This is a genomic window from Telluria sp. RT2P19, from assembly GCF_059685725.1.
The window spans coordinates 1-115343 of sequence record NZ_JCASIL010000001.1; the positions used below are offsets into that span (position 1 = coordinate 1).

A 115343-nucleotide genomic window follows, 5' to 3' on the forward strand; every position below is an offset into this window, starting at 1 on the left:
GCGGGGCCCGCTTTCTTGTCTGTGCAGAACCCCGCCTGCCACTCGACCAGATGATGTGGAAAAATGCCATGCTCGCGGCACCACGCGCTCAACGCCTCGCCAGTCATGCCGTGCGTTCCATGCAGTGCTACCAGCTGCTCCTGGGCGCTCCAGTCCTGTGGGCGCTTCTCTTTCGCCGCCGGGGTATTCGTCTTTGCCACTGCGCTCCTCACCATCCAGTTTTTCAGCGTGTGGTAATTGACGTTGATCTCGTCCGCGACTGCCTGCACGCTCCTGCCGCCACGCGAGAATACCTTGACCAGGGCCTGTTCTACAAATGCCGGAGAATACCTTGCTTTCATCTTGCGCCTCTACCTCTGGGGGAAATTTAGAGGCGACAACTAGTCTGACACCGGGGGGTTTCCCAACTTCTTTGGCGAGGGAAGCGTGCCGTCGCTCACCCAGTTTTCGACTGTGCGTAAGCACAATCCAAGTACGTCGGCGATGTCGTCTTTGGTTAATGGTTTGAAGGGATTTGTCATGCTGGAACTCCATAGGTTGAGGTCCTATGTGTACAAACCTGTTTTATCCGCACGGTCCCAAGGTCGCAGATACGCGAAACTGCATGCAAGAGAGCGCAATTACTCACATCAAAATCATCGACCCGCGACATATCTGCCATTGCTCAGGTGATGTGTAATAGGCGGCAAGGTATAGCTGACTTTCCCCTTGAACTTGTCCTCGGCAGGACGAGATAGGTCCTTGAAATAGCATCTGAGGCCGACTTTTGCACCTGTCCGCGAGACAATGTCGCCCGCAAGCCAAACCCCAGCAGCCGTTCGTAACAGCGAGCTCAACGGCGCTTGGCCCCTTTCAACACATCAGTGAACGACTGACCGGGGTCATGGCGTGGTGCGGCCTTTGGCGGCCAGGCCTCTCCGCCGAGCACTTCCACAATCGACGGCACTCGTGGCGGTGTATCAGCCGTGGTCCCCAGTGCAGCCGTTATAACGTCATCGAGCCGGCCTGCACGGAGGGCTTCTAGCGGTGTCTCGCCGAGCGACGCCCTGACCGTCGTATAAAACAGAAGTTGAGAGCGTGGATGGAGGAGGGCGAGCGCGCGCGTAACTCGCTCTACTTGCTCTACTTGCTCACGCTTAATGGCTGAGTCTGCATAAAACGCGGGATAGTAGGCACGACCGCCAGGGCCGATGATTGCGAACACGCGACACTCATCTAACGCAGCATCGAGCCAGTCGGCATCTACTTCTAGGACATCGCAGAACTCGGTAGCAGTCAACAGTTCTTTGCTCTCAATTTGACGCATCACCGTCTCTGCAGCTCGCACGTGGGCTTCTGCCATTGCGGCGTTGCCGGCTGCGATGGATTCAGGCGTAGGCTCCTGAGCGCGCGTAGTCCTCATTTGCTCGAAAACTCTTGCGGCGATGCGTTCCTCCTCCCGCGCAACTTCCCACTCTGCACCCGTTGGGATACAGGCGTTGTCTGGCCAGTTGGCTGGCAGGTAATCTGGCAATTGTCTAGGCATAAGTACCCCCTTGGTTGACTGATTCAGTCTAGGGCCAAGGGGGCAGCCGGTCAACAAGACGCCGGCGCAGCGCTGGCACAAGTCGTCACGCAACCTTATTCGCTGCTAAATCCCAGCCGCCTACAGTACTGCCACCGGCACCTCCGCCGATTTTCTGTTGGGTGTAGCGCCATTTGATTTTCGAATACTTCAGGCTCACTTGTTCATCAAGGATAGTCCCAGGCTCGATGCTTGGCTCGATGCCGCCGATTAAGACGTTCTCGAGCTCGATTTCGAAGTACTTGATGGGGTTGCCTTGGCCGTCCGCACGCATGAACTCAAACTTTGCCTTCGGCATCGTTTTTCCCATCGCACAGTGCTGCATCAGAATCGGCGAGGCGAGGTCCGCAATCTTGGTGAACGTCACTTCGCGTAGCTCGGCACGTTCTGCGGTGTGGCCGCCACCGGTCGAAGCTGTCGCGGTCCTGGGTTGATGAATGCCCCAGTTGACTGATTGGCACTCAATCCAGTCCTTGTGTTTATCGTCCTGAGATTCGCCTTTGATACCGTCAATTTGCAGATATACGTCAATCGCCATTTGCTTCTCCGATGGGAATACGGACGAGTGTCCGCGCAGGTGAAATTATTTCTCCGCAACCGCCGCGCTTGCTTGTTAGCCCGCAACGAAGGAGCGTTTCAGCAGGAGTAAATTGGCGTTCTCTTCGGAATCCGCAGGAGCCATAAATGCCGGCAACGTCACCCGCATCGACCCAAGCCACAAGCGGCGCTAATGACAGCATGTACATGAGTCCGGAAGCCCGTGCACGCATGCGAAAACGGGAGGTGGACATGTATCAGTACTACGATGATGGAGGCCCTGGTCGAGGCCATTGCACCTGGGGGGCGGGCATCCTTGCCCACCGCGGTCCATGTTCAAAAGAAGAGCTGGCCCGCCCGGTTAGCAAAGCTGAGGTGGACTCTGAGTACGCTCGTCGTGTTGCCAAGGCTGAACGCGAGGTACGCAGCAACGTACGCGCGCAAGCACTCAGCCAGGAGCAGTTCGATGCTCTCGTCAGCTTAACTTACAATGCCGGCGCACGCGGCAGTCGCGGCACGTACAAGCTCATCGAAAAAGGCGATTTCAAAGGCGCAGCAGCCAACATACGTCAGATGACGCGCACGACAATCAAGGGTAAAAAAGTTGTGGCTCGTGGGCTTATCTCTCGTCGCGCTGAAGAGAGTGCACCATTCGCGCCAATAGAAGCCCCAAAGAAGAGGTAAGGGAGAGCTGCCATGTCATTTCTACGCGTAACCACCCGTCTGCGAGTGCGGTCCACCGCTACCGCTCTGGCTTGGGCTGTTTTGTCGTCCCTGCCGGCGCAGGCCGTAGAGCCAAACGACGACATCTTAGGGAGCTGGAAGCTCACCAAGGTGCTCGACTCCTCGCAAATCTCGTCACTTGACGACAAAGAGGCCGCACGCCTGATAGGGAAGACTCTGGTCATCGAGAAGGCGAAAGTGACCTTGGCCGGGGAGACTTGCGAAGACCCTGAATTCGAACGGCACTATGAAGACACCGTTCGCTATCTGCGCGAAGAAGCTCATGCAGCATCAGGCCGCCTTGGGTTGCCCTCGACAGTTACTGTCATCGACCTAGCCTGTACTGAAGCACTTCTTAAAGGTCACGACCGCATCGTTTTGTACTGGAAAGGCTTCTTCTTCGACGCAGTAAAGCTGCCGCCTTCTGAAGCTAAGCTGCAGCAGGGTAATCCCCCCACAAAAATAGCGCGTTCAGAAGTAGAATTTCTACTTAAGAACAGAAAGCTCTACATGAAGACGTCCCGCTTTACCGACAGCCAGATCATCGCCATCCTCAAGCAAGCCGAAGCCGGCAGCCCTGTACCGGAGCTGTGCCGCGAGCACGGCATTAGCAACGCCACGTTCTACAAGTGGCGGTCCAAGTTCGGCGGCATGGATGCCTCCTTGATGGCACGCATGAAGGAGCTGGAGGAAGAAAAACGGCGCCTCAAGAAGATGTATGTCGAGGAGCGCCTCAAGGCCGAGATCGTCGCGGAGGCGCTCACAAAAAAATGGTAGCGCCATCTCAGCGGCGGGAGATGGCGCAATGGGCGGTAACGCAGCGAGCAGCGACGGTCAAGCTGGCGTGCCAGGCGTTTGGCATCAGCCAGACCTGTTATCGCTACAAGGCCAAGCTGGACGCGGAAAATGCCCTGATAGCTGATTGGCTGGTACGGCTGACGAACAACCAGCGCAACTGGGTTTTTGGCTTGTGCTTCCTGTACCTGCGCAACGTCAAGGGCTTCAAATGGAATCACAAGCGCGTCTACAGGATTTACTGCGAACTCGAACTGAACCTGCGCATCAAGCCGCGCCATCGCCTGGTGCGCGAGAAACCGCTCCCGCTGGCGGTGCCGACCGCGATCAACCAGAGCTGGTCGATGGACTTCATGCACGACCAACTCGCCGATGGGCGCAGCATCCGTCTGTTCAACGTGATCGATGACTTCAACCGCGAAGGCCTGGGGATCGAAGTCGATTTCTCGCTGCCGTCCGAGCGCGTGATACGCTCACTCGACCGGATTATCGAATGGCGCGGCAAGCCGGCAGCAATCCGATGCGATAACGGTCCTGAATACATCAGTGCAGTAACCTTGGCGTGGGCTGCCAAGCGCGGCATCCGTATCGATTTCATCCAGCCTGGCCAACCCCAACAGAACGCCTACGTCGAGCGCTACAACAGGACGGTTCGCTATGATTGGCTTGCCCATCACCTGTTCGAGACGCTCGACGAAATCCAGGAATTTGCCACCAACTGGCTGTGGACCTACAATCACGACCGGCCCAATATGGCACTCGGCGGTATTACGCCAAAACAAAAATTGGCACTCGCCGCTTAACCTCTACTTTTAGCGTGCTCTAAAAATGGGGGGATTACCCTGGGCCACTTGTTGCGTTCACCGGCGATACGTGGCAGCCAGGCTTCGTATTGCTTCACCGCCATACTGTTGAAGGTCTGATCTGCGAATCCCATCTGAAGCCGACAGGCACCCATTGCGTTGAACTGGCAGCGCAGGGTGTCGTAGCGGCCCCCTTGTGTGTCCGCCATGCCAATCAACCGCATGAAGTCAGCAGGCGTACGACCAATTTCGATGGCAGGTGAGCCGGTTCGCAGAGCCAGCGTGGAGATCGATGCCAAAGCAAGGCGCGGAGTGGCCCCATACGGGATAGGCTGAGGAACCGGGATGCCAGCGATGTTGAGCACACCTGCCTGCAGGTGCAGCCAGGCAGAACCAACACGACGTTGAAATTCCCGTCCCTTTACTTTTCGGCGTGGCAGACCGGTTTGACAGAGGATGGAGTGATGGAAGATCAACTCATCCCCATCTGGCGGATCCATCGCGATGGCAACTCCGACTTCAAGTAGCTTGTTGCCGCGAACGCTCAGCTTGCCGGGCAGCGCATCAGTCGACGCAGAGGCTTCCGCTCGTGATGGGAGCTTTGCAGACTGAGCTTTGCGCGGTATGTACTGCGTTCCAGCGGCGAGTGCATGGGCATCTGCTGTGGAAATTCCACGCGCGATGTAAGCGTCGTCCCACCACCGTCTTGAGCAGCGCGTCGATTTAATTAATGATGGCATCACACCGCTGGGAAGCGGAGTGTTGTTCAAGTAGGCTTGATCTGCTGGGGGCAATTCCAGGGCAGTAGCTCGGCAACACAGTTGACGGGATGGTCGGCGATCTGCGTCAGCACATGACGCAACCAGGCTTCGGGGTCGACCCCGTTCAGCTTGGCCGTGCCGATCAACGAGTAGATGGCGGCCGCACGTTCGCCGCCGCTGTCGGCGCCAGCGAACAGGTAATTGCGCCGGCCGATGGCGATGCCTCGCAGCGCCCGCTCGGCTGCTGAGTTGTCGATCTCGATGACGCCGTTGTCGCAGTAATGCAGCAGTGCCGGCCACAGGTTTAGGGCGTACAGGATGGCCGCCGACGTGTCGGATTTGTGTGAGAGCTTTTCAAGCGCGGCGCGCAGCCACTGTTCCAGGTCGTCAAGCAATGGCCGCGCGCGCGCCTGTCGCACCGACCGGCGCTCGTCGGGTGGTTTGCCGCGGATCTCGGCCTCGATCAGATACAGTTCGGCGATGCGGCGCAGCGCCTCTGTCGTCAGCGGCGAGGGCCGCGCCACGTGCAGGTCGTGGAACTTGCGGCGCGCGTGCGCCCAACATGCCGCTTGGTCGATTCCGCCGCCTTCGTACAGGGCGTTGAAGCCGGCGTAAGCGTCAGCTTGCAGCACGCCCTCGAACTTGGTCAGGTGCGTTTGCGGATGGATACCCTTGCGGTCTGGCGAGTAGGCGAACCAGACGGCCGGCGGGGTCAAATCGCCGGCCGGCCGGTCGTCTCGCACATAGGTCCAGAGTCGCCCGGTTTTGGTTTTTCCATTGCCCGGCGCGAGCACCGGCACTGGCGTGTCATCAGCGTGCAGTTTGGCCGCCGCCAGCACGTGCTTGCGGATCGCGTCGACTAGGGGGCGCAGCAGCGCGCTGGCGGCGCCCACCCAGCTGGCCAGCAGTGCCCGGTCCAGATCGACGCCTTCGCGCGCATAAATCATTGACTGGCGATACAGCGGCAGGTGGTCGGCGAACTTGGCGACCAGCACATGGGCCAGTAGACCGGGCCCGGCGATGCCGCGCTCGATCGGGCGGCTTGGTGCTGGCGCCTGAACGATTGCATCGCAGCAGCCGCAGGCCAATTTAGGGCGCACATGGCGGATCACGCGGAAGCTGGCGGGCACGAACTCCAGCTGCTCGGACACATCCTCACCGAGCTGTTTCAGGTTCCCGCCACAGGCTGGGCAATCTGTCGTCGCCGGCAGATACACTTTTTCATCGCGCGGGAGATGCTCGGGCAGTGGCTTGCGCGGCGCACGCTGACGTGGCGCGCGATCGGCGGGCGGCATTTCCCGTTCGGCCTCGGCGTCGTCGGCCTGCAAATCCTCCAACTGCAATTCAAGCTGTTCGATCTGGTGGTCGAGCTTCTCGGACTTGCGGCCGAACTGCATGCGCCGCAGCTTTGCGATCCACAATTTCAGATGCTCGATCTCGGCGGCGCGCGTGTTCAGCTGTGCCTGCAGTCCCACGATCTGCTCGTCGCGTGCCAACAGCAATGCCTTCAGGGCATCGATGTCGTTGGGGAGGTCGGCGGCGGTCAGCATGGGCTGAGTTTACGCGAGGCAACGGACGTTTACAAGGCTGACGTCGGTCGCCAGGTGCGTTCAGGCCGGCGCCAGTCGATCCCTTCGAGCAGCATCGAAAGCTGCGCCTGCGTCAGCGAGACGCTGCCGCTGTCTGCCTGCGGCCAGACGAAGCGGCCGCGTTCAAGTCGCTTTGCCAGCAGACACAGGCCATCGCCGGACCACCACAAGACCTTGAGCATGTCACCGCGCCGACCGCGGAACACGAACACATGGCCGCAGTACGGGTCTTCAGCCAACGCAGTTTCGACTTTCGCCGCCAGGCCGTTCATCCCGGCACGCATGTCGGTGACGCCGGCGGCAAGCCAGATCCTCGTGCCAGCAGGCAGGCCGATCATGTGCGCAGACTGTGAAGTACCAACTGGAGCAACACGGCATCGGTGCCGGCACCGACGCGGACAACTGCGTCGGCGATGACGATCTCAATAATGCCTGCTGACGATGTGACGCTTGGATGTGCCTGCAGTGCCTGGGCGCGCTGCACCACGACGGGCAGCAGATGCGCCGACTGCGATTTCGACTCTGTCAGCAGGCCAGCACGCAGGTCGCGCCGCCATTTGAACAGCATGTTCGTGTTGATCCCATGTTGCTGCGCCAGCTTCGACACCGACACACCTGGTTCACACGCTGTCGTGGCCAGGCGGTGCTTGAACTCGGTCGGATAATTGGGACGTCCCTTGCGATTGCTCGTCTGGCCAACAGTGTCCACAGTAGTTCCCATCAAAAAGTAACGGGAACTACTTTCGCAGAGCGAGTTGGCTAGGTACAGACGGTGCTGGGAGGACGCTTACCGCGCGATCAGCGCAGCCGCATATTCGGCGCGTAGGGAGGCGTCGCCGACAATGGGGGCGCGGTCGGTGCGGCTCATTGCTCATCCACCTTAGCAGCACCCTGCATTGCGGCGTTCTGCGCCATCGAGCCCGCGATAGCTGTTCGGCTTTCGTTGGGCGGCCGCGAGGACGGCGCGGCGGCGGTGGCTCAGCCGGTCGAGTCGATTCGATCCAAACCAGGACATCGCGCTCGTACCAGCAAAGGCGCCTGCTATTCGGTAGCTTGAACGGTCGAGGGATCAGATGGGCATATTTGGCGTTCGTCGCGCAGGTTCTGATCGTCGTCTCTGTCTTACCAATGAGATTGGCAAGTTGTTCGATGAACAGAATTCGTGGCAGATCAGCAGGCGGCACTACGAGTAGCGCCGCAGGAGCGAGAAAGGCGGGGCCGAAGCCACCGGCGACAGCCTGCGTCCCCGGCTTTGGCGTACTTTTTGAAAGGGTGGGGTGTGATGAATCGCCAGTGCGGGCGACTGAAGATGATCTCGGCATAGGAGTCTCACAAGCAAACGCGCTTGCGAGAGCCGATGCTATTGGTTACGGCGCATCAAGTTCAGAATCTTGACGTTCTTCGCCGCACCTCACGGGGCCTTGTTCACTTGGGCTTGATAGCAGGTGTCGGTTGCGCTTGCGCACCTGTATCTACACCCTGGCGGGTATACGCCGAGCGTTGAGCTGCTCTCTCAATCAGGTTATCTCTCAGTTGGCCTGATCTCCCTGCCCCGCGCGCCCTGGGCTACACAGCGATCTTGTATGGCGCTAGGCAGGAACGCTGTTGCGTTCACCCATGCATAATCGTATGAGGAAATTCGCGGCAGCGTCAAGCCAAAGTTTGCTTACGCCGACGCCGACGCCGAGATCATTTTGCAATTCAAAACAATATCGATTTTCGCGGGCCATCCTTGGGCCATCGAGGTTAAGGATTTACTCCGAATCTTCATTCATAACGACTAAAAGCAAAAAGCCTAAGTGCTTGAATCACTTAGGCTTTTCAAATATTCGTTTGGTCGGGGTGAGAGGATTCGAACCTCCGGCCTCTACGTCCCGAACGTAGCGCTCTACCGGGCTAAGCTACACCCCGACGGTTTGGGGTGTCTTTACAGGTCACCCCGGGATGGCATTACTATAAAATCCCTCAATGGTTCCTGTCAACAGCGAAACGGCTGAGTTGGAGCAGGCTGTCCTTGTAGACGCTGTCGGGCAAATCGGCGATCGCGTTCGACGCGCGGCGGGCCGCTTCCTCGGCCTGCGTGCGGGTGTAATCCAGCGCGCCGCTCGACGTCACCGCTGCCAGCACGGCGTCGAACTGCTGCTCGTCGCCTTGCTCGATGCAGTTGCGCACCAGCTCGCGCTGTTCGGGCGTGCCATGTTCCATCAGCCAGATCAGCGGCAGGGTGGGCTTGCCTTCGCGCAGGTCGTCGCCCAGGTTCTTGCCGATCTCGGCGGCGTCGCCCGCATAGTCGAGCACGTCGTCGATCAGCTGGAAGGCGGTGCCCAGCGAGCGGCCGTATTCGCCGGCCGCGTCGATCTGCGCGTCGTTGGCGCCGGCCACCAGTGCGCCGAGCTCGGCCGCTGCTTCGAACAGCTTGGCGGTCTTGGAGCGGATCACCAGCAGGTAGGCCGCCTCGGTCACGTCCGGGTCATGCATGTTCAGCAGCTGCAGGACTTCGCCTTCGGCGATCACGTTGGTCGCATCGGACAGGATCTGCATCACGCGCATATTGTCCAGGCCGACCATCATCTGGAACGAGCGCGAATACAGGAAGTCGCCCACCAGCACCGAGGCGGCATTGCCGAACAGGGCGTTGGCGGTCTGGCGGCCGCGGCGCATCGAGGATTCGTCGACCACGTCGTCGTGCAGCAGGGTGGCGGTGTGGATGAACTCGACCACTGCGGCCAGCTCGTGGTGGGCCGTGCCGCGGTAGCCGTAGGCATTGGCCAGCAGCAGCACCAGTACCGGGCGGATGCGCTTGCCGCCCGCGCTGATGATGTACTCGGCAATCTGGTTCACCAGGGTGACGTCGGAGTGCAGCCGCTGGCGGATCACCGTATTGACGGCCTCCATGTCAGGGGCGATCGATTGGACGATGGTGTTCTGTTGGGCGTGTTGAGTGGCGGCTGACAAGGCTGACCTGCGAAGACGTGGGTTAACTATAAGAGTGCCGCGATTATACGGTATGCAATGGATATCCGTCCTGCCTGGAGGGCAGGGCGCATGCGGGATGGGTTGGCCGGCGCCCCGTGCGACGTTGGTGTCCCGCCACGCAAGGAAACGTTCGCCGATCGCTTTTGACGCACCACGGCAATTTATGTATAATCCCCTGTTCCCCGGCTTACGAACAGTCCAGCGCTCTTGCGCGGGGCTCTGTTGCTGGCGGATTCTTTTAACATTTGATGAGGTTTCAAATCATGTACGCGGTCATAAAAACCGGTGGCAAGCAATACAAAGTTGTCGCTGGTGAAAAACTTAAAGTAGAACAGATACCGGCTGACATTGGTTCCGAACTCACGATCGATCAGGTCCTCGCCGTTGGCGAAGGCGAAAGCATCAAGTTTGGTGCTCCGCTGGTCGAAGGTGCAACGGTGCTGGTGAAAGTGGTTTCGCATGGTCGTCACGACAAGGTCCGTATCTTCAAGATGCGCCGTCGTAAGCACTACCAGAAGCGTCAAGGCCATCGCCAGAACTTCACCGAAATCCAGATCGTCACGATCAACGGCTAATCGCCGTTCCGGTTCCCAGCATAGTCATCAAGGAGTAAACAAATGGCACACAAAAAAGGCGGCGGTACTACCCGCAACGGCCGTGACTCAGAAAGCAAGCGCCTCGGCGTGAAAGTCTACGGCGGCCAGGCAATCAACGCCGGCGGCATCATCATCCGTCAGCGCGGCACCCCAGTGCGCGCTGGCACCAACGTCGGCACGGGCAAGGATCACACCCTGTTCGCGCTGGTCGACGGTACCGTCAAGTTCGTCAAGCAAGGCGTGGGCTCGAAGCAGTTCGTGACCGTCGTTGCCAACGAAGCAGTCGCAGCGTAATAACGCATCTGCGCCGCACTAGCGGCGCTTCTTTGCAAGGCGCAAGCCTTCCATCGAAAGGCTCTGCCCACGGTAGGGCCTTTTTAGTTTTTAAGCGGTCACAATCATGAAGTTTATTGACGAAGCAAGAATTGAAGTCATCGCTGGCGACGGCGGCAACGGGTGCGCCTCGTTCCGTCGCGAGAAGTTCCGCCCATTCGGCGGTCCGGACGGCGGCGACGGCGGCAAGGGCAGCTCGATCTTTGTGGTTGCCGACCGCAATGTGAATACCCTAGTCGACTTCCGTTACTCGAAAGTCCACACCGGCAAGAACGGTGAACCGGGCCGTGGCTCCGATTGCTATGGCAAGGGCGCCGAGGACATCACGATCCGCATGCCGGTCGGCACGCTGATCATCGACGATCTCAACGGCGAGATCATCGCCGACCTGACCGAGCACGGCCAGACCGAATTGCTGGCCAAGGGCGGCGAGGGTGGCTGGGGCAATATCCATTTTAAAACCTCGACCAACCGCGCACCGCGCCAGAAGACCGAGGGCAAGGATGGCGAGCGCCGGACCCTGCGGCTCGAGCTGAAGGTGCTCGCCGACGTGGGCCTGCTGGGCATGCCGAACGCCGGCAAGTCCACCTTCATCACGGCCGTGTCGAACGCCAAGCCGAAAATCGCCGACTACCCGTTCACCACCTTGCACCCGAACCTGGGCGTGGTGCGCGTGTCGCACGAGAAGAGCTTCGTCATCGCCGACATTCCCGGCCTGATCGAAGGCGCCTCCGAAGGCGCGGGTCTCGGCCACCAGTTCCTGCGCCACCTGGCCCGTACCGGCCTGCTGCTGCACATCGTCGACCTGTCCTCGTTCGACGAAAAGGTCGACCCGGTCAAGGAAGCCAAGGCCCTGATCAAGGAACTCGAAAAGTACGACGAAGAGCTGCTCAACAAGCCGCGCTGGCTGGTGCTGAACAAGCTCGACGTGCTCGACGAGGCCGAGCGCAAGAAGCGCGTCAAGGACGTCATCAAGCGCCTGGCCTGGAAGGGGCCCGTGTTCGAGATCTCGGCCCTGAACCGCGAAGGCTGCCAGGACCTGATCAACGCGATCTACCTGCACCTCGAAGAAAAGCGCCATTCCGAGCAGCGCGCCGAAGAAACCTCGATGACCGAGGAAGCGCGCGGCATCTCGTCGATCGATCCTGACGATCCACGTTTCAAGATCATCGAAGACTGAACTTGAGCGCAAGCGCTGCACCGACCACGATATGGTCCCGCGCCTGGCTGCGTGGCCAGCTGTTGCAGCTGGTCGCGACCGTCAGTTCGCTGGCCGCGCTCGCGGCCATGCTCGATCCCGACCGCATTGCGTCGGTGATGGGCCTGTTTCTCGTCGGCGTGAACGGCTACAGCCAGTTCTACGCCATCTACGTCGGCATCCGCCTCGCTACCGCGGGGTTGGCGCTGTTGGCGGCCAGGCAGGGCGACCAGCCCATGCTCGGCGACCTTACTGCCCTGTTCCTCCTGGCCCAGCCGGCCGGCCGCCTCGTCGCGGCATTCGCGATCGGCTTGCCCACGGGGGTATTATTAGTCATCTGCGCGGTTGAACTGCTGGCAGGACTTTCCCTGCTCGCGTTGCGACCGCGGGGGAAGATCCTGTCGCCATGAACTCCGCACTCCAACACGCCTCCCGCATCATCGTCAAGGTCGGCTCCTCCCTCGTCACCGACGAAGGGCGTGGCCTCGACCATACCGCCATCGCCCGCTGGGCCTTCCAGATCGCCGCGCTGCGTGCGCTCGGCAAGGACGTCGTGCTGGTCAGCTCGGGCGCCATCGCCGAAGGCATGCTGCGCCTCGGGTTTGCAAAACGCCCGACCGATATCCATGAGCTGCAGGCCTGTGCCGCCTGCGGCCAGATGGGGCTGGCGCAAATCTACGAATCCAGCTTCAGCGCGCACGGCGTCAAGACCGCCCAGGTGCTGCTGACCCATGCCGACCTGGCCGACCGCGAGCGCTACCTGAATGCGCGCTCGACGCTGACCACCTTGCTGCGCCTGAACGTGGTCCCGATCATCAACGAGAACGACACCGTCGTCACCGACGAGATCAAGTTCGGCGACAACGACACGCTCGGCGCCCTGGTCGCCAACCTGATCGAGGCCGATGCGCTGGTGATCCTGACCGACCAGCCGGGCTTGTATTCGGCCGATCCGCGCAAGGACCCGAACGCCCAGCTGATCGAGCAGGCCCAGGCCGGCGACGTGGCCCTGGAGGCGATGGCCGGCGGCGCCGGCAGCAGCATCGGACGCGGGGGCATGCTGACCAAGGTGCTGGCCGCCAAGCGTGCGGCGCGTTCCGGCGCCCACACCGTGATCGCCTGGGGCCGCGAGCCGGACGTGCTCACCCGCCTGGCCGGCGGCGAATCGATCGGCACGCAGTTGCTGGCCGCCACCGGACGCCTGACGGCGCGCCGCCAGTGGATGGTCGACCACCTGCACACCACGGGCGAGGTCGTGATCGACGCCGGCGCGGTCGCCAAACTCACGAAAGAAGGCAAGTCGCTGCTGCCGATCGGCGTGCTGGCCGTGAACGGCGAGTTCGGCCGCGGCCAGGTGATCACCTGCGTCGACGAGGCCGGCAAGCCGCTGGCGCGCGGGCTGACCAACTATGCCAGCAGCGAAGTGCGGCGCATCATGCGCCATTCGTCGACCGAGATCGAACGCATCCTGGGCTTCGTCGAGGGACCGGAACTGGTTCATCGCGACAATATGGTGCTGCTGTAAGGTGAGCGTTCGCTTGCCGCAATAAATTGATCAGGCGTACCTCCTGCTGGGAGGTGCGCCATTTTTTCGAGAGAAATCATGCCACATTCCCCGCTCGCCGTCGTCCAGGCCCAGCTCGAGGCCTACAACGCCAAGGACCTCGAGGCCCTGATGGCCACCTACGCGACGGATGCGCAGCAGTTCGCCCTGCACGGCGCACTGCTGGCCCAGGGCCACGACCAGATCCGTCCGCGCTACGAGATGCGCTTCGCCGAGCCCGACCTGCATGCGCGCCTGCTGTCGCGCACGGTGCTGGGCAACTTCGTCACCGACCTGGAAATCGTGACCCGCAACTTCCCCGAGGGGAAGGGGACGGTCGAGATGCTGTGCGTCTATGAGGTGCAGGGCGGGCGTATCGTGCGCGCCTCGTTCGCCACCGGCGAAACGCGGATCTAGGTTGCCGCGTTGGCCGCGGCCACGGCCGGATCGAGCACGCCGGCCGGCGCCGGCGTCTTGGCCTTGAATTCGCACAGGTCGGCGATCAGGCAGTTCCAGCATTTCGGCTTGCGCGCCACGCAGGTGTAGCGGCCGTGCAGGATCAGCCAATGGTGGGCGTCGTGCAAGAAGTCTTTCGGCACGAACTTCAAGAGTTTTTGTTCGACGATGTCGACGTTCTTGCCCGGCGCGATATTGGTCCGGTTCGAGACGCGGAAGATGTGGGTGTCGACCGCCATGGTCGGTTCGCCGAAGGCGGTATTGAGCACCACGTTCGCGGTCTTTCGACCCACGCCCGGCAGCGACTCCAGCGCCTCGCGCACGGGCGGCACCTCGCCCCCATGCTGCTCGACCAGGATCTGGCAGGTCGCCATCACGTTCTTGGCCTTGGTGTTGTACAGGCCGATGGTCGAGATATACGATTTGAGTTCGTCGATCCCCAGGTCGAGGATCGCCTGCGGGGTGTTCGCCACCGGGAACAGGCGGCGCATGGCCTTGTTGACCCCGACGTCGGTGGACTGCGCCGACAGCAGCACCGCGATCAACAGTTCGAACGGCGTCGTGAATTCGAGTTCGGTGGTCGGCTTGGGATTGGCGGCGCGAAAGCGGGTAAAGATTTCCAGGCGTTTGGCGGGATTCATCGTGGCTCAGTTCTTGTCCTGGTTGCCGGCCGCCTTCAGGCGCGCGCGCTCCATGGCCGCGGCGATGATGGCGCGCTTGCGCTCTTTCTCGGCCAGTTCTTCCGGCGTGTTGGTTTCTTCCGCGGTGACCGCGCGCATCTTTTCCACGGCCTTGGCGGCCAGGCGGGCGTCGTTTTCCTCGCGTTCGCGCTGGAGGCGTGCGCTGCGCAAGTCGTGGCGCGCGCGCGCGGCGTCGGCATCCTGCTGCGACCAGGCGTCCCAGCCGGTACGTTCGCCCGTGACCGGCACCATCGCAATGCAGTCGACCGGGCAGGGCGCGACGCACAGGTCGCAGCCGGTGCACAGGCTCGGCAGGATGGTGTGCATCTGCTTGGCCGCGCCCAGGATCGCGTCGACCGGGCAGGCCTGGATACACAGGGTGCAGCCGATACAGAGCGACTCGTCGATGAAGGCGACCGGGCGCGCTCGTTCGAGGCCGTTGGCCGGATTGAGCGGGATCACCTTGCGGCCCGTCGCCGCGGCCAGGCGGCGCACGCCTTCCATGCCGCCCGGCGGGCATTGGTTGATCTCGGCCTCGCCGCGCGCCATGGCCTCGGCATAGGGACGGCAGGCAGGATAGCCGCACTTGGTGCACTGGGTCTGGGGCAGCAGGTCTTCGAGCTGGTCGGCGAGGGATATGGTCACGGCGGGAGGGTTCTGCTGGGGCGCATGCTGGTCAAGCCGACATTATCCGCCAAAACGGGGCTGGAGGCGATCAGCCCGGTCTTTTGGCGAACGCGGCCTTGCTCATCCGTTCCGTTCCCTACGTGGGCAAGCGAACAGACCATCCCTTGCATCTCTGCTGTACTATCGCCTCACGCTGACCCCGGGGATTGGACATGAACGAGTTGATCGCGCCCTTGCTGTTCGCCGCCATCTTTTCGGCAGGGGACGGCTTGCAGCAGACGGGCGCCGGCAAGGCCGACGCCAATGGACGAACCCCTCATTCCGCGCAAGCACATCCGGCGCGTTACCGGAGCGTGGAAGCGGATGGGGAATTGCGGCGCGGCGAGCGCCTGCCGGCGCGCTACCAGGCGCACCAGCACGTGGTCGAGGACTGGCGCGCCCTGCGGCTGTCCAAGCCGCCGCGCGGGCACCAATGGGTCGATGCCGGTGAAAGCTATGCGCTGGTCGCGATTGCGACGGGGCGCGTGGCCCGGGTGGTGATGGGGCGCTGAGATGAGGCACTGATACGGGTCCGGAGCACAAAAAAACCGTGGCGCCTGGCCACGGTTTTGTCTCTTCCGGGTCCGTTCAGCGGTTCGCGCGAATGAACTCGGTAATCTTCGGGCACACGATCTCGCGCCAGCGGCGACCCGAGAAGATGCCGTAGTGGCCGGCCTTTTCCACCACGAAATCCTGCTTCTTGTCCTTCGGGATGCCGGTGCACAGCGTCAGCGCGGCGCTGGTCTGGCCCAGGCCCGAGATATCGTCCAGTTCGCCCTCGACGGTGAGCAGGGCGACCGATTCGATGTCTTGCGGGCGCACCAGCTGGCCGCCGACCTTCCAGGTGCCTTTCGGCAGGCTGTAGTCCTGGAACACGGTCTTGATGGTGTCCAGGTAGTATTCGGCCGGCATGTCCAGCACGGCGTTGTATTCGTCATAGAACTTGCGGTGCGCCTCGGCCGAGTCATCGTCGCCGCGCACCAGGTGCTGGTAGAACTCGCGGTGGCTCTGGGCGTGGCGGCCCGGGTTCATGGCGATGAAGCCGGCGTGCTGCAGGAAGCCCGGATAGACCTTGCGGCCGAAGCCCGGGTAATTGCCTGGCACTGCATAGATCACGGTGTTCTCGAACCACGAATACGGCTTCTCGATGGCCAGGTCGTTGACCGCGGTCGGCGATTTGCGCGGGTCGATCGGGCCGCCCATCATCGTCATCGTCTTCGGTTGCTTGGCATCTTTGTTGCTCGCCATCAAGGCGATCGCGGCCAGCACCGGCACCGTCGGCTGGCATACCGAGATCACGTGCACGTCCGGACCAAGGTGGCGGATGAAGTCCTGCACGTAGAACACGTAGTCGTCCAGGTGGAACGCGCCGTCGGCCAGCGGCACCATGCGGGCGTCGACCCAGTCGGTGATATAGACGTCGTGCTCGACCAGCAGCGCCTTGACGGTATCGCGCAGCAGCGTCGCGTGGTGGCCGGACAGCGGCGCCACCACCAGTACCGTCGGCTGGGCGAGGGCGGCGAAGGCGGCGTCGCCCATGTCTTTCTTGAAATGCAGCAGCTTGCAGAAGGGCTTGTCGACGACGATGCGTTCGACGATGCCGATCTCTTCACCGTCGATGGTGGTGGATTTGAGGCCGAAGGCCGGTTTTTCGTATTCCTTGCCGAGGCGGTACATCAGCTCGTAGCCGGCGGCGATACGTTGGGAAAACGGGGTGTGCGCAAACGGCGACACGGGATTGGAAAACAGCTTGGAAGATGCTTCGGCCCACTGCATCAGCGGGGTCAGGAAGGAGCGTTGCATTTCGTGCAGTTGGTAAAGCATAAAGGTTCCTTCGTATTGACACTGCGCTAATATCGCCAGCGCATAAGCTTCATCCGATTATAGGGGATTTGGATTGGCCGGTGGAAACAAGGCTTCCGGTTCTCCCCAATGCATGGTGCACTTGTAGCATATTTGCCGGGGTGCGCTCCGTTGGTCGGCCCACATAAAACAAAACGCCCCGCAAGAGGGGCGTTTCAGGGGACTATGTCGCCGCGAAGTTACTGAACGCTTATCGGGCACAGTAAGCTGCCGCGGCGATGTCGTCTTAGTCGAACACCGGGGTTTCGACGCCCAGGATCTTGTGCAGTTTCGGCGACGTCGTCGTGTACTGCATGTGGATCTTCTTGTCCGGGAAGATGTAGGGCGCGGCGCCGAAAGCGGCCAGCGCGGCTTCGTGGAAGCCCGACAGGATCAGCTTCTTCTTGCCCGGATAGGTGTTGATGTCGCCCACGGCGAAGATGCCCGGGACATTGGTCTCGAACTTCTCGGTGTCCACGACCTTGAGTTGCTTGCGCTCGATGTCCAGGCCCCATTCGGCGATCGGACCGAGTTTCGGCGACAGGCCGAAGAACACCAGCAGCATGTCCAGCGGCACGCGGCGGGTGACGCCGTCGGCGCCGGTGACCTTGACTTCGCTGAGCTGGCCGTCTTTTTCGTCGAAACCGGTCACCTGGCCGGTGATCAGCTGCATTTCGTACTCGTCGCACAGGGCTTTCATCTTGGCGACCGAGCTTGGTGCGGCGCGGAAGTCTTCGCGGCGGTGCACCAGCACGACCGATTCGGCCTTGCCGACGAAGTTCAGGGCCCAGTCCAGCGCGGAGTCGCCGCCGCCGCAGATGACGATGTTCTTGCCTTCGAAGCGTGCCGGATCCTTGACGCGGTAGAACAACTGCTCGTTCTCGAACTTGTCGATGCCGTCGACCTTGATCGTGCGCGCCTGGAACGAACCGACGCCGGCCGCGATGAAGATGGTCTTGGTGATGAACCGGGTGCCGGTCGAGGTCTCGACGTTGAAGCGGTTGTCTTCGCGGCGCTGGACGGTCGTCACCTCTTGGCCCAGGTGGAAGGTGGGCTCGAACGGCTCGATCTGCTTGAGCAGGTTGTCGGTCAGTTCCTGGCCGGTGCACACCGGGACGGCAGGGATGTCATAGATCGGCTTGTCCGGATACAGTTCCACGCACTGGCCGCCGACGGCCGGCAACGAATCGATGACGTGGGCCTTGATTTCGAGCAGGCCGAGCTCGAAGACCTGGAACAGGCCGACCGGGCCGGCGCCGATGATCACGGCGTCCGCTTCGATGGCGCCGGCGAAGGAACTGTTGGGAGCGATGCTGCCCGCTTCGTGGGTGGCACTGATAGTCATGCGCTTACTTCCTGTGATTTTTGATTGATGAGGCGATGGCAGCCAGCACTGCCATGCAGGACGACCCCGGGCCGGCGCCGAACGGGCGGCGCAGCGGCGTGCTTAGCGGGCCAGTTGGTCGAGCTTGTCCTTGACGTCTTTCCATTCTTCCGCGTCTGGCAGGGCCGGCTTCGTCTTGGTGATCGAAGGCCAGAAGCGCGAGAGGTCGGCATTGATCTTGATGAACTGCTGTTGGTCGCCAGGCACGTCTTCTTCGGCAAAGATTGCATTCACCGGGCACTCGGCAACGCAAACGGCGCAGTCGATGCACTCATCAGGATCGATGGTGAGGAAATTCGGGCCTTCCCGGAAACAATCTACCGGGCATACATCGACGCAGTCGGTGTAACGACAACGGATGCACGATTCGGTGACAACGTGGGTCATAACAGTCCTATCAATTGGTGGGATGTCGCGTCGCCGGGCGCAAGAACGAAGAGGAGGCCGGCCGGACAGAGCAAAGCACTGTATTTTAGGGCAATTCGGCTTTTCTCACAAATTCGCCTATATACACAATCTACATAAGCAAATGATCGGGGAAAGCGCACGTGCGTGCGGTTTAGTGGACTGTCAAGTGCCTGGCGGGGATGGCCGGGCAGTGAAATGGCGCCGGAGAAGACGCCTCATGGCGCACGACCTGGCGCTGGGGCGCCCCTCAACCGGCCCGCCGCAGGTGGTCGAGCAAATGCTGCCATTCGGCGCCGCCGCCGTCTTCGCTCAGGGAGACGGTGTGGCAGCGCTGGCCGTCCTCGACCGTGATTTCCCAGCGCGGCAGGTCGGCGCCGACCGCGCAGGCCGGGGCGGCGCCGAAGAAATCGAGACGCCGCAAGAGCGTCTCGAGGGCCGGCCCTGCGGCGAGGGTGGAGGTGTCCAGTTCGTAGGACCGGGCCAGACCGGCGAAACCGCCGCAGGCGCGCGCGCTGATCTTCATGCCGGCATCGAGGTGTGTGACGCCGTACCGGATGCCGGGTCGGACGGCGGGGGAGACGCCGGCTGGCCCGGCTGCGCCGGACTGTGGCGGCCATGCTCGGCGCACCAGCGCGCCAGCAGGCGTGCTTCGCCGGCCAGCAAGCGCTCGGCGCAGTCGTATTCGGCCAGCTGCATGGTGCCGCAGCAGGCGCGCCGGTCCTGGCGCGCGCCGGGCGCGTCGCAGACCCGCGCCGCCAGGGGCAGGCCGGGGAAGAAGCTCGCCGCGCCGTCGAGGCCGCCGCCATGGCCGGCCTCGACCACCTCGCGCCGGCTGAACTGGGTGCGGATGGCGTCGGCATAGGCGGCCGGCTTGCCGTCGCCCGTGACCAGCTGCAGCATGGCGTTGACCACGTCGGCATAAGTGGCGGCTGCGTCGGGGGCGGCGATCAGGGCGCGCATCAGTACCCCGCTCAGGTAGCCGGCCACCCGGTGCAGGACGGCGGCGTCGTCTTCGCGCTCGGGACTGCGTTCATGGGAAAACAGGTCGGCCAGCACATCGTAGACACCCCCCGTGAACACCTGGGAGATGGCGTGGACCTGGGCGCCGGCCTCGCTCAGTGTCATGTCGTTGTCGGCGTTGCGCAGGCCGGTGCTGTTGCCGAGCGCCAGGCCGAACTGCTCGGCAATGTCGGCCAGGAAGGATTTGTCGTGCAGGTCGGCCTTGGTCTGCGCGATCACGGCGTCGCACTGGTCGAGCTGGGACAGGGCCAGGAAGATGGCGGTGAGGTCGCCGAAGGCTTCGTGCAGGCCGCCGGTCTGGGGCGGGGCGTCGGCCTGCAGCCACAGCGGCTTGATGCCGTCCAGCACGGCGTGCGCGGTCTCGTGCGACACGATGTCGAACGAGCGGCAGGTAAATACCCGGTCGAGGGCGCCGTCGGGGATGAAGTCGCCGAATTTGAGGCAGGCCTGGCTGCGGCTGTAGAAGGCGTTCATGACATTGGGCAGGCCGTGCGGGAAGATCAGCAGCGGCCGGGTGTCGCTGCTGTTGTTCCATTGCCATGGCAGCGGCATCGAGACGCCGGCGGCGGCCAGCGCGCGCGCGTACATGGTGAGGGTCTGGCGCACCACGACGAAGGTGTGGACGGCGTCGAACTGCGGCGTGTCGGGCTGGGTGACGAAGTCGCCGAAGGCGTTCGGCTCGACCGCGGCGATCCCCGGCGCGCCGGGCGCGATGCGGGCGTCGCGCGGGCCGGCCAGCACCACGCCGGGCAGGAAGGCCTGGCGGGTGCCGATCTCGCTCACCGTCGGGTCTTGCTTCCACATGAGGACGCGGGCGCCGAAGGCGTGGGACGGCGGTTCGGAAGCCGGCGGCGGCGCCGGATCGGGGGCGTCGGGGCCGGCGAGCAGGCGCGCGGCGCGCTGCTGCTGGCGGTAGGGTGCGCTCGGGGTGGGGACGTAGCGCGCCGGAGGCGGGGCGGTTGGCGGCGCCTCTGGATCGCTCGGCAACAGGCGGTTCGCTGGCACGACGGGGGTTTCCATGACGACTCCTCGCGTAATGACGGGCTTGCGTCTTCATCGTCGCGCTCCCTGTCGGGCACGCTTTGATATCCGTCAATGAAGATCTTGCGCGATCACGGGTTTTTGGCGAGCTCTGGCACAGGCCGGCCGCAACTGGCATCATGGCGGATTGTTTGCAATCGATTCAGGAAGGATCAGTCAGATGGCGGAAATCAGCATCGTCCAGCAGCACAGCCTGAGCCCGGACGCGGCGCGCTCTGCAGCCGAGCAGGTGGCGCAACGTATCGCGGCCGAATATGGGCTGGAATGCAGGTGGGACGGCGATGTGCTGCGCTTCGAGCGCAGTGGTGTGGAAGGAATGTTGACCCTGGAAGACCAGCGCGCCGCGATGCGCATCCGCCTGGGCTTCTTCATGGGCGCGTTCGCGCCGGCCATCGAGGCCAGGGTGGCGGAGAAGATGCGCAAGACGTTCGCCGCGGCGGCGTAAGCACCGGTGTGGACCGTGGGGTGGACGGCAGAGCTGTCCACCCCACGGTCCAGGCGCATCGCCGTGGGATCAGCCCTTCAGTTCCTCGATCAGATCGATGTACTGCTGCTGCGCGTCCTCTTGCGAGGTACCCTGCAGGCCAGCCCAGGCATCATACTTGGCGCGCGCCACGAAATCGGTCATGCCCGGACGCTCGCCGGTCACGTCGCCGCTCGACCCCTGCTTGAACAGCGCGTAGATCTTGAGCAAGGTCATATTGTCCGGACGCTCCGACAGATTCTTCGAATCGGCCTGGGCCTGGTTGAACTGTTCTTGCAAGCTCATGGAAACTCCTGTGATGGTTGATTGCGGTATTGTCGCTTGGACAATGCGGCAGGCATCTTAGCGTAGAGGACAAGCGGGTACGGGAAATCCGGCCGCGCTTTAGAAGAGATGTTCAAATACCGGCGCCGAGACGGCCGGACCGTGCGCCGCCGCAGGACGGCGCACGGCATGCACGCTTAGACGGCCAGCAGGTCGACGTCGAAGATCAGGGTCGCGTTCGGCGGAATCACGCCGCCGGCGCCGCGTGCGCCATAACCGAGGCTGGCGGGGATGGTCAGGCGGCGCGAACCCCCGACCTTCATGCCTTGCACGCCTTCGTCCCAGCCGCGGATCACGTGGCCGGCGCCGAGCGCGAACTCGAACGGGTCGTTGCGGTCCTTGCTCGAATCGAACTTGGCGCCCAGGCTGCCGTCGTCGTTGCGCAGCCAGCCGGTATAGTGCACGGTGACGTGCTGGCCTGCCTTCGCTTCGGCGCCTTCGCCGGTGACGAGGTCTTCGTATTGCAGGCCGGATTCGGTGGTGATGGTGGACATGGTCTTCCTTGTTGTTCAGATTGAACGGCGATTGTAGTGCATGGGTGTCGAATGTGCCATCCCGTAGAATGGCGGCATCGACGCCCGGCCCGACCTATTACCAGGAGAACCCATGCCGCCAAGGAAAGCCCCATGAACGGTGTATTGACCGCTTGCCGCCGCGCCCTGCGCGCGCAGTTCAGCGGCCGCATGCTGCTGCTGTCGCTGGCGCCGCTGCTGCTCGCGATCACCCTGTGGAGCGTGGGGATGTGGCTGGGCCTGCAGCCATTGCTCGACTGGCTGCACGGCATGTTCGCCGAGTACGGCGGCTTCGAGACCAGCGGCAGCATGCTCGAAATGGTCGGCCTGGGCATGCTGAAAGTGATGGTGGTGCCGCTGCTGGCGATCATGCTGCTGCTACCGCTCAAGATCGGCTCGGCCCTGCTGTTCGTGGGCGTGGTGGCGATGCCGGCCATCGAAACCTATGTCGGCAAGCGCCAGTTTCCGCATCTGGCAAGGAAAGAGGGCGGGTCCTTCTTCGGGAGCGTCGCGATCAACCTGGGCAGCGTCGCCGTGTTCGCCCTGCTGTGGCTGTTTACCCTGCCGCTGTACGCGGTGCCGCCGGTGGCCTGGCTGGTGCAGGCCAGCCTGTGGGCCTGGGTGACCTCGCGCGTGATGAGCTATGACGCGCTGGCCGCCCACGCCACCCAGGCCGAGCGCCTGGCCGTGGTGCGGCGGCGCCGGCCGGCCTTGCTCACGATCGGCTTCCTCACCGGCCTGGCCGGCGCGCTGCCCGGCATTGTCTGGATGGGCGGCGCGGTGCTGTCGATCGTGCTGTTCCCGCTGCTGGCGCTCGTATCGCTGTGGCTGTACGTGATGATCTTCCTGTTCGCGGGGCTCTGGTTCCAGTACTACTGCCTGCAAGCCCTGGAAGAGTTGCGCGCCGAAGAGGTGACCCAGCCTGTTTAAGGCTTGGACAAATACTGGCCTTTGGACGTGGATCAAGCGACGGCTGTGCACCGCAGGCATTTCCAGTGCGTTAAGGATTGGCGGCTAGACCAATAGGTGTGGACAGAATTGCACTTGGTAATGTCACTCAGCCAAGACCACGTTGTTTTTTTGCGAAAATATTCTAAGCACGGCAAATATGTTAAATGGCGCTTCGCGCGGGACGTATTGATGTGGTGGAATATTGCCTATGGACGGTGCGATCTGGAGTGGGATTGCACCAGCAGTGTGCGAACTAACAAAGACCACGATCACTCGAACGGACCAGCAGCAACAGAGATGGCGAGCAGGTTGGCGGGGATTGCTAGCGTTTTGATTCAGACCGGTTAAGCCATCATGGAAAGTATTCGCCGTCTCGGACGGCCAAGTAATGTATCCGGCAAGCGTGCCGCCAATGAACGCAGCGAGCCGAGCTTCGACGAAGCGGACTTGACGTCGGCCTCGGCCGCGCCTTCCACGGCTGCGCCGGCGCCTGCCGCTGCCGCTGCCGCGGCAGGCGCCCCTGCGCTCGCTGCCGGCGGCAACGACGTTCCCCTGTACGAAGCCTTCCCGCACCTGGCGGGCAATGGCGGCATTCCGGGCGGCCCGCAGGGCGAGCCCGGCGGCGACGAGCCGGCGCCGCGCAAGCGCCGCTGGAAGCTGTGGCTGCTGCTGGTCTTGCTGCTGCTGGTCGCGCTATTGGCGGCCTGGGCCGTAACGGAGACGCGCACCTCGCGCCTGCAGGCAAAGATTTTCGCCGACATGGCCAGCGAGCTCACCTATCGCATGGAGAACGGTCCCAGCGATGCGATCCGCTTCCCGGCCGCCAGCCCCTATGATACCCGGCTCGGCTATGCCGGCCTGCCGCACTATCTCGAGCGGCTGCAGACGCGCGACTACGCGATCGCGGCCCAGGCGCGCATCTCTCCGCAGATGGTCAAGATGGCCGACCTCGGCCTGTACGCCACGTATCACGAGAAAACCAAGGTCGGCCTCGAGATCCTCGATTGCCGCTTGCAGCCGATCTATACCTCGCGCTTCCCCGAACGCTACTATGACAAGTTCGACGCCGCGCCGCCGCTGTTGGTGCAGAGCCTGCTGTTCATCGAGAACCGCGAACTGCTCGACGCCAGCCACCCGCGCCGCAATCCGGCGGTCGAATGGGACCGCTTTTCGAAGGCCGTGTTCGACAAGACCCTGTCGAGCATCGGTCTCGGCGGCGACGGCCGCGTGGCCGGCGGCAGCACCCTGGCGACCCAGATCGAGAAATACCGCCATTCACCGGAAGGCCGCACCGCTTCGACCACCGACAAGATCATCCAGATGGCCTCGGCCACCCTGCGCGCCTACCAGGACGGCGAGGACACCACGGGTTCGCGGCGCCAGGTCGTGCTCGACTATCTCAACACGGTGCCGCTGTCGGCCAAGGGCGGCTATGGCGAAGTGAACGGCATCGGCGACGGCCTGTGGGTCTGGTACGGGCGTGATTTCGACCAGGTGACCCGGATGCTGAAGGGGCCGATGACGAGCCCCGACGCCGTGCTGGCCTACAAGGAAGCGCTGTCCCTGATGATCGCCCAGCGCCGCCCGGCGTATTACCTCGGCGCCGGCGAACCGGATCTCGAAGTGCTGACCGACAGCCACCTGCGCGTGCTGGCCCAGGCCGGCGTGATCTCGCCCCAACTGCGCGACGCCGCCCTGGCGGTGAAATTGCAGCCGGCGCTGCACAGCGGCGTGGCGCCGCCGCCGGCCGACGCGTTCGTGTCGCGCAAGGCGGCCAACGCGGTGCGCAACCACCTGGGCTACCTGATCGGCGACACGCGCCTGTACAACGTCGACCGCCTCGACCTGTCGGTGGTGTCGACCCTAGACAAGAATGCCCAGCAGGCCGTGACGGACGCGCTGCGCCAGCTGTCCGACGCCGAACACGCCAAGGCCGCCGGCCTGACCGGCAAGGGCCTGCTCGGCAACGGCGACCCGGCCCAGGTGGTGTACAGCTTCACCTTGATGGAGCGGGGCGAGCACGTCAATTACCTGCGGGTCCAGACCGACAACTACGACCAGCCGCTCGACATCAACGAAGGCGCCAAGCTCGACCTCGGCTCCACCGCCAAGCTGCGCACCCTGGTGACCTATCTCGACATCGTCGACCAGTTGCACAAGCGCTTCGAGCCGCTCGACAGGATCGGCCTGCACGGCGTCGAAGTCGATCCAAAGGACCGCATGTCGCTATGGGCGCTGGAATACTTCCAGACCCTGCCGGATGGCGCCGACCGCGGCTTGAAACCGATGCTCGACGCCGCCATGGCGCGCCGCTACTCGGCCAGCCCGCACGAGCGCTTCATGACCGGCGGTGGCCTGCACACCTTCGGCAACTTCAGCAGGCTCGACGACAGCAGGATCATGGACGTGCACCAGGCGCTGCGCCAGTCGACCAACCTGGTGTTCGTGCGCATGATGCGCGACGTGGTGCGCTACTACATGTTCCAGCTGCCGGGTTCTTCGGCCCAGCTGCTGGCCGACGCCAACGATCCGCGCCGCGCGTCTTACCTGGCGCGCTTCGCCGACAACGAGGGCAAGGATTTCCTGGCCAAGTTCTGGAACAAGTACAAGGGCAAGACCCCCGCCGAGATCGAAGCGCTGCTTTACTCGGGCGTGCGTCCGCTGGCCTCGAAGCTGGCCGCGGCCCACCGCACGGTGGCGCCGAACGCCACGCTCGAACATTTCGCCGCCTTCCTGAACCGGACGCTGCCTTCGGCCAACGAGATCGACCCGGAACGCATCCCCAAGATGTACGAGATGTACGACCCGCGCAATATGTCGCTGGCCGATCGCGGCTACGTGGCCTCGGTCCATCCGCTCGAACTGTGGCTGGTGAGCTACCTGCGCACCCACCCCAAGGCCACCTGGCTTGACGTCACCGCGGCCAGCGTCAAGGAGCGCCAGGAAGTCTACCAGTGGCTGTTCAAGACCAGCCGCAAGAACGCCCAGGACAAGCGCATCGCCGGCCTGCTCGAGGTCGAGGCCTTCCTCAAGATCCACGCCCAATGGAAGAAGATGGGTTACCCGTTCGATTCGCTGGTACCGTCCTATGCGACCACGCTGGGCGCCTCGGCCGACCGGCCGGCCTCGCTGGCCGAGCTGATGGGCATCATCATCAATGGCGGCGTGCGCAAACCCACCGAACGCATCGACTCGCTGCACTTCGCCAAGGACACGCCGTACGAGACCCTGGTCAAGCGCAACAAGGGCGGCGGCAAGGAGCAGGTGCTGGCGCCTGAAGTGGCGCGCACGGTGGCCGACGCCATCCAGGGCGTGGTCTCGGACGGCACCGCCAAGCGCGTCAAGACCGCCTTCGTGCAGGCGGACGGCAGCGTCATCGCGCTGGGCGGCAAGACCGGTACCGGCGACCAGCGCTTCGACGTGTATGCGCGCGGCGGCCGTCTGGTCGAGTCGCGCTACGTGAACCGCTCGGCGACCTTTGTCTTCAATATCGGCGAGCGCTTCTACGGCAGCATGACGGCCTATGTGCACGGTCCGCAGTCCGAGCACTATGACTTCACCAGCGCGCTGCCGGTGCAGCTGCTGGTGACCCTGGCGCCGAGCCTGATGCCGATGATCGAGCCGGCGCCGGCGCCGGCGCCGGGGCCGGGCGCAACCCCGGCAGCGGTGGCGGCGACCCAGCGCCAGTGCGTGCGTTGAAGCCGGCGGGCGACGGAAGCAGCGGCGCGCCGGGCAAGGGTTTGCGCGCGCGCCTGCAGAATTTTTCGATCGTCTCGCTGCGCGACCTGGTCGTGGCTTCCGGTCCCACCATCCTGATGGTGGCGGCGGCCGTGCTGCTGGCCTACTGGTGGGTCGATCCGGCGCCGCCGCGCAGCCTGCGCCTGGCCACCGGCCAGGACAATTCCGCCTACGAGCAGTTCGGCAAGCAGTACGCCGGCGTGCTGGCGCGCGACGACATCCAGGTCACCCTGCAGCCGACGCTCGGCTCGCAGGACAACCTGCAGCGCCTGCTGGCGGGCGAGGCCGACATCGCCTTCGTGCAGGGCGGCTCGACCGACGGCGACACCATGAACGCGCAAGAGGGCGAGGCGGCCGAACGCCGCGAGCTGGTCTCGCTGGGCAGCCTGTTTACCGAACCGGTCTGGCTGTTCCTGCGCGAGGAGGCCAAGGTCACCAGGCTGACCGACCTGCGCGGCAAGCGCATCAACCTGGGTCCGGAAGGCACCGGCGTGCCACGCCTGCTGCGCCAGGTGCTCGACGCCAACGGCATCGCGCCGCAGGAGTTGCAGATCGGCGACCTGGCCAACACGCCGGCCACGGTCGAATTGCTGGCCGGGCGGATCGATGGCCTGGTCTTCAGCTCCGCGCCGGAAGCGCCGCTGATCCAGATGCTGTTGCAGACGCCCGGCGTCAAGCTGTTCGACTTCGCCCAGGCCGAAGCGTATACGCGGCGCCTGCCGTTCCTGACCCACGTGGTGCTGCCGCGCGGGATCGTCGACCTGGGCCGCAACATCCCGGCCCAGGACTACCACTTGATCGCGCCGACCGCGACCCTGGTGGCGCGCGAGGAAATCCATCCGGCCCTGGTCGGGCTCCTGGTGAAGGCGGCCACCCAGATCCATGGCGGGGCCGGCTGGTTCCAGCAGCAGGGCCAGTTCCCGTCGCCGAAATACACCGAGATCCCGGTGGCGCCGGAAGCCGCGCGGTATTACCGCGACGGCCCGCCCTTCATGCAGCGCTACCTGAGCTTCTGGCTGGCCAACCTGGCCGAGCGCCTGTGGGTCGTGGTGGTGGCGCTGACGGCCCTGCTCATTCCCTTGTCGAAGATCGTGCCGCCGATCTATGTGTGGCGCGTGCGTTCGCGCGTCTACCGCTGGTATGGCGAACTGCGCGCGATCGAGCAGGCGTTCGAGGACTGTGGCGCCGACCCGGACGAAGCCGTGCGCAGGGACTTGCAGTGCCGTCTCGACGGCCTGGAGGACCGGGTCAACCATATCTCGGTGCCGCTCGCCTACGCGGACGAGCTGTACCGGTTGCGCAGCCATATCCACCTGGTGCGCGAGCGGGTACGCGGCTGGCAGCAGGCTGCTCTACCCGACGGTCGGCCCCTCGGCGAGCCGCTGCACGGCGGCGCCTGAGCCCGTTTCCAGCGCCTGGCGTCGGGTGCACTCCACGCCGGGCGTGCCGGCGCCGGCGGGCATGGTACAGTCGAATTTCTTCATGAAAACTATCGTGCCAGGGTTTCCCTGCATGCTGTAGCGCTGTCCGCTTCAACGCGATCACGTCCGCCACACCGCAGATCCAGGATCTACAGCCGCTCGAGCGGCGTCCTGAGCACTCCGCTGACGCGCCGCATCGATCGTCCCGATGGCAGCTTCGGCGGGGTGGCGATGGCCTCACTCAGGCTGAGTTTTTTCGGCGAGTTCCATGACAGCTTCGACGTCGGCGAGAGCGGCACCTTGACCCTCGCGATCGACGACGGGGCGCTGCTGTACCGGCGGCCATTCAAGGAAGACATGGTCGGCACGGATAGCCGTGGCGGGCCGATCTTCCAGCTGTACCGCAATAGCGGGCCGGTCGGAACCGCGATGCTGACCTCGAAGATCGACCGCATCGAGCGCGTGTACAGCTACCGGCACCTGGACCGGTTCCCGCTGGTGGTCGCCATCGCCAGCTCGAAGACCGAGTTGCTCGATGGCTGGTGGGTGATGGTGATCAAGATGAGCTGCGTGGTCCTGGTCGCCGTGGCGCACGCCGCCCGCCCGACCTGGCGGCCCGCTACGGCGGCGAGGAGTTCGCGCTGATCCTGCCCGACACCGACACCGACCTCGAAGGCGCGTGCGCCGTCGCCGAGAATATCCGGGCCGCGGTGGCTGGGCTCGCCGTCGCGCATGGCGACAGAGCGCATGGCCGCGTCACGCTCAGCATCGGCGTGGTGGTGGCCCACCCCGCCCATTCGGCCGCCGCCGATGTGCCCGCGCTGTCATGGTTCGAAGCCGCCGACGCCCTGCTGTACCGGGCCAGGGCGCAAGGGCGCGACCGCGTGGTTGCGCGCGAGTTGCAACGGCCGGCCGAACCGCTGTCGGCATAGTCCTTCCTGAAGGAATCGGATTACACTGGCAGCCCCGTGCATCCGCCCCGAAGGAAACCATGATCCGCCGTTCGTTCTCCGCCCTTGTCCTGGGCAGCCTGCTGGCCTGGCCAGCCGCGTCGCCCGTCTGCGCCGCCGGCATGGACGCCGAAGCGCCCGCCGCCAAGCGGCCGGTGCGCGAAGCCTATACCAAGTACGAATACCGGATCCCGATGCGCGACGGCGCGCGCCTGTTCACCGCGGTCTACGTGCCGAAGGATGCCTCGCGCGCCTATCCGTTCCTGATGCAGCGCACGCCTTACAGCGCCGGCGTGCGCGCTGAAGGAGCGCAGCGCTACGGCGTGGACTGGATGCCGGAAATGCTCGGACCCTCGCGCGAGTTCGACGACGCCGGCTATATCTTCGTGGTCCAGGACGTGCGCGGCCGCCATATGTCCGAAGGCGTGTGGCAGGAGATGACGCCGCATGCCAAGGCGGCACTGGGCAAGGGGGAGGGCGTCGAAGCCGAGGACATGCACGACACCGTGAGCTGGCTGCTCAAGCACGTCCCGAACCATAACGGCAGGGTCGGCATCTGGGGGATCAGCTACCCCGGCTTCTACGCCGCCGCCAGCGTGATCGATTCGCATCCGGCGATCAAGGCGGCCTCGCCGCAGGCGCCGATCGCCGACCTGTACATGGGCGACGATTCCTACCACGGCGGCGCGTTCAAGCTGGCCGCCAACTTCGATTTCTACTCATCCTTCGTCGCGGCGCCGAATCCGTCGCCCAAGTCGGCGTCGGGCGGCGGCTTCGACTACGACGAGGCCGATGGCTACGATTTCTTCCTCAAGCACCTGACCCTGGGGGCGATCGCGCGCACGATGAGCGAGCGCCAGCGCGAGCTGTTCATGCCGAACATCGAGCACGACACCTACGACACGTTCTGGCAGTCGCGCGCCATCGGTCCCCACATGAAGAACGTCGGGGCCGCGGTGCTGACCGTGGGCGGCTGGTTCGATGCCGAGGATTTCCAGGGGCCGTTCACGATCCATGACGCGGTCAAGCGCCACAACCCGGGCACGGTGAACGCGCTGGTGGTCGGCCCATGGGTGCACGGCGGCTGGATGCGTGGCGACGGCGCGCGGCTGGGCCATGTGCGCTTCGATGCGAACACCAGCGACTACTTCCGGCGCACGATCCAGTTTCCGTTCTTCGAGCAGCACCTGAAGGGCATCAAGCCGAAGCGGGCGCTGGCGCCGGTGACCATGTTCGAGACGGGCACCAATGTCTGGCGCAGCTACGATGCCTGGCCGCCGAAGCCGGCGCAGGCGCGCACGCTGTACTTCAACGCCAACGGCAGCCTCACCTGGCAGCAGCCGGCCGGGGAAGGCGCAAGCAGCGCCTATGACGAATACGTGGCCGACCCCAAGCGCCCGGTGCCCTATATCGGCTACCCGGCGCAGGGCGTGCCGCGCGAATACATGGTGTCCGACCAGCGCTTCGCCGCGACCCGGCCCGACGTGCTGGTGTACCAGAGCGAGGTGCTGGAAGAAGACGTGACGGTTGCCGGCCCCGTGCTGCCGAAGCTGTTCGTGTCGACCACGGGTACCGACGCCGACTGGGTGGTGAAACTGATCGATGTGTATCCGGCCGACTATCCGACGCCGGCGCCGCCGCGCGCGGGCAATGACGTGGGCCCGCCGGCCCTGAAGCTGGGCGGCTTCCAGCAGCTGGTGCGCGGCAATCCGCTACGCGGCAAGTTCCGCAACAGCTACGAGAAGCCCGAGCCCTTCGTGCCGGGCAAGGTGGAGGCGCTCAGCTATGCGCTGGGCCAGGTGAACCACACCTTCCGCCGCGGCCACCGGATCATGGTGCAGGTGCAGAGTTCATGGTTCCCGCTGATCGACTTGAATCCGCAGACCTTCATGCGCATTCCGGAGGCGAAGCCGGAAGACTTCAGGAAGGCGACCCAGCGCGTGTACCGCGCGCCGGGTAGCGCTTCTGGGCTGCAGTTGATGGTGATGCCGCCGGCACCGTAAATGATATCCGGTACCGCGCCGGCGGGGGGCGGCGTAGCCGCCAACCCTAGCGTGGCGTGCCGCGCTCGAACCACGCTCGCGCGCCGGGCGCGAGCGAAGCGCGCACCTCGCGTCGCAGGGTCGTGGCGGGAATCGCGTCGACCGCCAACTGGCGCAAACGCCGCACCTCGGCCTGCCTGCCGCGCGCGGCGAACACACCCAGCACCGCGTTCACATCCTGCACATAATTGTGGATCTCGGCCGGGATGCTCGGTGCACTGGTAAAGCGCTTGCGGCGCTCGCGGAACGCATCCATCAGGTAGTCGGCGTGCTGGCGGATCGTCTCGTCCGGATTCGGCATCAGGCGCTCGGCCAGCTCGGCGTCGCCGGCGGCGATCACCTGCGGCAGCACGACCCGGATGCAGGACGCGGCCAGCGCCGGCGCCACGCCTTCCAGTTGCAAAAACAGGTCGCGCGTGCGCACCGGCTGGTCAAGCGCATGGTCGATCGAGACGACATCGAGCAGGTTGTCGCGCTTGCCCTGGCCGGCCAGCAGCAGCGTGACATTGCGCTCGCGCACCGCCTCGAGCGCCGCCGCGGCCGGCGGATGGGCTTCGGCCAGCACCGCCCAATCGGCCAGGGCATAGGAACGGCGCACGCCGTACAACGAGGGATTCTGTTCCAGCGCATGTTCGTGGAACCAGACCAGTTCTTCCAGCGCCGCATCGTACCGGCCCTGGTCGGCCAGCTCACGCGCCGTCACCAGGCGCTCGATGGCGTCGCTCATGCGCCCACCCACGGCAATCCTGCCTTGCACCAGCCGCCGAGCGTCTTGCGATGGCCGTCGCCATCCTTGTCGCCCTCGAAGCCTTCCAGGATGTCGAACGCGTTCGCATAGCCCAGTTCGGTCGCCACGCGCGCGCTGTGGCGCGAGCGCACGCCCGAGCGGCACAGGAACAACAGCGTCTCGTCTTTCTGCGCGACGCGTTCGAGCTGGGCGCCGAAGTCCGGGTTCGGCGCGCCGCCAGGATAGGTGGCCCACTGCACGGCCGCATGCTGGCCATCGGGAACGGCCACCCGGCCCACCCAGTCGCGTTCGGCATTAGTGCGCACGTCGACCAGCTTGACCTTGGGGTCGCTTTGCAGCAGCTCGAACGCTTCTTGGGGCGTCACCGCACCTGCATAGGGCTGACCTGCGCCCCGCTGGCGCGCCAGCGCGAGAATGTTTTCTGTCGTCATTTGTCTTGTTCCGTTTTTGGGCATGCATCGCTGCTGCACCAGGATGGATCAGTGTATCCTGCGCCTAAATGGTGCGCTTATGCCGGTTTGCACCGAACTGGTGCATTTGAGCTGAGCATAAATCTTTCGCCAGCCCTGCCGGTCGATGCGATTTTATGGGTAAACTGGCTCGCTTCCCAAGAACGATTTGCGCATGCCCCCATGCGACAGCATCGCAGATAACTTGGCACGCTTTATGCTTCATGATGATGCAAGTTGTCGATTCTCATGACTCGACTTCCTTTTTTCAATTAGGAGATTCCGAATGGCAAAGTCCGCCGCAGATGTAATGCAACTGGTCAAGGACAACGAAGTCAAATTCGTTGATTTACGCTTCGCCGATACCCGCGGCAAGGAACAGCACGTCACGGTCCCGGTGTCGCACTTCGATGAAGACAAATTCGAATCCGGCCACGCCTTCGACGGCTCGTCGATCGCCGGCTGGAAAGGCATCGAAGCCTCGGACATGCTCCTGCTGCCGGACCCGAACACCGCCAACCTCGACCCGTTCATGGAAGAGACCACGCTGTTCATGCAGTGCGACGTGATCGAACCGTCGGACGGCAAGGGCTATGACCGCGACCCGCGCTCGATCGCCAAGCGCGCCGAAGCCTACCTGAAATCGTCGGGCATCGGCGACACCGCCTACTTCGGCCCGGAACCGGAATTCTTCATCTTCGACGCGATCCGCTGGAAGATCGACATGTCGGGCTGCTTCGTCAAGATCGACTCGGACGAGTCGTCGTGGGCGACCGACAAGGAAATCGAAGGCGGCAACAGCGGCCACCGTCCGACCGTCAAGGGCGGCTACTTCCCGGTGCCACCAGTCGATTCGTTCCAGGACATGCGCTCGGAAATGTCGCTGATCCTCGAATCGATGGGCATCCCGGTCGAAGTGCACCACCACGAAGTGGCCGGCGCCGGCCAGAATGAAATCGGCACCAGGTTCTCGACTCTGGTCGAGCGCGCCGACTGGACCCAGAACATGAAGTACGTGATCTGGAACGTGGCCCACAGCTATGGCAAGACCGCGACCTTCATGCCGAAGCCGATCAACGGCGACAATGGCTCGGGCATGCACGTGCACCAGTCGATCTGGAAAGAGGGCAAGAACCTGTTCGCAGGCGACGGCTATGCCGGCCTGTCCGAAACCGCGCTGTTCTACATCGGCGGCATCATCAAGCACGCACGCGCGCTGAACGCCATCACCAATCCAGGCACCAATTCGTACAAGCGCCTGGTGCCTGGCTACGAAGCCCCGGTCAAGCTGGCCTATTCGGCCCGCAACCGCTCGGCCTCGATCCGTATCCCGCACGTGGCGAACCCGAAAGGCCGCCGCATCGAGACCCGCTTCCCGGATCCGCTGGCCAACGTCTACCTGTGCTTCGCCGCGCTGCTGATGGCGGGCCTGGACGGCATCCAGAACAAGATCCACCCGGGCGAAGCCGCGACCAAGGACCTGTACCACCTGCCGCCGGAAGAAGACAAGCTGATCCCGACGGTGTGCGCCTCGCTCGAAGAAGCGCTCGAAGCGCTGGACCAGGACCGCGAATTCCTGACCCGCGGCGGCGTGTTCAGCGACGGCATGATCGACGCCTACATCGAGCTGAAGATGAACGAAGTGCAGCGTCTGCGCATGACCCCGCACCCAGCCGAATTCGATATGTACTATTCGTCGTAATCGCTTAGCAATACTGTTGTGTCTGCGCATCGCCAGCGTTGACGGCGATGCCATGAAACGCGGGGAAAGCCATGGCTTTCCCCGCGTTTTTTGTTGCTTCGGGTATAGTCGGGCGCGACTACAATGCATCTTTCGTCGATGCAAGCCACCGAGTGATAGGAATGACAAACATCGTTTTCCAGCCTGCTGTCGCGCTCTTCGCCTTGATGCTGTGCGCGTCCGCGCAGGCCCAGATCTACCGTTGCACGGACGCCAACGGCCGCCCGCTGTACACCGATACCAAGGTCGGCAAGTGCCAGCTGATCGACATCGGCTACAGTTCGCCGCCGGCCGCTTCGGCGCCGATCCCGGCCCCGCGTTCGTCCGGCGGGGCGGGCGCATCGAGCGCCCCTGGCCCGGCCGCAGGCAGTACGCCGTCGAGCTTCCCGCGCGTGGACAACGTCGTGCAGCGCGCGCGCGACGACGAGCGACGCGAGATCCTGGGCGACGAACTGCGCATCGAGGAGCGCAAGCTGGCCGACCTCAGGAAGGTGTTCAACAACGGCGAGCCCGAACGCCAGGGCAACGAGCGTAACTACGCCAAATACCAGGAGCGGGTGGCCTCGATGCGCGAGGAGATCAGCCGTACCGAACGCAATATCGAGGCGCTGCGGCGCGAGATCGGCAATATCAGATGACCCTGCCACCATTGAACGACGCTCCCGCCTTCGAGGCGGGCGACCCGGCCCGCTACGCCGGCCTGGACTTGCTGGCTTCGGCCGTGCTGCTGACCGGCGCCGACGGCGAGGTGCGCTATGCGAACGCCGCCGCCGAGAACCTGATGGAGCTGTCGCTCAAGTCGCTGCAGCGCCACCGCCTGCACGAGCTGTTCGTCAACGGCGCCGAGCTGGCCTCGCTGATCGGCCAGGCGCTGGCCCACCAGTACGCCGACCTGCGCCAGGACCTGACGCTGCAAAGGAGCGGGCGCGAGCCGCTGCACGTCAACAGCATCGTCAGCGCGCTGGGCGACGGCACCCTCTTGATCGAGCTGCGCGAGAACGTGCAGCAACTCAAGCTCGACCGCGAAGAGCGCCTGATCGACCAGAGCCAGGCCAACAAGGAACTCATCCGCAACCTGGCGCACGAGATCAAGAATCCGCTGGGCGGCATCCGCGGCGCGGCCCAGCTGCTCGAGCTCGAGCTGCCCCCGCACCACCTGGCCGACCTGCAGGAATACACGCAGGTGATCATCAAGGAAGCCGACCGCCTGCAAACCCTGGTCGACCGCCTGCTGGCGCCCCACCGCAAGCCGCACATCGTCGGCGATGTGAACATCCACGAAGTGTGCGAGCGGGTGCGCAGCCTGATCCTGGCCGAATTCCCGCAAGGGATCACCATCCGGCGCGACTACGATGCCTCGATTCCCGAGTTTCGCGGTGACTTCGAGCAGCTGATCCAGGTGGTGCTCAACATCGCCCACAACGCCGCCCAGGCGCTGGCCAGCCGCATGGCCGAAGGCGACGCGGAGATTATTTTACGCACCCGGGTAGCGCGCCAGGTCACCCTGGCGAAGGTCCGTTACGGGCTGGCATTAGACTTGCATATCATCGACAATGGACCGGGCATCGCGCCCGATATCCGCGACCGCATTTTCTATCCGCTCGTATCCGGGCGCGACGGCGGGAGCGGCCTCGGGCTGACGCTGGCGCAAACCTTCGTGCAGCAGCACCTGGGGGTGATCGAGTGCGAAAGCCGGCCTGGACTGACGGATTTCCGTATCCTGCTGCCCCTGCCATAAGCGCGGGCGGGCGGGGCGCCGGCCAGTCCTTTATTGAATCCATGTTGCGGGAAGCACGAATACATGAAACCAATCTGGATTGTCGACGACGACGCATCGATTCGCTGGGTGCTGGAAAAAGCCCTGGCGCGCGAAAGCCTGGAGACCCGCAGCTTCGCCAACGCGCGCGAGGCCCTGACCGCTTTTGAAACCGATACCCCGCAGGTGCTGGTATCGGACATCCGCATGCCGGGCGAATCCGGCATCGACCTGCTGCAAGCCGTCAAGGCCCGCCATCCCGGCCTGCCGGTCATCATCATCACCGCCTTCTCGGACCTCGATTCGGCCGTGTCCTCGTTCCAGGGCGGGGCCTTCGACTACCTGGCCAAGCCGTTCGATATCGACAAGGCAGTGGCGCTGATCCGGCGCGCGCTGGAAGAAAGCCTGCGCGAAGCCAGCGTCGAAGCGCCGCCGGCCGAAACGCCCGAGATCCTGGGCCATGCGCCGGCGATGCAAGAGGTCTTTCGCGCCATCGGCCGCCTGTCGCAGTCGAATGTGACGGTCTTGATCACGGGCGAATCGGGCACCGGCAAGGAACTCGTGGCGCGCGCCCTGCACAAGCACAGCCCGCGCGCGGCGCAGCCCTTCATCGCCCTGAACACGGCCGCGATCCCGAAGGACCTGCTGGAGTCGGAACTGTTCGGCCACGAGCGCGGCGCCTTCACCGGCGCCCAGGCCATGCGGCGCGGCCGTTTCGAGCAGGCCGAGGACGGCACGCTGTTCCTCGACGAGATCGGGGACATGCCGTTCGACCTGCAGACGCGCCTGCTGCGGGTGCTGTCCGACGGCCACTTCTACCGCGTCGGCGGCCACCAGCCTGTGAAAGCCAATGTGCGCGTGATCGCGGCGACCCACCAGAACCTCGAGCAGCGCGTGCGCGACGGCCTGTTCCGCGAAGACTTGTACCACCGCCTGAACGTGATCCGCCTGCGCCTGCCTTCCCTGCGCGAGCGCAGCGACGACATTCCGATCCTCACGCGCCACTTCCTGGTGCAGAGCGCACACCAATTGGGCGTCGAACCGAAGCGCATGAGCGAGCAGGCGATGCGTTTCCTGTCCGGTCTGGAGTTGCCCGGCAATGTGCGCCAGCTGGAAAACCTGTGCAACTGGATCACCGTGATGGCGCCCGGCCAGACGGTCGAGGTCAAGGACCTGCCGCGCGACCTGACCCAGGGCCAGGCCGGGCCGGGGACCAATCCGGTGCCGCTGTCCGATGGCATGGTGGGGGCGGGTGCGCTGCCGGTAGTGAATGCCGGCGGCATCGTGATGCAGGCCGCGGCGCCCCAGGCGAGCGCGCTGCCCGAGGGCTGGGTCGGTCTGCTGGAGCTGCAGGCCGCCGGCATGCTCAGCGCCGGCCAGATGGACGTGATGGACATCCTCGGACGCCAGTTCGAATCGGCGCTGATCCGCACGGCCCTCAAGCACACGCACGGGCGCAAGAACGACGCCGCGATGCGGCTCGGGATCGGCCGCAACACGATCACGCGCAAGATCGTGGAACTGGGGATCGACGGCGCGCGCGAAGAGTAGGTGGTGTACCGGGCGGGCGGTGGTGTAAGCTCTCGCATCGCCCGTTCTACTCTTCACCACATGCTCATCAACTGCGTCGCCTACCAGGAAGGCAAGAAGCTGTCCGATATCCCGGTCGCGGATATCAGCGAATACCTGAAACAGGATGACACTTTCGTCTGGGTCGCCCTGCGCGACCCGGCCCCCGCCGACATCACCCTGATGCAGGAAGAATTCGGCCTGCACGAACTGGCGGTCGAAGACGCGCTGCGCGGCCACCAGCGGCCCAAGCTCGAGGAATACGGCGATTCGCTGTTCGTCGTGGTCCAGATCGTGGAGCTGGCGGGTGACGAATTGAACGTCGGCCAGCTGGCCGTGTTCGCGGGCGAGAACTACGTGCTGTCGGTGCGGCGCGACGCCAACCAGGGCTTCCTGGGCGTGCGCGCGCGCGCCGAGCGCGAGCCGCACCAGCTGAAAAAAGGCGCAGGCTTCGTGCTGTACGCACTGGTCGACGCCGTGGTCGACCGCTATTTTCCAGTGGTCGACATGCTCGAATCCGATCTCGAATCGATCGAAGACCACATCTTCGGCATGCAGGGCAAGCAGCGCGCCAACGTCGAGCGCCTGTATGAACTCAAGCGCAAGGCGCAAACCCTGCGCCACGCCGTGGTGCCGCTGATGGACGCGGTCGGGCGCCTGTACGGCGGCCGGGTGCCGGGCGTGGTGGTCGAGACCCAGGATTATTTCCGCGACGTGCACGACCACCTGTACCGCATCGCCGGTCGCCTGGATGCGGTGCGCGACACGATCAATACCGCGATCCAGGTGACGCTGTCGATGGTGGCGATCGAGGAGAACGAGGTCAGCAAGAAACTGGCGTCGTACGCCGCGATCTTCGCCGTGTTCACAGCGTTCGCCGGGGTATGGGGCATGAACTTCGAGTTCATGCCGGAGCTGAAGTGGAAGTGGGGCTATCCGCTGGCGCTGCTCACCATGGTCGGCGTGTGCGCCTACCTGTACCGGCGCTTCAAGAAGGCCGGCTGGCTGTAGCGTTCAACGCTTGCCGGCGGTCGCCGCAGCGCCGCCGCAGGCCAGCGTCACCAGGCCGATCGCCAGCCATTGCAGCGTCGTCAGCCGCTCGCCCAGCAAGAGAAACCCCGCCAGCGCCGCCACCGCCGGCCCGGCGCTGACCAGGATCCCGAACACCCGCCGCGGCAGGCGCTTGAGCGCCTTCATCTCGAGCGTGTAGGGCAGGGCCGACGACAGCAGCGCCACCGCCAGCCCGCCACCGAGCACCGCGGGCGCCAGCAGGCCAGCGCCGGCCTGCGCCACGCCGAACGGCACCACCAGCACGCAGGCAGCCAGCAGTCCGAGGGACACCGCCTGGCCGCCGTCCAGCGACGACACCCGCTTGCCGAACACGATATACATCGCCCAGCAGAACGCCGCCGCCAGCGCGTAGGCCACGCCGACCGGATCGAGGGCCGCCGCGGCCGGATTGGCTGCAACGGGCAGGAGCAGCCACAGTCCGACGCCGGCGCATACCACCCACAGGAAATCGCGCGCATGGCGCGACGACAGGATCACCACCGCCAGCGGCCCGGTGACCTCGATCGCCACCGCGATCCCGAGCGGGATGCGTTCGAACGAACGATAGATGCACAGGTTCATCGCCCCCAGCATCACGCCGTAGATGACGACGTTCGGGATGTCGGAGCGGCGCAGGATAAAGCGCCAGGGCCGCACCAGCGCCAGCAGGATCAGGGCCGACAGCCCGACCCGCAGCGCGACCACGCCGGCGCTGCCGACTGCCGGGAACAGGCCCTTGGCCCAGGCCGCGCCGGCATTGACCGACACCAGCGAACCGAGGATTGCCAGCGCCGGCGCGGCAACGCCGCCCGTGTCGATCGCATCGGCCGCGGCGCGGTTGCTCACCTGGCCGCCATCGCCATGGCCATCGCCTCGGCCACGCGGATGCCGTCCACCGCCGCCGACATGATGCCGCCCGCGTAGCCGGCGCCTTCGCCGGCCGGGAACAGGCCGCGCGTGTTCAGGCTTTGCAGGTCGTCGTTGTTGCGGCGGATGCGGATCGGCGACGAGGTGCGGGTCTCGACGCCGGTGAGCACCGCGTCTTCCTTGTAGTAGCCCTTGATCTGCTTGTCGAAGGCGACGAAGGCTTCGCGCATCGCCACGATCGCGTACTCGGGCAGCGAGGTCGCCAGGTCGGTCAGGTGCACGGCCGGGCGGAACGACGGCGTCACCGATCCGAACTCGGTCGAGGCCACCCCGCGCACGAAGTCGCCCATCAGCTGGCCCGGCGCGTCATAGGTGCCGCCGCCCAGGACGAAGGCGCGCGATTCGAGCTCGCGCTGGAAGTCGATGCCGGCCAGCGGATGGCCCGGGTAGTCGCTCGGTTCGATGCCGACCACGATCGCGCTGTTGGCGTTGCGCTCGGCGCGCGAGTACTGGCTCATGCCGTTGGTGACGACGCGGCCTTCTTCGCTCGAGGCGGCGACCACGGTGCCGCCCGGGCACATGCAGAAACTGTACACCGAGCGCCCATTGGAGGCGTGGTGCACGATCTTGTAGTCGGCCGCGCCGAGCAGCTTGTTGCCGGCGTTGGGGCCGAAGCGGCAGACGTCGATCAGCGACTGCGGATGCTCGACCCGGAAGCCGATCGAGAACGGCTTGGCCTCGACGTACACGCCGCGGTCGTACAGCATCTGGAAGGTGTCGCGCGCGCTGTGGCCGACCGCCATCGCCAGGTGGCGGGTCGCGATCTCTTCGCCCGAGGCCAGGCGCACGCCGACCACCTGGCGCACGCCGCCGGTTTCCTCGATCAGCACGTCGTCGACGCGGGTTTCAAACCGGATTTCGCCGCCCAGGCGGATGATCTCGGCGCGCATCTGCTCGACCATCTTGACCAGGCGGAAGGTGCCGATGTGCGGCTTGCTGACATACATGATTTCCTCGGGTGCACCGAAGCGTACGAACTCGGTCAGCACCTTGCGGCCATGGAAGTTGCTGTCCTTGATCTGGCTGTACAGCTTGCCGTCCGAGAAGGTGCCGGCGCCGCCCTCGCCGAACTGCACGTTCGACTCGGTATTGAGCTTGCGCTTGCGCCAGAAGCCGAAAGTGTCGACGGTGCGCTCACGCACGATCTTGCCGCGCTCCAGGATGATCGGGTTCAGGCCCATCTGGGCCAGGATCAACGCCACGAACAGGCCGCAAGGACCGGTGCCGACCACCACCGGACGCGGGGTGCCCGGCGCCGGCTTGTTCACCTGCACGAACTTGTAGTCGACGTCGGGCGCAGGCATGACGTGCTGGTCGCGCTGCAGGCGCGCCAGGACCGCCGCCTCGTTGCGCACCTCGGCATCGATCGAATAGATCAGCACAATGGCGGTCTTCTTGCGCGCATCGTAGCTGCGCTTGTAGACGCTGAAATCGACCAGGTCGGCGTCGGCGACACCGAGGCGCGCCAGGATGGCGTCGCGCAGGGCCGGTTCGGGGTGGTTCAGGGGGAGTTTGAGTTCGTTAATACGGAGCATGGAAGGTGGTTGCTGGTGAGGCAACAATAGGGAGCGGACAAAGCGCTATTTTACTTGGCGCCATCCCAGCCGTGTGCGCAATGCGCCGGTATGCCGTGGAACTTGGCGCTGTTCGCGTTAATTATGCGAACCTTTCCCGTTCGCACCGGTCTCAGCCACTATCGAGTTAACTCATCAGGTGGCAATGATGCAAGGCTTGGTCTTCGAAGAAGTATTTGCCGCGCTGACCTCCCTGCACCTGCATACCGATGAGGTGGCCAGGCTGCGCGCCTGGATCGCTGCGATCGTTCATCCTGGCGCGTGCCTGCACCTCGTCGCCCAGGCGGCGGGCACACCGTGCTGCCCGCATTGCCAGTGTCCCCGTGTCCATCGCTGTGGTGCGGCCAGCAGCCTGCAGCGCTGGCGCTGCCTGGCTTGCCGGCGCAGCTTCAATGCGCTGACGAACACGCCGCTGGCGCGCCTGCGCAAGAAGGCCGCCTGGCTACCGTACCTGCAATGCGTGCTCGATTCGCGCACGGTCCGCGCAGCAGCCGGGCTCGTCGGCGTGCACCGCAGCACCAGCTTCCGCTGGCGCCACCGTTTCGTGCCAGGGGCGGCGTGCAAGCGTCCAGATCGCCTTGAAGGCATGGTCGAGGCGGACGAAACCTATCTGCTCGAATCGCAGAAGGGCTCGCGCCACCTGACGCGTCCCGCGCGGCGGCGCGGCGGCGTGGCGACGCGGCGCGGCATCAGCCGCGAACACGAGTGCCTGCTCGTCGCACGCGACCGGGGCCGGCGGACACTGGACTTTCACACTGGCCGCGGGCCGGTCAGCGCCGTGAAGCTCATCGCCTGCCTGCGGCCGGTGCTCGCGCCGGACGCGGTGTTGATCAGCGATTCGGCGGCCGCTTACCGGGCCTTTGCCGCCGACGCCGGGGTTGCGCACGAGGCGGTCAACCTGCGCGCCGGGATCAAGGCCCGGGGCGCGATCCACCTGAATAACGTCAATGGCTGGCATGCCCGCTTCAAGAACTGGCTGAAACGTTTCAATGGCGTCGCCAGTCGCTACCTGGTGAACTATTCGGGCTGGCAGCGCTTCCTGGATGACGGCGCTTTGCGTACGCCAGCGCAATTGCTGGTCGCAATCATCCAGTGCGCAACGTGCCGTCGGAAAGAACTGAATTAACGCGCACAGCGCCTAGAACTTTCATGCACCTCAGCACGACGTATCGTTGCATATCGCCAACATTGGCGGCATTGCGTGCGTAGAGCGCGCTTTTATTGCGATAGATCAATAGACCACTGCTTCACGCTTGCCATTTCGCGCGCCTTCCACGGCTGAAATGCCGATTCGGGCAGCAAGTAAATGTTTGCTCCACAGGCGACTATCAATAGCGCAAACATGCTTGCCTACCCTGATTGGATGAGGTCGAATTATATTCAAGAAATGATTCTTAAATGCAAATTAAATTTGCATTTGAATGTGAAATCACATGAAGATTTTGTTTTACGGGTTATTCATGAGACATATGGCATGAAGCGGATAGAGCGTCCTTATCGGTGCGCGGAGGGCGCGTTATGGTGCGAGCCTTCCCTGTTTTGGGGATGTTTATTCGCTATGCGTCAGTAGCGCAAAAGAACGGTGAATAAAACTTGGGGTGCGAAGTCCGTGTCGTTGACACATGAACTTTCTCCATGATTGTATGTACAGGTCTCTCCCGGCCGAATCTTCTCTTAAATGAATATTCTGCCATTGGGTCGGAGCGAGGAAAAACTGCGAACCCAGTTGCAGACGTGATGCGTACATAAACCCTTCCCGGCCAGTCCACGCGACGGGCCGCAAGTCCAAGACACAGGAAATCACCATGTTCAAGAAAACCGTTCTAGTCCACGCCTTGACGTTGGCCTTCGGCAGCGCCGTCCTGGCCGTCGGCACGATGGCGCCGGCCCAGGCGCAGTCGAACGCCACTTCGGTCGTATATGGCGCCGTCGCCCCCGGCGCCGATGTGCGCGTCGTGCTGGAAAACCCGGCGACCGGTTTGCGCCGCACCGTCACGCCCGATGCCCAGGGCCGCTTCCAGGCCACCGCGCTGCCGACCGGTTCCTATACGGTGACCCAGTTCCGGGGCGACACCGTGGTAGGCACGACCAGGGTCGAAACCAGCATCGGCCAGAACGCCGAAGCGGTGTTTGCCCCGGCCGGACTGCAGACGGTCGAAGTGACCGGCCAGCGCCGCAATATCGACGTCACCTCGACGTCTTCCGGCGCCACCTTCAGCGCGCGCCAGCTGTCCGCGCTGCCGGTGACGCGCGACATCCAGGGCATCATCCAGCTGGCGCCGAACACGACGCGCGTGGACTCGCGCTTCGCCGGCGGCGCCTCGTTCGGCGGCGGCGCGGCGTCCGAAAACTCGTACTACATCAACGGTTTCCCGGTCACCAATCCACTGACCGGCCTGGGCGCGTCCCAGCTGCCGTTCAACGCGATCGCCGAAGCGCAGGTGCTGGTCGGCGGCTTCGGCGCCGAGTTCGGCCGCTCGATCGGCGGCGTGGTCAACGTCATCACCAAGAGCGGCACCAATACCTGGGAGGCGGGCGCCCAGGTCACCTTCGAGCCGAAGAGCTGGCGCGCCAGCGAGGACGACATCTATTACGCCAACACCGGCTACAACCCGCTGACCGACGGCACCCTGCGCCGCGCCCAGCGCGAGAACACGCGCGAGCAAAAGACCTATGGCGCCTATGTCGGCGGTCCGATCGTCAAGGACAAGCTGTTCATGTACGTGGCCGCCGAGATGCTCGAGAACGATCGCGGCTACGTCGAGGGCTTCCGCACCAGTACCTCGAACGCCCAGAACGGCTGGCGCGACGACGAGCGCGAAGTCGCGCGCTACATGGGCAAGATCGACTGGAACATCAGCGACGACCACCGCCTCGAACTGACGGCCATGGGCGACAACCCGAAGCGCACCTTCAAGGATAGCGGGTACGATTACGCCACCCGCACCCGTAGTGGCGTCGTCACCTCGACCGCGACCCGCCGCAATGTGGACGACAACGGCGGCCGCTCCGCCATGCTGCGCTACACCGGCAACCTCACCGACGACCTGACCCTGACCGCGCTCTATGGCCGCAGCGAGCTGAAACACGAGAACGCCTTCAGCAACTACCAGGCCACCATCTTCTCCACGACCTCGTCGCCGGAAAACCGCGCGCCGGGCTTCACTTATGCCAATCCGCAGGCGATCACCGGCAATATCCTGGCGCCGGACGCGAAGGACAAGGTCGATTCGGGCCGGCTGGACATCGAATACCGCCTTGGCGACCACAATCTGCGCGCAGGCTACGACCGCACCGACGTCGAATCGCTCAATGCCGGCGTCTTCAAGGCAGGTGGCGGCACCTGGGCTTATTTCCGCACGGCGAATCCGAACCGGCCGATCGGCGTGAGCGGCGGCACGGTGCCGGCGACCGCCAGCGGTGGCGGCCTGGGCAACCAGGGTTACTATGTCTCGAAGCGCCTGTTCTCGACCGTGACCGATTCGTACGCCGAACAAAGCGCCTTCTATGTCGAGGACCGCTGGCAGGCCACCAAGAACCTGCTGCTGACCATCGGCGTGCGCAGCGAGTCGTTCGAGAACCAGAACGACTCCAAGGTGACCTTCCTCGACATGGACAACCAGATCCAGCCGCGCCTGGCGGCGGCCTGGGACGTCAATGGCGACGGCCAGACCAAGGTGTTCGCCACCCTTGGCCGCTATTCGGTGCCGATCCCGACCCATATCTCGGTGCGCGGCGCGGGCCGTTCGACCTTTACCGACCAGTATTTCACGTATACCGGCGTCGACGCCAACGGCGCCCCGACCGGCCTGGTGCAGCTGACCGATCCGCTGTCGGGCAATAACGAGTTCGGCCAGGACAAGGTGGTGGCGACCCTCGCCGCGCTCGACATGAAGCCGGCCTACCAGGACGAAATCACCATCGGTTTCGAGCGCGCCATCACCCCGCGCCTGACCTTCGGCGGCAAGGCGAGCTACCGTGAGCTGAAGGAAACCATCGACGACTTCTGCGACGTGCGTCCGTTCGAGCGCTATGCCAGGGCGAACGGCATCGCGATCACCAATCCGTACTGGGGCAATACCTGCCAGACGTTCAACCCGGGCCGCAACAATACCTTCATGGTCGACTTCTCGGGCGATCCGTCGAGGCTGACCACCGTGCCCCTGACCGCCGCCGAGCAGGGCTTCACGAAGCCGAAACGGACCTACGCCGCGGTCGACCTGTTCCTGGAGCACCCGTACCGCAACGGCTTCTACGGCAAGATGAACTACACCTGGTCGCGCAACAAGGGCAATACCGAGGGCCAGGTGCGATCCGACAATGGCCAGGCCGACGTCGCCGTGACCTCGACCTGGGACTATCCGGAACTGATGGAAGGCGCCTACGGCCTGCTGCCGAACGACCGCAAACACCAGCTCAAGGCCTTCGGCTTCTATGAAATCACCCCGGAAATCGCGGTCGGCGGCAATGTGCTGTTCGCCGCGGGCCGTCCGCGCAGCTGCATCGGCACCTCGGCCAATCCGGGCGATTCGCCGAACTATGCGAACCAGAGCTTCTGGTGCGGCGGCGCCGACGTCCCGCAAAACCACATCGTGCAGCGCGGCAGCGTTGGCAACCTGCCGTGGGACAAGCGCCTGGACCTGAACGTGGCCTATCGGCCGACCGTGCTCAAGGGCTTGCAGCTGCGCCTCGACGTGTTCAACGTGAGCAACGAGCAGGCGGTGCAGAACGTGACCGAAGCCTATAACAGCGGTGATGCGGTCTCGAGCCTGTACGGCACCCCGTTGTCGCTGACCCCGCCGCGCTATGCGCGCGTGTCGGTGTCCTACGATCACAAGTTCTGATCGTTGGAGGTGGTGGGCGGCGGTGCCGTCCACTCAAGAAAATGGTCGCCGGTTGATTTGTCGCAATAAGTGTAAATATTCTGGATTGTCGTCGTTTCTGCGCAACTATCCCGAACGTCAACTACATTTTTTATACATCTGTTAGTGATACATACAATGTATGTAGATTTTTCAGACAGGAGAGTGCTTTTTGCTGAGGCAAATCAAAAATATTTTCTTGAAACTATCGTAAATACAATAACTTAGCGTTTTTTTCGGCTGTCGTTTCCTGCTTGGACAGCGTGCCAGGCGCGCCTGCATGGCGTCTCTTCCGCGCAATCGAGACCACACCGAGCCCCGATTTAGCAGGATTTCACAATATGCACATCTCCTCGCACTGTTGACGCTTTTCGTTTTGATATGGTTTTATGGAATGAGTCATATGACGTTTGATTCGTGAATCAACGCATATCGAGGATGTTCGTCCCTATTACACGTCTGTATATGAAAAGCATGGCCTGCAAGGCGGCGATATATAGACGAATCTGTATTGGCGGAAACATTTGCGCGCGGACCGGTACGTGCGTCTACATAAAACCCCAAAAGAACAGCAAGGAGAAACACAATGTTGAAAATTAAGTCGATGCCGTTTGCGATTGCCTGCGCAGTCGCCAGTGGCGCGCTGGCAGGCGCTGCGCCGGCCATGGCCCAGTCCCAGCCAGCCGGCGCCGAGCCAGGCGCACAGCGCGTGGTGGTGACTGGTTCGCTGATCAGCCGTACCAATACCGAAACACCGACTCCGGTGCAGGTGCTGACCGCGGCCGACATCCAGAAGAGCGGCAAGACGTCGGTCGCCGAACTGCTGACCGACCTGGCCGCCAACGGCGCCGGCACGCTGGGCACCGGTTTTGCCGGTGCCTTCGCCAATGGCGCTTCGGGGATCTCGCTGCGCGGCCTGACCGTCGGCGCCACCCTGGTGCTGATCGACGGCCACCGCATGGCCCCGTATCCGCTGTCGGACGACTCCCAGCGCTCCTTCGTCGACGTGTCGTCGATCCCGTTCGACGCCATCGAGAGCATCGAAGTGCTGAAAAGCGGCGCCTCGTCGCTGTACGGCTCCGACGCGATCGCGGGCGTGATCAACATCAAGCTCAAGAAGAACCTGAACGGCACCCGCCTGTCGGCCGAAGTGGGCGACACCCAGCACGGCGGCGGCAAGACCAAGCGCGCCTCGATCAGCACCGGCATCGGCGACCTTGGCGCCGACGGCTACAACGCCTTCATCACCGCCGAATACCGCAAGCAGGACGCGATCAAGGTCGCCGACCGTGACACCTTCGGCTATGCGAACCGTGACTGGCGCGCACGTGGCGGCAACGACTTGACCCTGGGCGTGCCGACCAACCTGAACGCCTTCCTGACGCCGTCCAGCAGCCCGTTCCTGTACAACCCGACCAACCCGAACAATCCCGCTGGTGTGACGAACGTCAACAACCCGGCGAACTATCTGTTCCTGGACCCGAACTGCAACTTCATCAAGTATCGTGCAGGTGGCTGCTCCGTGCGCGATGAAGTCTCGTTCATCCAGCCGGAAACCGAGAACGTCAACCTCATGGTCGGCATGACCAAGAAGTTGAGCGAAGACTGGGAAGTGCGTTTCAATGGTTCGGTATTCCAGCGCGAGAGCACCAATAACCGCGGTGCGACGCCGCAAGCCTTCAACCCGATCAGCTTCAACGGCACCACCACCCTGGTCAACGGCGTACTGACCCCGCGCGTGGGCGCGGTTCCGAACACTACCTTCGCACCGGGCGCCCAGGTCGGCGCCAACGTGACCAATCCCTTCGGTCAAGCGGCCCGCCTGTACGGCTACATCCCGGACGTCGGCGCCAACCTGACCACCAAGAACAAGTCGACGGCGACCCGCGTGTCCGCCGACCTGATGGGCAGCGCATACGGCTGGGACGTCACCGCCGCCATCGGCGCTACCGAAGTCAAGAGCGATCTGGACTACAGCGGCTATGTGAACCGCACCAACCTGTACAACGCACTGCGCAACGGCACGTTCAATGTGCTGGGCAACAATTCGCCGGCTGTCCTGAATGCTGTGTCGCCGCAGTTCAGCAACAAGATCCGCTCCACCCTGAACTATGCCGACCTGGTCGGGTCGCGCGAACTGCTGCCGCAGTTCGGTGCCGGCCCGCTGGCATTTGCAGCCGGCGTGCACTGGCATGAGCGCAAGCAGAATGCGCCACCGTCGAGCCTGACACTGAACGGTTCGGTCGCCAATACCTCGGCCTTCACGATCGGCGACGAGACCAATAGCGCCGTGTTCGCCGAGTTGCAGGCGACGCCGATCAAGAACGTCGAGATCGGCCTTGCCGGCCGTTACGACCACTACGATACCTACGGCAATTCGTTTACGCCGTCGGCCAACTTCAAGTGGACCCCGATCCAGCAGTTCGGCGTGCGCGGCACGTTCGCCCGCGGCTTCCGCGCCCCGAATCCGGCCGAAGTGGGTAACGCAGGGTCGTTCTTCACCTTCAACGCGATCAATGATCCGATCCTGTGCGCCAATGGCAGCCAGACCACGGCCGGCAACGTGCCGACCGCCTGCGGGGTCAACCCACCGTATGTGCAGACCACCAACCCCGACCTGCAGCCCGAGAAATCGAAGTCGTACACCTTCGGTATCATCGTCGAGCCGATGCGTGGCCTGAACATGACCCTGGACTACTACAAGATCCAGATCAAGAACCTGATCGTCACGCAGGCAGGCAATGACCCGTCCTTCGTGCCTACCTGGGTTCGTGGTCCTGCGGCGACGGTCGATATCGCTACCGGCTCGGGCAACACCACCGCGCCGGGCATCCCATCGGCCGGTCCGATCCTGTACGCGACTTCGCCATACATCAATGCCGGCAGCACCGAGACCCACGGCATCGAAGCGGATGTGCGCTACCGCTGGCGCCTGGGCGACATGGGCACCATCACCGCCAACCTGAGTGCGGCGCACGTGTTCGGCTACGAGACCGCGGTTGCCGGCAGCTCGTACCAGCTGGCCGGCACGCAGGGGCCGTCGTCGGTCGGCGGCGCCACCGGCAATCCGAAGGACCGTGCCCAGTTCACCCTCGGCTATGCCCGTGGCCCGCTGGACGTGACCGCCACCGTGAACTACACGAGCGGCTTCTCGACCATCGACCCGGCGCTGGGCGCAACCGACTGCGATTCGACCGCACTGGACGTCGGTGGCCGTACCTACTTCCAGGGACTGGTCCAGCCTGCGAACTACTGCAACGTGTCGTCGTTCACCGCGACCAACCTCAACGTGGCCTATAAGGTCACCGAGAACCTGACCATCCGCGGCGCGATCCTGAACCTGTTCGACAAGGAAGCCCCGTATGACGTCGCCACCTACGGCAACGCCGGTGCGCAAACCTCGTACAACGCCTCGCTGCACCAGCCTGGCGCAGTGGGACGGTTCTTCAGCCTGGGCGCCAACTACACGTTCTAAGTATTAACGCCCAGTAAAAAGCCCGCCGGCAGCGATGCCGGCGGGCTTTCTTCATATGAATGGTGCGCCCCGCGCCTACATACCGCCCCAGGCGCCGGCCAGCACGGCCAGCGCGGCCAGCCCGGCCGTCTCGGTGCGCAGCACGCGCGGTCCCATCGACAGCGACAGGGCGCCGGCGGCGACGGCCGCGTCTTCCTCTTGCTGCGTGAGGCCGCCTTCAGGGCCGATCAGGAAGGTCACCGGCCGCGGCGCAGTAGCGCGCGCCCAGCCGGCCAGCGACTCGGTGGCGCGCGGGCTGAGCAGGATGCACACGCCTTCGGGCGGCGCCGCCAGCCACGGCTGCACATCGGCGAGCGGATGCAGCCGCGCCAGCTGGTTGCGGCCGCATTGTTCGGAAGCGGCCACGATCACCCCGTGCCAGTGGGCTTGCCGCTTATCGCGCCGCTCGCCGGCCAGGCGCACCACGCTGCGCTGCGCCGCCAGCGGCTGGATCGCCGCCACGCCCAATTCGACCGCCTTTTCCACGATCCAGTCCATCTTCGTCCCTTCCGGCAGGCCCTGGGCCAGGGTGACGGAATAGGGCGCCTCGGCCTCGACGTCTTCGAAGGCGTCGACCGTGGCGGTGGCGCGGCGCTTGCCGGTCTCTTGCAGGGTGGCGCGGTACTGGCCGCCCTCGCCATTGAACAGGGTCAGGCTGGCGCCTGGCTGCAGGCGCACGACGTGCAGGTGATGGGCGACGGCTTCCGGCAGGTCGACGGTGGCGCCGGCGGCGAGTGGCTGGGGGCAGTAAAAACGGGGCATTCTGTGTGGTGGCAGCGGGGGCTTGCGTTAAAGGAAACAAGCTGCATTTTAAATCGGCAGCACCCCGGTCTGGTAGAATAACGGGCTACGGCCTCGCAGGCCATCAGCTTTCCAATCCCTGATCCTCGATCTCCATGAAATCTACGCAAACCACCACCCTGATGGCCAACGCGATCCGCGCGCTGGCGATGGACGCTGTCCAGAAAGCCAACTCGGGCCACCCGGGCATGCCGATGGGCATGGCCGAGATTGCCGTTGCGCTGTGGGACAAGCACTACCGTCACAATCCGGCCAATCCGGGCTGGATGAACCGCGACCGCTTCCTGCTCTCGAACGGCCACGGCTCGATGCTGCATTATGCGCTGCTGCACCTGGCCGGCTACGACCTGTCGATGGATGACCTGCGCGCCTTCCGCCAGATGCACTCGAAGACCCCGGGCCACCCGGAAGTCGGCATCACACCGGGCGTGGAGACGACCACCGGTCCGCTGGGCCAGGGCATTGCGAATTCGGTCGGCATGGCGCTGGCTGAGTGGCTGCTGGGCAACGAATTCAACCGCCCGGGCTACGATGTTGTGGATCACTACACCTACGCCTTCCTGGGCGACGGCTGCCTGATGGAAGGCATCTCGCACGAAGTGGCGTCGCTGGCCGGCACCCTGCGCCTGAACAAGCTGATCTGGCTGTACGACGACAACGGCATCTCGATCGACGGCCGCGTCGAAGGCTGGTTCACCGACGATACGCAAAAGCGCTTCGAAGCCTATGGCTGGAACGTGATCCCGAAGGTCGACGGCCACAGCGTCGCCGACATCGATGCGGCCATCGAAAAGGCCAAGCAATCGGATCGTCCGACCCTGATCTGCTGCAAGACCATCATCGGCAAGGGCGCCCCGAACCTGGAAGGCGGCGACAAGGTCCATGGCGCGCCACTGGGCGACGCCGAGATCGCGGCCGTGCGCAAGCACCTGATCTGGGATCCGATCCCGTTCGACATCCCGGCCGACCTGTACGAGGCATGGGACGCGAAAGAGCGCGGCGCGCAAGCCGAAGGTGAATGGAACACGCTGTTCGCGGCCTACCGCGGCGCCCACCCCGAACTGGCCGCCGAATTCGAGCGCCGCATGAAGGGCGAGCTTCCGGGCAACTTCCAGCAAACGCTGGACGCTGCCATTGCCGCCTGCATCGACAAGGCCGAGACCATCGCCACCCGCAAGGCGTCGCAGAACGCGATCCAGGCCCTGGCCCCGGCGCTGCCCGAATTCCTGGGCGGCTCGGCCGACCTGACCGGCTCGAACCTGACCAACTGGAAGGAATCGGTGCCGGTGCGGTCGGGCATCGCCGGCAACCACATCAACTACGGCGTGCGCGAATTCGGCATGTCGGCGATCCAGAACGGCGTGGCGCTGCACGGCGGCTTCATCCCGTTCGGCGCGACTTTCCTGACCTTCTCGGACTACAGCCGCAATGCGCTGCGCATGGCTTCCCTGATGAAGATCCGCTCGATCTCGGTGTTCACCCACGACTCGATCGGCCTGGGCGAAGACGGCCCGACCCACCAGTCGATCGAGCACGTCTCGTCGCTGCGCCTGATCCCGGGCCTCGACAACTGGCGTCCATGCGACACCGTCGAGTCAAGCGTGGCGTGGGGCGCGGCGGTCCAGCGCAAGGATGGCCCATCGACCCTGATCTTCTCGCGCCAGAACCTGCCGTTCATGGCCCGTGAAGCGGCGCAGGTGGCCGACATCGCCAAGGGCGGCTACGTGCTGCGCGATGCGGCTGACGCGAAAGTCATCCTGATCGCCACCGGTTCCGAAGTCGAGCTGGCAGTCAAGGCTTTCGACGCGCTGGCAGCCGAGGGCATCGCCGCGCGCGTGGTCTCGATGCCGTCGACCGACGTGTTCGACCGCCAGGAGCCGAGCTACAAGGCAAGTGTGCTGACCAAAGGCATTCCTCGTGTGGCGATCGAAGCCGGCGTGACCGCCTTCTGGTACAAGTACGTGGGCCTGGAAGGCGCCGTGGTCGGCATCGACACCTTCGGCGAATCGGCGCCGGCGCCGGTGCTGTTCAAGCACTTCGGCTTCACCGTCGAGAACGTCGTCGCGAAAGCAAAAGAAGTTATCGCAGCATAAGCATTCGCTGGACGCGGGTCGCCCTTGCCGGGGCGGCCCGTTTTACTATGTTCGTTACGAAAAAAGTTTTTTTCTAATCAGGAGCACAGCATGACGATCAAAGTTGCAATCAATGGTTATGGCCGTATCGGCCGCAATGTCCTGCGCGCCTTCTACGAAGGCGGCAAGAAACAGGATATCGAGATCGTGGCGATCAACGACCTCGGCAATGCCGAGTCGAACGCCCACCTGACCCGCTACGACACCGCCCACGGCAAGTTCCCGGGCACCGTCACGGTCGAAGGCGACAATATGATCGTCAACGGCGACAAGATCCGCGTGTTCGCGCAGCGTAACCCGGCCGAAATCCCTTGGGGCGAGTTGCAGGTGGACGTCGTCCTGGAGTGCACGGGCTTCTTCACCACCAAAGAAAAAGCCTCGGCCCACCTGAAGGGCGGCGCCAAGAAGGTCATCATCTCGGCCCCGGGCGGCAAGGATGTCGATGCGACCGTCGTGTTCGGCGTGAACCAGGACGTGCTCAAGAGCTCGGATACGGTGATTTCGAACGCGTCGTGCACCACCAACTGCCTGGCCCCGCTGGTCAAGCCGCTGCATGACGCGATCGGCCTGGAAACCGGCCTGATGACCACCGTGCACGCCTACACCAACGACCAGGTGCTGACCGACGTGATGCACGAAGACCTGCGCCGCGCCCGTTCGGCCACCCAGTCGATGATCCCGACCAAGACCGGCGCCGCCGCCGCGGTCGGCCTGGTGCTGCCGGAACTGAACGGCAAGCTGGATGGCTTCGCGATCCGTGTGCCGACCATCAATGTGTCGATCGTCGACCTGTCGTTCATCGCCAAGCGCGACACGACGGTCGAAGAAATCAACGACATCATGAAGAAGGCCGCGTCGGAAGGCGCCCTGCAGGGCATCCTGACCTACAACACCGATCCACTGGTCTCGGTCGACTTCAACCACAACCCGGCATCGTCGAACTTCGACGCGACGCTCACCAAGGTCTCGGGCCGCCTGGTGAAAGTCACCTCTTGGTACGACAACGAGTGGGGCTTCTCGAACCGCATGCTCGACACCACCGTCGCGCTGATGAACGCCAAGTAATCGGCGGCATGCAGCAAAAAGAAAAGCGCCTTCGGGCGCTTTTCTTTTTTGACGTCGCCCCCGCGAAAGCGGGGGCAAGGTAGCCCGGTGCAGCCGCGATCTAGGCGTCCGGCCAGGGCGTCAGGATCTCGAAACCGTTCCTGGTCACCACGATCATGTGCTCCCACTGCGCGGAGAGCGAGCCGTCGCGCGTCATGACGGTCCAGCCGTCGTCCAGCTGGATCACGTCTTCCTGGCCAATATTGATCATGGGCTCGACCGTGAAGGTCATGCCTTCCTTCAGCAGCAGTCCGGTATTCGGGCGGCCATAGTGCAGCACCTGCGGCTCTTCGTGGTAGACGCGGCCGATGCCGTGGCCGCAATAGTCGCGCACCACCGAATAGCCGGCGCCTTCGGCCAGCTTCTGGATCGCGTGGCCGACGTCGCCCAGGCGCGCGCCGGGACGCACGGCGCGGATGCCGGCCATCATCGCCGCATAGGTCGTATCGACCAGTTTCTGCGCTTCAGGACGCGGCGTGCCGGCGAAGTACATGCGGCTGGTGTCGCCGTGCCAGCCGTCCTTGATCACGGTGACGTCGATGTTGACGATGTCGCCGTCGTTCAGCACGTCCTTCTCGCTGGGAATGCCGTGGCAGACGACGCCGTTGATCGAGGTGCACAGGGTCTTGGGAAAGCCGTGGTAGCCGACGTTGGCCGGCGTAGCCTTCTGCACCTTGCGGATGTAGTCGTGGCAGCGGCGGTCGAGTTCTTTGGTGGAGACGCCGGGGACGACGTATTCCTTGATCATTGCCAGGACTTCGGCGGCCAGGCGGCCGGCGATGCGCATCTTGGCGATGTCCTTGTCGTTCTTGAGTTTGATGGTCATACGGTGATGGTTCAGCGGCGCGTGGCGCGGGCAAACCGCCATGATACCCCGTCGGGGGCGGCAGCGTAGGGAAGCACCAGTAAAAATGCCCGCGCGGCGCAGCCGGGCGGGCATTCGGTCATGTCCTCAGGACAGGGCCTGGCGGCCCCGAACCATTAGAACGACTGGTTGTAGCGGACGTAGAAGAAGCGGTCCAGCGACGTGTCGGCGTCGACCGACGACGAGCTAGCCTGGGTCACGTACACGATGCGTGGCGACTTGTCGAAGATGTTGTTGATACCAGCCAGGATACGGCCGTTCCACGAGGTCTTGTAACCAACGCTCAGGTCATGAATGACGACCGAACCCAGTTTGCGGGCGCCGGTGCCCCAGCTTGGGCTGTCGTAGTCAGGCAGCGTGCACAGGGTGGTGTCTTCCGGATCCCAGCACTGGTCCTTGACCGGGCTGTAGTAACGGAAGCCCCAGGTGGCGCTCCAGTTGCCCAGGTTCCAGTCGAGGTTGGTGTTCGACTTCACGCGGTTGTAGAAGTACTCGCCAGCGTAGTTGTTCCACTCGCCGGTACCGCTGCGGGTACGGAACTTGTCGACGTACGAGGTTTCGTTACGCACGCTGAACTGGCCGTAGGCGGTGCGTGGCAGGCGATACGAGATCGACATGTCCAGGCCTTCGGTTTCCATCTCGCCCAGGTTGGCGTTGCCGCGCGCCAGGGTGGTGATCTGACCGGTGGTCTGGTCACGACGGATCACGCTGCAGAAGTTAGGATCGTTCTCGATGTAGCACTGGTTGGCCACATAGCTTGCGCTGATGCCGGTGATACGGTTTTCGATGGCGATGTTGTACCAGTCGAAGCCGACGGTCAGGCCTTGCACGTACGATGGGCTGTACACGAAGCCGATGGTCTTGGTGGTCGCCGTTTCCGGGGTCAGGAAGGCATTGCCTGCGCCGGCATTGAACGCCACCAGCGACTGCGTGCCGCCGCTGCCGGCGATCGGGGTGCCTGCCTGTTGCAGCTGGCGGTAGTTGGCATTGGTGCCCGCTGCCACGCAACGTGCCTGGACTGCCGGGTTGCGCGCTGCCTCGCCGAAGCGGGTGTCGCATGGGTCCAGGAAGGTGTCGAAGGTCTGGGTGCCGCCGCCGAAGGTATCACCCAGGGTCGGTGCACGGAAGCCTTCAGCCCAGGTACCACGTACCAGCACGTCCTTGTGCGGCTTGTACATGAAGCTGGCCTTGCTGTTGTTGGTCACGCCGAAGTTGCTGTAGTCCGAGTGGCGGGTTGCCAGGTTGAAGCTCAGCAGTTCTGCGAACGGCATGTCCTTCAGGACCGGGATGTTCACTTCAGCGAACGCTTCGCGCACGGTGTAGCGGCCGTAGGTCGGGTCGCCTGCCAGTTCGGTCGAGTAGCCCGACTGTTCGAATTGGCCGGGAACGTCCGAGCCCTTGACTTCACGGTGCTCGAAGCCGACTGCCACGCCCAGCGCGCCGGCTGGCAGCTGGAACAGTTCACCCGCGATGTTGGCGGTGGCGCTGTTGATGGTCGAGCCGTAGGTCGATTGCGCGGTCGAGTTGACGTAGGCCAGCGCTTCCGGGGTCGAAGCCGATGGGCCGCCCAGGATGTTGAACGGCGTGCACGACGACAGGCCGATCGGCGCGTCAGGGGTGCCGCACTGGACGACGCCCGATGCGTTCATGAACGATGGGCCCAGGGCGCGCTTCAGGTTCAGCAGGTTGATGTTGCCGGTACCGAATTTCGAGCCCGAAACCTTGTTATGGTTGTAGCCGATATCCCAGTTCCACGCCAGGTCCTTGACGGTGAATTCACCTTCCAGGGTAGCGTCGATGTGCAGCGTGTTGTTCTCGATCTCGGTGATACGCGGGATCTCGATGGTACGACGCTGGAAGTACAGGTCCTGGCCAAGGCCGGCGCCAGCCACCGAATTGCCGTACGGGTTGTAGTAGCTATCCTTGTCGATGTAGACCGGGAAGTTGGCCTGCGAGGTCGACTGCAGCGGATAGCCGGCGGCCTGCTGGGTCGCCTTGCGCTGCGAGTACATCGCGGTGGTCTTGAAGCGCATGTCCTTCGGCAGCGCGATCTCGCCCTTGACGAACAGGGTGTCGAGCTTGCTTGGGATCAGCAGGTTCATGTCCTGCGTCGAGTTGTACTTGTCTTCGTTGGCGCCCACGTAGTCGTGGTAGTTGGCCGGGTTGCGCGCGTCGGTGCCGACGCCCCTGCCGTCCCAGCTGCCCGACTGGTTCAGGTAGCGGTTGAAGCCGCCCTGGGCCGGGTTGGTCAGCGCACCGCCAGTGGCAGGGTTGACCGGGGTAATGCGGCCCCATGGACCGGCGCCGAGGCCGTCGGTCGGCATGTCGGGACCGTAGGTGGTCGCGGAGATGGCGCGGGTCGATGGCCACACGACGCCTTGCTCGGTGTGCGACAGGCCGAACATCAGCGAGGCCTTGTCGTCGCCTGCGCCGTAGCTCAGCGAGAAGTCCTTGTTCTTGCCGTCGTTCTTTTCGTTCTGGCCGGTGTACAGGGACAGTTCGCCGCCCTGCATATTGCGCTTCAGGATGATGTTGACCACGCCTGCGATCGCGTCCGAGCCGTAGATCGACGAAGCGCCATCCTTCAGGATTTCCATGCGTTCGATCATCGATGCCGGGATGGTCGACAGGTCGGTGTAACCGTCCACGGACTGGGTCCAGCGCTTGCCGTCAACCAGCACCAGCAGGCGATTCGCGCCCAGGTTGCGCAGGCTGACGTACTGGCCGCCGATTTCGCTGTTCGAGGTCAGCGAGCCCGAACGGCTGAAGTCCGGCGCGCCGGCCGACGACAGGTTGTTCAGGACGTCGCCGACGGTGACCAGGCCAGATTTCTGGATCTGTTCCTGGTTCATGATCTGGATTGGCTGAGCGGTTTCCAGGTCGACTTGGCGGATACGGGAACCGGTCACTTCGACGCGCTGCAGGTTTTGCGGCTGCGAAGCTTCCTGTGCGACCGCTGCGGTCATGCCGAGGGTCATACCGCCGAGGCAGATCGCGCGGACCGACCGGGACAAGAGTGTTTCCATCATGTTGCAAACTCCTAGGGGTGAAAACGCGGCGGCACCATGGGAAGGGCACTGCCACCGAAAATGTCGCGAAGCGACTACCTGAAAAACGCCAACTGAGTGGTTTAACGAGTTTTCAAGTCAGCAATAAAAACATTTGGGGTAGTCGACTGTCAATGCATATACGCATGTGCGACGAATGTGTTGCGGAAATGTGTATTTACTCATTGATAATTTTACAAGTTGTTGACTACCCAGTCAATTATTGATCTAAATTTGGCAATACGAAAAAAAACCCGCCCGGCTTGCGCCGGACGGGTTTTTTGAGCAATTAAATTGCTTGAAACTTGAAATTGAAACTTGAAACTTAGAACGACTGGTTATAGCGCACGTAGAAGAAGCGGTCGATCGGCAGTTCGGGCGACACCGCCGACGACGACGAGTTGCCACCGGTCGAGGATGCTGCGCTGTAGTTGATCTCCGGTTTCTTGTCGAACACATTGTTCGCGCCAAGCAGGATCTTCGCATTCCACGGCAGGGCGTAACCGACCGACAGGTCGCCGTACCAGAGCTCGCCGTGGCGGTTATAGCCGGTACCCCAGCTGGTCGATGCGGTCGGATCCGAGCACTGGACGGCCGGGTTGGTGGTCCAGCAACGGTTCTTCTGGCTGCTGTAGAAGCGCGCGGTCAGGGTGGCGCTCCAGTTGCCCAGGCTCCAGTCCAGCGAGGTGTTCGACTTCACCCGGAAGATATCATATTCGCCGGCATATTCGACCCATTCGGTGTCCAGGGTCGATTGCTGCTTGTACGAATCGGTGTAGGTCGTTTCGCTACGGATGCCGAACTGGCCGAAGCGGGTGCGTGGCAGACGGTAGTTGATCGCCACGTCGACACCTTCGGTCTCGACCTTGCCGCGGTTGGTATTGCCGATCTGCAGGTCAACCACCTGGCCGGTCACGTCACGCTTGATCAGCGAGCAGAAATTCTGCACGTTGTTGACGTAGCACTCTTCCAGGGTATCGGTCGCCGAGACACCGGTGATCAGGTTCTCGATCCGGATGTTGAACCAGTCCACGGACACCGACAGGCCCGGCACGCTCGCCGGGCTGATGACCAGGCCCAGGGTGCGGGTCTTGGCCGATTCCGGCTCCAGGAAGGCATTGCCGGCGCCGGTCGTGAACGGGAACGGCGTCTGGGCACCGGTTGCGCTCACATTGGCGCCGGTCTGGTTCTTCTGGCGGAAACCGGCCGGGACGCCGGCGGCCGCGCAGCGGGCTGCAACGGTCGCATTGCGCGACGCTTCGCCGAAGGCGCTGTCGCACACGTCGAGGTAGCTGGCGAAGGTCTGCGAGCCGCCGCCGAAGGTGTCGCCCAGGGTCGGCGAGCGGAAGCCTTCGGCGTAGGTACCGCGGGCCAGCACGTCGCGCACCGGTTTCCACATGAAGCTGAACTTGCTGTTGGTGGTCGAACCGAAGTTCGAGTAGTCCGAGTAACGGGTCGCCGCGTTCAGGCTCAGCAGCTCAGCGAACGGCACGCCTTTCAGCAGCGGCACATTGGCTTCCAGGTAGGCTTCGCGCACGGTGTAGCGGCCATAGGTCGCGTTACCGGCCAGGCTGGACGAATAGCCCGACTGCTCGAACTGGCCCGGCACGTCGTTGCCGCGCACTTCGCGGTGCTCGATACCGGCCGCGACGCCCAGGCCGCCGGCTGGCAGCTGGAACAGTTCGCCGGTGATATCGGCGGTGGCGCTGTTGACGACCGAGCTGTAGGTCGCCTGGGCGGTCGACATCACGTAATCCAGCGCTTCCTGGGTCGAGGCCGATGGGCCGCCCAGGATGTTGAACGGCACGCAGGCGGCAAGGCCGATCGGTGCTGCCGGGGTGCCGCACTGCACGACGCCCGAGGCGTTCATGAACGATGGGCCGAGCGCTTTTTTCAGGTTCAGCAGGTTGAGGTCACCGTAGCCGCGCACGGCGCCGTCGACCCTGCTGTGGTTGTAGCCGACACTCCAGTTCCATGGATTGGTGGCGATCGCGAATTCGCCTTCCAGCACGGCGTCGATGTGCAGGGTGCGGTTGTTGTTGTCGGTCACGCGCGGCACGTCGATCGTGCGGCGGTAGAAGAACAGGTCTTGCCCGTTGCCGGCGCCGGCCACCGAGTTGCCGTACGGATTGTAGTAGCTGGCCTTGTCGACATACACCGGGAACGCGGCCTGGGCCGTCGAGCTCAACGGATAGCCCGCGACCGTACGGTTCGACTGGCGGTCGGCGTACATCGCGGTGGTCTTGAAGTTCATATTCCACGGCAGCGCGACTTCGCCCTTGACGAAGATCGAGGTCAGCTTGCTCGGGGTCAGGAAGTGCATCTGGCTGGTCGAGTTGAACAGATCGGCCGGTGCATTGGTGAACGGGTGGTAATTGGCCGGATTGCGCGAGTCGGCGCCCACGCCATCACCCTGTTGGGCGCCGGTGTGGTTCAGGACCTGGTCGAAGCCGGTCGGGCCGCCGGTCGCGCTGACCTGGCGGATACGGCCCCATGGGCCGCTGCCCAGTGCCGAGTTCGGACGATCAGGACCATTCGAGGTCGCGGTGATGTCGCGCGTCTTGGCCCAGACCGGGCCCTGCTCGGTGTAGGTCAGGCCGAACAGCAGCGACGCCTTGTCGTCACCGGCGCCGTAGGCGAGCGAATAATCCTTGGTCTTGCCGTCGTTCTTTTCGTTCTGACCGTGGTACACACTGGCCTGGCCACCCTGCATGGTTTTCTTCAGGATGATGTTGACCACGCCCGAGATCGCGTCCGAACCGTAGATCGACGAGGCGCCATCCTTCAGGATCTCGACCCGTTCGATCAGTGCCGACGGGATGGTCGACATGTCGGTATAGCCGTTGACCGACTGGCTCCAGCGCTTGCCGTCGACCAGCACCAGCAGGCGCTGCGAGCCGAGGTTGCGCATGTCGAGGAACTGGCCGCCCTGTTCACGGCCCGCGCCCAGCGCGGTGCCCTTGCTGAACGCCGGAACGCCCGCCGAGGACATGCTGTTGATGATGTCACCGACGGTGACCAGGCCGCTCTTCTGGATCTGTTCCTGGCTCATCACCTGGACCGGCTGCGCGGTCTCGAGGTCGACCTGGCGAATACGGGAACCGGTAACCTCGACGCGTTGCAGTGCCTCCTGCGCGATGGCGCTCAGTGAAGGCAGCGCGAGGGCGACGGCCAATGCGATCTTCGTTCGTTGTTGCATGTGCTCTCCATCCTGCGTTCCACGGGGGTGAAACGACTTTTTATGATTAATAATTGCAACCCGTGCGCATGCGGATGCCCGTGGGTAACGGGTGTTCCGTTGTGCATACACATCTATATAAAACCATTCGGTGTTGACCAGTGTCAACGCGCTGGCAGGCTGTTTTTGTGGCAAAAACAACAGTTCACAAAAAGAAATTAACTGACTAAAAAGTCAGCAGTAAAGACGTTCTTTTTGGGTGCAAGAATGCCTGCCAGCCCATGGCATCTGCACATGGGACGTGCATGCGCACCGGGGTGGTGCGCATGGAATAAATACGGTGAGAACGAGGAGTCTGGAGTAAGCGTCAAGCGCCGAAACAGGCTTGCCACAGCGCTAGCACGCTGTCGGGATGGTGGTCGACCAGGCTCGGTTCGACCCGGGTCTTGTCGTGGCCTTGCAGGCGCACGCTGTGCTGCAGCTTGCGCATGGCGCGGTAGGCGTCGGCGACGCGGGCGGCCAATCCGGCGTCGATCAGGCCCAAGTCGCCGCAGCGGCGCAGCAGGGCGATATTGCCGGCATTCGCCGTCAGCTGCGGATAGCTTGCCGCATGGCGCAGCACCAGGTATTGCACGATGAACTCGATGTCGATCATGCCGCCCAGGTCGTGCTTGAGGTCGAACTGCGTGCTACGGTTGATGTTGGCGTTACGCATGCGTTCGCGCATGCGCACCACCTCTTCGCGCAGCCGGGGCTCTTGCGCGCTGCGGTCCTTGCGCAGCACCTGTTCGCGGATCGCCTCGAAGCGTGCGCCGATGCCGGGTTCGCCGGCGCAGAAGCGGGCCCGGGTCAAGGCCTGGTGTTCCCACAGCCAGGCGGCGTCGTTCTGGTAGCGCTCGAAGGCGGCGACGGACGAGACCAGCATGCCGCTGGCGCCGTCCGGGCGCAGGGCGATGTCGACGTCGAACAGGATGCCGGCCGCGGTATGGGCCGTCATCCAGGTGATGAAGCGCTGGGCCAAGCGCGCATACAGCGGCGGCGCGTCCTGGTCGTCGTCGTCGTACAGGAAGATGACGTCGAGGTCGGAGACATAGCCCAGCTCCTTGCCGCCCAGCTTGCCGTAGGCGATGACGGCGAACGACGGCTCCTCGCGGTGCCGCCCGTTCACCGTGCGCCAGGCGTGCCTGACCACGGCGCCGACGATCATGTCCGCCAGGGCCGACAGATGGTCGGCCAGGTGTTCGACCGACAATTCTCCGGCCAGGTCCAGGGCGAGCAGGCGAAACAGCTGGGCGTGGTGGGCTTCGCGCAGGATGTCGAGCTGGCGCTCGGTGTCGCCGGCCGCTTCAAGCAGGTGTTCGTCGAGCAGCAGGGCCAGTTGCGCCAGGTCGCCGGCGCCGGCGTTGCGGTCGTCCAGCAGTTCGTCGAGCAGGATCGGGTGCTGGGTGAGGAAGGTCGCGGACCAGCCGCTGGCGTTGATCATGCGGATCACGCGCTCGAGCGTGTGCGGGTATTCCGTCAGCAGGGACAGGTAGGCCGAGCGGCGCGCGATCGCCTCGAACAGGTCGAGCAGGCAGCCCAGGGTGGCGGCGTGGCTCCCGATCCCCGCTTCGCGCACCACGGTCGCGACCAGGGGCAGGGCGGCGTCCACCAGCGCCAGCAGCCTGCCCCGGCTGGCGTCCGGCAGGCTGGCCAGGCGCGGCCCTTGCAGGGTGGCGGCCAGGCGGCTGCCCGCCGTGCGGGCGTCGTCGAAGCCGAGCGCGGCGAGGCGGGCGGCGACCGCGTCCAGGTTGTCCAGCTCGTCGGCCAGCGCGGGGGCGTCGGGGTCGTCGTCCGGTTTTTCCTTGTCGGCGAAGATGGCGTCGAACTGCTGGGCCACATAACGCCGCTGTTCGTCCAGCGCGTGCAGCAGCGCGGCTTCGTCGGCGTAGCCCATCATGCGCGCCACCGCGAGCCGGTCTTCCTCGCCCACCGGCAGGGTATGGGTCTGGGCGTCTTCCAGGTATTGCACCCGGTGCTCGAGATTGCGCAGGAATGTGTAGGCGTGCAGCAGGCGCTCGACCGTCTCTTGCGGCAGCAGCTCGCGCTCGGCCAGCAGACCCAGGGTCTTGCGGGTCGAGCGCTCGCGCAGGGCCGGGTCGCGCCCGCCCCGGATCAGCTGGAACACCTGGGCCAGGAACTCGATCTCGCGGATGCCGCCGCGGCCCAGCTTGACGTTGTGGCTGCGTTCGGGATGCAGGCGCTCCTGGCGTTTCACTTCGGCGCGGATCTGGGCGTGCATATTGCGGATCGCGTCGATCACGCCGAAGTCGAGGTAGCGCCGGAACACGAAAGGCCGCACGATGGCGTCGAGCGCGGCGATATCCTCGGGCTCGCCGGTGACGGCGCGCGCCTTGACCCAGGCATAGCGTTCCCATTCGCGGCCCTGGACGATCAGGTATTCCTCGACCATGCCGAGGCTGGCCGCCAGCGGACCCGACTTGCCGTTGGGCCGCAGCGCCATGTCGACGCGGAACGTGAAGCCGTCCTCGATCACCTCGGACAGGGCCGCGTTCAGGCGCCGTCCCAGGCGCACGAAGAACTCGTGGTTCGACAACTGTCGCTGGCCGGGGCCGGCCGCGGTCTCGCCGTCTTCGGGATAGACGAAGATCAGGTCGATGTCCGACGACACATTCAGTTCGCCGCCACCCTGCTTGCCCATGGCCAGCACCATCAGGTGCTGCGCCCGGCCGGATTCCTCGCCGGTGGGCATGCCGTGGCTGGCCACCAGCTCGGCGGTGAGGCTGGCGACATGGGTCTGGATCGCGAAGTCGGCGAACGCCGTCATGGCCGTGACCACTTCGTCGAGCCCGGCCTGGCCGCCCAGGTCGCGCGCCACGATGGCCGACACCAGCAGGTTGCGCACGCGGCGCATGGCGCGTTCGAGCGGCAGCCCCTTGCCCAGTTCAACCTCCAACAGCGCGCGGAAATCGGCGCACCCCAGCGATAATGATGACAATTCGGCCAATTGTGCGGTCCGCTCCGGCGCGGCGTCGAGCCAGCGCTGGACAAAGCGCGAAGCGCAGGCGGGGGAAGGTGGGGTCATCGTCGATCCTGGTAGATGAGGGCGTTTTAAGGTCGGGTTCATTTGCGATGCGGTAGAATGGCCCGCTGCATGGGCATGGCCACGCGTCGTCCGCGACCTGGGCCTGGTTGGGCCATCGATGCCCGGGGTTGCACCGATGGTAAGGTAGACGCCGCGACTGTTGCAAGCGACCTGTTTTATTCAAGAGTTAAATTTACGGCGAGCCTTTGTTATTAGCACCTTGATGCACAACCCGGATCCGCAGGCGCCCACTGCGGCATCGCCGCTTGCCGTGCGCTGGCGGCGGCTGCGTGCGGCCTATCGGGTCGCGAACCTGGCATCGCACCACGTGCTGGGCTTCACCATCAAGCTCGTACTGCTGGTGTATTTCTCGCTCGCCGTGCTGTTCCTGGTGCTGCGCTACGCCATCCTCCCGAATATTGACCTGTATAAAAGCGACATCGAGCGCGTGGCCGGCAACGCCCTCGGCAGCCGGGTCACCATCGCGCGCCTGGCTGCTTCCTGGCACGGCGTGCGGCCGGCGCTGTCGCTGGCCGAGGTGCGCCTGCACGACCGCGAAGGGCGCGAGGTGCTGGCGCTGCCCCAGGTCGAGGCGACCCTGGGCTGGTGGAGCGTGGCCGCGTTCGAGCCGCGCTTCGCCTCGCTCGAGATCGTGGCGCCGCGGCTGGCCGTGCGGCGCGGGCTCGACGGCGTGATCGAGGTCGCCGGCATCCGGCTCGATCCGAGCAAGAGCGAGGGCGGTGGCGCCGACTGGCTGTTCCGCCAGCGCGAGATCGTGATCCGCGACGGCCGGGTCGACTGGACCGACCAGCTGCGCGGCACGCCGCCTTTGGCGCTGGAGGGCGTGACGCTGGCGCTATTGAATCGCTGGGGCAGCCACCACTTCGCCCTGCAGGCCACGCCGCCGCGCACGCTGGGCAGCCCGATCGACGTGCGCGCGCAGTTCCGCCACCGCTTCGGCGAACGGCCGTCGGACATGCGGCGCTGGAAGGGCGAGCTGTATGCCGACCTGCGCGACGTCGACCTCGGCGCCTGGAAGCGCTTCGTCGACTACCCGATCCAGCTCGAGCGCGGCCGCGGCTCGCTGCGCGCCTGGGTCAGCTTCGACCAGGCGCGCCTGGCCGGTTTCACGGCGGACCTCGCCCTGGCCGGCGTGAATGCGCGCCTGGGCAAGGACATCGCGCCCCTGCAGCTGGCGCGCGTCAGCGGCCGCCTGTCGGCGCGCGAGGAAATGCTGCCGGACGCGGCCGACGGCAAGCCGACCTTCGGCGCCCACGGCCACACGATCAGGCTCGACAATTTCGCGGTGGTCGCGCGCGACGGCCGCGCGCTGCCGCCGGCCACGCTGGAAGAAACCTGGCGTCCGGCCAGGGGCGGCCAGCCCGAGCGCGGCGCCCTGCGCGCGCGCCAGCTCGACATCGGCGCGCTGGCCGCGCTGGCCCAGTACCTGCCGATCACGCCGGTGCAGCGCCAGCTGCTGGCCGACTATGCGCCGCGCGGCATGCTGCAGGACGTCAGCGCCGAGTGGGATGGCCGCTATCCGAACGTGAGCGGCTGGCGCATCCGGGGCAACGTCGCCGACCTTGCGCTGAACGCGGTCGCGGCGCGTCCGGCGCGCCCCGCCCAGGGCGGTATCCCGGCGCTGCCGGCGCGGCCCGGCACGCCCGGCTTCGAGCACTTGAGCGGCCACATCGACGCCAACGACCGCGGCGGCCAGGTGGCGCTGGAATCGAAGGGGCTGGCGCTGTTCATGCCGGCCTGGTTCGCCGAGCCGCGCATGCCTTTCGACCAGCTGGCCCTGGCGGCGAACTGGACGTTCGAGCCGGGCAGGGAGTTGCAGGTCGAGGTCGACGACCTGCGCTTCCGCCAGGGCGAGCTGACGGGTGAGATCTCGGGGCGCCACGTGCTGCCGCTCACGCCCGGTCACGGCCCCGGCACGGCCGATTTCACGGGCAGACTAGATGGCTTCGCGATCGACCGGATCGGCCGCTACCTGCCGCTGGCCACCCCGCACAGCCTGCACGACTGGCTGGTCGGCGCGCTGCAGGGCGGGCGCTTGAGGGATGCTACGCTGCGCCTGCGCGGCGACCTGGCCCACTTCCCGTTCCATGCCGGGGATTCGGCCCCCCATGCGGCCGAGCGCGCACGCGGCGAATTCAATGTGGCGGGGCGGCTCGAACAGGCGCGCCTCGAATACGCGCCAGGCCACCGCCATCCGGACGGTACCCCACTGTGGCCGCTGGCCGAGGCGATCGACGGCCGCATCGAGTTCGACCGCGCGCGCATGGAAATCAACGGCAAGACCCTGCGCACGCTGGGCGTGGCGCTGTCGAACGTGAAGGCGGTAATCCCCGACCTGACGGCCCACGAGAAGATGGCGCTGGAGATCGACGGCAGCGGCGCCGGACCGCTGCAGGAATTGCTGCGCTATGTGGCGGCCACGCCGGTGCTGGACTGGATCGGCCACTTTACCGAAGACACGCGCGCCAGCGGCAGCGCGAAGCTGGGCCTCGCGCTGCGCATGCCGCTCTCGCACCTGCACGACACGAAAGTGCAGGGCAGCCTGCAACTGCAGAACAACGACGTCAGCCTCTTCCCCGAACTGCCGACCCTGCAGGCGGCCCAGGGCCGGATCGATTTCCACGACCACGGCTTTGGGCTCGAAGGAATCAGGGCCAGTTTCCTGGGTGAGCCGGTCATGGTGGCCGGCGGCACCCAGCGCGACGGCAGCACGCGCGTGCTGCTCGACGGCGTGTTGTCGGCCGAGGGGATGCGCCGCACCGCGCCGGCGCCGGCGCTGGGTCGCCTGGCCGAACGCCTGTCGGGCAGCGCCCACTACACCGGCACGATCGTGGTGCGCGAGGGTCGCCGCACGATCGCGATCGACTCCACCCTGGCGGGTCTCGGCGTCGAATTGCCGCATCCGCTGAACAAGGTGGCCGACGCCAGCCTGCCGCTGAGCTTCGTGCTGGAAGGCGCCCCGACCATGGCCGGCCTGGCGCGCGACGAGATCCGCGTCGGCGTCGGCCCGAATCTGTCGGCGCGCTACCTGCGCGAAAAGCAGGGCAAGGGCCCATGGCGCGTGAGCCAGGGAGGCATCGGCGTCAACGTGCCGGCGCCGCTGCCCGACGAAGGCATGATGATCCACGTCGATTCGAAGGTGCTCAATATCGACCAGTGGCTGGCCGCCGGTCGCGCCATCGCCGGCAGCGACGGGGCGCCCGCCGGCGCGCCAGCGGCGCCGGGCGGCATGGGCGCCAGCGCGCCAGGCGCGGGCGCCGACTTCACCCAGTACATCCTGCCGACCGTGCTGGCCGGGCGCATCAGCGAGCTCACGATCGGCGAGCGCCGCGTGGCCGACGTGGTGGTCGGCGCCACGCACCTGCGCGACACCTGGCAGGCCAACCTGCATTCGCGCCAGGCCAGCGGCTACCTCACCTGGGCCGAGACCCCGAGCGGCCTGGGCAAGGTGACGGCGCGCCTGGCCTCGCTCACGATCCCCGAATCGGCCGAGGCCGAGGTCAAGGACTTGCTGGAGTCGAACCAGGGAGCGACCGCCACCATCCCGTCGCTCGACATCGTGGCCGAGCAGTTCGAACTGTTCGACAAGCCCCTGGGTCGGCTGGAGCTGCGCGCCAGCAATGTGCGCGCGCTGGCGGGCCGCGAATGGCGCATCGACCGCATTGCCCTGGCCAATCCGGACGGCCAGCTCAAGGCCAACGGCCGCTGGCTGACCAAGGACGGCAAGAGCAATACCAGCCTGAACTTCGCGCTCGACATCGACGACGCCGGCAAGCTGCTCGACCGCCTGGGCTTCCCCGGCACCATCGGACGCGGCAAGGGCGTCTTGCGCGGCGACGTGTCCTGGGCCGGCCTGCCGTACGCGATGGACATCCCGAGCCTGTCGGGCCAGATCGAGATGAACGTGGAATCGGGCCAGTTCCTCAAGCAGGACCCGGGCGCCGCCAAGCTGCTCGGCGTGCTCAGCCTGCAAGCGCTGCCGCGCCTGCTCAAGCTCGATTTCCACGACGTGTTCTCGGAAGGCCTGGCCTTCGACGGCATCAGCGCCAACGCCATGATCGCGCGCGGGGTGGTACGCACCGACAACCTTAAAATGCATGGGGTGGCGGCCACGGTGCTGATGAGCGGCAGCGCCGATATCGCCAATGAATCGACCAATCTGCGGGTGGTGGTGATCCCGGAATTCAACCTCGGCACCGGGCCGCTGGTATATGGCCTGGCGGTCAATCCCGTGATCGGCCTGGGAAGCTACCTGGCCCAGTTGTTCCTGCGCGCACCGGTGATGAAGGCGCTGACCTATGAAATGCAGGTGACGGGGCCGTGGAAGGCGCCCATCATTACCAAGATCGATAACCCGGCGGCGTCCGCCGCCAGAACGCCAGCGAAGAAGGACTGATATGACGACCGTAGCCGCGATCCAGATGGTATCCACCCCGAACGTCAGCGAGAACCTGGCCATCGTGCGCCGCCTGGTGGCCGCCGCCGCCGGCCGCGGCGCGACGCTGGTGGCCTTGCCCGAGTACTGGCCGATCATGGGCATGAGCGACGCAGACAAGGTCGCGCACGCCGAGGCGCCGGGCAGCGGCCCGATCCAGCAGTGCATGGCGCAGCTGGCGCGCGAGCACGGCATCTGGCTGGTGGGCGGGACGCTGCCGATGGTGTCCCCGAGCGAAGGCAAGGTGCTCAACACGACCCTGGTCTACGATCCGCAAGGCGAATCGATGAGCCGCTACGACAAGATCCACCTGTTCGGCTTCAACAAGGGAACGGAATCCTACGACGAGGCGCGCACCATCGTGCCGGGCGAGACCGTCGGCGTGTTCGACGCGCCTTTCGGTCGGGTCGGCCTGTCGGTGTGCTATGACCTGCGTTTCCCCGAGCTGTACCGCGCGATGGGCGAGTGTTCGCTCATCATCGTGCCGGCCGCCTTCACCCACACCACCGGCCGCGCGCACTGGGAAGTGCTGCTGCGCGCCCGCGCGATCGAGAACCAGTGCTATGTGCTGGCGTCGGCCCAGGGCGGGATGCACGTCAACGGCCGCCGCACCTATGGCCACAGCATGCTGGTCGATCCATGGGGCGAGGTCAAGGCGCTGCTGCCGGAAGGCGAGGGCGTGATCACTGGCGAACTCGACCCGGCCTTCCTGGCTGGCGTGCGCGAAAGCTTGCCGGCATTGCGTCACCGCAAGATGTAAGACGAAGCCGCCTGGACGCGCCAAGCGCGCGTCCAGTATGAAAGAACTGGATATGGCACAATGACCTATCCCAGAAAATACCGAACGCAACCATGACTCCATTCGAACCGAACCTTTCCTCCATCGCCGTCGCCCGCGACGTGCTGTTGACGCCATTCGGCCTCGACGAGGGCAAGCTGCTGCGCGCGCTGGGGACGATGTTCACGCACAAGGTCGACTACGCCGACCTGTACTTCCAGTTCACCAAGAGCGAAGGCTGGAGCCTGGAAGAAGGCATCGTCAAGACCGGCAGCTTCTCGATCGACCAGGGCGTCGGCGTGCGCGCCATCTCGGGCGACAAGACGGCGTTCGCCTATTCCGACGAGATTTCCGAACAGGCGCTGCTGGACGCCGCCTCGGCCACCCGCACCATCGCGCGCGCCGGTGCCGGCCGCATCAAGGTGGCCGGCAGCGCGCTGCCGACCGGCGGCCGTTCGCTATACCTGCCCAACGATCCGTTGGCCTCGCTCGATGCGACCGCCAAGGTAAAACTGCTCGAGCGCGTTGAAAAAATGGCGCGCGCCAAAGATCCGCGCGTGGTGCAGGTGATGGCCGGCCTGGCCGGCGAATACGACGTGGTGCTGGTCGTGCGCAGCGACGGCGTGCTGGCGGCCGACATCCGTCCGCTGGTGCGCGTGTCGGTGACCGTGATCGCCGAACAGAACGGCCGGCGCGAAGTCGGTTCCTCGGGCGGCGGCGGCCGTTACGACTATGCTTACTTCAGCGATGAAGTGCTGGACCGCTACGCCACCGAGGCCGTGAAATCGGCCTGCGTCAACCTGGAGGCGCGTCCGGCCCCGGCCGGTCCGATGACCATCGTGCTGGGACCGGGCTGGCCCGGCGTGCTGCTGCACGAAGCGGTGGGCCACGGCCTGGAAGGCGACTTCAACCGCAAAGGCTCGTCCTCGTATGCCGGCATGATCGGCCAGCGCGTGGCGGCCAAGGGCGTAACCGTGGTCGACGACGGCACGTTGCAGGATCGCCGTGGTTCGCTGAACATGGACGACGAGGGCAACCCGACGCAGTGCACCACGCTGATCGAGGACGGCATTCTGAAAGGCTATATCCAGGATACGATGAATGCACGCCTGATGAAGATGCCGATCACGGGCAATGCGCGCCGCGAGTCGTTCGCCCACCTGCCGATGCCACGCATGACCAACACCTATATGCTGGGCGGCGACAAGGACCCGCAAGAAATCCTTGCCTCGGTCAAGAACGGCCTGTACGCGGCGAACTTCGGCGGCGGCCAGGTCGACATCACCAACGGCAAGTTCGTGTTCTCGGCCAGCGAGGCCTATATGATCGAGGACGGCAAGATCACCTATCCGGTAAAGGGCGCGACCCTGATCGGCAACGGTCCGGACGTGATGAACCGCATCTCGATGATCGGCAACGACATGCGCCTGGATTCGGGCGTGGGCGTGTGCGGTAAAGAGGGCCAGAGCGTGCCGGTGGGCGTCGGCCAGCCGACGCTGCGCATCGATGGTGTGACGGTGGGCGGTACGGCCTGATCCGTTTCGGAGGCCCCGCCAAACCTGCTGCGCGTTGCACTGTCGGCCTGGCTGCGCAGGTCTGCGATGCGCGCAGTACGCCCGTACGGCTCGCTTCTCGACCGACATTGCTGCCGTTCGCGACGGTGACCGAGGTCGCCTGCCGCTCACGACGCCCGGCCTTGCGCCGGGCGTCGTCGTTCCAGGAGCCGGTCAGTAAGAATAGCGCGCGCCCAAGGTGAAGTACCGCCCGATCGCCCCGTAGTAATCCAGCGGGTTGTACGACACCGCCCCATACGTCAGCGGATCGAGCGGCGCCTGCTTGTCGAACACGTTCTGGATCGAGCCATAGATTTCCCAGCGTGGCTGCGGTTTCCAGCGCAGCACCAGGTCGACCGTGGTGAACGAGGCCAGCTCGCAATCGGTCGGCGCATCCATGCCATTGGCGAAGTGGCTGGCGCAGCCGTCGGGATCGTCCTTGAAGAAGGTGTTGTCGATCGGCCCGCGGTAGTTGACGTTGGCCGACAGGCGCCAGTTCTCGCGGTCCCAGGTCGCGCGCAGGTTGACCTTGTGGTCGGGCGTGCCCATGCAATTGCTGACGTCGCAGTTGCCATGGGTGCCGGCGTAGTCGCGCGTCGTGCCGTCCTGCTCGGTGCGCTCCCATTTGTCGAGGTAGGTGTACTTGGCGTCGAAGGTCAGCGTGCCCCAGCCGCGCGGCAGGCCGACGCTCTGGCGCGCATCGAGGTCGATGCCGCGTACCTCGGTCTCGGCCGAGTTCACGTAGCGCGCCAGCACCGCCGTGATCGCGCCCGGGTCGCCCGGGATCGTCGGCACCGCCGTGCTCGGATCGCGCGCCACGTTGCCGGCGTCGATCGCGGCGTCGATCTGTTCCTGGTTGATCTCGTTCTTGCGCCTGATCTGCCAGAAGTCGAGCGAGAAGCTGGTGCGCGGCAGCGGGTCCCAGATCACGCCCACGTTCCAGCTCTTCGAGCGCTCGGGGCTCAGGTCCTGGTTGGGCGAGGTGATGACCGCCACCGAGGCCGGGCTGCAGGCGACCTCGACTCCCAGCGCGCAGCGCACCGGGTCGTCGGTATTCGAGAAGGCGGCCAGGCCGCCGACGCCGTTCTCGGCCGGGCTCGGCGCCCGGAAACCCTTGGCCCAGGTGGCGCGCAACGCCAGTTCGCGGCGCGGGTTCCACTTGACGCCGACCTTCGGCGTCCAGGCGTCGCCCACGTCGGTGAAGTGGTCGTAGCGCATGGCGCCGGTGAGCTCGACGCCGGGCAGCACCGGGGCCAGCACCTCGCCGTACAGCGCCGTCACGTTGCGCTGGCCGTCGTAGGCCGAATAGCCCAGGCCGATGATGTTGCCGCGTTCGGTGCCCGCGGTCGGGTCCAGGCGCGCCGATTCGTGGCGGTGTTCCAGGCCCAGCGCCACGCCCACCGGCCCGCCTGCCAGCTTGCCGATCTCGCGCGTGGCCTTGAAGTCGATTTGCGCGATCTCGGTCTCGGCGTCGTTCGCGATGGTCGGCGACAGGGCGGCATACACGGCCGGTGAATTCAGGCCCGCATTCTCGGCGATGCGCCAATAGGCGCCGGGCGGCAGCGCGCGGTAGCCGGGATTGGCCTGGGCCGCGGCCACGTTCGCGGGCGATGGGTCGAGCAGGGCAAAGGTGGCGTCGCGCTGCAGGTAGCCGCGCCGGTCGTTGTCGACCTTGCTGCGCGAATACAGCAGTGAGGTATCCCAGTCCCAGGCGCCGTGGGTACCGCGCGCGCCGAACAGTGCGCGGATGAAGGTCGACGAGATGTCGGACTCGCGCGGGCCGACGTCGAAGGGCAGGTAGCGCAGCCGCGCCGCGCTGCCGAAATACGGGTTGTCGGGATGCTCGGCGCCGAACTGGACGCCGGCGTTGCTGACCGGGCCGCCAGGGTAGCCGACGCTGCCGGCAAGCGGGTTCGGCGTGGTGCTGGATTGTGCCAGGCTGTTGTACAGATTGAGCTCGGCATAGGCCTCGGTCTCGCCCTGCAGCTTGAGCGTGCCGCGGCTGTAGAGCGACAGGTATTCGCTGTCGGGCTGGATCTGGTTGTACAGGAAGGACGAATCGACCACGCAGCCGCCGCCCGGATCGCCCTGCGGATGGTTGGTGAAGTTGCCGCAGGCCGCGCCCGGGAAGGTGCGGGTGAAGCCGGGGCCGGCCAGGTCGCCGCGGTTGTGGTAGTCGAGCGTGGCGGGATTGCGCACATTGCCGTTGATGGCGTTGCCGGACTGGTTGTTGCCGGTGATGGCGCCGGTGCCGCCGAAACCCTGCTGGGCCGAATAGCCCCAGGGCCGCAGGTCGACCTTGCCGATGTAGTCGCGGTTGCCGCGGTCGCGGTACCAGATTTCTTGCGTGTGCTTGTACTCGACGTTGAACAGCACATTGTAGCGGTCGGTGTCGAGGTCGCCGATGCCCCAGGCCAGGGCCAGGTTGTGCTGCTGGCCGTCGCCGGCCTCGCCGGTTCCGATCAGGGCGCGCGCACTGGTGCCCTGGAAGTTGCGGCGCAAGATGATGTTGATCACGCCGGCGATGGCGTCGGAACCGTAGATGGCCGAGGCGCCGTCCTTGAGGATCTCGATGCGCTCGACGGCGTCGGTCGGGATCACGTTGAGGTCGGCGAATACCTTCTGGCCGTCGTCGGCCAGGCCGTAGGGCGCCATGCGGCGGCCGTTGAGCAGCACCAGGGTCGAGGCCGTGCCCAGGCCGCGTAGCGAGATGCCGGAAGCGCCGGAGGCGAAGCCGCTGCCAAAGCTCATCGGTACCGAGCCCTGGTTGTCGACCGCCAGCGTCTGCAGCAGTTCGGCGACCGTGGTCTTGCCTGAACGCTCGATGTCGTTGCGATTCACGGTGAGCACGCTGGACGCGGTCTCGGCTTGGGCGCGACGGATGTTCGAGCCGGTGATCTCGACCCGGGCCACGGGAGCGGCTTCTTGCGCGGCGGCAGGGTGGGCAACCGCCAGCAGCACGGGACCGGCAAGCGCCAGGCCGGCGGCGGCGGCGCCGCCGCCCGCGAACAGGCGGCGCACGGAACGGGAAAGCAGGGTTTCAGTCATGGTTCGACACTCCAGTGAGTGAAATGATCCGGATGCCGTGCGCTTGAAAGGTTGATCCTTAATTCTGATCAATTTCCTTGGGGCCTGTGTATGTCTACAATCAAACCGCGCGGCAGGCGGGCTTGAATCGACTGTTGCATTGGTGGCATCGGCGAGGCTGATGTAGCGCAAAGTACGACCCAAGCCCGCAAGGCGACGTCTGTTTGTCGCAACCGATTGTTGTCTGTACAAGCTTGCAAGCGGCGACAAAAGGCTTGCCAACGTTCACGCCTTGTTGTTATAGTCAATTCGACCAATACGGACGACACCATGCGCCACGCTTTCTTTACCCGCTTTTTTTACTTTAGCCATTCCAGCCTCAGGCGGTGGAGTAGCGGCGGGCACGCGGAGTAAACGTCCCGGCAGCATCCAGACAAACCGCCAGCGATGGCGGTTTTTTTATTTCCAGTCCTGAACGAATACCGCATAGAACAGCACGAAAGGGAATCCCAGCATGCCCCGTACCGACGATTTACGCATCCGTGAAATGAAGGAACTGACGCCGCCCTCGCATCTGATCCGCGAGTTCCCGGTGACGCCGCAGGCCGAGCAGACCGCGGCCGGCGCGCGCATCGACCTGCACCGCATCCTGCACGGCCAGGACGACCGCCTGATGGTGGTGATCGGACCGTGCTCGATCCACGATCCCAGGGCCGCGCTCGAGTACGCGCGCCGGCTGGTACAGGAACGCCAGCGCTTCGCCGGCGAGCTCGAGATCGTGATGCGCGTCTATTTCGAGAAGCCGCGCACCACCGTCGGCTGGAAGGGCCTGATCAACGATCCGTACATGGACAACAGCTTCCGCATCAACGACGGCCTGCGCATGGCGCGCGAACTGCTGCGCGACATCAACGAGATGGGCTTGCCGGCTGGCACCGAATTCCTCGACGTGATCAGCCCGCAATACATCGCCGACCTGGTCAGCTGGGGCGCGATCGGCGCCCGCACCACCGAATCACAGGTGCACCGCGAGCTGGCTTCCGGCCTGTCGTGCCCGGTCGGGTTCAAGAACGGCACCGACGGCAATATCAAGATCGCGACCGAGGCGATCAAGGCCGCCTCGCAGCCACACCACTTCCTGTCGGTGACCAAGGGCGGCCACTCGGCGATCGTGTCGACCTCGGGCAACGAGGATTGCCACATCATCCTGCGCGGCGGCAAGACGCCGAACTACGATGCGGCAAGCGTCGACGAGGCCTGCAAGCAGATCGCCGCGCTGGGCCTGGCCAGCCGCCTGATGATCGACGCCTCGCATGCGAACAGCTCGAAGAAGCCCGAGAACCAGGTGCCCGTATGCGCCGATATCGCGCAGCAGATCGCGGGCGGCGACGACCGTATCGTCGGCGTGATGATCGAATCGCACCTGGTGGCCGGCCGCCAGGACCTGGTCCCGGGCAAGGAATTGACCTACGGCCAGTCGGTGACCGACGGCTGCATCGACTGGGACACCAGCGTGGGCGTGCTGGAAGGCTTGGCCGGAGCGGTGCGCCAGCGCCGCCTGCGCCAGGAATGATCCGGTCCGTGGGGCCAGATCAACAAGAATCAGTTGAATGAAGAAGGGCGCACCGAGGTGCGCCCTTCTTGTTTCAGCTCATGACGATCAGAACTTGGCGGTCACGTTCAGGAAGATATGACGGCCCAGGGTGTCATACACCTGCGGATAGGTATTGCCGTTGCCGAACACGGCCGCGACGACGCCCGACACCGGTGGATCCTTGTCCAGCGCATTGTTCATGCCGGCGCGGAAGGTGAAGTTGTCGTTGATGCGGTAGTTGCCCACCAGGTCCAGGTAGCTGCGCGCGCCCAGGCTTTCGTCGGCTGGCTCGAAGTCGCCGGCCAGGATCGGATTGCTGCTCGACTGGTCGAGCTTGGTGCCGCGGACGTAGCGCCAGGTCGCGCCCAGTTCCAGGCCGCGCCATGGGGTTGCCCACACCGCGCGCAGCTTGTGGCGCCACTTCGGCATCGGGGTGCCGCACGAGGTGCCATGGAAGCCCGAGCAGTCGTACTCGCCCGAACCCGGGAAGTCTTCCTGGATGAATTCCTTCAGGTAGGTGCCCATCAGCGACAGGTCGAGGCCGCCCCAGGCGCCCATCTTCATGCGGTAGTTGGCGCCCAGGTCGATGCCCTTGGTCGACATCTGGCCCAGGTTCTGGTTGGTCGCGATCACCTGTGCGGCTGGCAGCGCCCACAGGGTGCCCAGGCGGTCACGGGTGATCAGCGAGCAGAAGGTCGGATCGCCCGTGTTCAGGCACTGGGTCAGGGTAGTCGAGGCCGGCAAGCCGCCGATCGTGCCCTCGACCTTCATGTCGAAGGCGTCGATGGTGATCGAGCTGTTGCGGGTCGGGGTCAGCACCAGGCCCAGGGTGTAGGAATCCGAGGTTTCCGGTTCCAGGTTCGGGTTGCCGCCGCTGATCTGGTTGTACTGCAGGGCAGGGCTGTCCTGGATGGTGCCGTACTGGGCGGCGGTGACGCCGGTCAGCTGGCACTGCGCCAGGGTGGCGCTCGGGTTGGCGCCGGCGCAGGGGTCGTTCGACATGCCGAACAGGCTCAGGCCGAAGGGGCTGAACAGCTCGACGACGTTGGCCGCGCGTGCCGCGCGCTGGTAGCTGAAGCGGAACTTCGCTTCTTCGACCGGCGCCCACTCGAAGCCCACGCCATACGAATTGGTCTTGTGGCCGGTCGAGTAGTCCGATTTGCGGTAGCTGGCGGTGGCGGTCAGCTGGTCGGCGAACGGCACGTCCTGCAGGATCGGGATGCGGGTCTCGGCGAAGTAGTCGCGCACGCTGAACTGGCCGGCCACGCTCTGGGTCGGTCCGCCCTGACCGGCCAGGTCGCCGGTGGAGAAGGCCGCGTCGGCGTTCAGGTCGAGTTTCTCGGTGCGGTGTTCCCAGCCGAAGGCGACGCCCACGCCTTCCTTGCTGCCAGGGATGGTCAGGCCATACTCGCCCAGGTCGGACGACAGGTTGATGCCCTGCACGGTCTGCGAGGTGCTGCCGCGCTGGAAGCCCGGGGTCTGCAGGTAGCTCAGCGCTTCCGGGGTCACGCCGCCGAGGCGCCAGATATTGTACGGAACGCAGTTCGGGTCGGTGCCGTTGACGACGCTGCGGCACACCGGGTTGCCGCCGGCGTCGGCCACGACGTCCAGGGCGCGCGCGCTGCGGGCGATCGAGAAGTCGTTGTAATAGGTTTCCGAGTACAGCACCTTGCCGACCTGGGCGAAGGCGTCGTAGCGCCAGTTGCCGATGTCGCCCTTGATGCCGATCACGCCGCGGTAGGACGTATGACGCTGGTCATCCTGGCGGCCGCCGCCTTCGACGTTGCGGCGGAAGATCAGCGCGTCGGCGGTGTCGCCGGGGCCGGTCATGCCGAGTGCGCTGCGCCAGGCGTCGGTCAGCAGCGGGTTTTCCCAGCGGATCGCATTCGGGCCGGAGGCATCCAGGCCGAACAGGCCGGACGGGGCGATCTGGGCCACGGTGCTGTCATCGTGGAAGCTGGCCTCGGTGTACAGGCGCGCCTTGTCGTTGATGTCGTAGTGGCTGAAGGCGCTGAAGGTGTAGCGTTCGGTAGGACGGCGGTAGTAGTTCAGCGGACCGAAGTTGTACTGGTCGGTGGCGGCGACATATGGACGGACGTTGCCCGCGGCATCGGCCACGGTGCGGTCGCCGTTGGCGGTGATGAAGCGGCCAGGGAAGCTGGTGCCCGAACCGCCGCAGTTGAACTGGTTGCCCGAGCTGAAGCCGTCCAGCGAGCACGACGAGAAGTCGCGCTGCGACTGCAGGACCGGGTCTTCCTTCTTGTAGCCGAAGTACAGCGTGGCGTTGCCCCTGCCGTCGGCGAAGTTACCGCCCAGCAGCAGGCTGATGTCCTTGATCTTGGCGTCGGCGCCGACGTCGTCCGGCAGCGGATAATTGCGGCGCCGGGCCGCCTCGGCCGCCAGGCCGCCATTCTGGTCGTGGTTGTAGAACTGATAGTTGGCGTCGATCTGCACGCCCTGGAAGGTGTCGTTCATGATGAAGTTGACGACACCGGCGACCGCGTCCGAACCGTAGATCGCGCCGGCGCCGCCGGTCAGCACTTCGACGCGCTTGATCAGCGCGGCCGGGATCTGGTTCAAGTCGGCTGCGGTATTGCGCGGGCTGCCGGCCGGCAGACGGCGGCCATTGACCAGCACCAGGGTGCGGTCGGCGCCGAAGTTGCGCAGGTTGACGGTGGCCGTGCCGGACGAGCCGTTCGAGATCGAACCGCCCTGGTCGGCGAACACCTGGGGCAGGTTGTTCAGCAGGCTCTCCACCGACTTCACGCCTTCGAGCGCGATGTCCTTGGCGCCGACCACGGTGACCGGGCTGACGCTTTCCAGGTTGGCGGTGGCGATGCGCGAACCCGTCACTTCCACGCGCTGGGCCGATTCGACGGCAGGTGGCGCTTCCTGCGCCTGGACCCCCGTGACGGCGACCACAAGGCCACCGGCGCAGATCAGGCGTATCGATCGAGATAACACAGTTTCAACCATCATAGTCAGTCTTCCCCGTAAGACCTGGCGGCGGGTGGCGCCGGCCAGTAAAGTCAGTGAATCGCCACGTCATTTGGCCGCAGCATGTTTTTTACTACTTGGCAATAAAAACATTGACAGCAAGACAGTGTCAATCAGTAAAGTAAGTACGAACAAAAATACAACTACGCAATAACTTGTGTTTACAACTTGCATCTTTAGTGATAGCCACCGGAAAGTCACCAGACGCAAAATGAGATAGATCATGCGGAAAATATAGTTTGATTTAGAATTTAATCTAACGAAACTATATTTTATCGGCAGTTAATTGCTGTGATGTCTCTATGCATATATGATGCTCGAAGCAAGCTTCTTATATGAATCCGTGATGGTAGTGTCATGACTTTGCAATAACCTGCAACTATCGGGGCATAAGATTGCGCGTCTGTCGGCGCTTGCGGATATGCGCTATCGTGTCGTTTTTTGCTGGCGATGATTTGCCTCGGCGGCAAGCCTGGGGGCGTTCCATTCGCCCAATCCGCAGATTCGGGAGTGCAATGTTTGCTTATGTGGTGCGCCGGTTGTGGCAGACGCTGCCGACAATGGCCGGGGTCGTGCTGCTGGTCTTTTTCTTGTTCAACTGGGTCGGCGGCGATCCAGCCTATCTGCTCGCCGGCAAGATGGCCGACGCACAGGCGATCGAGAACATCCGGCGCCAGCTCGGCACCGACCAGCCGTATACCGTGCAGCTATGGATCTTCGTCAAGCAGATCCTGACCTTCGATTTCGGCAATGCCTGGAGCACGGGCGAACCGGTGTCGCGCATCATTGCCAGCCGCCTGGGGCCGTCGCTCACGGTGCTGGTCCCGCTCACCGTGCTGGAGACCCTGTTCGGCATCGCGCTGGCGCTGGCGATCGCCTTCGTGCGCGGCTCGTTGACCGACCGCGCGGTGATGGTGGCCTGCACGGTCGGGATGTCGATCTCGATCCTGGTCTATATCATCGTGTTCCAGTACGTGTTCGCCTACCAGTGGGGTGTGTTCCCGGTCCAGGGCTGGGGCAGCAGCCTCGGAGAGAACCTGCTGAGGTATGCGCTGCTGCCGATTATCATCGGCCTTGCGGTCTCGATCGCGCCGACCCTGCGCCTGTACCGCAGCTTCGTGCTCGACGAAGCCGGGCAGGATTACGTGCGCACCGCGCGCGCCAAGGGGTTGGGCGAGGGGCGCATCGTCTGGGTCCATGTGCTGCGCAATGCCGCGATCCCGATCATTACCCATGTGATGGCCAACCTGCCGGCGCTGCTGATCGGCGCCTTCCTGCTCGAGCGCTTCTTCGGCATTCCCGGCATCGGCCGCGAAGTGATCCTGGCCGTCGAGCGCAGCGACTTCCCGGTGATCAAGGCGATCACGGTCTACGTGGCCGCCGCGACCATGGTGTTCAACCTGCTGGCCGACTTGCTGTACCAGGCGGTCGATCCACGCGTGCAGCTCAAATAGGCCATGACGACCACCCTCGATTCGAGCACGTACATGCATTCTCCCGGCCTGTGGACGCTGGCCTGGCGGCGCCTGCGCGCCGACCGCATCGCGATGGCGGCCCTGGCCGTCGTCGGCGCATTCCTGTTGCTGGTGCTGCTGTCCGCCTCCGGGCTGGTGGCTGCCGACTGGGAAGACGAGGTCGCGGTCAACTACGCGCCGCCGTCGTTCATCGGCGCCGACGCCACGGCGCGCGCACTGGCCCAGGCGCAATCGCCGCGCGCGACGCCCCCGAACGCCTTTGATCCGCTGGCGGCCGAACTGGCCGAACTCCAGGCGCAGGTGGCGCAAGCGCATCCGCCGGTCGCGAAGCGCACGACCATGCCCTTCGGCGCCGATAAATGGGGCCACGACATCGTCAGGAAGACGATCAAGGGTGGCGAGACCTCGATCGTGGTGGGCCTGGTGGCAGCCCTGCTGGCGGTCGCCCTCGGCACGCTGTTCGGGGCCGTGTCGGGCTTTTATGGCGGCTGGGTCGACGACCTGTTCAACTGGTTCTACAGCATCTTCACGGCGATTCCCTCGATCCTGATGATCCTGACCGTGGCCGCCGTGCTCCAGCACAAGGGCGTGACCACCATCGTGCTGATCCTGGGGCTGACCGGGTGGACCGGGCCTTATCGCCTGATGCGCGCCGAGTACATCAAGCACGCCGCGCGCGAATACGTGATGGCGGCCAATGCCATCGGCGCATCGAGCTGGCAGCGCATGTTCGGCCACATCCTGCCCAATGTCTCGCACGTGGCGCTGGTGCAGATGTCGATCCTGGTGGTGGGCTTCATCAAGGCCGAAGTCATTCTCTCTTTCCTGGGTTTCGGCGTACCGGTCGGCACGGTCTCGTGGGGCAGCATGTTGAACGAGGCGCAAAACGAGCTCATCCTGGGTAAGTGGTGGCAGCTGGCGGCCGCGGCCAGTGCGATGGCGCTGCTGGTGACGAGCTTCTCGCTGTTTGCCGACGCCTTGCGCGATGCGCTCGATCCCAAGATCAAATGAAACAGGACATGACCGACGACACCGAACCCCTGCTGCGGGTGCGCAACCTGCGCATCGCTTTCCGCACCGACAAGCGCCTCACCTTCGAAGCGCTGAAGGGCATCTCGTTCGACGTGCCCGACGACAGTACGGTGGCGCTGGTAGGCGAGTCCGGCAGCGGCAAGTCGGTCAGCTCGCTGGCCGTGATGGGCTTGCTGCCGCCGGAGACCACGATCGTCGATCCCGGCTCCAGCATCCAATTCGCCGGGCGCGAACTGCTCGGCCTGCCCTTGCGCGCGCGGCGCGCGCTGTGCGGCAAGGACATCGCGATGATCTTCCAGGAACCGATGTCCTCGCTCAATCCCGTGTTCACGGTCGGCTTCCAGATCGGCGAAGTGCTGCGCCTGCACATGGGCATGAGCAAGCGCGCGGCGCGCGCGCGCACCCTGGAGCTGCTGGACGAAGTCGGCATTCCCGAACCGCGGCAGAAAATCGACGCCTACCCGAGCCAGATGTCGGGTGGCCAGCAGCAGCGGGTGATGATCGCGATGGCGATCGCCTGCGAACCGAGGCTGCTGATCGCCGACGAGCCGACCACGGCCCTTGACGTGACGATCCAGAAGCAGATCATGGAGCTGATCGCGCGCCTGCAGCGGGCGCGTCGCATGGCGGTGCTGTTCATCACCCACGACCTGGCCCTGGTGGGCGAATTCGCCGACCGCGTGATCGTGATGCGCCACGGCGAAGTGCGCGAGGAGGGCGCGGCGGCCCAGGTGTTCGGCGCGCCCGCCGACGCCTACACCCGGGCCCTGCTGCATTGCCGGCCTTCGCTCGATGCGCGACCGCTGCGCCTGCCCGTGATCGACGATTACCTGAGCGGGCGGGTCGCGCCGGACCAGGCGCCGAAACAGCGCATGCGCGGCACTACGCCCGACGACGAGCCGGTGCTGGTGGTCCGGCACCTTGCCAAGAGCTTCTGGCTGCGCGAAGGCCTGTTCGGCAAGCGCGAATTCCGGGCGGTCAAGGATGTCTCGTTCACCCTGGGGCGCGGCAAGACCCTGGGTGTGGTGGGCGAGTCGGGGTCCGGCAAGACCACGGTGGGCCTCACGCTGCTGCGCCTGCACCGGGCGACCGGCGGCTCGGCGCTGTTCGAGGGGCGCGACCTGGTGACCATGTCGGACCGCGACTACCAGGCGTACAAGCGCCGGATCCAGATCATCTTCCAGAATCCGTACGCCTCGCTCAATCCGCGCTTCACGGTCGGCCAGATCTTGCTGGAACCGATGCGCATCCACGGCATCGGCGCCAGCGACATGGAGCGCAGCCTGCTGGCGCGCCAACTGCTGGGGAGGGTGGGGCTGCCGGACGCCGCCTATGGCCGCTACCCGCACGAGTTCTCGGGCGGCCAGCGCCAGCGCATCGCGATCGCGCGCTGCCTGACCATGAAGCCGGAGATCCTGGTGTGCGACGAATCGGTGTCGGCGCTCGACGTCTCGGTCCAGGCCCAGGTGCTGAACCTGCTGCAGGACCTGCAGGACGAATACGGCATGAGCTACATCTTCATCTCGCACGACCTGTCGGTGGTCAAGTACATTTCCGACCAGGTGATGGTGATGCACCAGGGCAGCGTGGTCGAGATGGCCGATGCGGACGAGCTGTATCGCAACCCGCAGCATCCGTATACGCGCGCGCTGCTGGCGGCGATTCCGCGCGGCGTGTTGCACGACGTCCCGCACGGTGTCCAGTAAGAACGGCGCATCGGTGGCAAGCGTTGCGCGCACGCCAAAAGGAATATGGGGCCCCACGGTGCCGGCCATACAATTGCGCTAATATACAAAAATGTCCCAGCTAGCCGAACTCCTTCAGGTCTATGGCGTGCTGATCGTGTTCGGCATCGTCCTCGTCGAACAGTTCGGCCTGCCCATTCCTGCCTACCCGATCCTGATCGTGGCCGGCGCGCTGTCGGTCGACGCCGACCTCAGCTGGCACACCGTGTGGCTGGCGGCCATCGTGGCCTGCCTGATCTGCGACGCCTTCTGGTTTCGCGCCGGCCGCTTCTATGGCAAGCGCATCCTGCGCCTGCTGTGCAAGATTTCGCTATCGCCCGATTCCTGTGTCAACCAGACCGAAGACCGCTTCCGTAAATTCGGCGTCAAGTCGCTGCTGGTGTCCAAATTCGTCCCCGGTTTCAATACCATCGCGGCCCCGCTGTCGGGCGCGATGGGCGTCAGCGCGCGGCCCTTCCTGCTGTACGCGGTCACCGGCGCGGCGCTCTGGAGCGGCACCGGCATCCTGCTGGGCATCTGGTTCCACGACAGTGTCGACGGCGTGCTCGATACGCTCTCGACCATGGGCAGCACGGCGCTGACCATCGTCGCCGGCCTGCTGGCGCTGTTCATCGCCTTCAAGTATGCCGAGCGTCGCCGTCACCGCTCGCGCAGCGCGATCGAGCGCATCGAGATCGACGAGCTGCTGGCCCTGATCGACGCCGGTCACGATCCGGTCATCATCGATGCGCGCAGCATCAGCGCGCAGCAAATGGAGGCCGCAATCCCCGGCGCCCTCGTATTCCGCGCCTGCCAGCCCGAGCACCTGATGGCCACGCTCGACCGCAACCGCCACATCGTCGTCTATTGCAGCTGCCCGAACGATGTCACGGCCGCCGAGGTGGCGCGCCAGTTCATGGCCAATGGTTTTCACCGCGCCCGTCCGCTCAGGGGCGGGCTCGATGCCTGGAATGCGCAGCGCGGCGGCGATCCCGCGCTCGATCCGGCAACCTGCTGAGCGCCTGAGAGCCTGCAACCACCTTGAAGTAGTTCTACTACTTCGATGGTCGCCCGCTGCGAGGGGTTTCCATTGCAACTGCGTATGGATATGTACCTAAACTACAGAAATGCCTTGTCTTCAGGGCAAAAAATTTAGTAAGCTTGGGGAGTTACATCATATTCTCGCCCCATGACCGCCTCCCAGCTCCTCACCCCGAACGACCGCCTGCACTCCGGTGGCGCCCGCCTGCTTGCCGATATCGGCGGCACCAATTGCCGCTTCGTGCTGGAACTGGGGCCGGGACGGCTCGAAGGTGTCGAGGTGCTGCCCTGCGCCGACTACGCCACCCTGGGCGAGGCCATGCGCGCCTACCTGGGCAGTGCGGCGGTCCAGGCCATCAGCGCCGCACCGATCCGTCATGCGGCCATCGCCATCGCCAATCCGGTGAACGGCGACCGCGTGCGCATGACCAATCACCACTGGGAGTTCTCCACCGAGGCCCTGCGCCAGGAATGCGGTTTCGAGATCCTGATGGTGGTCAATGATTTCTCGGCGCTGGCCCGTTCGCTGCCACACCTGGGAGAGCACAAACGCCAGGTCGGCGGCGGTGCGCCGCAACCGGATGCGGCGCTGGGCCTGCTGGGAGCCGGCACCGGCCTCGGCGTCTCGGGCCTGGTCCCGTGCGGCGGCAGCTGGACGGCGCTGCGCAGCGAGGGCGGCCACGTCAGCTTCGCCCCCGTCAATGAACAAGAAGTCGCCATCCTGCAATATGCCTGGCGCGAGTTCGAGCACGTCTCGTTCGAGCGCTTCTTGTCCGGCGCCGGCGTCGAACTGATCTACCGCGCGCTGGCCGACCGGGCCGGCCGTCCGGACGAACGTCTCGGCGCGGCCGAGATCTCGCGCCGCGCACTGAGCGGCGAATGCGCACTGTGCGACGAGGTGCTGGAAGCCTTCTGCGGCATGCTCGGCACCGTGGCCGGCAACCTCGCCGTGACGCTCGGCGCCCAGGGCGGCGTCTACATCGGTGGCGGCATCGTGCCGCGCCTGGGCGAGCGCTTCGACCGTTCGTCGTTCCGCCGCCGCTTCGAGCAGAAGGGCCGCTTCGCCGCCTACCTGGCCGACGTCCCGACCTATGTGATCACCGCCGAGTACCCTGCATTCCTTGGTGTGTCGGCGATTTTGTCGGAAAAACTGTCCGACTGATGCAAATAGGCGTGGCGCACACCGCCGTCCGCTTGTCCACAGCGGGGTTTTATCGGTTACAATGGCCGCCAGTTGTAAGAAACGACGTCGTCCGCTCGCGTGCCGCACAGGCCGCTCCCTGGCGCCGCCCCGACCGCGGGTGTGCCTGAGGGACATAGTTCAGCCGAGTTCCACCGGGGTTCCGTCGAGTTTGCGTTTCGCAATAATGATCAACACCAGCGGCCTGTCGCGCAGGCGGGTTGCCCCTGGCGGTTTCCTTGTCCGCCATGTAATAGCTCCGGCGCTCAGCGCGCCGGGCCCACGGATTCCGGTTTCAGGCAGCAGATCGCAGGGCGACAAGCCGACGCATGGCACGCAGGCATGCGCGTCACTTGCGCAGATGCTGTCCCGATGCCGCTTGGCCGCGCCGTTTGGCACATTGTTTGATTGACGACATCGCACTATGAATACTGACGAGGCCAAGAGAGTCCTCGAAACCGCCTTGCTGTGCGCCCGCGAGCCAATATCGATCCACGGCATGAAGAAACTCTTCGCCGAGGTCGATACGCAAGGACGGCAGGTCGGCGCCGGTGTCGGCGCTGACACGATCAAGATCTTGCTGGAAGAACTGCGCCAGGACTGGGATGGTCGCGGCATCGAGGTCGTCAGCCTGGCCTCGGGCTGGCGGTTCCAGAGCCGGCCTGAAATGAAGCCCTATCTCGACCGGCTGTCGCCCGAGAAGCCGCCCAAATATTCGCGGGCGACCCTGGAAACGCTGGCGATCATCGCCTACCGCCAGCCGGTGACGCGCGGCGACATCGAAGAGATCCGCGGCGTGGCGGTCAATTCGCAGACCATCAAGATGCTGGAAGACCGCGGCTGGATCGACGTCGTCGGGCACCGCGAAGTGGTGGGGCGGCCGGCGCTGCTGGGTACCACGCGCCAGTTCCTGGACGACCTGGGCCTGGCGTCGCTGTCCCAGTTGCCGCCGCTGCAGCCCTTGGCCGAAGGCCCCGACAGCCGCAGCCTCGAAGCCCTCGAGGCGGCATTGAATGACAATTTTGACAGGGTGGGTGCTTCCGCATCCGCCGCCGAGATAGATTTAGCTACTTCACCCGTTGAAGTTCCGATCCGCGACACGCTTGATGACGGGATTGCCGAGGCGGGTCAGCACAATAAAGACACGAACGATGAACCCAACTGAACAAAACGAGACCAAGCCTGTGGATGCAGGCGAGCCGGCGCCAGCCAAGCCGAAGCGTACGCGCAAGGCGGCTGTCGCTGTCGAGGCTGCACCAGCGGAGGCCGCACCAGCGGAGGCTGCAGCGGCCGATGCGCCGGCCAAGCCGAAGCGTACCCGCAAGGCCGCCCAGCCGGCCATCGCCGAGCCGGCCGCCACCGAGCCGGCTGCTGCGCCCGTCGCTGAAGCGCCTGCGCCGAAGGTCCGCAAGCCGCGCGCCACCAAGGCCGCGAAAGAAGGACAGGCAGCCGCGCCGGATACCGCTCCGGATACCGCTGCGGCCAGCGCGCCGGCAGCCGCAGCTGCAGCGGAAGCGCCGGCCGCCGCGCCGGTCGCTGAGCCTGCAGCCCCGGTCCAGGAGGTGCGCAAGCCGCGCGGTCCGCGCCAGATGCGCGAAAAGCGCGCCGAACGCGAAGCGTTGCAGCAGGCCGCCGCGCCGGCGGTTGTCGAGCAAGCCGCTCCGGCGTCCGAGCCGGATGCCGAAGCAGCCGCGCAAGAAGAAGGCGCGCCGGACGCGCGCGGCCGCGGTCAGCAAAAGCAGGGCAAGCGCGGCCCGCAAGGCGGCCGCCCGGGCCAGCAAAGCGCGCGTCCGACCGAGGGTGGCCGTCCGGCCAAGCAGATCGGCCGTGGCGGCAAGCAGGGCAAGCAGGGCGGCAAGCAGCAGCCGGGCAATGAAGCCGACAATGTGTTCTCCTTTGTCACCTCGGACGCGTTCGATGCCAACGACGGCGCGCGCAGCAATGCCCAGGCAAAACCGGTACGGCGCGACCTGACCGCCGACGACGATGCGCCGAAGCTGCACAAGGTGCTGGCCGAGGCCGGCCTTGGTTCGCGCCGCGACATGGAAGAGCTGATCGTCGCCGGCCGCGTCTCGGTCAACGGCGAACCGGCCCATATCGGCCAGCGCATCCTGCCGACCGATGCGGTCCGCATCAACGGCAAGCTGATCCAGCGCCGCGTGAGCAGCAAGCCGCCGCGCGTGCTGGTCTACCACAAGCCGGCCGGCGAGATCGTCAGCCACGACGACCCGGAAGGCCGTCCATCGGTGTTCGACCGCCTGCCGACCATGAAAGCCGGCAAGTGGCTGGCCGTCGGCCGCCTCGACTTCAACACCGAAGGCTTGCTGCTGTTTACGACCTCGGGCGACCTGGCCAACCGGCTGATGCACCCGCGCTATAACATCGACCGCGAATATGCGGTGCGCACGCTGGGCGAACTCGAAGAGGGCATGCGCCAGAAGCTGCTGTCCGGCGTCGAGCTCGACGACGGCAAGGCCGCGTTCTCCAAGATCCAGAACGGCGGCGGCGAAGGCATCAACCGCTGGTACCGCGTGGTGATCGGCGAAGGCCGCAACCGCGAGGTGCGCCGCATGTTCGAGGCGGTCGGCCTGACCGTCTCGCGCCTGATCCGTACCCGCTACGGCGCCATGACCCTGCCGAGCGGCCTCAAGCGTGGTCGCTGGGAAGAGTTCGAGGAAAACGATGTGCGCGCGCTGATGGCGGCGTTCGGCGTCGAGAAGAAGGGCGCCGCCCCCGACAAGCATGTCAAGGGCGGCCACAAGGGCAAGGGTCCGCGTCCTGACGGCATGCGCGCCGATGGCAACCGTGGCGCCGAGCGTAATGTCGAGCGTGGCAACGACCGCAGCGATGGCAACCGCATCGACCGCGCCGACGCCAACCGCAATGTCGACCCGTTCGGTCCGCCGGTGGCGCGCGTTGGCAGCACCCGCGGCCAGGGCATCCTGAACGGTCCAGTGCCGAGCGGCAAGCCAGTCGGTGGCCGCCAGGGCGGCCAGGGTGCTCAGGGCGGCGGCAAGGGCCGTGGCGCCAATGCGGCCGCGGGCGGCAAGGGCGGCGCCAACAGCAGCCGTCCGCGCCAGCCGGATCCGCTGCAGACCACCTTCGGCTTTGCCGGCACCGGTGGCGGCGGCCGTCGCGGCGGCCAGGGTCCGCGCGGCTCGGAACACGGTCTGCCGCGCCGGGGCCGGCGCGGCTGAGGGTGATTTACAGCCGGCCTGGGCAACCGTGCGCAGGCCGGACGCACCCGCGCGGAACAGCGTAAAATGTTTCGCAGCCCATGGCATACTGCCAACTGTTGTTTAGAAGCTCATTTGTGGTAGGCGATTGCGAGAGCAGTCGAAAAGCAGTATAATTTGCAGCCTAATCGAAGTCCTTCCCGAACGTAGTGTCAGCGAGTCCGCGATACGCGTGAATCTGGTGTAAGTGCTTTCATCTGGTTGGGTTGTAAGTACAAAAAGATGGGCAGATGCCCATTTTTTTTTTGGTAAATCGTTTTAAAGCCCTGGAGAAGTGCCGTGCAGCAGTTTGACTTAATCGCCACGACAGTCAGTGGACTCGGCTATGACCTCGTCGATGTGGAGCGAGGCGAGCGCGGGATCCTGCGTGTATACATCGATTTCCCGGCTGCCGACGCGGACGAAAAGGGCCCGATCACGGTCGAGGACTGCGCCAAGGTGAGTCACCAGCTGTCGCACGTGCTGACCGTGGAAAACGTCGATTACGAACGATTGGAAATTTCTTCGCCAGGCCTTGATCGCCCGGTGCGGACCCTCGCCGATTTCGCGCGCTTCGCCGGCCATGAGTGCACGGTCAAGCTGCGCGTCGCGGTGCCTGGCAGCGATAACCGCAAGACGTTCACCGGTATCCTGCGCGGCGTCGAGAACGACAAGGTCGGTTTGGAATTTGACAGTAAAGATGGCCCGGCGTTGATGGAATTTACGCTGGCCGAATTGGACAAGGCACGTTTGGTGCCGCAGGTGGATTTTAGGAGTCGCAAAGCATGAGTCGCGAAATTTTATTGCTGGTGGATGCGCTTGCGCGCGAAAAGAACGTCGACAAGGAAGTCGTTTTCGGTGCGCTCGAGTTCGCGCTGGCACAGGCCACGAAGAAGCGCTATGAAGGCGAAGTCGACATTCGCGTGTCAATCGATCGCGACACCGGCGAGTTCGAGACTTTCCGCCGCTGGCACGTGGTGCCTGACGAAGCGGGCCTGCAACTGCCTGATCAAGAGATCCTGCATTTCGAAGCCAAGGAACAGATCCCTGACATCGAAGTCGACGAATACATCGAAGAGCCGATCGAATCGGTCGAGTTCGGCCGTCGTTTTGCCCAGGACACCAAGCAGGTCGTGCTGCAGCGCGTGCGCGATGCCGAACGCGAGCAGATCCTGCAAGACTTCCTGGAGCGCGGCGACTCGCTGGTCACCGGCACCATCAAGCGCATGGAACGCGGCGATGCGATCGTCGAGTCGGGCAAGATCGAGGCGCGCCTGCCGCGCGACCAGATGATCCCGAAAGAAAACCTGCGCATCGGCGACCGCGTGCGTGCTTTCATCCTGCGCGTGGACCGCAATATGCGTGGCCCGCAGGTGATCCTGTCGCGCACCGCGCCAGAATTCATCATGAAGCTGTTCGAACTCGAAGTGCCAGAGATCGAGCAAGGCCTGCTGCAGATCAAATCGGCGGCCCGTGACGCCGGCGTGCGCGCCAAGATCGCCGTGTTCACGGCCGACAAGCGCATCGACCCGATCGGTACCTGCGTCGGCATGCGCGGTTCGCGTGTGCAGGCCGTCACCGGCGAGCTCGGTGGCGAGCGCGTGGACATCGTGCTGTGGTCCGACGATCCGGCCCAGTTCGTGATCGGCGCCCTGGCGCCTGCGAATGTCTCGTCGATCATGGTTGACGAAGAAAAGCACGCGATGGACGTGGTCGTGGACGAAGAAAACCTGGCCATCGCGATCGGCCGTTCGGGCCAGAACGTGCGCCTGGCGTCCGAGCTGACCGGCTGGAAGATCAATATCATGACCGCCGAAGAATCGGCGAACAAGGTGGAACAAGAATCGGCCGCGATCCGCGCGCTGTTCATGGAAAAACTGGACGTCGACCAGGAAGTGGCCGATATCCTGGTTGAAGAAGGCTTCTCGAGCCTGGAAGAAATCGCATACGTGCCAATTTCCGAGATGCTGGAAATTGAATCGTTCGACGAAGACACCGTCAACGAACTGCGCACCCGCGCCCGTGACGCGCTGGTGACTGAGGCGATCGCTTCCGAGGAAGGTCTCGAAGGCATGGAAGAAGCTCTGGTCAATCTGGAAGGCATGGACCGTACCGTTGCCGGCAAGCTTGGCCTGGCTGGCATCAAGACGGTCGAAGCATTCGCGGCACTGGCCTATGACGAATTTGGCGCCATCCTGGCGTTGTCGTCGGACCGTGCACGCGACCTGATCAAGAGTGAATTTAATGATGTGACCGACGACGAGATGAAACTGGTCGATGGCAAGTACGACGACCGGGCGAAAGCACTGCAGGCGAAAGCCTGGAGCCTGGTAGAAACGGCCAAAGCTTGAGCATTTCTTTATCATCTGTCGCGACACGTAGAAAAGAGGACTGAATGGCGAGTAACAACGTAGCCCAATTTGCCACCGAGCTGAAGATGCCTGCAGACCTGCTGCTGACCCAGCTGCGTTCGGCCGGCGTCGAGAAAAGCTCGACGTCAGATCCCTTGTCGAAAGATGATAAGGATAAGCTGCTGAACCACCTGCGCCGTGCCCACGGCGCAGCGGACACTGGCGAAAAGAAGAAAATCACGGTGACACGCAAGGAAACCAGCGAAATCAAGCAGGCTGATTCGTCGGGCAAATCGCGCACCATCCAGGTCGAAGTCCGCAAGAAGCGCACCTTCGTGCAGCGCGACGACCTGGTCACGACCAAGGCCCCTGAGGAGCCGGTGATCGACGCTGCGGAACAGGCGCGCCGCGAGGAAGACGCGCGCCGCCAGACCGAGCTGATCGCCCGTCAAGAGGCCGATCTGCGCGAGAAGCAGGAACGCCTGGCCAAGCTGGAAGCCGAAGAAAAGGCGCAAGCCGCGGCTGCCGAAGAGCAGGCCAAGCGCGAAGCTGCCGAAACGGCCAAGCGCGACGCCGCCGAGAAGGCTGCCGCCGCTGCCGCCGCCAAGGAAGCCGCTGCCGGCAAGGACGCTGCAGGCGCCGACGAAGCCGCCAAGAAGGCCGCCGACGACGCCAAGGCCGCCAAGGAAGCCGCCGCCAAGGAAGCCGCCGAACGCGCTGCCGCCACCGAGCGCGCACGCAAGGCCGTGGCCGACGAGGTCGCACAGATCAAGCTCATGATGAGCCAGCCGCGCCGCGTCATCAAGGCGCCGGAACCGGTCGCCAAGCCTGCCGCACCGGCAGCGCCGGCCGGCACGCTGCACAAGCCTGCCGACAAGAAGCCGGGCGAAGTCAAGAAAGACGACGCCAAGAAGCCGGGCGACAAGAAATCGATCAAGTCGGCCAATGTGTCGTCGACCTGGTCGGACGACAAGAAGCGTGGCGGTCAGGGTCTGAAAACCCGTGGCGCACCTGCCGCCGGCGGCCGTGATGGCTGGCGCAGTGGTGGCCGTGGCGGCCGTCGCGGTCATGGCGACGATCGTGAATCGAACTTCCAGGCGCCGACCGAGGCGATCGTGAAGGACGTCCACGTTCCTGAAACCATCACCGTGGCCGAGCTGGCGCACAAGATGTCGGTCAAGGCATCCGAGGTCATCAAGCAGCTGATGAAGCTGGGCCAGATGTGCACCATCAACCAGGTGCTGGATCAAGAGACTGCGATGATCCTGGTGGAAGAGATGGGCCACAAGGCCTTCGCCGCCGCCGAGGACGATCCCGAGGCACTGCTGGCGGACCAGGGCGAGCACACCGAGTACGAGTCGAGCTCGCGCGCACCGGTGGTCACCGTCATGGGTCACGTCGACCATGGTAAAACCTCGCTGCTGGACTACATCCGTCGCGCCAAGGTCGCCTCGGGCGAAGCCGGCGGGATTACCCAGCACATCGGTGCATACCACGTGGACACCCCGCGCGGCATGATCACCTTCCTGGATACCCCGGGTCACGAAGCGTTCACCGCGATGCGTGCCCGTGGCGCCAAGGCAACCGACATCGTCATCCTGGTGGTGGCGGCGGACGACGGCGTGATGCCGCAAACCAAGGAGGCGATTGCCCACGCAAAAGCCGCCGGTGTGCCGCTGGTCGTCGCGATCAACAAGATCGACAAGCAGGGCGCCAACGCCGACCGCGTGACGCAAGAGCTGGTCGCCGAAGGCGTCGTGCCTGAAGAATACGGTGGCGATTCGCCATTCGTGCCAGTGTCGGCCAAGGTCGGCACCGGTATCGACGATCTGCTGGAGCAGGTGCTGCTGCAGGCCGAAGTGCTGGAGCTGAAGGCCCCGGCCGAAGCCCCGGCCCGTGGCCTGGTGGTCGAAGCCCGTCTGGACAAGGGCCGCGGCCCGGTCGCGACGATCCTGGTGCAGTCGGGCACCCTGAAGCGCGGCGACGTCGTGCTGGCGGGTTCCTCGTTCGGCCGCGTCCGTGCAATGCTGGACGAGAACGGCAAGACGATCGCCGCCGCCGGTCCATCGATCCCGGTCGAGATCCAGGGCCTGACCGAAGTGCCGAGCGCCGGCGAGGAAGTCATGGTCATGGCCGACGAGCGCAAGGCGCGTGAAATCGCCCTGTTCCGTCAAGGTAAGTTCCGTGACGTGAAGCTGGCCAAGCAGCAGGCAGCGAAGCTGGAAAACATGTTCGAGCAGATGGCCGAGGGCGAGGTGAAGAACCTGCCGCTGATCGTCAAGACCGACGTCCAGGGTTCGCAGGAAGCGCTGGTCGGTTCGCTGCAGAAGCTGTCGACGTCCGAAGTGCGGGTGCAGATCGTGCACGCAGCGGTCGGCGGCATCACCGAATCGGACGTCAACCTGGCGACCGCGTCGAAGGCAGTCATCATCGGCTTCAATGCCCGTGCGGACGCCCAGGCGCGCAAGCTGGCCGAAGCGAACGGTATCGATATTCGTTACTACAGCATCATTTACGATGCAATCGACGAGATCAAGACCGCACTGTCGGGCATGCTGGCGCCGGAGAAGCGCGAGACCATCACCGGCCAGGTCGAGATTCGCCAGGTCATCCTGGTGTCGAAGGTCGGCGCGATCGCGGGCTGCCTGGTCACCGATGGCGTGGTCAAGCGTACCTCCTCGGTTCGCCTGCTGCGCAACAACATCGTGATCTGGACTGGCGAGATCGATTCGCTCAAGCGCTTCAAGGACGACGCGAAGGAAGTGCGCGCCGGTCTCGAGTGCGGCCTGTCGCTGAAGGGCAACAACGAAATCCAGGTCGGCGACGTCCTGGAAGTGTTCGAAGTGACCGAAGTGGCGCGTACGCTGTAAGCCACGCCGTTGGCGTACCATGGGGGCCAGGACGCTTCGCGGCAATGCCGCGGAGGGCCTGGCCCTTTTTTCAGCACGTCATCCCGCGAAGGCGGGGACCCAGGTTCGCGCGCTCGACGACTGCCTCGGGCAGCACCACTGAACTCGGAAACCTGGGTTCCCGCCTTCGCGGAACGACGTTGAAGCGAGCAAAAACAAACGAGCAGCAACCATCATGGCTAAACACAGCAAAAGCATTCCACAGCGCGGCCTGCGCGTGGCCGACCAGATCCAGAAAGATCTGTCGGAACTCATCGCCTTCGAACTGAAGGACCCACGCGTCGGCATGGTCACGATCAGCGAAGTCCAGCTGACCCCGGACTACGCCCACGCCAAGATCTATTTCACGCTGCTCAAGGACAGCGCGGAAGAAGTGCGCCAGACCCTGGAAGGCCTGAACAAGGCGTCGGGTTACCTGCGCAATATGCTCGGCAAGCGCCTGCACATCCATACGCTGCCGTCGCTGCACTTCGTGCACGACACCTCGACCGCGCGCGGCATGCAGATGTCGGCCCTGATCGACCAGGCCAACGCCACGCGCGCCAAGGACGATCCCGAATCGCAGGCCGCGGTACAGGGCGGGGCGCCATCGGACGCGGTGGACAAAGAGTGAACGGACGTCCAGCACGAAAGCCGCGCGACCTGGTCGACGGCGTGCTGCTCCTCGACAAGCCGGTCGGCCTGTCGTCGAACGACGCGCTCATCAAGGCCAAGCGCGTGCTCAACGCCAAGAAGGCCGGCCATACCGGCACGCTCGACCCGTTCGCCACGGGCTTGCTGCCGCTGTGCTTTGGCGAGGCGACCAAGTTCTCGCAGGATTTGCTCGAAGCCGACAAGACCTATGAAGCCACGGTCCACCTGGGCATCATGACGAATACCGGCGACACCGAGGGCGAAGCCATCGAAACCCTGCCCGTCGACGTCACCATGGAGCAGATCGAGGCGGCGCTGGCGCGCTTTCGCGGTCCGATCCAGCAAGTGCCGCCCATGTATTCGGCGCTCAAGCGCGACGGCAAGGCCCTGTATGAATATGCGCGCGAAGGCATCACCCTGGAGCGCGAGGCGCGGCCGGTCACGATCCATGCGCTGTCGCTGATCGACTACCAGGCGCCATTCCTGAAGATCCGCGTCACCTGCAGCAAGGGCACCTATGTACGCGTGCTGGGCGAGGACATCGGCGCCGCGCTCGGCTGCGGCGCGCACCTCAATGCGCTGCGCCGGATCGAGGTCGGCGCGCTGGACGTGGCGGGCATGATCACGCTCGACGAATTGCTGGCCCATCCCGACCCCTTGTCGCTGCTGCGGCCGGTCGATGCGCTGCTGTCGACCTTCCCGTCGATCGCGCTCACGGCCGAGCTGGCGGGGCGCTTCCTGCAGGGCCAGCGCCTGGCGCTCGGCAAGGAAGATGTCGCCGTGCCGGAACAGCAGGGCAGGGTGCGCATCTACCACGATGGCCGATTGCTCGGCACCGGCCAGCTGGGCGAGTATGCGATCTTGGCGCCGGAGCGCCTGATCTCGACCGCGCCGGCAGCCTGATCGTTGCCCAAGCGCTCGCCAGAGCGCTTGCCCGAGGCCATGTCATGCGCCTGTCATTCGCGGCGGCTAAGCTGCCGCAATGACAAGGCGTTGGAATGCCACCGAAAATTCGCGTCTTTGCCGCGCAAGATTCAGACTAGGCGTCTTCCCATGCTATACTAGTCGGTTTCCGAATTCAGTAGTATCGGACCCGCAGTTCCAGTACATCCTGTACACCACGCTACTTTCTAAAAAACATGTCAAACACCAAACGCGCGATTCGTAATATCGCAATCATTGCCCACGTTGACCACGGCAAGACCACGCTCGTCGACCAGCTGCTGCGCCAGTCCGGGACCTTCCGTGAAAACCAGGCGGTGGATACCCGCGTGATGGACTCGAACGACCTCGAGAAAGAGCGCGGTATCACGATCCTGTCGAAGAACTGTGCGGTCGAATACGAAGGCACCCACATCAATATCGTCGACACCCCCGGCCACGCCGACTTCGGCGGCGAAGTGGAACGTGTCCTGTCGATGGTCGACTCGGTGCTGCTGCTGGTCGATGCGCAAGAAGGCCCGATGCCGCAGACCCGCTTCGTGACCCGCAAGGCGCTGGCCCTGGGCCTGAAGCCGATCGTCGTCGTCAACAAGGTCGACCGTCCGGGCGCACGCGCCGACTGGGCCATCAACCAGACCTTCGAACTGTTCGACAAGCTGGGCGCGAACGACGAGCAGCTGGACTTCCCGATCGTCTACGCGTCGGGCCTGAACGGCTACGCCGGCCTGGACGAGAGCGTGCGCGAAGGCGACATGAAGCCGCTGTTCGACGCCATCCTGCAACACGTGCCGGTGCGTGACGACAACCCGGAAGGTCCGCTGCAGATGCAGATCACCTCGCTCGACTACTCGTCGTACGTGGGCAAGATCGGTATCGGCCGCGTGAATCGTGGCACCGTCAAGACCGGCCAGGACGTGATCGTGATGAACGGTCCTGACGGCACGCCGATCAAGGGCCGCATCAACCAGGTGCTGAACTTCAAGGGCCTGGAGCGCGTGCTGGTCGACGAAGCCGTCGCCGGCGATATCTGCCTGATCAATGGTATCGACGAGATCGGTATCGGTTCGACCCTGTGCGCACCGGATACCCCGGAAGCGCTGCCGATGCTGACCGTCGACGAGCCAACGCTGACCATGAACTTCATGGTCAACAACTCGCCGCTGGCGGGCCGCGAAGGCAAGTTCGTCACCAGCCGCCAGCTGCGTGATCGCCTCGAGCGCGAACTGAAGGCCAACGTCGCCCTGCGCGTGGCGCCGACCGACGACGACACGATTTTCGAAGTCTCGGGTCGCGGCGAGCTGCACCTGACGATCCTGATCGAAAACATGCGTCGCGAAGGCTTCGAGCTGGCCGTGTCGCGTCCGCGCGTGGTCTTCAAGATGGTCGATGGCGTCCGCCATGAGCCGTTCGAGAACCTGTCGGTCGACGTCGAAGAAGTCAACCAGGGTGGCGTGATGGAAGAACTGGGCCGTCGTCGCGGCGACCTGCAGAACATGGAATCCGATGGCAAGGGCCGTGTGCGCCTCGAATACCTGATTCCGGCCCGTGGCCTGATCGGTTTCCAGGGCGAATTCATGACCCTGACCCGCGGCACCGGCCTGATGAGCCACGTGTTCCACGAATATGCACCGGTCGACAACAGCCGCGGCGAAATGGCTGGCCGTCGTAACGGCGTGCTGATCTCGCAGGATGACGGCGCCGCCGTCGCCTACGCGATCTGGAAACTGCAAGACCGCGGCCGCATGTTCGTGTCGCACAACGATCCGGTGTACGAAGGCATGATCATCGGCATCCACTCGCGCGACAACGACCTGGTCGTCAACCCGATCAAGGGCAAGCAGCTGACCAACGTGCGTTCGTCGGGTACCGACGAAGCGGTGCGCCTGGTGCCGCCGATCCAGATGTCGCTGGAATACGCCGTCGAGTTCATCGAAGACGACGAACTGGTCGAGATCACCCCGAAATCGATCCGCCTGCGCAAGCGCTACCTGAAAGAGCACGAGCGCAAGAAGGCCAGCCGCGAAGGCGCGTAAGTAATCACTTCCGGGTAGTTCCTTGCCCAGGACGAAAAATCCCGCTGCGTGCAGCGGGATTTTTTTTTGCCGGCGCTGTTCGCGTTACGGTGAAAGCTGTAGAACGGAGGCACGAGCTCATCCCAACCACTGTCAGGTGGTTCTTTACGCCGGCAACGCGCCGGTACAGAGGGTTCAGTCCTTCCATGATGTCACTCCCGTGACCAGACCAAGGCAGTGCACCGGACAGCGATGAACTGGCGCATCCTCAGGTCTAACCAAGGCCTGGACCCTCTTCAGCGAGCCAAGGCCTGGGCCTCTTCACCGTGCGTGCTACGACGAGGGCATCGCACAACAGCCGGGGGCGCGCGCCAGTTCGATGTAGTCTGGTTAGTTGCGGGGGCGGACCCCCATTCGCGCAACGACGTTTGCTGTCCCGTGCACCGCCCGGCATTCTGCGCCTTCCGGCGCTTTCATGTTCGGGGGCGAAGCAGCAAGCCTTCATGACAGCTTGGTTATGCGAACCTTCCCCTTCGCGCCGGCGATGGCCGCAATCATCCAGTGCGCAGCTTGCCGCCGGAAAGAACCGAATTAACGCGCACAGCGCCTTTTTGCCTGTCTTCCCAGCCCATTCACCGGCGTGGAATCAGGCCATGTAATCGAACAAGGACATCGGCCGCCCCGCGCCGCCGCCGAACAGCAGCCCGCCGCCGGTCCCGGCCAGCTGGTATTGCTGGGCCATGAGGCCGGCTTGGCGGGTCACGGTATCGATGACCTTGCTGCGCTGCTCGAGCAGGCGGTCACGCTCGCGCATCACGCTCGCGGCCTCGACACCCAGCGCGCCGCTGGCGCCGATCTGGCGGTCGACCTGGGCCACCAGGCGCTCGGCCAGGCCATCCTTGCCGCTGAATACCGTGTTGGCGCGCACCGGGTCGGCCGCGATAGCCCCCTTGAGCTTGTCTTCGTCCAGCACCAGCGCGCCATCCTTGTGCGTGATGCCGAAGCTGGCCAGGTCGCGCGCGCTGCTACCGCTGACGATGTTGCCGATCTGGGCTTTCATCCGCAGAAGGGCGGTGTCCGAACGGTCGTCGCCCGTTTCCAGCTTGTCCAGCTTGACGTTCAGGTCGTTGAAGGCCTTGACGAAATCCTTCACATTGGCGGCGATCGCGGCCGGATCGCTGCGTACCTCGACCTCGCTCTTGCCGGTTTCCTTCAAGGCCAGGGTCAAGCCGGGAATGGCGTTGGTGATCGAATTGGTCGCCGACGAGATGCGCTTGCCATCGACCACCACGCGCGCATCCTGCGCGGCGACGACTTGCTGCATGCCGCCTTCCTTGCCCGGCTGGTAAGAGAACATCGCTTCCAGGACCGGGTCGCCGGCAACGCTGATGCGCATGCCGTTGGCGGCGCCGTTCTTGCCGTTCAAGTGCAGTGCATAGCCATTGCCATCCTTGGCGACCGCCGCGTCCAGGCCCGCCTCGCGCATGGCCTTGGCGACGCCTTCGAGGGTGTTGTCGCCGGGGTTGATGCGCACCATGGTTCTCCTGGCATCGGCGCCAGATCCGGTGTCGACAGCGATCACGCTGGCTCCGCCACTACCCAGCGCCGCTTTCTGGTCCGCCACCGGCTTGGTCTGCAACTTCTGGCTTTGCGCCAGTTGCTGGACTTCGACGGCGTACTTGCCGGGCGTGGCCGAAACGGCGCTTAGCCTGGCCGCAAGGGCGCTACCGCTCGCATGCGCGAGAATGTCGAGCTTGCCACCGGTGAGGCCGGCCACGACGGTGCGGAAATCGTCCAGCGCGACCGCCGTCTTGCCGATGCTGGACAGGCGCGCATCGTCGCGCTTGACCTGGGCTTCGATGATCTTGAGCCCCGGGTTTTGCGCCAGCAGCGACTGCGCCAGGTTGGTCCGGATGTCGCCGTATTGCCTGGCGGCGGGCTGGGATGCCAGTCCGCTGGTCGAAGTTGTCACCATGGTGTCGATAATCCTGGTTGGGAATGGCGGGCAACCGGTGGTTGCTGCCCTTGCTTTATCGCATGAAAATACGGGGCTGAACAGTCATCGATTGTATCGGTCGTGAACTGCTCGATGGGCTGCACGCGGCATGCGGCGGACCAGGAAGCCAGTAGCGTCAGCGCCGGCCGTGCAGGGCGTGTACCCGCCGTCGGGATTGACCTCAAGTGAACTTGAGGGTTTATAAGGTGACTGTCGGTGCTCGCCACGCATCTGCACATCCTTCCCAACCCTCCAGGAACCACTCTATGAACCAAGCAAACGACATACCTGCCGCACTGCGTCCCGAATTCCAGGCCGGCGACGGCGCCATCGAAGCCGACGCCGTGATCGTCGGCGCCGGCCCGGTGGGGCTGTTCCAGGTCTTCGAGCTGGGCCTGCTGGACATCCGCGCCCACGTGATCGATTCGCTGGGCGTGGCAGGCGGGCAGTGCATGGAGCTGTATCCCGACAAGCCGATCTACGACATCCCGGCGGCGCCGGTGCTGACCGGGCGCGAACTGACCGACAACCTGCTGCGCCAGGGCGCGCCGTTCGCGCCGGTGTTCCACCTGGGGCAGGAGGTGACGACACTGCAGCGCCGCGCCGACGGGCGCTACGACGTCGCGACCTCGCTCGACACGCGCTTCATCGCCACGACGGTCATCATCGCGGCCGGCGTCGGCGCCTTCCAGCCGCGCAAGCTGAAGGTCGCCGGCATCGAGCGATTCGAAGGCAGCCAGCTGTTCTACCGGGTCAAGCACCCCGAGCGTTTCCACGGCCGCCAGCTGGTGATCTGCGGGGGCGGCGATTCGGCGCTGGACTGGGCGCTGGACTTCGTCGGCAAGGCCGCTTCGGTCGTGCTGGTGCACCGCCGCGACAGCTTCCGCGCGGCCCCTGCCTCGATCGCGAAGATGAAGGCGCTGTGCGAGGCGCACGAGATGCAGTCCATATCCGGCCAGGTCACCGGTTTCGACGTGCAGGGCGGCCGGCTGTCCGAAGTCAAGGTGGCGGGCGGCGATGGCGTGACCCGGCGCGTGCCGGTCGACACCCTGATGGCCTTCTTCGGCCTGCTGCCCATGCTGGGGCCGATCGTCGATTGGGGACTGGACATGGAGATGCGCCAGTTGCGGGTGCGTGATACCGCGACCTTCGAGACCAGCGCGCCGGGCATCTTCGCGGTAGGCGACATCAACAGCTATCCGGGCAAGAAAAAGCTGATCCTGTCGGGCTTCCACGAGGCGGCGCTGGCTGCCTTCGGAGCGGCGACGTACGTCTTCCCCGATCGCAAGACGCACATGCTGTATACGACCACGTCGCCGAAGATCCACAAGCTGCTTGGCGTCCGGTCGCCGGTGTTCGACTGAAAGTCATCCAGGCGTGCATCCGATGCCGGCCATGTCCCGTATATCGAATGCGCGCTCTCTTTTCCTGATAGCGCAGACGTGGAGGAGACACGAAAGTGGTCGTCCGTATCGGTCGATCGACCGATACCGGGGTCGGTGCGCAATTCTTATACTGGTTTCACTTACCCAACACCACACAGGAGAACAGCATGACCGTCCGCCACAACCTTCGCTCCCTCGTCATCGCGGCCGCCCTGGCCGCCATCGGCGCCAGCGCCCACGCGGCTGATCCGGCCGCCACCCGCAGCGCCAAGCCATCGGTCGTCATCGTGCACGGCGCCTTCGCCGACGGCTCCGACTGGGCCAGGGTCATTCCCTTGCTCCAGGCCAAGGGCGTGAAGGTCACCGCGGTCCAGAATCCGCTGACCTCGCTGGCTGACGACGTCGCCGCGGCGAAGCGCGCGATCGATACCCAGCCGGGCAAGGTAGTACTGGTCGGACATTCCTGGGGTGGCACCGTGATCACCGAGGCCGGCCAGCACGACAAGGTGGGCAGCCTGGTGTACGTAGCGGCGTTCGCGCCCGAAGCCGGCAAGTCCACCGCCGAGACCGGCGAGGGCTATCCGGCGGCCCCCGGCAGCAAGCGTTTCGTCGCAGACAAGGAAGGTTTCCTGAGCCTGCCGGAAGCGGCGATGCGCGAAGACTTCGCCCAGGACGTGCCGGCCGCCCAGGCCGCCCTGATGACCGCGACCCAGGGGCCGATCCAGGCCAAGGCGTTCAGCGACAAGGTGAGCCACGCGGCCTGGAAAAGCAAGCCGTCCTGGTTCATCGTCAGCGGCCGCGACCGCATGATCGACCCCGGCCTGCAGCGCGCGATGGCCGCCAGGATCGGCGCCAAGACGACCGACCTGCAGGCCAGCCACGTGCCGCAGCAGTCGCGTCCGGCCGAGGTCGCCAAGGTGATCCTGGATGCAGTGGCCGCGACCGGCGCCAACTGAGCGCCGCAGCTCAGGCGGTCGAGACGTCGAGCAAGCCTTCGCCGGCCAGCCGCGATGCCTCGTCGATCAAGGCCCGCATCTTGGGCTGGTGCTGGCTGCGCATCGGGAAGTACAGGTACAAGCCCTGCGTCGGCGGCACATGGGCAGCGAGCACCCGGGCCAGGCGGCCGTGACGCAGGTCGTCGTCGATCTCGATATCCGGCAGGCAGGCGATGCCCAGCCCCTGGCGCGCCAGTTCGGCAATCATCCGGGTGTCGTTGACGCACAGGGCGGCCTCGGGTTCGAGCTGGTATTCGCCCTCGTGCACGCCCTGGTTCGCGTCGTCGCCGGCGCCGTCGCGGAAGGTCCACGGCGGCAGGATGCCGGAGGAAGTGAAGCGGTAGCGGATCGTGCGATGCCGCAGCAGATCGCGCGGGTCGGCCGGTACGCCATGGCGCGCGAAATACTCCGGCGCCGCGACGATCGACCACGCCACGGGGCGGCTGAGGCGGACGGCCACCATGTCCTGGGCCAACGACTGGCCGAGGCGGATGCCGGCGTCGAAGCCGCCCGCCACCAGGTCGACCAGGCCGTCGTCGAGCGACAGGTCGAAGCCGATGTCGGGGTAGGCGGCGCGCATGCGCGGCACCAGCACCCGCGCCAGCAGGTAGCCGAAGGCGCGTGGGGCGGTGATGCGCAGGCGCCCGGCGGGGCGGTCCTGGAACTGTTCGAGTGCCGAGAACGCATCCTGGATCTGGTCTACCGCGGGCCTGAGCATGGCAAACAGGCTGGCGCCGGCTTCGGTGAGCGCCACGCTGCGGGTAGTACGGGTGAACAGCGGCACGCCATGCCGCGCTTCCAGCGCGCGCACGCCCTTGCTCACCGCCGTCGGGCTGACGTCAAGGCGGCGGGCGGCCAGCGTGAAGCTGCGATGCTCGGCGACGGCAAGAAATAGTTGGATCAGTTCCAGCGAGCTCATGGTTCGATTGTGAACTTCAGGTTCATGGAGCATATCGTCTTTGGGTCTTTTTCGCCATGGTGGTGGACTCTACACTGGAAGCACCTACTTTCAAGGAGAAACCAAATGATCAAGCTCCCTACGCCCGTGGCAGATTATGTCGAGGCTGCCAACGCACGGGACCCCGAGCGCGTGGCCGCCGCCTTTTTGACCACCGCTACCGTGCACGACGAAGGCAAGCTGCGTCGTGGCCGCGAAGAAATCGCCGCCTGGGCCAGCGAGACCGCCGTCCAGTACGGCTTTACCATCGCCCCGCGCAGCATCGACGAGACCGACGGCCGCTGCACGGTGCACGCCGAGGTGAGCGGCAACTTCCCCGGCAGCCCGGCGACGCTCGCCTTCCATTTCGCATTGAACGGCGACGCCATCGCCTCGCTGGAGATCAAGCCATGAGCCACTATTCCTTCGAAGGCAAACAGGCCCTGGTCACCGGCGGCACCAAGGGCATGGGCGAAGCCATCGTCCGCGCGCTGGCCTCGCGCGGCGCAACCGTGATCGCCCCGGCGCGCAACAAACCGCACGATCCGGTGCCGTCGGTGCGCTACCTGGAAGCCGACCTGGCCAGCGCCGAAGGCGCCCGGCGCCTGGTCGACAACGTCCATGCCGAGTTCGGCCAGCTGGACTTCCTGGTCAATAACGTCGGCGGATCGACGGCGCCGGGCGGCGGCGCGCTCGCGCTGAGCGACGCCATGTGGGACGAGGCGCTCCAGCTCAACCTGATGAGCGCGGTGCGGGTGGACCGCGCCTTCCTGCCGGCGATGGTGGAGCGGGGCGCCGGCGCCATCGTGCACATCACCTCGATCCAGCGCCGCCTGCCGCTCTACGAATCGACCGTCGCCTATGCCGCGGCAAAGGCCGCCCTGGCCAGCTACAGCAAGTCGCTGGCCAACGAATTCGGGCCGCGTGGCATCCGCGTCAACGCGGTCGCGCCCGGCTTCATCGAAACCACGGCTGCCCACGCGCTGCTCGAGCGCATGGCGGCGCACGACGGCGGCACCATCGAGGCCGCCCGTGCACGGCTGATGGATTCACTTGGCGGCATTCCGATCGGACGGCCCGGCAAGCCGGAGGAAGTCGCTGAACTGGTCGCCTTTTTATTGTCGCCGCTCGCGGCCTCGGTCCACGGCGCCGAGTTCGTGATCGATGGCGGCACCATCCCCACCGTATGACGTCGCGGATGTGAAAACGTTTGCAGGAGGCGCGGTGGCCTCCTGCAAATTTCCATAAAGATCAAGCCATGAATAAGCCACTGTACCTCTCTCGCATCGCGCCTTCCCTGCGCGGCGCCGACTTGCCTCTGCTGCTTTCGCTCAACGTACTGCTCGAGGAGTGCAATGTCACGCGCGCCGCGGCGCGCCTGCACGTGAGCCAGCCGGCCCTCTCGGCGCAACTGTCGCGCCTGCGCCAGCTGTTCAACGATCCGCTGCTGGTGCCGGCCGAGAGCGGCCGCGGCCTGGCGCCGTCGGCGTTCGCGCTCAAGCTCCACCGCCGGCTGCAGCCCGCGCTGGCGGGCCTGAATGCGGCAGTACGTTTCGAGACGGATGACTTCGATCCCGAGAGCGCGGTGCGCACATTCAATATCGTCGCCAATAACACGGGTGCCTCGGTGATCCTGCCGGGCCTGGCCCAACGCATGCAGGCGGTAGGGAACAAGGGCTTGCGCCTGACCCTGGACGGGCCGGACGGGAGCGACCTGGCCAGCAGGCTCGAGAAAGGGGACGTCGACCTGTGCTTCAGCACGGCCTGCCTGCTGCCGTCCGGGCTGTTGAGCCGCGAGCTGATGACGACGCCCTATGTGATGGTGCAGCGCAGGGCTCACCCCCGCGGTAATGTCCCGGTGACGCTGAGCGAATACTGCAAGCTCAACCATGTGAACGTGGCGCGCGACAGCAGCCTGCACGGTTTCATGGACGAACAGCTGTACCGGCTGGGTCATTCACGCCACACGATGGTGGCGGTGCGCGACTTCAGCGCGGTCGCGGCGATCGTCGCGCAGAGCGACCTGGTGTGCACCGTGCCGGCCTTCATCGCCCCCTACGACCATCCCTGCGTCGAGGTGGTCGACCTGGCTTTCCCCTTCCTGACCTACACGCTGTGCATGGCCTGGCATCCGAGCAGCGACGGCGATCCGGGACTGCTGTGGCTGCGAACCCAGATGCAGGAGGTCATGGAAGGTAGTCCGCGGGTCTGGGCCGACCAGCGGGACGTCTGACGTCGGCGCCCTGGCGCCTGCTCGCCGGCGAAGGCTTCGCGCCGCGCCGGCGCGACGCCGGATGCAGGTCGATGGCCCCGCGCCGGAGCGTCGCCGCCATCTGGATCGGCTGCACCTCCACCGGCTCTTCCAGGCAGGCGCGCAGGCGCGCCATGCCGCGCCGCAGCCAGCTTTTCGCCGTACCCAGGGGGACCCCGAGATGGCACGCGATCTCCGCATGCGTCAATTCCTGCCCGAAGGCCAGCGCGATGCTCTGGCGCTGGGCCGGCTCCAGCCTGTCCATCGCCTGGGTCAGGCGCATGCGCGTCAGGACGTCGAAGACCTGGGTGCCAGAGTCGATGTCGTCCCCTTGCGCTACTTCCGCGAGCAGCGCCGGGTCTTCTTCCGACATCAGCGAAGTGATGCCGTTGCGGTTGCTGCGCAGGATGCTGAAGGCGCGGTTCCTGACGATGGCGATCAGCCAGGTCATCGGGCTGGCCTGACCGGGACGGAACGATGCCGCGTGCAGCCAGATGCTCAGGTAGGCGTCCTGCAGCACGTCTTCGGCCAGGCTGGGCCGGCGCAACAGGCGCAGTGCAGTGTGATACAGGTAGTCGTGGGTCAGGGCGTGCAATTCGCCGAATGCCGTATGGTCTCCGCCGGCTGCGGCGGTGATCAGGCCCGCCAGGTGACTGTGTCGATCGTGTGCGTGGTTCATGGACAGGATCGTGCAGGAAACCAAAAGTTACGGCCAATCGTATCTCCTTATGCCAACCTATCGTGTTTACTTATTCGATAGGGATAAACTAATAAAAAGCACAAGTGTAATTTCATTCAGTTAAGAAAACTTGCAATCACGCGCATGGGTGAAGCGGCGCATCCAGCTTTGCGATTCCGACGTAGCTAGACGCATCCCGCGTACCCGGCATGAAGCCGGAAGCGAACGACAACCGACTCTTCACTCAATACGCATATGCTCACTCATACACCGGAAAACCGGCGCCTGGTCGACCTGCTCGCACGCGTCGCGCTGCGCGACCAGCAGGCGTTCAAGGAACTCTACGATCTGACCAGCGCTCACCTGTACGGCGTCGCGCTGCGCTACCTGCGCACGCCGGCCACCGCCGAGGACATCCTGCAGGACGCCTATATCAATGTCTGGCAACAGGCCGGCACCTACGCAGCCACGCTGTCGGCGCCCATGACCTGGCTGATCAGCGTGGTGCGCAACAAGGCGCTCGACCACCTGCGCAAGTTCAAGCGCGAAGTGGAAAGCACCGATTCGGTGGATGCGGCCGGGGAAGGGCAGGTGGAACGCGCCGCCGAACACGCCGATCCGCACGAGTTGTTCAGCGCCGCCACCGAGGCGCTGGTCCTCAGGCGCTGCGTGGCGCAGCTGGACCCGCCCCAGCGCCAGTCGCTGGCGCTGGCTTTCTACGACGGCCTGTCGCATTCGGAATTGGCCGAGCACCTGCGGGTGCCGCTGGGGACGGCCAAGGCCTGGGTACGGCGCGGCCTCGACAAACTCCGGCGCTGCATCGAAGCGGGCCAGCCGCCCGCGGCCGGGAGGACGTCATGAACTACGAGCGGCCCGAATTGCTGGACAAGCTGGCCGGCGCCTATGTGCTGGGCACGATGGGCGCGGGCGCACGGCGGCGCTTCGCGCGCCTGCACGCGGGTTCGGGCGCGGCGCAGCGGGCGGTGGCCGACTGGCACAACCGGCTGGCGCCGCTGTACGGCAGCATCGCCGCCGTGGCCCCGCCGTCTTCCGTGTGGACGCGGATCGCGGGGCGCATCGGTCCCGGCGCCGTTCGCGCCTCCCGTGCCCAGCCGGCACCGTCGATCGTGGAGCGACTCGCGCAACGGTTGCGCCACTGGTTCAAGCCGGCGTTCGGCTTCGCCCTCGGCGCCGTGGTCGCCACCACCTTCGTCTCGCACAACGCGCACATGTTCGGCATGCACCATATGTCGGCGTCGCTGCCCGCGAGCTACGTCGGCATCCTGCACGACGAGGGCGGCAAGAGCGTGCTGACCGTGGGCTCGCACCGGCATGGCGAGACGATGACGATCCGGCTGCTGGCGCCGCTCGCGGTCCCGCCCGGCCGGGTGGCGCGTCTGTGGGCCTTGCCCGCGCATGGCGCGCCGGTGCCGATCGCGAACCTGTCGCTCGGCGACAAGGCGCCGATCCCGCTCGGAGCGTCGGCCGAGGAGCGGTTCAAGGGGATATCGCGGCTGGCGGTGAGCTTCGAGGAAGACCCGCAGGCGATGCTCCCCACCGGAGCGTATATCGTGAGCGGGCCATGCGTCAGGTTCTGGTGACCAGGCGCCTCGGCGGCCGCGCATCCGGGCGCGCCGGACTTGCGTAAGTCTTCTTGTACAACGAGCGCGGGAGGTTGACGACAGCACCCGCCTCGTTCCGATCAACCAACGCGCCATGAGCGGCCATGCCGGCAATCATGCGCGCAGCAGGCAGTGCGGCGCCGATGGCATGCGGCGCTCCTGCATGGAGTCTTATCATGGCCACGAGCAGCAGGCAGAACTACTTTGACGACGACAGCGCCCCGCGCGTGCGGGCCGGCGACGGAACAGCGGATTTTGCGTATCCGGCTAACCTGCACAGCGCAGCGGCGCGGGCGGCACCGTTCACCGTCGTCGGCCAGGACTATGTCGCGCTCGAATTGACCTTCGACAGCCTGGACGACTTCACGCCCGACGCGATCGCACGCAAGATCGATGCGCTGCGCGCCAGGTGCGAGAAAGGCACCCGGCTGGTCGACATGCTGAGCCCTGGCGATGACGACACCCTCGCCGAAGAATTCATGGCGTGGATGATGGGCGAGCCGCCGCCGATGGCCACGGCGATGTTGATGCCCACACCGATGCCGATGCCCACACCGGCCGCGGCGCCGGCGCCGGCCGCATCGCCCGCGCCGCGCGATGCCGACGTGCCGGCCGTCGGTGACGGCCAGCGGCCAAAAGAATGAGCGGCCCGCACCCCATGCCGGCCGGGATCGACGCTTGCCGGCGCCGCATCGCGATCCTGGAAGCGGAGCTCGCGATCATCGAGCGCCAGCACGCGAGCGGCATCGACCCCGGCGAGCGCGAAGGCCACGCCGCGCGCGAACTGGCGCGCCAGCAGGACCAGGCCCGGGCGCTGGCCAAACGTGTCCTGGACCTGTGCGCAGCCGCCGCGCACCTGGGCTGAGGGCAGGCGGGACAGCCCCAATGGATCACTTGCACGATTTCCTGGATCACCCGACCCGCTTCACGCGCAGGCGCCACCTGCGCCATGGCGGCATGCATCCGCCAGCGACGGGGCGCAGCCATGACTTCGTCCTGCCGCACATGCCCGACCAGCAGGCGCGCCGGCGCCGGCGCCTTCTTGGCCTAAACCTGGGCGAGACCGATGCCGGCGTGTTCGAGATACGCTCGGAAACCTCCGGCAACCACTTCGACGACGCGCAGCTGTCCGGCCGCTTCAGCACGGACTGGAGCGGCTATGGCGCCAGGGCGAGCGCATGCTGCTTCCCGCCGGCGGCGTTGGCTGCGACGCCCATGGCCCGATCGTTTCTGGCATCGCGCACCGGCCCGGGGCCGATCCTGCGCCTGCAGGACTGCCGCGAGCGGCCACCGCCGCCCATGCTGGTCTGGCCGCCGTGGATGATGGTGGTGTACGCCGCGGTGTTCCTGCTGCTGCTCCAGCTGACCTGCGCCACACTGCTCGAGCGCAAGGCACGCCGGGTCCAGGAGGCCGATGCGGCGGTGGCCGCCCAAGCGGCATACCGGCGCCAGCTGCGCAGCACGCTCGAAACGCGCATCGAGGCGCGCGTGGAGGAGGTGCTGCGCCGGAGCGATGCCAAAGGCCAGGTGCTGCTGTACGACACCTTGCGTGCCTATCTGATGTTGGGCCAGCGCGCGCGTGTCGACGCCGGGGCGGCGCCGCTGGATGCGGCGCTGGTGGCCCGGGCGCGCCAGGCGCTGGCTGGCATGCCGCTGTCCGCACGCGCCTACAGCCTGGCGAAACACATGGTGGCGCAGGACTCTGCCGGGATCTCCGCGGAGCCGCCGGCACATGGCGTGGACGGCCTGTACAGCGTGGCCGGCTATCGCCGCTTGGCCCAGCTGAGCTGGCGGGCGACGGCCGATCTCGCGCGCGACGACCGGGTGCTGGCGCGCCGGGAAGCCGCCAGCGGCCCCGGGACGGTGGTGCCGGCCCGCATGGCCGTGATGCAACTGTATTTTGCCGACTACATCCGCGCCTGGGATGCCTTCCTGGGCGACTTGCACAGGGCGCCGCCGGCACATGTGCGTGTCCTGCTGACCCGGGCGGCACGCGAGACGAGGCTGGGCGCGGCCAGGGTCGACGCCCTGGCGCCGGGCATGGGCAGGCTGTTGCAGGATCAGCCCGGCCTTGTGCGGCGCCAGCCGCAGCTGGCCCCGGCGCACCCGGTCGACCAGCATTTCGCCGCGCTGCACCGGTTCGTGGCGAACCCGGCGTGCCGCCCGTCCGAGTGGCCGGGCTTGTCGCAGGAAGCGCAACAGCGCGCGCGGCCGGGCTGCGATCAGCGCTGACGCCTGCGGATGCGCCGCGCGATCTCGGCCGATGCCTGCCCGGCCAGCCGGGTCAGGATCTGCGCCTGGACCGGGTCGAGCGCGCGCGCCTGGGTATCGATCACGCACAGGGAGCCGAGCGCGTAACCCTGGTCGTCGACGACCGGCGCTCCGGCGTAGTAGCGAAAATGCGGCGCGCCCGCGACCGCCGGGTTGTCGGCGAAGCGCGGGTCGCGGTCGAGATCGGACAACTGGCAGACGCCGGAGCCCATGAGCGTGTAGTTGCAGAACGCCCAGCTGCGCGGCGACTCGCGCATGTCCAGGCCGACCCGGGCCTTGAACCATTGGCGGTCTTCGCTGAGCACCGTGATCAGGGCGACCGGCGCGTCCAGGCTCAGGGCGGCCAGCTCCACGATATTGTCCAGTGCCGCTTCCGGCGCGCTGTCCAGGATGGCGGCGCGCTCGACCGCCAGCAGGCGCCGGCCTTCGTCGGCGCCGACCGGGAACGGGGCCGCCAGCAGGGCCGGCGGCAGGGGCCGCAGGGCCAGCGGCAGTAGCGCCGTGTGGCGCACCAGTGCGCGCGTGAGCTGCTCGGGCGCGCCATCGAGCAGGATGTGCTTGTAGCGCAGCGCCGGGCCGACGATCGAGGCGATGGTGCTGGCCGGCAGGCGGCCGGCGATCACGATCTGCAGCCGGTTCAGCACCGGCATCTGGTGCAGGGTGGACAGGAAATCGGGACGCAGGTCGCCGAGCTGGTTGACCTGGAGCGCGAACACGTCGGGCACGTTCGCCCCCAGCGCGACGGCGGCGGCGACCGGATTGTCGGTGCAGACGACTTCGGCTACGTCCAGCGCGGCCAGGGCGCGCTCCCAGTCGCCATGGTCGGGCTCGGGCGCCAGCACCAGCACCCGGCGGCTGGCTGGCCGCGCCACGTCGTTGGCGGCCAGCGCCGCGAGTACGTCGGATTCGAACATGCGGCGATGCCCTCCGGGCGTCTTCCAGGAAGGAATGACGCCGCTCTCGATCCAGAGCTGGGCCGTGCGGGAAGAGACGCCGAGTATTTTCGCTGCCTGCGGCGTGGTGAGGATCGGGCTCGAGCTGGGGCTGTTCATTACTGGAACTATATCGGATGTGAGGATGACGCGTGGCGGGCGCGCCGCTTTGACCGGCAAGCCGGGACGACGCGCCATCAGGGAGGGGCCTCGTGGCCGGTGTCGAGCAGCTTGTCGAGCTGCGGCAGGCGCGCCCGGACGCGGGGGAAGCGCATCGGTTCGTAACGCTCGAGCAGCACGCCGTCGGCATCGCGCACGCTGATCGCTATCTGGTGGCCGTGGTGCCGGGTGACCACGTGCCAGGCCATCAGCTCGGCCAGGTCTTCTTGCGGGGCGGCGCTGGCGTAGAAGCTGACGAAGGGGGAGGTCGCGAGTGCATCATAGTGGATGCGTGCACGGCTGGCCGGAATGAGCCCGGCGCCGCGAAAGCGCGAGGCGGCGACCGGCGACGCGGCCAGGTGCGGCGCCAAGGGCGCGCGGCCGCCGTCCTGCGGGGCCTCCCATATCCCGCTGCCGAACACGTTGTCCGGTTGGCCGGTGAGCTCCTGCGCCATGTCGACGATATGGGTTGCCTCGTGCAGCAGCAGGAAGGTCAGGGCGTCGGCGCCGTCCGCCTCGAAGCTTACCGTGTGGCCGGAGCCGTCGTCTTCGAACAGGCGCCGCTCCTTGGTGGTCAGGAACTGCGCCAGCGACTCGTGCAGCGCGCTGGCGCGCACGGTGATGTCGAACTGCATGGTATCGCCGACTTTCGAGGTCAGCGCCGTGCCTTGCCCGGGAACGCCAGCGACGAAACCCAGGTGGCGCAGATTGGCCTCCAGTACCCGCCGGTACAGCGCCGGCAGCCTGGCCAGCGCCGTTTCCACTTGCGCCAGCTCCGCCGGTGTCAGGACGTAGGGACGGACCGCGCGCATGCCGGCTGCTTTGAAGTGACCGACGACATCCGGGCCGGGCGTCGCGATCCGGCTGATGAGCGCTGCGCCAGGAGGGGCGCTGTGCGCTGCGGGAAGCACGACCCAGGACATGGCCAGGGCGGCGCAGATGGTACGTGCCAATAACTGTCTGTGCATGGTCTGCCTTTTTCGTCCCGGAGGCGCCTGGATGGAATAACCAGCCTACTTACGCCCCGGGCATGCCGATGGATGCGTGCCGCGTCCATTCGCCGCCGGCGTGCGTAATTCCTTTGACCGCCGGCATTGACGCCGGCAGAAACCATCGAAGGAGCCACCACCATGAAAACCCCACGCATCTGCGCGCCCCGGTTCACCGCGACCATCGCCGCCCTGTCGTCCGCCTCCGCCCTTGTATTGGCAGCCCCCGTCGCACCGCAGGAAAAGTATCAACTCACGCCGATGCTGCAGGAGGACGGCACCGCGATCGTCACGCGACAAGAAACCGCCGCGATGCACGCGTCGCTCGAGGCCGCAGCGCAGCGCAAGGAGGATGCGGCCCGCGTCGGGTCCGTGGCTGCGCCAAGCCAGGTTGCCACGCATGGCGGGATGGGTGCCGGCGCCGAATGCCGTATCCCATCGAGTAATGCGGCCGACCACGTCTGCCGGGCCCCTTCGGGCGAAATGGCCGGCGCCGCCGGCCCGGCGCCTTACGGAACGGGGCTGCGCTATAGCGTCGGGCGCAAGACCTACATGCTTCCGCTGGAGGACTCGGATCTGCCTGGGCGTTGAAGCGCCGCGCTGCCGGACCATCAGGAAAATCGATGGCCAGCCATCATGACTTTGAATCGATAGATTCGTCATAATCGATATAATCGGAAAGATGCATCGGATGTGAACGGTGCCAACCACCGCGCCGTGAACGCCGATCCGGCCAGGCGCCATCTTCTACAAAGTGAACTACATCATGAACAATATGACGACCAATGACGACCGCGCCTTCGCCGAAGCGGTCCAGCGCAACCAGCAGGCGCTGCGCGAGGCGCTGAAGACCAGCTACGACTTCATCGTGTGCGGCGCCGGTTCGGCCGGCTCGGTGGTGGCGGCCCGCCTGGCCGACAATCCCGACGTCAGGGTGCTGCTGCTCGAAGCGGGCGGCGACGACGAAGTGGCCAGCGTCATGGATCCGGCCCAGTGGCCGCTGAACCTGGGCAGCGAGCGCGACTGGGGCTTCATGGCGGAGCCGAACGAGCACCTGAACGGGCGTGCGATTCCCATGAACATGGGCAAGGTACTGGGCGGCGGTTCGAGCATCAACGTGATGCTGTGGGCGCGCGGCCACCGCGCCGACTGGAACTACTTTGCCGCCGAAGCGGGCGACGACGGGTGGAACTACGAATCGGTGCTCGCCATCTACCGCCGCATCGAAGACTGGGGCGGCGCGTCCGACCCGAGCCGCCGCGGCCAGGGCGGCCCGGTGTACGTGGCACCGGCGCGCGATCCGAAGCCGACCGCGACCCGGATGCTCGAAGCCGCGCGTTCGCTCGGCGTGCCGACCTTCGACAGCCCGAACGGCGCGATGATGGAAGGCGATGGCGGCGCCGCGATCAACGACCTGCGCATCCAGGACGGCAAGCGCCTGTCGGTATTCCGTTCCTATACCTACCCGCGCATGGCCCAGCCGAACCTGACGGTCCTGACCAGCGCCCTGGTGGCCAAGCTGCTGTTCGAGGGCGACAAGGTGGTCGGCGTCGACGTGGTCCTCGACGGCAAGCCGCAGCAATTTCGCGCCGAGCGCGAGGTGGTGCTGTCGCTGGGCGCGGTCAACACGCCCAAGGTGCTGATGCAGTCGGGGATCGGTCCAGAGTGCGAACTTTCGCGCCACGGCATCACGGTGCGCCGGCACCTGCCGGGCGTCGGCCAGAACCACCAGGACCATGTGGCCTTCGGCTGCATCTGGGAATACACCGAGCCGCAGGAAGTCGGTAACGGCGGCTCGGAAGCGACCCTGTACTGGAAGAGCAACCCTTCGCTGGACGCGCCGGACATGCTGCATTGCCAGCTCGAGTTCCCGGTGCCGAGCGCGGAAAACGCCGGGCGCGGCGTGCCGGAGCACGGCTGGACGATGTTTGCCGGCCTGGCGCATCCGAAGAGCCGCGGCCAACTGCTGCTGTCCGGCCCGAATGTCGGCGACGCGATGATCATCCAGGCCAACACCCTGTCGCATCCGGACGACCTCGAAGCGGCCAAGGCCTGCGTGCGCATGTGCCGTGAACTGGGCAATGCCGACGCGTTCAAGCGCATCGTCAAGCGCGAAGCCATGCCCGGCAACCTGAGCGACGACGAGCTCGAAACCTACCTGCGCGATGGCGCGGTGACCTACTGGCACCAGTCGTGCACCGCCAAGATGGGGCGCGACAACATGTCGGTGGTGAACGCGCAGCTGCAAGTGTATGGCGTGCAGAACTTGCGCATCGCCGACGCCTCGATCATGCCGCGCATTACGACCGGGAACACGATGGCGCCGTGCGTCGTGATCGGCGAACGGGCGGCCGACATGATCAAGGCTGCATATGGCATTTGATGTTTCGGCCGGCTGCATTCCTGGATGTTGAGTCGTCGCAGCAGGTAGGCGTCTGCAGCGGCGGGCGGCGGCGTGCCATGTTAGCGATGACAGAGCGAAAGAGGAAAGGACGAAGGCGAGCTGCGCGCGATGCGCGGGCAGCTGCGCAGCTCGCCGGCCTCCGCGCAGCTCGCCGGCCTCTGCGCAGCTCGCCAGCCGCTGCGCAGTCCTGACGCGCGCTACCTTTTGCTCTATCATGTTGGGCTTCGCCCGCGCGGCGCGTTATTTCCAAGCACTCAATGACTCCTGTATCCGCCAAACCAGCGCGCGGGCGCCGTCTGTCCGTGGCCCCCATGATGGACTGGACCGACCGCCACTGCCGCGTCTTCCACCGCCAGATCACCCGTCACACCTGGCTGTACACCGAGATGGTCACCACCGGCGCCCTGGTCTATGGCGACGTCGAGCGCCACCTGCGCCATGACGACGTCGAGCACCCGATCGCCCTGCAGCTGGGCGGCAGCGACCCGGCCGACCTGGCGAAAAGCGCGAAACTGGGCGAGCAGTGGGGCTATGACGAGATCAACCTCAATTGCGGCTGTCCGTCCGAACGGGTGCAGAAGGGCGCGTTCGGTGCCTGCCTGATGAACGAGCCGCAGCTGGTGGCCGATTGTGTGAAAGCGATGCGCGACGCGGTCTCGATCGATGTCACGGTGAAACACCGCATCGGCATCGACTACGATGACGAATACGGTTTCGTGCGCGATTTCGTCGGCACCATCGCCGATGCGGGCTGCAAGACCTTCATCGTGCACGCCCGTAATGCGGTACTAAAAGGCCTGTCGCCCAAGGAAAACCGCGAGATCCCGCCGCTGCGCTACGCCGTGGCCTACCAGCTCAAACGCGAATTCCCGGACCTCGAAATCCTGATCAATGGCGGGATCAAGGGCGACGACGAGATCGCGCTGCACCTGGAACACGTCGACGGCGTGATGCTGGGGCGCGAGGCCTACCACAACCCCTGGACGATGGCCGACTGGGACCGCCGCTTCTATGGCGATGCCGAGGCCGGCCGTCCGCGCTCGCGGGTCGAGGTGCTCGAAGCGATGATTCCGTATATCGAAGAGCAGCTACGGCTGTATGGCCCGCTGGGCCTCAAGCTCAACAGCATCACGCGCCATATGCTGGGCCTGATGCAGGGCTTGCCGGGCGCGCGCGCGTTCCGCCAGACCTTGTCCGACTCCAAGAAGCTGGCGCTGGGCGACCCGCGATTGTTGCTCGAAGCTGCTGCCAGGATGCCTGCCGCGGCCTGAAATACATTCTGTACTGACAAAAAAGCGTGCTGCGGCACGCTTTTTTATTTCCTGTCGGCAAATGGATACATTTCGTTGCCGGAATAACCACATATATTTCAAAATTGCTTGCTGTACGGCAATAGCCATTCCATAATGCATTCCTGTTCTCAATGTTGCACTGTATCAAGCCTGTTGTTGCGCCGAAACAATTCGGTAAAGCAAGAGATTTTCCGGCAAGCTATATGAAATCTTGATTTATCCTGTCGGAAACAACTGAAATCGAGCGGAAACAACGATTCCAGATGCGCTTCGCGCGGCGCTATTCTCTCCGAGCGAGTTTCGATCAATAAGTTACAGGGAAAACACGAATGAATTTGAACAACATGAAGGTCGGTACGCGTCTGGCCCTCGGTTTTGCACTGGTTCTGGTGCTGCTGGTAGCGGTTGCCGTAGTGGGTATCCTGCGCATGGCGCAAATCCAGGACCGGCTCGACCACGTGGTCAGCGTGAGCAATGTGTCGACCGGCCTGGTGATCGACATGCGCAACAACGTCAGCGATCGCCTGCAGTCGCTGCGCGTCCTGACCCTGATGACCGACCCTGCCGACATGGAACCGGAAATCGCCAAGTTCAAGGAACAGACTGCTGTCTACAACGATACCCAGCGCAAACTGACCGCCCTGTTCGCATCGAACGGCAACGACCAGGAAAAAGCGCTGCTGTCCCAGATCAAGGAACACGAAGCCGCCGCCATGCCGGCGATCGCCCGCGCCACTGAACTCTATCTCGCAGCCAATGCGATGGATGCGACC

Annotated in this window: 90 protein-coding genes and 1 tRNA gene (1 of these 91 running past the window's edge); 57 read left to right on the forward strand and 34 right to left on the reverse strand. The window is 65.0% G+C overall.

The genetic code is table 11. The features are described 5' to 3' along the window. The 3 genes from AC56KW_RS00005 to AC56KW_RS00015 all read right to left on the reverse strand — a co-directional run. Positions 1 to 341, reverse strand: a 341-nt coding sequence (locus tag AC56KW_RS00005) for a transposase (RefSeq protein ID WP_497168686.1), incomplete at its 3' end; no start/stop codon positions are given. Positions 342 to 832: 491 nt separating this feature from the next. After that, positions 833 to 1525: a hypothetical protein gene (locus tag AC56KW_RS00010; RefSeq protein WP_497168687.1), complete on the reverse strand. Its 693-nt coding sequence runs from the start codon at positions 1523 to 1525 to the stop codon at positions 833 to 835. Positions 1526 to 1610: 85 nt separating this feature from the next. Continuing rightward, positions 1611 to 2102: an Hcp family type VI secretion system effector gene (locus AC56KW_RS00015; RefSeq protein ID WP_497168688.1), complete on the reverse strand. Its 492-nt coding sequence runs from the start codon at positions 2100 to 2102 to the stop codon at positions 1611 to 1613. Between the two features lie 251 nt (positions 2103 to 2353). Here AC56KW_RS00015 and AC56KW_RS00020 point away from each other — a divergent pair, with 251 nt between their 5' ends. Continuing rightward, a complete protein-coding gene (locus AC56KW_RS00020; protein ID WP_497168689.1) occupies positions 2354 to 2785 on the forward strand; it encodes a glycoside hydrolase family protein in 432 nt (143 codons plus the stop codon). A gap of 549 nt (positions 2786 to 3334) precedes the next feature. Continuing rightward, positions 3335 to 4422, forward strand: a protein-coding gene (locus AC56KW_RS00025) for an IS3 family transposase (RefSeq protein ID WP_497169063.1) whose coding sequence is annotated in 2 segments (ribosomal slippage) — positions 3335 to 3587 and positions 3587 to 4422 — 1089 coding nt in all. Because the reading frame shifts where the segments join, the coding sequence is not laid out codon by codon here. Here AC56KW_RS00025 and AC56KW_RS00030 read toward each other — a convergent pair. From AC56KW_RS00030 to ispB, 6 genes are all read right to left on the reverse strand, one after another. Continuing rightward, positions 4419 to 5192: a replication initiation protein gene (locus AC56KW_RS00030; RefSeq protein WP_497168690.1), complete on the reverse strand. Its 774-nt coding sequence runs from the start codon at positions 5190 to 5192 to the stop codon at positions 4419 to 4421. The two genes, AC56KW_RS00025 and AC56KW_RS00030, sit on opposite strands and share 4 nt — an antisense overlap. Beyond that, entirely contained in the window at positions 5189 to 6733 is a 1545-nt protein-coding gene (tnpC, locus tag AC56KW_RS00035) for an IS66 family transposase (RefSeq protein WP_497168691.1), read from the reverse strand. The genes AC56KW_RS00030 and tnpC overlap by 4 nt, the downstream gene beginning before the upstream one ends. Positions 6734 to 6762: 29 nt before the next feature. Next, complete coding sequence (tnpB, locus tag AC56KW_RS00040; RefSeq protein WP_497168692.1) at positions 6763 to 7110, reverse strand: IS66 family insertion sequence element accessory protein TnpB; 348 nt, start codon at positions 7108 to 7110, stop codon at positions 6763 to 6765. Further along, positions 7107 to 7481, reverse strand: a complete 375-nt coding sequence (gene tnpA / locus AC56KW_RS00045) for an IS66-like element accessory protein TnpA (protein WP_370662117.1) — start codon at positions 7479 to 7481, stop codon at positions 7107 to 7109. The genes tnpB and tnpA overlap by 4 nt, the downstream gene beginning before the upstream one ends. Before the next feature lie 1125 nt (positions 7482 to 8606). Then, positions 8607 to 8683: transfer RNA gene (locus AC56KW_RS00050), tRNA-Pro, on the reverse strand. Positions 8684 to 8737: 54 nt separating this feature from the next. Next, a complete protein-coding gene (gene ispB, locus AC56KW_RS00055) occupies positions 8738 to 9727 on the reverse strand; it encodes an octaprenyl diphosphate synthase (RefSeq protein WP_497168693.1) in 990 nt (329 codons plus the stop codon). A 284-nt stretch (positions 9728 to 10011) separates the two neighbouring features. On the opposite strand from ispB, the gene rplU reads away from it, so the two are divergent. The 6 genes from rplU to AC56KW_RS00085 all read left to right on the forward strand — a co-directional run bounded on the left by rplU (position 10012) and on the right by AC56KW_RS00085 (position 13835). Then, the gene (rplU, locus tag AC56KW_RS00060; RefSeq protein WP_137175280.1) at positions 10012 to 10323 is read left to right on the forward strand and encodes a 50S ribosomal protein L21; all 312 of its coding nucleotides are present in this window, start codon (positions 10012 to 10014) and stop codon (positions 10321 to 10323) included. 42 nt (positions 10324 to 10365) lie between these two features. Continuing rightward, on the forward strand, positions 10366 to 10638 hold the full coding sequence (gene rpmA / locus AC56KW_RS00065; RefSeq protein ID WP_027865916.1) for a 50S ribosomal protein L27: 273 nt from the start codon (positions 10366 to 10368) through the stop codon (positions 10636 to 10638). Positions 10639 to 10744: 106 nt separating this feature from the next. Then, on the forward strand, positions 10745 to 11857 hold the full coding sequence (cgtA, locus tag AC56KW_RS00070) for an Obg family GTPase CgtA (RefSeq protein WP_497168694.1): 1113 nt from the start codon (positions 10745 to 10747) through the stop codon (positions 11855 to 11857). A 2-nt stretch (positions 11858 to 11859) separates the two neighbouring features. Continuing rightward, entirely contained in the window at positions 11860 to 12285 is a 426-nt protein-coding gene (locus tag AC56KW_RS00075; protein ID WP_497168695.1) for a hypothetical protein, read from the forward strand. Then, complete coding sequence (proB, locus tag AC56KW_RS00080) at positions 12282 to 13400, forward strand: glutamate 5-kinase (protein ID WP_497168696.1); 1119 nt, start codon at positions 12282 to 12284, stop codon at positions 13398 to 13400. The genes AC56KW_RS00075 and proB overlap by 4 nt, the downstream gene beginning before the upstream one ends. 78 nt (positions 13401 to 13478) lie before the next feature. Beyond that, on the forward strand, positions 13479 to 13835 hold the full coding sequence (locus tag AC56KW_RS00085) for a nuclear transport factor 2 family protein (RefSeq protein WP_497168697.1): 357 nt from the start codon (positions 13479 to 13481) through the stop codon (positions 13833 to 13835). Here the strand turns inward: AC56KW_RS00085 and nth are convergent. Together nth and rsxB are read right to left on the reverse strand one after the other, a co-directional pair. After that, positions 13832 to 14515, reverse strand: a complete 684-nt coding sequence (nth, locus tag AC56KW_RS00090; RefSeq protein ID WP_497168698.1) for an endonuclease III — start codon at positions 14513 to 14515, stop codon at positions 13832 to 13834. The two genes, AC56KW_RS00085 and nth, sit on opposite strands and share 4 nt — an antisense overlap. 6 nt (positions 14516 to 14521) lie before the next feature. Beyond that, a complete protein-coding gene (gene rsxB, locus AC56KW_RS00095) occupies positions 14522 to 15199 on the reverse strand; it encodes an electron transport complex subunit RsxB (RefSeq protein WP_497168699.1) in 678 nt (225 codons plus the stop codon). A 194-nt stretch (positions 15200 to 15393) separates the two neighbouring features. Between rsxB and AC56KW_RS00100 the strand changes: the two genes are divergently transcribed. Further along, the gene (locus tag AC56KW_RS00100; protein ID WP_497168700.1) at positions 15394 to 15732 is read left to right on the forward strand and encodes an RcnB family protein; all 339 of its coding nucleotides are present in this window, start codon (positions 15394 to 15396) and stop codon (positions 15730 to 15732) included. Positions 15733 to 15808: 76 nt separating this feature from the next. On the opposite strand, the gene AC56KW_RS00105 is transcribed toward AC56KW_RS00100, so the two are convergent. The 5 genes from AC56KW_RS00105 to AC56KW_RS00125 form a co-directional block, all read right to left on the reverse strand. Then, a complete protein-coding gene (locus tag AC56KW_RS00105) occupies positions 15809 to 17044 on the reverse strand; it encodes a polyhydroxyalkanoate depolymerase (RefSeq protein WP_497168701.1) in 1236 nt (411 codons plus the stop codon). 265 nt (positions 17045 to 17309) lie between these two features. Further along, the gene (locus AC56KW_RS00110) at positions 17310 to 18407 is read right to left on the reverse strand and encodes an NAD(P)/FAD-dependent oxidoreductase (protein WP_497168702.1); all 1098 of its coding nucleotides are present in this window, start codon (positions 18405 to 18407) and stop codon (positions 17310 to 17312) included. Between the two features lie 102 nt (positions 18408 to 18509). Further along, the gene (gene fdxA / locus AC56KW_RS00115; RefSeq protein ID WP_497168703.1) at positions 18510 to 18833 is read right to left on the reverse strand and encodes a ferredoxin FdxA; all 324 of its coding nucleotides are present in this window, start codon (positions 18831 to 18833) and stop codon (positions 18510 to 18512) included. 268 nt (positions 18834 to 19101) lie between these two features. Then, positions 19102 to 19377, reverse strand: coding sequence for a protealysin inhibitor emfourin (locus AC56KW_RS00120; RefSeq protein ID WP_497168704.1), 276 nt, complete (start codon positions 19375 to 19377; stop codon positions 19102 to 19104). Next, a complete protein-coding gene (locus tag AC56KW_RS00125; RefSeq protein ID WP_497168705.1) occupies positions 19374 to 20894 on the reverse strand; it encodes a hypothetical protein in 1521 nt (506 codons plus the stop codon). Before AC56KW_RS00125 ends, AC56KW_RS00120 begins: the two co-directional genes overlap by 4 nt. A 181-nt stretch (positions 20895 to 21075) precedes the next feature. Between AC56KW_RS00125 and AC56KW_RS00130 the strand changes: the two genes are divergently transcribed. Next, positions 21076 to 21360 carry a polyhydroxyalkanoic acid system family protein gene (locus tag AC56KW_RS00130; protein ID WP_497168706.1) on the forward strand — a complete coding sequence of 95 codons (285 nt, stop codon included), beginning with the start codon at positions 21076 to 21078 and terminating at the stop codon, positions 21358 to 21360. Positions 21361 to 21429: 69 nt separating this feature from the next. Here AC56KW_RS00130 and AC56KW_RS00135 read toward each other — a convergent pair whose 3' ends face one another. Both AC56KW_RS00135 and AC56KW_RS00140 read right to left on the reverse strand, forming a co-directional pair. After that, positions 21430 to 21684 carry an acyl-CoA-binding protein gene (locus tag AC56KW_RS00135; protein WP_497168707.1) on the reverse strand — a complete coding sequence of 85 codons (255 nt, stop codon included), beginning with the start codon at positions 21682 to 21684 and terminating at the stop codon, positions 21430 to 21432. A gap of 176 nt (positions 21685 to 21860) precedes the next feature. Next, positions 21861 to 22217 (reverse strand): FKBP-type peptidyl-prolyl cis-trans isomerase, encoded by a 357-nt coding sequence (locus AC56KW_RS00140; protein ID WP_313169123.1) that lies wholly within the window; start codon positions 22215 to 22217, stop codon positions 21861 to 21863. Between the two features lie 132 nt (positions 22218 to 22349). On the opposite strand from AC56KW_RS00140, the gene AC56KW_RS00145 reads away from it, so the two are divergent. From AC56KW_RS00145 to AC56KW_RS00170, 6 genes are all read left to right on the forward strand, one after another. Then, on the forward strand, positions 22350 to 23165 hold the full coding sequence (locus tag AC56KW_RS00145; protein WP_497168708.1) for an EI24 domain-containing protein: 816 nt from the start codon (positions 22350 to 22352) through the stop codon (positions 23163 to 23165). 375 nt (positions 23166 to 23540) lie between these two features. Then, positions 23541 to 26885, forward strand: coding sequence for a transglycosylase domain-containing protein (locus AC56KW_RS00150; RefSeq protein ID WP_497168709.1), 3345 nt, complete (start codon positions 23541 to 23543; stop codon positions 26883 to 26885). Further along, a complete protein-coding gene (locus AC56KW_RS00155; protein ID WP_497168710.1) occupies positions 26873 to 28324 on the forward strand; it encodes a TAXI family TRAP transporter solute-binding subunit in 1452 nt (483 codons plus the stop codon). Before AC56KW_RS00150 ends, AC56KW_RS00155 begins: the two co-directional genes overlap by 13 nt. Positions 28325 to 28576: 252 nt before the next feature. Then, entirely contained in the window at positions 28577 to 28990 is a 414-nt protein-coding gene (locus AC56KW_RS00160; protein ID WP_497168711.1) for a hypothetical protein, read from the forward strand. Further along, positions 28888 to 29277 (forward strand): GGDEF domain-containing protein, encoded by a 390-nt coding sequence (locus AC56KW_RS00165; RefSeq protein WP_497168712.1) that lies wholly within the window; start codon positions 28888 to 28890, stop codon positions 29275 to 29277. Before AC56KW_RS00160 ends, AC56KW_RS00165 begins: the two co-directional genes overlap by 103 nt. A gap of 59 nt (positions 29278 to 29336) precedes the next feature. Continuing rightward, positions 29337 to 31298: a CocE/NonD family hydrolase gene (locus AC56KW_RS00170; RefSeq protein WP_497168713.1), complete on the forward strand. Its 1962-nt coding sequence runs from the start codon at positions 29337 to 29339 to the stop codon at positions 31296 to 31298. 46 nt (positions 31299 to 31344) lie between these two features. Here the strand turns inward: AC56KW_RS00170 and AC56KW_RS00175 are convergent, their stop codons facing one another. Beyond that, positions 31345 to 32064 (reverse strand): hypothetical protein, encoded by a 720-nt coding sequence (locus AC56KW_RS00175; RefSeq protein WP_497168714.1) that lies wholly within the window; start codon positions 32062 to 32064, stop codon positions 31345 to 31347. Continuing rightward, the gene (locus tag AC56KW_RS00180; RefSeq protein ID WP_497168715.1) at positions 32061 to 32516 is read right to left on the reverse strand and encodes a rhodanese-like domain-containing protein; all 456 of its coding nucleotides are present in this window, start codon (positions 32514 to 32516) and stop codon (positions 32061 to 32063) included. The genes AC56KW_RS00175 and AC56KW_RS00180 overlap by 4 nt, the downstream gene beginning before the upstream one ends. A 304-nt stretch (positions 32517 to 32820) precedes the next feature. Here AC56KW_RS00180 and glnA point away from each other — a divergent pair, with 304 nt between their 5' ends. The 5 genes from glnA (at position 32821) to corA (ending at position 38611) form a co-directional block, all read left to right on the forward strand. After that, a complete protein-coding gene (gene glnA, locus AC56KW_RS00185; protein WP_497168716.1) occupies positions 32821 to 34236 on the forward strand; it encodes a type I glutamate--ammonia ligase in 1416 nt (471 codons plus the stop codon). 161 nt (positions 34237 to 34397) lie between these two features. Next, positions 34398 to 34913 carry a DUF4124 domain-containing protein gene (locus AC56KW_RS00190; RefSeq protein ID WP_497168717.1) on the forward strand — a complete coding sequence of 172 codons (516 nt, stop codon included), beginning with the start codon at positions 34398 to 34400 and terminating at the stop codon, positions 34911 to 34913. Further along, on the forward strand, positions 34910 to 36013 hold the full coding sequence (gene glnL, locus AC56KW_RS00195) for a nitrogen regulation protein NR(II) (RefSeq protein WP_497168718.1): 1104 nt from the start codon (positions 34910 to 34912) through the stop codon (positions 36011 to 36013). Before AC56KW_RS00190 ends, glnL begins: the two co-directional genes overlap by 4 nt. 63 nt (positions 36014 to 36076) lie before the next feature. Further along, positions 36077 to 37582, forward strand: coding sequence for a nitrogen regulation protein NR(I) (gene ntrC, locus AC56KW_RS00200; RefSeq protein ID WP_497168719.1), 1506 nt, complete (start codon positions 36077 to 36079; stop codon positions 37580 to 37582). Between the two features lie 60 nt (positions 37583 to 37642). Then, complete coding sequence (gene corA, locus AC56KW_RS00205; RefSeq protein WP_497168720.1) at positions 37643 to 38611, forward strand: magnesium/cobalt transporter CorA; 969 nt, start codon at positions 37643 to 37645, stop codon at positions 38609 to 38611. Positions 38612 to 38614: 3 nt separating this feature from the next. On the opposite strand, the gene AC56KW_RS00210 is transcribed toward corA, so the two are convergent. Further along, positions 38615 to 39496 (reverse strand): EamA family transporter, encoded by an 882-nt coding sequence (locus AC56KW_RS00210; protein ID WP_497168721.1) that lies wholly within the window; start codon positions 39494 to 39496, stop codon positions 38615 to 38617. Next, on the reverse strand, positions 39493 to 41112 hold the full coding sequence (locus AC56KW_RS00215) for an NAD(P)/FAD-dependent oxidoreductase (RefSeq protein WP_497168722.1): 1620 nt from the start codon (positions 41110 to 41112) through the stop codon (positions 39493 to 39495). The genes AC56KW_RS00210 and AC56KW_RS00215 overlap by 4 nt, the downstream gene beginning before the upstream one ends. 187 nt (positions 41113 to 41299) lie before the next feature. Here AC56KW_RS00215 and AC56KW_RS00220 point away from each other — a divergent pair, with 187 nt between their 5' ends. From AC56KW_RS00220 to AC56KW_RS00230, 3 genes are all read left to right on the forward strand, one after another. Next, positions 41300 to 42277, forward strand: coding sequence for an IS1595 family transposase (locus AC56KW_RS00220; RefSeq protein ID WP_497169064.1), 978 nt, complete (start codon positions 41300 to 41302; stop codon positions 42275 to 42277). Positions 42278 to 42956: 679 nt separating this feature from the next. Further along, the gene (locus AC56KW_RS00225; protein WP_497168723.1) at positions 42957 to 45995 is read left to right on the forward strand and encodes a TonB-dependent receptor; all 3039 of its coding nucleotides are present in this window, start codon (positions 42957 to 42959) and stop codon (positions 45993 to 45995) included. 604 nt (positions 45996 to 46599) lie between these two features. Further along, complete coding sequence (locus tag AC56KW_RS00230; protein WP_497168724.1) at positions 46600 to 49488, forward strand: TonB-dependent receptor; 2889 nt, start codon at positions 46600 to 46602, stop codon at positions 49486 to 49488. Positions 49489 to 49563: 75 nt separating this feature from the next. Here the strand turns inward: AC56KW_RS00230 and AC56KW_RS00235 are convergent, their stop codons facing one another. Continuing rightward, complete coding sequence (locus AC56KW_RS00235) at positions 49564 to 50289, reverse strand: 16S rRNA (uracil(1498)-N(3))-methyltransferase (RefSeq protein ID WP_497168725.1); 726 nt, start codon at positions 50287 to 50289, stop codon at positions 49564 to 49566. A gap of 134 nt (positions 50290 to 50423) precedes the next feature. On the opposite strand from AC56KW_RS00235, the gene tkt reads away from it, so the two are divergent. Both tkt and gap read left to right on the forward strand, forming a co-directional pair. Continuing rightward, complete coding sequence (gene tkt / locus AC56KW_RS00240) at positions 50424 to 52421, forward strand: transketolase (RefSeq protein ID WP_497168726.1); 1998 nt, start codon at positions 50424 to 50426, stop codon at positions 52419 to 52421. 90 nt (positions 52422 to 52511) lie between these two features. Continuing rightward, positions 52512 to 53525, forward strand: coding sequence for a type I glyceraldehyde-3-phosphate dehydrogenase (gap, locus tag AC56KW_RS00245; RefSeq protein ID WP_497168727.1), 1014 nt, complete (start codon positions 52512 to 52514; stop codon positions 53523 to 53525). A gap of 100 nt (positions 53526 to 53625) precedes the next feature. Here gap and map read toward each other — a convergent pair whose 3' ends face one another. The 4 genes from map to glnE form a co-directional block, all read right to left on the reverse strand. After that, the gene (map, locus tag AC56KW_RS00250) at positions 53626 to 54390 is read right to left on the reverse strand and encodes a type I methionyl aminopeptidase (RefSeq protein ID WP_497168728.1); all 765 of its coding nucleotides are present in this window, start codon (positions 54388 to 54390) and stop codon (positions 53626 to 53628) included. 155 nt (positions 54391 to 54545) lie between these two features. Then, positions 54546 to 57458 (reverse strand): TonB-dependent receptor domain-containing protein, encoded by a 2913-nt coding sequence (locus AC56KW_RS00255; protein WP_497168729.1) that lies wholly within the window; start codon positions 57456 to 57458, stop codon positions 54546 to 54548. Between the two features lie 343 nt (positions 57459 to 57801). After that, complete coding sequence (locus tag AC56KW_RS00260) at positions 57802 to 60675, reverse strand: TonB-dependent receptor plug domain-containing protein (protein ID WP_497168730.1); 2874 nt, start codon at positions 60673 to 60675, stop codon at positions 57802 to 57804. 346 nt (positions 60676 to 61021) lie between these two features. Continuing rightward, positions 61022 to 63739, reverse strand: coding sequence for a bifunctional [glutamate--ammonia ligase]-adenylyl-L-tyrosine phosphorylase/[glutamate--ammonia-ligase] adenylyltransferase (glnE, locus tag AC56KW_RS00265; protein ID WP_497168731.1), 2718 nt, complete (start codon positions 63737 to 63739; stop codon positions 61022 to 61024). Positions 63740 to 63962: 223 nt separating this feature from the next. Between glnE and AC56KW_RS00270 the strand changes: the two genes are divergently transcribed. The 3 genes from AC56KW_RS00270 (at position 63963) to tldD (ending at position 70508) form a co-directional block, all read left to right on the forward strand. Next, entirely contained in the window at positions 63963 to 68156 is a 4194-nt protein-coding gene (locus tag AC56KW_RS00270; RefSeq protein WP_497168732.1) for a YhdP family protein, read from the forward strand. Between the two features lies 1 nt (position 68157). After that, positions 68158 to 68955, forward strand: a complete 798-nt coding sequence (locus AC56KW_RS00275) for a carbon-nitrogen hydrolase family protein (RefSeq protein WP_497168733.1) — start codon at positions 68158 to 68160, stop codon at positions 68953 to 68955. A 92-nt stretch (positions 68956 to 69047) separates the two neighbouring features. Further along, positions 69048 to 70508, forward strand: a complete 1461-nt coding sequence (gene tldD, locus AC56KW_RS00280; RefSeq protein WP_497168734.1) for a metalloprotease TldD — start codon at positions 69048 to 69050, stop codon at positions 70506 to 70508. 192 nt (positions 70509 to 70700) lie between these two features. Here the strand turns inward: tldD and AC56KW_RS00285 are convergent, their stop codons facing one another. Then, positions 70701 to 73574 (reverse strand): TonB-dependent receptor, encoded by a 2874-nt coding sequence (locus AC56KW_RS00285; RefSeq protein ID WP_497168735.1) that lies wholly within the window; start codon positions 73572 to 73574, stop codon positions 70701 to 70703. A 493-nt stretch (positions 73575 to 74067) separates the two neighbouring features. Between AC56KW_RS00285 and aroG the strand changes: the two genes are divergently transcribed. After that, positions 74068 to 75126, forward strand: coding sequence for a 3-deoxy-7-phosphoheptulonate synthase AroG (gene aroG / locus AC56KW_RS00290; protein WP_497168736.1), 1059 nt, complete (start codon positions 74068 to 74070; stop codon positions 75124 to 75126). 87 nt (positions 75127 to 75213) lie between these two features. Here the strand turns inward: aroG and AC56KW_RS00295 are convergent, their stop codons facing one another. Continuing rightward, entirely contained in the window at positions 75214 to 78069 is a 2856-nt protein-coding gene (locus tag AC56KW_RS00295; RefSeq protein ID WP_497168737.1) for a TonB-dependent receptor domain-containing protein, read from the reverse strand. A 590-nt stretch (positions 78070 to 78659) separates the two neighbouring features. Here AC56KW_RS00295 and AC56KW_RS00300 point away from each other — a divergent pair. The 13 genes from AC56KW_RS00300 (at position 78660) to typA (ending at position 96679) form a co-directional block, all read left to right on the forward strand. After that, positions 78660 to 79598 carry an ABC transporter permease gene (locus AC56KW_RS00300; protein WP_497168738.1) on the forward strand — a complete coding sequence of 313 codons (939 nt, stop codon included), beginning with the start codon at positions 78660 to 78662 and terminating at the stop codon, positions 79596 to 79598. A 3-nt stretch (positions 79599 to 79601) separates the two neighbouring features. Continuing rightward, a complete protein-coding gene (locus AC56KW_RS00305; RefSeq protein WP_497168739.1) occupies positions 79602 to 80630 on the forward strand; it encodes an ABC transporter permease in 1029 nt (342 codons plus the stop codon). Positions 80631 to 80638: 8 nt separating this feature from the next. Further along, positions 80639 to 82357 carry an ABC transporter ATP-binding protein gene (locus AC56KW_RS00310; protein WP_497168740.1) on the forward strand — a complete coding sequence of 573 codons (1719 nt, stop codon included), beginning with the start codon at positions 80639 to 80641 and terminating at the stop codon, positions 82355 to 82357. 91 nt (positions 82358 to 82448) lie between these two features. Continuing rightward, complete coding sequence (locus tag AC56KW_RS00315; RefSeq protein ID WP_497168741.1) at positions 82449 to 83393, forward strand: VTT domain-containing protein; 945 nt, start codon at positions 82449 to 82451, stop codon at positions 83391 to 83393. A gap of 171 nt (positions 83394 to 83564) precedes the next feature. Next, positions 83565 to 84578 carry a glucokinase gene (locus tag AC56KW_RS00320; RefSeq protein ID WP_497168742.1) on the forward strand — a complete coding sequence of 338 codons (1014 nt, stop codon included), beginning with the start codon at positions 83565 to 83567 and terminating at the stop codon, positions 84576 to 84578. Positions 84579 to 85020: 442 nt separating this feature from the next. Then, positions 85021 to 85761, forward strand: coding sequence for an SMC-Scp complex subunit ScpB (scpB, locus tag AC56KW_RS00325; protein WP_497168743.1), 741 nt, complete (start codon positions 85021 to 85023; stop codon positions 85759 to 85761). Continuing rightward, a complete protein-coding gene (rluB, locus tag AC56KW_RS00330; RefSeq protein ID WP_497168744.1) occupies positions 85748 to 87793 on the forward strand; it encodes a 23S rRNA pseudouridine(2605) synthase RluB in 2046 nt (681 codons plus the stop codon). Before scpB ends, rluB begins: the two co-directional genes overlap by 14 nt. Before the next feature lie 318 nt (positions 87794 to 88111). Then, entirely contained in the window at positions 88112 to 88600 is a 489-nt protein-coding gene (gene rimP / locus AC56KW_RS00335) for a ribosome maturation factor RimP (RefSeq protein ID WP_497168745.1), read from the forward strand. Then, complete coding sequence (gene nusA / locus AC56KW_RS00340) at positions 88597 to 90162, forward strand: transcription termination factor NusA (protein ID WP_497168746.1); 1566 nt, start codon at positions 88597 to 88599, stop codon at positions 90160 to 90162. Before rimP ends, nusA begins: the two co-directional genes overlap by 4 nt. 44 nt (positions 90163 to 90206) lie before the next feature. Further along, positions 90207 to 93032 (forward strand): translation initiation factor IF-2, encoded by a 2826-nt coding sequence (infB, locus tag AC56KW_RS00345; RefSeq protein WP_497168747.1) that lies wholly within the window; start codon positions 90207 to 90209, stop codon positions 93030 to 93032. A 214-nt stretch (positions 93033 to 93246) separates the two neighbouring features. Then, positions 93247 to 93684 (forward strand): 30S ribosome-binding factor RbfA, encoded by a 438-nt coding sequence (gene rbfA, locus AC56KW_RS00350; protein ID WP_497168748.1) that lies wholly within the window; start codon positions 93247 to 93249, stop codon positions 93682 to 93684. Then, positions 93681 to 94607: a tRNA pseudouridine(55) synthase TruB gene (gene truB / locus AC56KW_RS00355; protein ID WP_497168749.1), complete on the forward strand. Its 927-nt coding sequence runs from the start codon at positions 93681 to 93683 to the stop codon at positions 94605 to 94607. The genes rbfA and truB overlap by 4 nt, the downstream gene beginning before the upstream one ends. A gap of 236 nt (positions 94608 to 94843) precedes the next feature. Further along, the gene (gene typA / locus AC56KW_RS00360; protein ID WP_497168750.1) at positions 94844 to 96679 is read left to right on the forward strand and encodes a translational GTPase TypA; all 1836 of its coding nucleotides are present in this window, start codon (positions 94844 to 94846) and stop codon (positions 96677 to 96679) included. Between the two features lie 625 nt (positions 96680 to 97304). Here typA and fliD read toward each other — a convergent pair. Next, positions 97305 to 98633 (reverse strand): flagellar filament capping protein FliD, encoded by a 1329-nt coding sequence (gene fliD, locus AC56KW_RS00365; RefSeq protein WP_497168751.1) that lies wholly within the window; start codon positions 98631 to 98633, stop codon positions 97305 to 97307. Between the two features lie 287 nt (positions 98634 to 98920). Between fliD and AC56KW_RS00370 the strand changes: the two genes are divergently transcribed. Next, a complete protein-coding gene (locus tag AC56KW_RS00370) occupies positions 98921 to 100018 on the forward strand; it encodes an NAD(P)/FAD-dependent oxidoreductase (protein WP_497168752.1) in 1098 nt (365 codons plus the stop codon). Between the two features lie 188 nt (positions 100019 to 100206). After that, complete coding sequence (locus AC56KW_RS00375) at positions 100207 to 100995, forward strand: alpha/beta fold hydrolase (protein WP_497168753.1); 789 nt, start codon at positions 100207 to 100209, stop codon at positions 100993 to 100995. A gap of 10 nt (positions 100996 to 101005) precedes the next feature. On the opposite strand, the gene AC56KW_RS00380 is transcribed toward AC56KW_RS00375, so the two are convergent. Then, positions 101006 to 101953, reverse strand: coding sequence for a LysR family transcriptional regulator (locus AC56KW_RS00380; RefSeq protein WP_497168754.1), 948 nt, complete (start codon positions 101951 to 101953; stop codon positions 101006 to 101008). Between the two features lie 105 nt (positions 101954 to 102058). Here AC56KW_RS00380 and AC56KW_RS00385 point away from each other — a divergent pair, with 105 nt between their 5' ends. From AC56KW_RS00385 to AC56KW_RS00395, 3 genes are all read left to right on the forward strand, one after another. Next, positions 102059 to 102385, forward strand: a complete 327-nt coding sequence (locus tag AC56KW_RS00385) for a nuclear transport factor 2 family protein (protein WP_497168755.1) — start codon at positions 102059 to 102061, stop codon at positions 102383 to 102385. Further along, positions 102382 to 103161 carry an SDR family oxidoreductase gene (locus tag AC56KW_RS00390; RefSeq protein WP_497168756.1) on the forward strand — a complete coding sequence of 260 codons (780 nt, stop codon included), beginning with the start codon at positions 102382 to 102384 and terminating at the stop codon, positions 103159 to 103161. Before AC56KW_RS00385 ends, AC56KW_RS00390 begins: the two co-directional genes overlap by 4 nt. A 68-nt stretch (positions 103162 to 103229) precedes the next feature. Next, positions 103230 to 104204, forward strand: a complete 975-nt coding sequence (locus tag AC56KW_RS00395; protein ID WP_497168757.1) for a LysR family transcriptional regulator — start codon at positions 103230 to 103232, stop codon at positions 104202 to 104204. Here AC56KW_RS00395 and AC56KW_RS00400 read toward each other — a convergent pair. Further along, complete coding sequence (locus tag AC56KW_RS00400) at positions 104158 to 104901, reverse strand: RNA polymerase sigma factor (protein ID WP_497168758.1); 744 nt, start codon at positions 104899 to 104901, stop codon at positions 104158 to 104160. The two genes, AC56KW_RS00395 and AC56KW_RS00400, sit on opposite strands and share 47 nt — an antisense overlap. Before the next feature lie 255 nt (positions 104902 to 105156). Here AC56KW_RS00400 and AC56KW_RS00405 point away from each other — a divergent pair, with 255 nt between their 5' ends. From AC56KW_RS00405 to AC56KW_RS00425, 5 genes are all read left to right on the forward strand, one after another. Further along, complete coding sequence (locus tag AC56KW_RS00405) at positions 105157 to 105762, forward strand: RNA polymerase sigma factor (RefSeq protein ID WP_497168759.1); 606 nt, start codon at positions 105157 to 105159, stop codon at positions 105760 to 105762. Further along, the gene (locus AC56KW_RS00410) at positions 105759 to 106502 is read left to right on the forward strand and encodes an anti-sigma factor (protein WP_497168760.1); all 744 of its coding nucleotides are present in this window, start codon (positions 105759 to 105761) and stop codon (positions 106500 to 106502) included. The genes AC56KW_RS00405 and AC56KW_RS00410 overlap by 4 nt, the downstream gene beginning before the upstream one ends. A gap of 197 nt (positions 106503 to 106699) precedes the next feature. Then, positions 106700 to 107167, forward strand: a complete 468-nt coding sequence (locus tag AC56KW_RS00415) for a type VI secretion system contractile sheath small subunit (RefSeq protein ID WP_497168761.1) — start codon at positions 106700 to 106702, stop codon at positions 107165 to 107167. Continuing rightward, a complete protein-coding gene (locus AC56KW_RS00420) occupies positions 107164 to 107388 on the forward strand; it encodes a hypothetical protein (protein ID WP_497168762.1) in 225 nt (74 codons plus the stop codon). The genes AC56KW_RS00415 and AC56KW_RS00420 overlap by 4 nt, the downstream gene beginning before the upstream one ends. A gap of 20 nt (positions 107389 to 107408) precedes the next feature. Next, on the forward strand, positions 107409 to 108755 hold the full coding sequence (locus AC56KW_RS00425) for an ImcF-related family protein (protein WP_497168763.1): 1347 nt from the start codon (positions 107409 to 107411) through the stop codon (positions 108753 to 108755). Here the strand turns inward: AC56KW_RS00425 and AC56KW_RS00430 are convergent. After that, the gene (locus AC56KW_RS00430; protein WP_497168764.1) at positions 108746 to 109846 is read right to left on the reverse strand and encodes a GAF domain-containing protein; all 1101 of its coding nucleotides are present in this window, start codon (positions 109844 to 109846) and stop codon (positions 108746 to 108748) included. The genes AC56KW_RS00425 and AC56KW_RS00430 overlap by 10 nt on opposite strands. A gap of 77 nt (positions 109847 to 109923) precedes the next feature. After that, positions 109924 to 110838: a hypothetical protein gene (locus AC56KW_RS00435; RefSeq protein WP_497168765.1), complete on the reverse strand. Its 915-nt coding sequence runs from the start codon at positions 110836 to 110838 to the stop codon at positions 109924 to 109926. 177 nt (positions 110839 to 111015) lie between these two features. Between AC56KW_RS00435 and AC56KW_RS00440 the strand changes: the two genes are divergently transcribed. From AC56KW_RS00440 to AC56KW_RS00455, 4 genes are all read left to right on the forward strand, one after another. Next, complete coding sequence (locus AC56KW_RS00440; protein ID WP_497168766.1) at positions 111016 to 111465, forward strand: hypothetical protein; 450 nt, start codon at positions 111016 to 111018, stop codon at positions 111463 to 111465. Between the two features lie 175 nt (positions 111466 to 111640). Next, complete coding sequence (locus tag AC56KW_RS00445; protein ID WP_497168767.1) at positions 111641 to 113257, forward strand: GMC family oxidoreductase; 1617 nt, start codon at positions 111641 to 111643, stop codon at positions 113255 to 113257. Positions 113258 to 113535: 278 nt separating this feature from the next. Continuing rightward, the gene (gene dusA / locus AC56KW_RS00450) at positions 113536 to 114549 is read left to right on the forward strand and encodes a tRNA dihydrouridine(20/20a) synthase DusA (protein ID WP_497168768.1); all 1014 of its coding nucleotides are present in this window, start codon (positions 113536 to 113538) and stop codon (positions 114547 to 114549) included. A gap of 350 nt (positions 114550 to 114899) precedes the next feature. Next, positions 114900 to 115343, forward strand: the start of a protein-coding gene (locus tag AC56KW_RS00455; protein WP_497168769.1) for a methyl-accepting chemotaxis protein. Its footprint extends 1326 nt past the window's final position; only the first 444 of its 1770 coding nucleotides appear in the window; the start codon lies at positions 114900 to 114902; the stop codon falls past the right edge of the window.

What these genes read in the sequence shown, in the direction of transcription:
- AC56KW_RS00010 (WP_497168687.1), bottom strand. Translation starts at nt 1,525, where the DNA reads ATGCCTAGACAATTGCCAGATTACCTGCCAGCCAACTGGCCAGACAAC.
- AC56KW_RS00015 (WP_497168688.1), bottom strand. Translation starts at nt 2,102, where the DNA reads ATGGCGATTGACGTATATCTGCAAATTGACGGTATCAAAGGCGAATCT.
- AC56KW_RS00020 (WP_497168689.1), top strand. Translation starts at nt 2,354, where the DNA reads ATGTATCAGTACTACGATGATGGAGGCCCTGGTCGAGGCCATTGCACC.
- tnpC (WP_497168691.1), bottom strand. Translation starts at nt 6,733, where the DNA reads ATGCTGACCGCCGCCGACCTCCCCAACGACATCGATGCCCTGAAGGCA.
- tnpB (WP_497168692.1), bottom strand. Translation starts at nt 7,110, where the DNA reads ATGATCGGCCTGCCTGCTGGCACGAGGATCTGGCTTGCCGCCGGCGTC.
- rplU (WP_137175280.1), top strand. Translation starts at nt 10,012, where the DNA reads ATGTACGCGGTCATAAAAACCGGTGGCAAGCAATACAAAGTTGTCGCT.
- rpmA (WP_027865916.1), top strand. Translation starts at nt 10,366, where the DNA reads ATGGCACACAAAAAAGGCGGCGGTACTACCCGCAACGGCCGTGACTCA.
- cgtA (WP_497168694.1), top strand. Translation starts at nt 10,745, where the DNA reads ATGAAGTTTATTGACGAAGCAAGAATTGAAGTCATCGCTGGCGACGGC.
- proB (WP_497168696.1), top strand. Translation starts at nt 12,282, where the DNA reads ATGAACTCCGCACTCCAACACGCCTCCCGCATCATCGTCAAGGTCGGC.
- AC56KW_RS00085 (WP_497168697.1), top strand. Translation starts at nt 13,479, where the DNA reads ATGCCACATTCCCCGCTCGCCGTCGTCCAGGCCCAGCTCGAGGCCTAC.
- nth (WP_497168698.1), bottom strand. Translation starts at nt 14,515, where the DNA reads ATGAATCCCGCCAAACGCCTGGAAATCTTTACCCGCTTTCGCGCCGCC.
- AC56KW_RS00100 (WP_497168700.1), top strand. Translation starts at nt 15,394, where the DNA reads ATGAACGAGTTGATCGCGCCCTTGCTGTTCGCCGCCATCTTTTCGGCA.
- AC56KW_RS00105 (WP_497168701.1), bottom strand. Translation starts at nt 17,044, where the DNA reads ATGCTTTACCAACTGCACGAAATGCAACGCTCCTTCCTGACCCCGCTG.
- AC56KW_RS00110 (WP_497168702.1), bottom strand. Translation starts at nt 18,407, where the DNA reads ATGACTATCAGTGCCACCCACGAAGCGGGCAGCATCGCTCCCAACAGT.
- fdxA (WP_497168703.1), bottom strand. Translation starts at nt 18,833, where the DNA reads ATGACCCACGTTGTCACCGAATCGTGCATCCGTTGTCGTTACACCGAC.
- AC56KW_RS00120 (WP_497168704.1), bottom strand. Translation starts at nt 19,377, where the DNA reads ATGAAGATCAGCGCGCGCGCCTGCGGCGGTTTCGCCGGTCTGGCCCGG.
- AC56KW_RS00125 (WP_497168705.1), bottom strand. Translation starts at nt 20,894, where the DNA reads ATGGAAACCCCCGTCGTGCCAGCGAACCGCCTGTTGCCGAGCGATCCA.
- AC56KW_RS00130 (WP_497168706.1), top strand. Translation starts at nt 21,076, where the DNA reads ATGGCGGAAATCAGCATCGTCCAGCAGCACAGCCTGAGCCCGGACGCG.
- AC56KW_RS00135 (WP_497168707.1), bottom strand. Translation starts at nt 21,684, where the DNA reads ATGAGCTTGCAAGAACAGTTCAACCAGGCCCAGGCCGATTCGAAGAAT.
- AC56KW_RS00140 (WP_313169123.1), bottom strand. Translation starts at nt 22,217, where the DNA reads ATGTCCACCATCACCACCGAATCCGGCCTGCAATACGAAGACCTCGTC.
- AC56KW_RS00145 (WP_497168708.1), top strand. Translation starts at nt 22,350, where the DNA reads ATGAACGGTGTATTGACCGCTTGCCGCCGCGCCCTGCGCGCGCAGTTC.
- AC56KW_RS00150 (WP_497168709.1), top strand. Translation starts at nt 23,541, where the DNA reads ATGGAAAGTATTCGCCGTCTCGGACGGCCAAGTAATGTATCCGGCAAG.
- AC56KW_RS00160 (WP_497168711.1), top strand. Translation starts at nt 28,577, where the DNA reads ATGGCCTCACTCAGGCTGAGTTTTTTCGGCGAGTTCCATGACAGCTTC.
- AC56KW_RS00170 (WP_497168713.1), top strand. Translation starts at nt 29,337, where the DNA reads ATGATCCGCCGTTCGTTCTCCGCCCTTGTCCTGGGCAGCCTGCTGGCC.
- AC56KW_RS00175 (WP_497168714.1), bottom strand. Translation starts at nt 32,064, where the DNA reads ATGAGCGACGCCATCGAGCGCCTGGTGACGGCGCGTGAGCTGGCCGAC.
- AC56KW_RS00180 (WP_497168715.1), bottom strand. Translation starts at nt 32,516, where the DNA reads ATGACGACAGAAAACATTCTCGCGCTGGCGCGCCAGCGGGGCGCAGGT.
- glnA (WP_497168716.1), top strand. Translation starts at nt 32,821, where the DNA reads ATGGCAAAGTCCGCCGCAGATGTAATGCAACTGGTCAAGGACAACGAA.
- AC56KW_RS00190 (WP_497168717.1), top strand. Translation starts at nt 34,398, where the DNA reads ATGACAAACATCGTTTTCCAGCCTGCTGTCGCGCTCTTCGCCTTGATG.
- glnL (WP_497168718.1), top strand. Translation starts at nt 34,910, where the DNA reads ATGACCCTGCCACCATTGAACGACGCTCCCGCCTTCGAGGCGGGCGAC.
- ntrC (WP_497168719.1), top strand. Translation starts at nt 36,077, where the DNA reads ATGAAACCAATCTGGATTGTCGACGACGACGCATCGATTCGCTGGGTG.
- corA (WP_497168720.1), top strand. Translation starts at nt 37,643, where the DNA reads ATGCTCATCAACTGCGTCGCCTACCAGGAAGGCAAGAAGCTGTCCGAT.
- AC56KW_RS00215 (WP_497168722.1), bottom strand. Translation starts at nt 41,112, where the DNA reads ATGCTCCGTATTAACGAACTCAAACTCCCCCTGAACCACCCCGAACCG.
- AC56KW_RS00220 (WP_497169064.1), top strand. Translation starts at nt 41,300, where the DNA reads ATGCAAGGCTTGGTCTTCGAAGAAGTATTTGCCGCGCTGACCTCCCTG.
- AC56KW_RS00225 (WP_497168723.1), top strand. Translation starts at nt 42,957, where the DNA reads ATGTTCAAGAAAACCGTTCTAGTCCACGCCTTGACGTTGGCCTTCGGC.
- AC56KW_RS00230 (WP_497168724.1), top strand. Translation starts at nt 46,600, where the DNA reads ATGTTGAAAATTAAGTCGATGCCGTTTGCGATTGCCTGCGCAGTCGCC.
- AC56KW_RS00235 (WP_497168725.1), bottom strand. Translation starts at nt 50,289, where the DNA reads ATGCCCCGTTTTTACTGCCCCCAGCCACTCGCCGCCGGCGCCACCGTC.
- tkt (WP_497168726.1), top strand. Translation starts at nt 50,424, where the DNA reads ATGAAATCTACGCAAACCACCACCCTGATGGCCAACGCGATCCGCGCG.
- gap (WP_497168727.1), top strand. Translation starts at nt 52,512, where the DNA reads ATGACGATCAAAGTTGCAATCAATGGTTATGGCCGTATCGGCCGCAAT.
- map (WP_497168728.1), bottom strand. Translation starts at nt 54,390, where the DNA reads ATGACCATCAAACTCAAGAACGACAAGGACATCGCCAAGATGCGCATC.
- AC56KW_RS00255 (WP_497168729.1), bottom strand. Translation starts at nt 57,458, where the DNA reads ATGATGGAAACACTCTTGTCCCGGTCGGTCCGCGCGATCTGCCTCGGC.
- AC56KW_RS00260 (WP_497168730.1), bottom strand. Translation starts at nt 60,675, where the DNA reads ATGCAACAACGAACGAAGATCGCATTGGCCGTCGCCCTCGCGCTGCCT.
- glnE (WP_497168731.1), bottom strand. Translation starts at nt 63,739, where the DNA reads ATGACCCCACCTTCCCCCGCCTGCGCTTCGCGCTTTGTCCAGCGCTGG.
- AC56KW_RS00270 (WP_497168732.1), top strand. Translation starts at nt 63,963, where the DNA reads ATGCACAACCCGGATCCGCAGGCGCCCACTGCGGCATCGCCGCTTGCC.
- AC56KW_RS00275 (WP_497168733.1), top strand. Translation starts at nt 68,158, where the DNA reads ATGACGACCGTAGCCGCGATCCAGATGGTATCCACCCCGAACGTCAGC.
- tldD (WP_497168734.1), top strand. Translation starts at nt 69,048, where the DNA reads ATGACTCCATTCGAACCGAACCTTTCCTCCATCGCCGTCGCCCGCGAC.
- AC56KW_RS00285 (WP_497168735.1), bottom strand. Translation starts at nt 73,574, where the DNA reads ATGACTGAAACCCTGCTTTCCCGTTCCGTGCGCCGCCTGTTCGCGGGC.
- aroG (WP_497168736.1), top strand. Translation starts at nt 74,068, where the DNA reads ATGCCCCGTACCGACGATTTACGCATCCGTGAAATGAAGGAACTGACG.
- AC56KW_RS00300 (WP_497168738.1), top strand. Translation starts at nt 78,660, where the DNA reads ATGTTTGCTTATGTGGTGCGCCGGTTGTGGCAGACGCTGCCGACAATG.
- AC56KW_RS00305 (WP_497168739.1), top strand. Translation starts at nt 79,602, where the DNA reads ATGACGACCACCCTCGATTCGAGCACGTACATGCATTCTCCCGGCCTG.
- AC56KW_RS00310 (WP_497168740.1), top strand. Translation starts at nt 80,639, where the DNA reads ATGACCGACGACACCGAACCCCTGCTGCGGGTGCGCAACCTGCGCATC.
- AC56KW_RS00315 (WP_497168741.1), top strand. Translation starts at nt 82,449, where the DNA reads ATGTCCCAGCTAGCCGAACTCCTTCAGGTCTATGGCGTGCTGATCGTG.
- AC56KW_RS00320 (WP_497168742.1), top strand. Translation starts at nt 83,565, where the DNA reads ATGACCGCCTCCCAGCTCCTCACCCCGAACGACCGCCTGCACTCCGGT.
- scpB (WP_497168743.1), top strand. Translation starts at nt 85,021, where the DNA reads ATGAATACTGACGAGGCCAAGAGAGTCCTCGAAACCGCCTTGCTGTGC.
- rluB (WP_497168744.1), top strand. Translation starts at nt 85,748, where the DNA reads ATGAACCCAACTGAACAAAACGAGACCAAGCCTGTGGATGCAGGCGAG.
- nusA (WP_497168746.1), top strand. Translation starts at nt 88,597, where the DNA reads ATGAGTCGCGAAATTTTATTGCTGGTGGATGCGCTTGCGCGCGAAAAG.
- infB (WP_497168747.1), top strand. Translation starts at nt 90,207, where the DNA reads ATGGCGAGTAACAACGTAGCCCAATTTGCCACCGAGCTGAAGATGCCT.
- rbfA (WP_497168748.1), top strand. Translation starts at nt 93,247, where the DNA reads ATGGCTAAACACAGCAAAAGCATTCCACAGCGCGGCCTGCGCGTGGCC.
- typA (WP_497168750.1), top strand. Translation starts at nt 94,844, where the DNA reads ATGTCAAACACCAAACGCGCGATTCGTAATATCGCAATCATTGCCCAC.
- fliD (WP_497168751.1), bottom strand. Translation starts at nt 98,633, where the DNA reads ATGGTGACAACTTCGACCAGCGGACTGGCATCCCAGCCCGCCGCCAGG.
- AC56KW_RS00370 (WP_497168752.1), top strand. Translation starts at nt 98,921, where the DNA reads ATGAACCAAGCAAACGACATACCTGCCGCACTGCGTCCCGAATTCCAG.
- AC56KW_RS00375 (WP_497168753.1), top strand. Translation starts at nt 100,207, where the DNA reads ATGACCGTCCGCCACAACCTTCGCTCCCTCGTCATCGCGGCCGCCCTG.
- AC56KW_RS00380 (WP_497168754.1), bottom strand. Translation starts at nt 101,953, where the DNA reads ATGAGCTCGCTGGAACTGATCCAACTATTTCTTGCCGTCGCCGAGCAT.
- AC56KW_RS00385 (WP_497168755.1), top strand. Translation starts at nt 102,059, where the DNA reads ATGATCAAGCTCCCTACGCCCGTGGCAGATTATGTCGAGGCTGCCAAC.
- AC56KW_RS00390 (WP_497168756.1), top strand. Translation starts at nt 102,382, where the DNA reads ATGAGCCACTATTCCTTCGAAGGCAAACAGGCCCTGGTCACCGGCGGC.
- AC56KW_RS00395 (WP_497168757.1), top strand. Translation starts at nt 103,230, where the DNA reads ATGAATAAGCCACTGTACCTCTCTCGCATCGCGCCTTCCCTGCGCGGC.
- AC56KW_RS00400 (WP_497168758.1), bottom strand. Translation starts at nt 104,901, where the DNA reads ATGAACCACGCACACGATCGACACAGTCACCTGGCGGGCCTGATCACC.
- AC56KW_RS00405 (WP_497168759.1), top strand. Translation starts at nt 105,157, where the DNA reads ATGCTCACTCATACACCGGAAAACCGGCGCCTGGTCGACCTGCTCGCA.
- AC56KW_RS00410 (WP_497168760.1), top strand. Translation starts at nt 105,759, where the DNA reads ATGAACTACGAGCGGCCCGAATTGCTGGACAAGCTGGCCGGCGCCTAT.
- AC56KW_RS00415 (WP_497168761.1), top strand. Translation starts at nt 106,700, where the DNA reads ATGGCCACGAGCAGCAGGCAGAACTACTTTGACGACGACAGCGCCCCG.
- AC56KW_RS00420 (WP_497168762.1), top strand. Translation starts at nt 107,164, where the DNA reads ATGAGCGGCCCGCACCCCATGCCGGCCGGGATCGACGCTTGCCGGCGC.
- AC56KW_RS00425 (WP_497168763.1), top strand. Translation starts at nt 107,409, where the DNA reads ATGGATCACTTGCACGATTTCCTGGATCACCCGACCCGCTTCACGCGC.
- AC56KW_RS00430 (WP_497168764.1), bottom strand. Translation starts at nt 109,846, where the DNA reads ATGAACAGCCCCAGCTCGAGCCCGATCCTCACCACGCCGCAGGCAGCG.
- AC56KW_RS00440 (WP_497168766.1), top strand. Translation starts at nt 111,016, where the DNA reads ATGAAAACCCCACGCATCTGCGCGCCCCGGTTCACCGCGACCATCGCC.
- AC56KW_RS00445 (WP_497168767.1), top strand. Translation starts at nt 111,641, where the DNA reads ATGAACAATATGACGACCAATGACGACCGCGCCTTCGCCGAAGCGGTC.
- dusA (WP_497168768.1), top strand. Translation starts at nt 113,536, where the DNA reads ATGACTCCTGTATCCGCCAAACCAGCGCGCGGGCGCCGTCTGTCCGTG.